Source organism: Amycolatopsis sp. NPDC006125, assembly GCF_040614195.1.
Taxonomy (GTDB): domain Bacteria; phylum Actinomycetota; class Actinomycetes; order Mycobacteriales; family Pseudonocardiaceae; genus Amycolatopsis_E; species Amycolatopsis_E tucumanensis.
Genome location: NZ_JBEXTZ010000027.1, coordinates 1 through 86,045, shown reverse-complemented (window position 1 = coordinate 86,045; position 86,045 = coordinate 1). Strand labels below are relative to the sequence as shown.

93 protein-coding genes, 1 tRNA gene and 2 pseudogenes are annotated in these 86,045 nt (G+C 71.1%); 69 read left to right on the top strand and 27 right to left on the bottom strand.

Features of this window, described 5'->3' with window-relative positions; translation table 11 throughout:
- Positions 1 to 131: 131 nt before the first annotated feature.
- A complete protein-coding gene (locus ABZ193_RS16415; RefSeq protein WP_020417745.1) occupies positions 132 to 956 on the bottom strand; it encodes an IclR family transcriptional regulator in 825 nt (274 codons plus the stop codon).
- 149 nt (positions 957 to 1,105) lie between these two features.
- On the opposite strand from ABZ193_RS16415, the gene ligD reads away from it, so the two are divergent.
- From ligD to ABZ193_RS16400, 3 genes are read left to right on the top strand one after another with little or no spacing between them, the layout of a single operon-like run.
- Positions 1,106 to 2,035 carry a non-homologous end-joining DNA ligase gene (gene ligD / locus ABZ193_RS16410; RefSeq protein ID WP_354710417.1) on the top strand — a complete coding sequence of 310 codons (930 nt, stop codon included), beginning with the start codon at positions 1,106 to 1,108 and terminating at the stop codon, positions 2,033 to 2,035.
- A gap of 10 nt (positions 2,036 to 2,045) precedes the next feature.
- Positions 2,046 to 2,402: a DUF202 domain-containing protein gene (locus tag ABZ193_RS16405; RefSeq protein WP_020417747.1), complete on the top strand. Its 357-nt coding sequence runs from the start codon at positions 2,046 to 2,048 to the stop codon at positions 2,400 to 2,402.
- Positions 2,399 to 2,683, top strand: coding sequence for a DUF202 domain-containing protein (locus ABZ193_RS16400; RefSeq protein WP_354710415.1), 285 nt, complete (start codon positions 2,399 to 2,401; stop codon positions 2,681 to 2,683). The genes ABZ193_RS16405 and ABZ193_RS16400 overlap by 4 nt, the downstream gene beginning before the upstream one ends.
- Here ABZ193_RS16400 and ABZ193_RS16395 read toward each other — a convergent pair.
- Complete coding sequence (locus ABZ193_RS16395; protein ID WP_354710414.1) at positions 2,652 to 4,055, bottom strand: PLP-dependent aminotransferase family protein; 1,404 nt, start codon at positions 4,053 to 4,055, stop codon at positions 2,652 to 2,654. The two genes, ABZ193_RS16400 and ABZ193_RS16395, sit on opposite strands and share 32 nt — an antisense overlap.
- Positions 4,056 to 4,135: 80 nt before the next feature.
- Here ABZ193_RS16395 and ABZ193_RS16390 point away from each other — a divergent pair, with 80 nt between their 5' ends.
- The 3 genes from ABZ193_RS16390 to fdhA all read left to right on the top strand — a co-directional run bounded on the left by ABZ193_RS16390 (position 4,136) and on the right by fdhA (position 7,379).
- Positions 4,136 to 4,750, top strand: a complete 615-nt coding sequence (locus ABZ193_RS16390; RefSeq protein ID WP_354710413.1) for a disulfide bond formation protein DsbA — start codon at positions 4,136 to 4,138, stop codon at positions 4,748 to 4,750.
- A gap of 160 nt (positions 4,751 to 4,910) precedes the next feature.
- Entirely contained in the window at positions 4,911 to 6,119 is a 1,209-nt protein-coding gene (locus ABZ193_RS16385) for an MFS transporter (protein ID WP_354710411.1), read from the top strand.
- 39 nt (positions 6,120 to 6,158) lie between these two features.
- Positions 6,159 to 7,379, top strand: coding sequence for a formaldehyde dehydrogenase, glutathione-independent (gene fdhA / locus ABZ193_RS16380; RefSeq protein WP_354710409.1), 1,221 nt, complete (start codon positions 6,159 to 6,161; stop codon positions 7,377 to 7,379).
- Positions 7,380 to 7,421: 42 nt separating this feature from the next.
- On the opposite strand, the gene ABZ193_RS16375 is transcribed toward fdhA, so the two are convergent.
- Positions 7,422 to 8,036, bottom strand: coding sequence for a TetR/AcrR family transcriptional regulator C-terminal domain-containing protein (locus ABZ193_RS16375; protein ID WP_354710408.1), 615 nt, complete (start codon positions 8,034 to 8,036; stop codon positions 7,422 to 7,424).
- A 66-nt stretch (positions 8,037 to 8,102) separates the two neighbouring features.
- Here ABZ193_RS16375 and ABZ193_RS16370 point away from each other — a divergent pair, with 66 nt between their 5' ends.
- Both ABZ193_RS16370 and ABZ193_RS16365 read left to right on the top strand, forming a co-directional pair.
- The gene (locus ABZ193_RS16370) at positions 8,103 to 9,485 is read left to right on the top strand and encodes a DHA2 family efflux MFS transporter permease subunit (RefSeq protein WP_354710407.1); all 1,383 of its coding nucleotides are present in this window, start codon (positions 8,103 to 8,105) and stop codon (positions 9,483 to 9,485) included.
- Positions 9,482 to 10,291, top strand: a complete 810-nt coding sequence (locus tag ABZ193_RS16365; RefSeq protein ID WP_354710406.1) for an SDR family NAD(P)-dependent oxidoreductase — start codon at positions 9,482 to 9,484, stop codon at positions 10,289 to 10,291. Before ABZ193_RS16370 ends, ABZ193_RS16365 begins: the two co-directional genes overlap by 4 nt.
- On the opposite strand, the gene ABZ193_RS16360 is transcribed toward ABZ193_RS16365, so the two are convergent.
- Both ABZ193_RS16360 and ABZ193_RS16355 read right to left on the bottom strand, forming a co-directional pair.
- The gene (locus tag ABZ193_RS16360; protein ID WP_354710405.1) at positions 10,251 to 10,928 is read right to left on the bottom strand and encodes a phenylalanine--tRNA ligase beta subunit-related protein; all 678 of its coding nucleotides are present in this window, start codon (positions 10,926 to 10,928) and stop codon (positions 10,251 to 10,253) included. The two genes, ABZ193_RS16365 and ABZ193_RS16360, sit on opposite strands and share 41 nt — an antisense overlap.
- Positions 10,925 to 11,524 carry a LysE family translocator gene (locus tag ABZ193_RS16355; protein ID WP_354710404.1) on the bottom strand — a complete coding sequence of 200 codons (600 nt, stop codon included), beginning with the start codon at positions 11,522 to 11,524 and terminating at the stop codon, positions 10,925 to 10,927. The genes ABZ193_RS16360 and ABZ193_RS16355 overlap by 4 nt, the downstream gene beginning before the upstream one ends.
- A gap of 28 nt (positions 11,525 to 11,552) precedes the next feature.
- On the opposite strand from ABZ193_RS16355, the pseudogene ABZ193_RS16350 reads away from it, so the two are divergent.
- The 3 genes and pseudogenes from ABZ193_RS16350 (at position 11,553) to ABZ193_RS16340 (ending at position 14,180) form a co-directional block, all read left to right on the top strand.
- Positions 11,553 to 13,012 (top strand): annotated as a pseudogene (locus ABZ193_RS16350) (PLP-dependent aminotransferase family protein).
- On the top strand, positions 13,009 to 13,131 hold the full coding sequence (locus tag ABZ193_RS16345) for a hypothetical protein (protein ID WP_272883812.1): 123 nt from the start codon (positions 13,009 to 13,011) through the stop codon (positions 13,129 to 13,131). The pseudogene ABZ193_RS16350 and the gene ABZ193_RS16345 overlap by 4 nt, the downstream one beginning before the upstream one ends.
- On the top strand, positions 13,128 to 14,180 hold the full coding sequence (locus ABZ193_RS16340; protein ID WP_237339542.1) for a C45 family peptidase: 1,053 nt from the start codon (positions 13,128 to 13,130) through the stop codon (positions 14,178 to 14,180). Before ABZ193_RS16345 ends, ABZ193_RS16340 begins: the two co-directional genes overlap by 4 nt.
- Here ABZ193_RS16340 and ABZ193_RS16335 read toward each other — a convergent pair.
- The 3 genes from ABZ193_RS16335 to ABZ193_RS16325 form a co-directional block, all read right to left on the bottom strand.
- Entirely contained in the window at positions 14,149 to 14,652 is a 504-nt protein-coding gene (locus tag ABZ193_RS16335) for a substrate-binding domain-containing protein (RefSeq protein WP_354710402.1), read from the bottom strand. The two genes, ABZ193_RS16340 and ABZ193_RS16335, sit on opposite strands and share 32 nt — an antisense overlap.
- Positions 14,653 to 14,717: 65 nt before the next feature.
- A complete protein-coding gene (locus ABZ193_RS16330; RefSeq protein WP_354710401.1) occupies positions 14,718 to 14,867 on the bottom strand; it encodes a LacI family DNA-binding transcriptional regulator in 150 nt (49 codons plus the stop codon).
- Positions 14,868 to 14,891: 24 nt separating this feature from the next.
- Positions 14,892 to 15,434 carry a hypothetical protein gene (locus tag ABZ193_RS16325; protein ID WP_354710400.1) on the bottom strand — a complete coding sequence of 181 codons (543 nt, stop codon included), beginning with the start codon at positions 15,432 to 15,434 and terminating at the stop codon, positions 14,892 to 14,894.
- Positions 15,435 to 15,757: 323 nt separating this feature from the next.
- On the opposite strand from ABZ193_RS16325, the gene ABZ193_RS16320 reads away from it, so the two are divergent.
- Together ABZ193_RS16320 and ABZ193_RS16315 are read left to right on the top strand one after the other, a co-directional pair.
- Positions 15,758 to 16,663, top strand: a complete 906-nt coding sequence (locus ABZ193_RS16320; protein WP_237339546.1) for an NADP-dependent oxidoreductase — start codon at positions 15,758 to 15,760, stop codon at positions 16,661 to 16,663.
- Between the two features lie 18 nt (positions 16,664 to 16,681).
- Positions 16,682 to 16,864, top strand: coding sequence for a hypothetical protein (locus ABZ193_RS16315; protein ID WP_354710399.1), 183 nt, complete (start codon positions 16,682 to 16,684; stop codon positions 16,862 to 16,864).
- On the opposite strand, the gene ABZ193_RS16310 is transcribed toward ABZ193_RS16315, so the two are convergent.
- Both ABZ193_RS16310 and ABZ193_RS16305 read right to left on the bottom strand, forming a co-directional pair.
- Entirely contained in the window at positions 16,861 to 17,262 is a 402-nt protein-coding gene (locus ABZ193_RS16310; RefSeq protein ID WP_020417766.1) for a VOC family protein, read from the bottom strand. The genes ABZ193_RS16315 and ABZ193_RS16310 overlap by 4 nt on opposite strands.
- 55 nt (positions 17,263 to 17,317) lie before the next feature.
- Entirely contained in the window at positions 17,318 to 17,770 is a 453-nt protein-coding gene (locus tag ABZ193_RS16305; RefSeq protein WP_354710397.1) for a DUF1801 domain-containing protein, read from the bottom strand.
- Between the two features lie 106 nt (positions 17,771 to 17,876).
- On the opposite strand from ABZ193_RS16305, the gene ABZ193_RS16300 reads away from it, so the two are divergent.
- Entirely contained in the window at positions 17,877 to 18,479 is a 603-nt protein-coding gene (locus ABZ193_RS16300; RefSeq protein WP_354710396.1) for a TetR/AcrR family transcriptional regulator, read from the top strand.
- A gap of 360 nt (positions 18,480 to 18,839) precedes the next feature.
- On the opposite strand, the gene ABZ193_RS16295 is transcribed toward ABZ193_RS16300, so the two are convergent.
- A tRNA-Arg gene (locus ABZ193_RS16295) sits at positions 18,840 to 18,912 on the bottom strand.
- Between the two features lie 189 nt (positions 18,913 to 19,101).
- On the opposite strand from ABZ193_RS16295, the gene ABZ193_RS16290 reads away from it, so the two are divergent.
- Positions 19,102 to 20,019 carry a cation diffusion facilitator family transporter gene (locus ABZ193_RS16290; protein ID WP_354710395.1) on the top strand — a complete coding sequence of 306 codons (918 nt, stop codon included), beginning with the start codon at positions 19,102 to 19,104 and terminating at the stop codon, positions 20,017 to 20,019.
- Positions 20,020 to 20,921: 902 nt separating this feature from the next.
- Here the strand turns inward: ABZ193_RS16290 and ABZ193_RS16285 are convergent.
- Positions 20,922 to 21,629: a DUF305 domain-containing protein gene (locus tag ABZ193_RS16285; protein ID WP_354710394.1), complete on the bottom strand. Its 708-nt coding sequence runs from the start codon at positions 21,627 to 21,629 to the stop codon at positions 20,922 to 20,924.
- 5 nt (positions 21,630 to 21,634) lie between these two features.
- Positions 21,635 to 22,429 (bottom strand): DUF3105 domain-containing protein, encoded by a 795-nt coding sequence (locus ABZ193_RS16280; protein WP_020417772.1) that lies wholly within the window; start codon positions 22,427 to 22,429, stop codon positions 21,635 to 21,637.
- A gap of 102 nt (positions 22,430 to 22,531) precedes the next feature.
- On the opposite strand from ABZ193_RS16280, the gene argS reads away from it, so the two are divergent.
- The 6 genes from argS (at position 22,532) to rho (ending at position 31,221) form a co-directional block, all read left to right on the top strand.
- A complete protein-coding gene (gene argS / locus ABZ193_RS16275; RefSeq protein WP_354710393.1) occupies positions 22,532 to 24,187 on the top strand; it encodes an arginine--tRNA ligase in 1,656 nt (551 codons plus the stop codon).
- Positions 24,188 to 24,193: 6 nt separating this feature from the next.
- Entirely contained in the window at positions 24,194 to 25,630 is a 1,437-nt protein-coding gene (lysA, locus tag ABZ193_RS16270) for a diaminopimelate decarboxylase (RefSeq protein WP_020417774.1), read from the top strand.
- 5 nt (positions 25,631 to 25,635) lie between these two features.
- Entirely contained in the window at positions 25,636 to 26,943 is a 1,308-nt protein-coding gene (locus tag ABZ193_RS16265; RefSeq protein ID WP_020417775.1) for a homoserine dehydrogenase, read from the top strand.
- Positions 26,940 to 28,004: a threonine synthase gene (gene thrC / locus ABZ193_RS16260; RefSeq protein WP_123683642.1), complete on the top strand. Its 1,065-nt coding sequence runs from the start codon at positions 26,940 to 26,942 to the stop codon at positions 28,002 to 28,004. The genes ABZ193_RS16265 and thrC overlap by 4 nt, the downstream gene beginning before the upstream one ends.
- Positions 28,001 to 28,882, top strand: coding sequence for a homoserine kinase (gene thrB, locus ABZ193_RS16255; RefSeq protein WP_237339551.1), 882 nt, complete (start codon positions 28,001 to 28,003; stop codon positions 28,880 to 28,882). Before thrC ends, thrB begins: the two co-directional genes overlap by 4 nt.
- A gap of 392 nt (positions 28,883 to 29,274) precedes the next feature.
- Positions 29,275 to 31,221 (top strand): transcription termination factor Rho, encoded by a 1,947-nt coding sequence (gene rho, locus ABZ193_RS16250; protein ID WP_354710391.1) that lies wholly within the window; start codon positions 29,275 to 29,277, stop codon positions 31,219 to 31,221.
- Positions 31,222 to 31,285: 64 nt separating this feature from the next.
- Here the strand turns inward: rho and ABZ193_RS16245 are convergent, their stop codons facing one another.
- Positions 31,286 to 31,786 (bottom strand): CHAP domain-containing protein, encoded by a 501-nt coding sequence (locus ABZ193_RS16245; RefSeq protein ID WP_354710390.1) that lies wholly within the window; start codon positions 31,784 to 31,786, stop codon positions 31,286 to 31,288.
- A 220-nt stretch (positions 31,787 to 32,006) separates the two neighbouring features.
- Here ABZ193_RS16245 and rpmE point away from each other — a divergent pair, with 220 nt between their 5' ends.
- Together rpmE and prfA are read left to right on the top strand one after the other, a co-directional pair.
- Positions 32,007 to 32,237, top strand: a complete 231-nt coding sequence (rpmE, locus tag ABZ193_RS16240) for a 50S ribosomal protein L31 (protein ID WP_017987296.1) — start codon at positions 32,007 to 32,009, stop codon at positions 32,235 to 32,237.
- A gap of 82 nt (positions 32,238 to 32,319) precedes the next feature.
- On the top strand, positions 32,320 to 33,390 hold the full coding sequence (gene prfA, locus ABZ193_RS16235; protein WP_027932041.1) for a peptide chain release factor 1: 1,071 nt from the start codon (positions 32,320 to 32,322) through the stop codon (positions 33,388 to 33,390).
- A gap of 3 nt (positions 33,391 to 33,393) precedes the next feature.
- Here the strand turns inward: prfA and ABZ193_RS16230 are convergent, their stop codons facing one another.
- Positions 33,394 to 34,155, bottom strand: coding sequence for an alpha/beta hydrolase (locus ABZ193_RS16230; protein ID WP_354710389.1), 762 nt, complete (start codon positions 34,153 to 34,155; stop codon positions 33,394 to 33,396).
- Between the two features lie 59 nt (positions 34,156 to 34,214).
- Here ABZ193_RS16230 and ABZ193_RS16225 point away from each other — a divergent pair, with 59 nt between their 5' ends.
- The 14 genes from ABZ193_RS16225 to ABZ193_RS16160 all read left to right on the top strand — a co-directional run bounded on the left by ABZ193_RS16225 (position 34,215) and on the right by ABZ193_RS16160 (position 45,806).
- A complete protein-coding gene (locus tag ABZ193_RS16225; RefSeq protein WP_354710388.1) occupies positions 34,215 to 34,562 on the top strand; it encodes a MerR family transcriptional regulator in 348 nt (115 codons plus the stop codon).
- A gap of 22 nt (positions 34,563 to 34,584) precedes the next feature.
- On the top strand, positions 34,585 to 35,448 hold the full coding sequence (gene prmC / locus ABZ193_RS16220) for a peptide chain release factor N(5)-glutamine methyltransferase (protein WP_020417783.1): 864 nt from the start codon (positions 34,585 to 34,587) through the stop codon (positions 35,446 to 35,448).
- Positions 35,449 to 35,666: 218 nt separating this feature from the next.
- The gene (locus ABZ193_RS16215; RefSeq protein WP_237339556.1) at positions 35,667 to 36,317 is read left to right on the top strand and encodes an L-threonylcarbamoyladenylate synthase; all 651 of its coding nucleotides are present in this window, start codon (positions 35,667 to 35,669) and stop codon (positions 36,315 to 36,317) included.
- Positions 36,317 to 37,477 (top strand): MraY family glycosyltransferase, encoded by a 1,161-nt coding sequence (locus ABZ193_RS16210; RefSeq protein ID WP_020417785.1) that lies wholly within the window; start codon positions 36,317 to 36,319, stop codon positions 37,475 to 37,477. The genes ABZ193_RS16215 and ABZ193_RS16210 overlap by 1 nt, the downstream gene beginning before the upstream one ends.
- On the top strand, positions 37,474 to 37,905 hold the full coding sequence (locus ABZ193_RS16205; RefSeq protein WP_020417786.1) for a hypothetical protein: 432 nt from the start codon (positions 37,474 to 37,476) through the stop codon (positions 37,903 to 37,905). The genes ABZ193_RS16210 and ABZ193_RS16205 overlap by 4 nt, the downstream gene beginning before the upstream one ends.
- Positions 37,906 to 38,275: 370 nt before the next feature.
- The gene (gene atpB, locus ABZ193_RS16200; RefSeq protein WP_027935824.1) at positions 38,276 to 39,058 is read left to right on the top strand and encodes a F0F1 ATP synthase subunit A; all 783 of its coding nucleotides are present in this window, start codon (positions 38,276 to 38,278) and stop codon (positions 39,056 to 39,058) included.
- A 63-nt stretch (positions 39,059 to 39,121) separates the two neighbouring features.
- On the top strand, positions 39,122 to 39,379 hold the full coding sequence (locus ABZ193_RS16195; RefSeq protein WP_020417788.1) for a F0F1 ATP synthase subunit C: 258 nt from the start codon (positions 39,122 to 39,124) through the stop codon (positions 39,377 to 39,379).
- A gap of 29 nt (positions 39,380 to 39,408) precedes the next feature.
- Positions 39,409 to 39,963, top strand: coding sequence for a F0F1 ATP synthase subunit B (locus ABZ193_RS16190; RefSeq protein WP_017987306.1), 555 nt, complete (start codon positions 39,409 to 39,411; stop codon positions 39,961 to 39,963).
- Positions 39,964 to 39,974: 11 nt separating this feature from the next.
- Positions 39,975 to 40,793: a F0F1 ATP synthase subunit delta gene (locus tag ABZ193_RS16185; RefSeq protein WP_027935825.1), complete on the top strand. Its 819-nt coding sequence runs from the start codon at positions 39,975 to 39,977 to the stop codon at positions 40,791 to 40,793.
- Between the two features lie 49 nt (positions 40,794 to 40,842).
- Positions 40,843 to 42,486, top strand: coding sequence for a F0F1 ATP synthase subunit alpha (atpA, locus tag ABZ193_RS16180; RefSeq protein WP_020417790.1), 1,644 nt, complete (start codon positions 40,843 to 40,845; stop codon positions 42,484 to 42,486).
- Between the two features lie 8 nt (positions 42,487 to 42,494).
- A complete protein-coding gene (locus tag ABZ193_RS16175) occupies positions 42,495 to 43,442 on the top strand; it encodes a F0F1 ATP synthase subunit gamma (RefSeq protein WP_354710421.1) in 948 nt (315 codons plus the stop codon).
- Positions 43,443 to 44,867 carry a F0F1 ATP synthase subunit beta gene (atpD, locus tag ABZ193_RS16170; RefSeq protein WP_017987310.1) on the top strand — a complete coding sequence of 475 codons (1,425 nt, stop codon included), beginning with the start codon at positions 43,443 to 43,445 and terminating at the stop codon, positions 44,865 to 44,867.
- Positions 44,868 to 44,981: 114 nt separating this feature from the next.
- Entirely contained in the window at positions 44,982 to 45,347 is a 366-nt protein-coding gene (locus tag ABZ193_RS16165) for a F0F1 ATP synthase subunit epsilon (protein WP_027935827.1), read from the top strand.
- Positions 45,348 to 45,371: 24 nt separating this feature from the next.
- The gene (locus ABZ193_RS16160; protein ID WP_020417793.1) at positions 45,372 to 45,806 is read left to right on the top strand and encodes a DUF2550 domain-containing protein; all 435 of its coding nucleotides are present in this window, start codon (positions 45,372 to 45,374) and stop codon (positions 45,804 to 45,806) included.
- Position 45,807: 1 nt separating this feature from the next.
- Here ABZ193_RS16160 and ABZ193_RS16155 read toward each other — a convergent pair whose 3' ends face one another.
- The 3 genes from ABZ193_RS16155 to ABZ193_RS16145 form a co-directional block, all read right to left on the bottom strand.
- Positions 45,808 to 46,254, bottom strand: coding sequence for a protein-tyrosine phosphatase family protein (locus ABZ193_RS16155; protein ID WP_354710386.1), 447 nt, complete (start codon positions 46,252 to 46,254; stop codon positions 45,808 to 45,810).
- A gap of 71 nt (positions 46,255 to 46,325) precedes the next feature.
- Positions 46,326 to 46,898, bottom strand: coding sequence for a cob(I)yrinic acid a,c-diamide adenosyltransferase (locus ABZ193_RS16150; RefSeq protein WP_354710384.1), 573 nt, complete (start codon positions 46,896 to 46,898; stop codon positions 46,326 to 46,328).
- A 10-nt stretch (positions 46,899 to 46,908) separates the two neighbouring features.
- The gene (locus ABZ193_RS16145) at positions 46,909 to 48,414 is read right to left on the bottom strand and encodes an insulinase family protein (RefSeq protein ID WP_354710383.1); all 1,506 of its coding nucleotides are present in this window, start codon (positions 48,412 to 48,414) and stop codon (positions 46,909 to 46,911) included.
- A 153-nt stretch (positions 48,415 to 48,567) separates the two neighbouring features.
- Between ABZ193_RS16145 and murA the strand changes: the two genes are divergently transcribed.
- On the top strand, positions 48,568 to 49,842 hold the full coding sequence (gene murA / locus ABZ193_RS16140; protein ID WP_237339558.1) for a UDP-N-acetylglucosamine 1-carboxyvinyltransferase: 1,275 nt from the start codon (positions 48,568 to 48,570) through the stop codon (positions 49,840 to 49,842).
- Positions 49,836 to 50,408, top strand: coding sequence for a Uma2 family endonuclease (locus ABZ193_RS16135; RefSeq protein ID WP_354710420.1), 573 nt, complete (start codon positions 49,836 to 49,838; stop codon positions 50,406 to 50,408). Before murA ends, ABZ193_RS16135 begins: the two co-directional genes overlap by 7 nt.
- 1 nt (position 50,409) lies before the next feature.
- Here the strand turns inward: ABZ193_RS16135 and ABZ193_RS16130 are convergent, their stop codons facing one another.
- Positions 50,410 to 51,039, bottom strand: coding sequence for a LysE family translocator (locus tag ABZ193_RS16130; protein WP_020417798.1), 630 nt, complete (start codon positions 51,037 to 51,039; stop codon positions 50,410 to 50,412).
- A gap of 126 nt (positions 51,040 to 51,165) precedes the next feature.
- Between ABZ193_RS16130 and ABZ193_RS16125 the strand changes: the two genes are divergently transcribed.
- From ABZ193_RS16125 to ehuA, 5 genes are all read left to right on the top strand, one after another.
- A complete protein-coding gene (locus ABZ193_RS16125; protein ID WP_354710382.1) occupies positions 51,166 to 53,187 on the top strand; it encodes a protein meaA in 2,022 nt (673 codons plus the stop codon).
- A 154-nt stretch (positions 53,188 to 53,341) separates the two neighbouring features.
- Positions 53,342 to 54,235 carry an ectoine/hydroxyectoine ABC transporter substrate-binding protein EhuB gene (ehuB, locus tag ABZ193_RS16120; RefSeq protein WP_027935830.1) on the top strand — a complete coding sequence of 298 codons (894 nt, stop codon included), beginning with the start codon at positions 53,342 to 53,344 and terminating at the stop codon, positions 54,233 to 54,235.
- A gap of 22 nt (positions 54,236 to 54,257) precedes the next feature.
- The gene (gene ehuC, locus ABZ193_RS16115) at positions 54,258 to 54,965 is read left to right on the top strand and encodes an ectoine/hydroxyectoine ABC transporter permease subunit EhuC (RefSeq protein WP_354710380.1); all 708 of its coding nucleotides are present in this window, start codon (positions 54,258 to 54,260) and stop codon (positions 54,963 to 54,965) included.
- Positions 54,965 to 55,621 carry an ectoine/hydroxyectoine ABC transporter permease subunit EhuD gene (gene ehuD, locus ABZ193_RS16110; RefSeq protein WP_237339872.1) on the top strand — a complete coding sequence of 219 codons (657 nt, stop codon included), beginning with the start codon at positions 54,965 to 54,967 and terminating at the stop codon, positions 55,619 to 55,621. Before ehuC ends, ehuD begins: the two co-directional genes overlap by 1 nt.
- 1 nt (position 55,622) lies before the next feature.
- Positions 55,623 to 56,387 carry an ectoine/hydroxyectoine ABC transporter ATP-binding protein EhuA gene (gene ehuA / locus ABZ193_RS16105; protein ID WP_354710419.1) on the top strand — a complete coding sequence of 255 codons (765 nt, stop codon included), beginning with the start codon at positions 55,623 to 55,625 and terminating at the stop codon, positions 56,385 to 56,387.
- On the opposite strand, the gene ABZ193_RS16100 is transcribed toward ehuA, so the two are convergent.
- The gene (locus ABZ193_RS16100; protein ID WP_354710378.1) at positions 56,326 to 57,753 is read right to left on the bottom strand and encodes a serine hydrolase domain-containing protein; all 1,428 of its coding nucleotides are present in this window, start codon (positions 57,751 to 57,753) and stop codon (positions 56,326 to 56,328) included. The two genes, ehuA and ABZ193_RS16100, sit on opposite strands and share 62 nt — an antisense overlap.
- A gap of 159 nt (positions 57,754 to 57,912) precedes the next feature.
- Between ABZ193_RS16100 and dctA the strand changes: the two genes are divergently transcribed.
- From dctA to ABZ193_RS16080, 4 genes are read left to right on the top strand one after another with little or no spacing between them, the layout of a single operon-like run.
- Positions 57,913 to 59,217 carry a C4-dicarboxylate transporter DctA gene (gene dctA / locus ABZ193_RS16095; RefSeq protein ID WP_354710377.1) on the top strand — a complete coding sequence of 435 codons (1,305 nt, stop codon included), beginning with the start codon at positions 57,913 to 57,915 and terminating at the stop codon, positions 59,215 to 59,217.
- 11 nt (positions 59,218 to 59,228) lie between these two features.
- Positions 59,229 to 59,732, top strand: coding sequence for a carboxymuconolactone decarboxylase family protein (locus ABZ193_RS16090; protein WP_237339875.1), 504 nt, complete (start codon positions 59,229 to 59,231; stop codon positions 59,730 to 59,732).
- A complete protein-coding gene (locus ABZ193_RS16085; RefSeq protein ID WP_354710376.1) occupies positions 59,729 to 60,529 on the top strand; it encodes an SDR family oxidoreductase in 801 nt (266 codons plus the stop codon). Before ABZ193_RS16090 ends, ABZ193_RS16085 begins: the two co-directional genes overlap by 4 nt.
- Positions 60,529 to 61,395, top strand: a complete 867-nt coding sequence (locus tag ABZ193_RS16080; protein ID WP_354710375.1) for an amidohydrolase family protein — start codon at positions 60,529 to 60,531, stop codon at positions 61,393 to 61,395. Before ABZ193_RS16085 ends, ABZ193_RS16080 begins: the two co-directional genes overlap by 1 nt.
- On the opposite strand, the gene ABZ193_RS16075 is transcribed toward ABZ193_RS16080, so the two are convergent.
- Positions 61,392 to 62,162, bottom strand: a complete 771-nt coding sequence (locus ABZ193_RS16075) for an IclR family transcriptional regulator C-terminal domain-containing protein (RefSeq protein ID WP_354710373.1) — start codon at positions 62,160 to 62,162, stop codon at positions 61,392 to 61,394. The genes ABZ193_RS16080 and ABZ193_RS16075 overlap by 4 nt on opposite strands.
- A 62-nt stretch (positions 62,163 to 62,224) precedes the next feature.
- On the opposite strand from ABZ193_RS16075, the gene ABZ193_RS16070 reads away from it, so the two are divergent.
- From ABZ193_RS16070 to ABZ193_RS16055, 4 genes are all read left to right on the top strand, one after another.
- On the top strand, positions 62,225 to 62,848 hold the full coding sequence (locus tag ABZ193_RS16070) for a hypothetical protein (protein ID WP_354710372.1): 624 nt from the start codon (positions 62,225 to 62,227) through the stop codon (positions 62,846 to 62,848).
- Between the two features lie 9 nt (positions 62,849 to 62,857).
- Positions 62,858 to 63,631: an enoyl-CoA hydratase-related protein gene (locus tag ABZ193_RS16065; RefSeq protein WP_237339880.1), complete on the top strand. Its 774-nt coding sequence runs from the start codon at positions 62,858 to 62,860 to the stop codon at positions 63,629 to 63,631.
- A 226-nt stretch (positions 63,632 to 63,857) separates the two neighbouring features.
- Positions 63,858 to 64,469: a DUF4190 domain-containing protein gene (locus ABZ193_RS16060; protein WP_354710370.1), complete on the top strand. Its 612-nt coding sequence runs from the start codon at positions 63,858 to 63,860 to the stop codon at positions 64,467 to 64,469.
- Positions 64,470 to 64,763: 294 nt separating this feature from the next.
- Complete coding sequence (locus ABZ193_RS16055) at positions 64,764 to 65,924, top strand: MFS transporter (protein WP_354710369.1); 1,161 nt, start codon at positions 64,764 to 64,766, stop codon at positions 65,922 to 65,924.
- On the opposite strand, the gene ABZ193_RS16050 is transcribed toward ABZ193_RS16055, so the two are convergent.
- Positions 65,869 to 66,405, bottom strand: coding sequence for an NUDIX hydrolase (locus tag ABZ193_RS16050; RefSeq protein WP_354710368.1), 537 nt, complete (start codon positions 66,403 to 66,405; stop codon positions 65,869 to 65,871). The genes ABZ193_RS16055 and ABZ193_RS16050 overlap by 56 nt on opposite strands.
- Positions 66,406 to 66,442: 37 nt before the next feature.
- Here ABZ193_RS16050 and nucS point away from each other — a divergent pair, with 37 nt between their 5' ends.
- The 8 genes from nucS (at position 66,443) to ABZ193_RS16010 (ending at position 75,254) form a co-directional block, all read left to right on the top strand.
- Positions 66,443 to 67,102 carry an endonuclease NucS gene (nucS, locus tag ABZ193_RS16045; RefSeq protein WP_026153883.1) on the top strand — a complete coding sequence of 220 codons (660 nt, stop codon included), beginning with the start codon at positions 66,443 to 66,445 and terminating at the stop codon, positions 67,100 to 67,102.
- A 531-nt stretch (positions 67,103 to 67,633) separates the two neighbouring features.
- Positions 67,634 to 69,334 carry a sodium:solute symporter family protein gene (locus tag ABZ193_RS16040; RefSeq protein ID WP_354710367.1) on the top strand — a complete coding sequence of 567 codons (1,701 nt, stop codon included), beginning with the start codon at positions 67,634 to 67,636 and terminating at the stop codon, positions 69,332 to 69,334.
- A gap of 13 nt (positions 69,335 to 69,347) precedes the next feature.
- Positions 69,348 to 69,620, top strand: coding sequence for a hypothetical protein (locus tag ABZ193_RS16035; protein WP_020417816.1), 273 nt, complete (start codon positions 69,348 to 69,350; stop codon positions 69,618 to 69,620).
- Between the two features lie 47 nt (positions 69,621 to 69,667).
- Entirely contained in the window at positions 69,668 to 70,660 is a 993-nt protein-coding gene (locus ABZ193_RS16030; protein WP_354710366.1) for a DUF3558 domain-containing protein, read from the top strand.
- A 35-nt stretch (positions 70,661 to 70,695) separates the two neighbouring features.
- The gene (gene dhaK, locus ABZ193_RS16025; protein ID WP_354710365.1) at positions 70,696 to 71,697 is read left to right on the top strand and encodes a dihydroxyacetone kinase subunit DhaK; all 1,002 of its coding nucleotides are present in this window, start codon (positions 70,696 to 70,698) and stop codon (positions 71,695 to 71,697) included.
- 4 nt (positions 71,698 to 71,701) lie between these two features.
- Positions 71,702 to 72,325 carry a dihydroxyacetone kinase subunit DhaL gene (dhaL, locus tag ABZ193_RS16020; protein WP_354710364.1) on the top strand — a complete coding sequence of 208 codons (624 nt, stop codon included), beginning with the start codon at positions 71,702 to 71,704 and terminating at the stop codon, positions 72,323 to 72,325.
- On the top strand, positions 72,322 to 72,996 hold the full coding sequence (dhaM, locus tag ABZ193_RS16015) for a dihydroxyacetone kinase phosphoryl donor subunit DhaM (RefSeq protein WP_237339886.1): 675 nt from the start codon (positions 72,322 to 72,324) through the stop codon (positions 72,994 to 72,996). Before dhaL ends, dhaM begins: the two co-directional genes overlap by 4 nt.
- Before the next feature lie 479 nt (positions 72,997 to 73,475).
- Positions 73,476 to 75,254 carry a 3-hydroxybutyryl-CoA dehydrogenase gene (locus ABZ193_RS16010; RefSeq protein WP_020417821.1) on the top strand — a complete coding sequence of 593 codons (1,779 nt, stop codon included), beginning with the start codon at positions 73,476 to 73,478 and terminating at the stop codon, positions 75,252 to 75,254.
- Here the strand turns inward: ABZ193_RS16010 and ABZ193_RS16005 are convergent.
- On the bottom strand, positions 75,248 to 75,454 hold the full coding sequence (locus ABZ193_RS16005) for a zinc ribbon domain-containing protein (RefSeq protein WP_017987344.1): 207 nt from the start codon (positions 75,452 to 75,454) through the stop codon (positions 75,248 to 75,250). The two genes, ABZ193_RS16010 and ABZ193_RS16005, sit on opposite strands and share 7 nt — an antisense overlap.
- 57 nt (positions 75,455 to 75,511) lie before the next feature.
- On the opposite strand from ABZ193_RS16005, the gene ABZ193_RS16000 reads away from it, so the two are divergent.
- Positions 75,512 to 76,636, top strand: a complete 1,125-nt coding sequence (locus ABZ193_RS16000; protein ID WP_020417822.1) for an alkaline phosphatase family protein — start codon at positions 75,512 to 75,514, stop codon at positions 76,634 to 76,636.
- A 294-nt stretch (positions 76,637 to 76,930) separates the two neighbouring features.
- On the opposite strand, the gene ABZ193_RS15995 is transcribed toward ABZ193_RS16000, so the two are convergent.
- On the bottom strand, positions 76,931 to 77,494 hold the full coding sequence (locus tag ABZ193_RS15995) for a TetR/AcrR family transcriptional regulator (RefSeq protein WP_237339889.1): 564 nt from the start codon (positions 77,492 to 77,494) through the stop codon (positions 76,931 to 76,933).
- A 127-nt stretch (positions 77,495 to 77,621) separates the two neighbouring features.
- Between ABZ193_RS15995 and ABZ193_RS15990 the strand changes: the two genes are divergently transcribed.
- Entirely contained in the window at positions 77,622 to 79,055 is a 1,434-nt protein-coding gene (locus ABZ193_RS15990) for an MFS transporter (protein WP_354710363.1), read from the top strand.
- A 16-nt stretch (positions 79,056 to 79,071) separates the two neighbouring features.
- The gene (locus ABZ193_RS15985) at positions 79,072 to 79,371 is read left to right on the top strand and encodes a hypothetical protein (RefSeq protein ID WP_020422419.1); all 300 of its coding nucleotides are present in this window, start codon (positions 79,072 to 79,074) and stop codon (positions 79,369 to 79,371) included.
- On the opposite strand, the gene ABZ193_RS15980 is transcribed toward ABZ193_RS15985, so the two are convergent.
- Positions 79,368 to 79,904 carry a GNAT family N-acetyltransferase gene (locus ABZ193_RS15980; RefSeq protein ID WP_354710362.1) on the bottom strand — a complete coding sequence of 179 codons (537 nt, stop codon included), beginning with the start codon at positions 79,902 to 79,904 and terminating at the stop codon, positions 79,368 to 79,370. The genes ABZ193_RS15985 and ABZ193_RS15980 overlap by 4 nt on opposite strands.
- A gap of 38 nt (positions 79,905 to 79,942) precedes the next feature.
- Here ABZ193_RS15980 and ABZ193_RS15975 point away from each other — a divergent pair, with 38 nt between their 5' ends.
- The 5 genes and pseudogenes from ABZ193_RS15975 to ABZ193_RS15955 form a co-directional block, all read left to right on the top strand.
- On the top strand, positions 79,943 to 80,695 hold the full coding sequence (locus ABZ193_RS15975; protein ID WP_354710361.1) for an alpha/beta fold hydrolase: 753 nt from the start codon (positions 79,943 to 79,945) through the stop codon (positions 80,693 to 80,695).
- A 293-nt stretch (positions 80,696 to 80,988) separates the two neighbouring features.
- On the top strand, positions 80,989 to 81,192 hold the full coding sequence (locus ABZ193_RS15970; protein ID WP_354710360.1) for a CopG family transcriptional regulator: 204 nt from the start codon (positions 80,989 to 80,991) through the stop codon (positions 81,190 to 81,192).
- Positions 81,173 to 81,535: a VOC family protein gene (locus ABZ193_RS15965; protein ID WP_354710359.1), complete on the top strand. Its 363-nt coding sequence runs from the start codon at positions 81,173 to 81,175 to the stop codon at positions 81,533 to 81,535. Before ABZ193_RS15970 ends, ABZ193_RS15965 begins: the two co-directional genes overlap by 20 nt.
- A 4-nt stretch (positions 81,536 to 81,539) precedes the next feature.
- The gene (locus tag ABZ193_RS15960) at positions 81,540 to 82,391 is read left to right on the top strand and encodes a class I SAM-dependent methyltransferase (RefSeq protein WP_354710358.1); all 852 of its coding nucleotides are present in this window, start codon (positions 81,540 to 81,542) and stop codon (positions 82,389 to 82,391) included.
- A 64-nt stretch (positions 82,392 to 82,455) separates the two neighbouring features.
- A pseudogene (locus ABZ193_RS15955) lies at positions 82,456 to 82,672 on the top strand (ISL3 family transposase); the annotation flags it as partial.
- Positions 82,673 to 83,148: 476 nt separating this feature from the next.
- Here ABZ193_RS15955 and ABZ193_RS15950 read toward each other — a convergent pair.
- Positions 83,149 to 83,862 (bottom strand): maleylpyruvate isomerase family mycothiol-dependent enzyme, encoded by a 714-nt coding sequence (locus ABZ193_RS15950; RefSeq protein ID WP_354710357.1) that lies wholly within the window; start codon positions 83,860 to 83,862, stop codon positions 83,149 to 83,151.
- Between the two features lie 10 nt (positions 83,863 to 83,872).
- On the bottom strand, positions 83,873 to 84,706 hold the full coding sequence (locus ABZ193_RS15945) for a phosphotransferase (RefSeq protein WP_354710356.1): 834 nt from the start codon (positions 84,704 to 84,706) through the stop codon (positions 83,873 to 83,875).
- A 110-nt stretch (positions 84,707 to 84,816) separates the two neighbouring features.
- On the opposite strand from ABZ193_RS15945, the gene ABZ193_RS15940 reads away from it, so the two are divergent.
- The coding region (locus ABZ193_RS15940) for a cbb3-type cytochrome c oxidase subunit I (RefSeq protein WP_354710355.1) at positions 84,817 to 86,045 on the top strand (1,229 nt) is incomplete at its 3' end.

The following is an 86,045-nucleotide window of genomic DNA, read 5'->3' as shown; positions in this document are numbered from 1 at the left end:
TGAGCCAGGGCCGCAAGGTTGGCATGTTCGGCCGCCGGAAAGCACGCAGGTTGCGGCCCTGGCTCAAGGTGATCGTTGCGTGTCAGGCGACGGGATGACCACCCAGCTTCGTTTGTGTTCAGGGCGTTGCGCTATGCGCTGCCTGCTTCGCTGTCGCGCAGCCAGGTCCAGTTGTCCCGGATTTCTTCCGATGCTGCGCGGATCAGGGCCCGATAACGGTCGATCGCCTCCGGGGTGAAGCGGTATTGCGGGCCACAAATACTGATCGAGCCGTGGACCTCGCCGTCGGGGCCGAACAGGGGGGCTGCGACCGAACCGGCTCCGGCTTGGCGTTCGCCCAGGGAGACCGCTACCCCCTCCCTCGCGGTTTCGGCCAGTGCGGTGCGGAGGGTGTCGACGTCGGTGATCGTCTTGTCCGTCAGCGGTTCCAGCGTTCGCCGCAGCACCGACTCCTGGCGGTCCTCCGGCAGGAAGGCCAGGATGACCTTGCCGGACGAACCCGCGTGCAGGGGAAAACGACGGCCGATCTCCACCGTCATCTTGATCTCGCGCGGGCTCTCGAACTGGTCCAGGTACACCCGCTCGTCGCCGACCAGGCCGGACAGCGTCGTGGTCTCGCCGGTTTCGTCCCGCAGCCGGCGCAGTATGGGCGTCGCGACCGTGCGGGCGTCGAACCGGCGCAGGGCGCTCGCGCCGAGCGCGGCCGCGGCCTGGCCCAGCCGGTAGCCGTTCACGCCAGGATCGGTCGCCAGCAGCTCCCGCGACACGAGCGACTGCAGGATCCGGAAGACGACGGCCTTCGACAGTCCCAGCTCGCGGCTGATCGCGCTCACCCCCAGGTAACGGGGACCGCCGGCGAAGAGCAGGAGCACGTCGGCGACCCGGGCCGCGGCCTCGGTGCCGGTGTTGTCGTTGGCCGGTGCGAGCTTGCGTCCGGCGGTACTCTTGGTGGTCAAAGCCGATGGTCCTCGGGGTAGCGTTCCGGTAAGCGGAACGGTATCGGTGCAGCTACTCCCATACTGTACCGGTTCCCAGCAAGATCTGTTCCGTTCAGCGAGACAATGCGCGGGATGCACGGCGCGCGACGCTGGGGCAGGCTGGGGGCATGGCCGAGGACAGGGTGACGGTGCAGGTCGACGGGCGCCGGCTGTCGTTGTCCAACCTGGACAAGGTGCTCTACCCCGAAGCCGGGTTCACCAAGGGCCAGGTGATCGACTACTACGCCCGCGTCGCCCCGGTGATCCTGCCGCACCTGCGCGACCGGGCGCTCACCTTCCGCCGCTGGCCGGGCGGGGTGCAGTCGAACCCGTTCTACGAGAAGGACGCCGGACGGCACGCCCCCGACTGGGTGAAGACCGCGAAGATCGCGAGCGGCGGGCGCGGGCAGAGCTCGGACGTGAACGCGTATCCGCTGGTCAACGACGTGCCGACGTTGATATGGGCGGCCAACCTCGCCGCGCTGGAACTGCACGTGCCGCAGTGGACCGTCGGCCCGCGTGGCGCCCGCCGCAACCCCGACCTGCTGGTGTTCGACCTCGACCCGGGCGAGCCGGCGACGATCGTCGAGTGCTGCCGCGTCGCCGAGCGGCTGCGCGACCTGCTGGCGGCGGACGGGCTGCGGCTCTACCCGAAGACCAGCGGCTCGAAGGGCATGCAGCTGTACGCGGCGGTGAAGACCGCGACACCGGAGGACACCTCGGCCTACGCCAAGGCCGCCGCGAAGAAGCTCGCCGCCGAGACGCCGGGCGAGGTCACCGCGGCCATGACGAAGAGCCTGCGGCCCGGCAAGGTGTTCATCGACTGGAGCCAGAACAACCCGCACAAGACGACCGTCGCGCCGTACTCGCTGCGCGGCCGCCCGGAACCGACCGTGTCCACACCGGTCACCTGGGACGAAGTCGAGTCGTGCCGCCGCCCCGCGCAGTTGAAGTTCCTCAGCGACGACGTCCTCGACCGGGTCGAGGAGGTCGGCGACCTGTTCGAGGACCTGCACGACGACCCGGTCAAACTGCCCCGGGCCCGCGCCGGACAGTAACGTCACCCGCATGAGCCCACGCTGGTACGAGGAGGGTGAGGAGCCCGACTACCGCTTCACGCTGGCCAACGAGCGCACCTTCCTGGCGTGGCTGCGGACCGCGCTCGCGCTCATCGCCGGCGCTGTGGCGCTCATGCAGTTCGTCCCGCAGTTCTCGATCGCCGGGTTGCGTGGCGTCCTCGCCGCGCTGCTCGCCGTCACCGGCACCCTGCTCGCGGCGTTCGCCTACCGGCGCTGGGCCCGGGTGCAGCGCGCGATGCGCAACAAGCGGCCGCTGCCGATGACGTGGCTGCCGGTCGTCGTCGGGTGGGCGGCCGCGCTCGCCGGGACGGTCGTCCTCGTGGTCGCGCTGGCCACGATCCGATGAGGGACCCCGGACTCCAGCCCGAGCGGACCGCGCTGGCCTGGCAGCGCACCGCCCTCGCCGCCGCCGTCGCGGCCATTCTCCTGCTGCGCAGCGGCCTGGTCCGCGGCGCCCCGCTGGAGATCGCCGCCGCAGGGTGCGCCGCCGCAGTCGTGGTGCTGTGGTTCATCGCCGTGCGGCGGCCGCCGACGACCGGCAGCGCGCGGCACGTCCTCGGCGCGGCGACCATCGCGGTCGCGGCGGCCGGTCTCCTCACCGCGATCCAGGTCGTCCTGCTGCCCTGAACCCGTCGCGCAACAGGCGGAGACCGGCCACGATCCCGTCCGGCGACACCGCCCCGTAGCCGAGCGCGAGCCCCTGCTCGGGCGGCGAATCGGCGTAGTAGGTGTGCAGCCGGTCGAACGCGACACCCGGGGCGTGCAGGGCCGACGTGTCGACCACTGACCTGGCGCACACGTGCAGGCCCGCGGCCGAGGGTACGAGCCGGAGCCAGTCGCCGAACTCCCGCTCCAGGGTGCGCACGATCAGCTCGTGCCGGGCCGCGTACTCGCGAGTGGCCTTCCGGACGTGCCGGGTCAGCAGGCCCTCGTCCAGGAACCGGGCGAGCGCGGGCTGCGTGGTGAGGTCACCGTGCCAGTCGGTGAGCTGTTTGGCCTTGAGCAGCGCGGGCCGCAACGCGGCGGGGGCGATCAGGAAGCCCAGCCGCAGCATCGGCAGCAGCGTCTTGGAGAACGACCCCACGTAGATGACCCGCCCGGCGCGGTCCAGGCTCTGCAACGGGTCGAGTGGCCGCCCGGCGAAGCGGAACTCGCTGTCGTAGTCGTCCTCGACGATCACCGCGTCCCGCCGCCCGGCCCACTCGAGCAGGGCGGCCCGGCGCGCCGGCGACATCGGTGTGCCCAGCGGGAACTGGTGCGACGGCGTCACGTACACCAGCCGGGCGGCGTTCGGGATCCGGTCCACGACGATCCCCTCGCCGTCCACCGGCACTCCGGTGACCCGCGCGCCGAGCGATGCGAGCAGCCGCCGCGCCGGGGGATAGCCGGGTTCCTCGACCGCGACGCACGCCCCCGGTTCGACCAGCACCCGGCCCACGAGGTCGAGCGCCTGCTGCGCGCCCTGCGTGACCAGCACGTCCTCGGCCGCCGCCCGCACCGACCGCGCGATGCCGAGGTGCCGCGCGATCGCCGCCCGCAGTCCACTGTGGCCGGACGGATCGCCGTAGCCGGCCGGGATCTCGTGGCTCCGCAGGCTCTGCGAGACCAGCCGCCGCCAGGTCTGCAGCGGGAACAGGCTCGCGTCCGGCACGCCGACGCGGAAGTCGTAGCGCACCGGCGGCGCCTCGACGGGGTCCGGCAGGGTGTCCCAGAACGGCCGCGCGGCCAGCACGCCCCGGGGCGCCCGGCGGGGCTGCCGCGGTGCGGTGCCCGCGACGAACGTCCCGGCCCCGACGCGGCCGGTCAGCAGGCCCTCGGCGGTGAGCCGGTCGTAGGCGGCGGCGACCGTGTTGCGGGAGACGGCGAGGGTCCGCGCGAGCTCCCGCGACGGCGGCAGTCGCTCGCCTGGCCGGAGGCGTCCGTCGGCGATCGCGTCGCGGACTTGGCGGTAGATCTGCGCGACGAGGTCACCGCCGGTCAGGCTGATGTGCAGGTCCACCACGGCTCCGGAAATGGCCCAAACAAGCAGGTGAGAATTGGAGCTTACCTCGGGCCAATCGGCTGTCTAGCGTTTCCGCCATGACGACAGCCGACCTCTGGTTCGACCCGAAGTGCCCGTGGGCCTGGATCGCCTCGCGCTGGCTGCTGGAGGTGGAGCGGGTGCGGGACGTGCGGGTCCGGTTCCACGTGCTGAGCCTGTCGCTGCTCAACGAGGGGCGTGCGGTGGAACCGTGGTACCGGGAGTGGCTGGACAGCGCCTGGGGCCCGGCGCGGATCGCGATCGCCGCGGAGCGCAGGTGCGGCAACGAGGTGCTGCGTGACCTCTACACCGCGCTGGGCAGGCGGATCCACCTCGACCGCGCGCCGCTCGGGCGCGACCTGTACCGCGAGGCGCTGGCCTCGTGCGGCCTGCCGGTGGACCTCGCGGAGGCCGCCGCCACCACCGAGCACGACGAGGCGCTCCGCGAGAGCACCGCGGCGGGGCTTGGGCCGGTGGGGGAGGACCTGGGCACGCCGGCGATCCACGTGACCGGCCCCGACGGCGAGGTCAACGCCTTCTTCGGCCCGGTGGTCACGCCGGTCCCCCGCGGTGCCGCGGCAGGCCGGCTGTGGGACGGGGTGGTGCTGGTCGCGGGCACCGACGGTTTCTTCGAACTGAAGCGGGCCCGCACGCGCCGCCCGGTGACGTCATGACCGCCGCGCGGGTGCTCGTTGTGGCGCTGCCGGTCAATTCGTTGGGCGGCGGCGCTTGTTACGCCGCGTCCACACTTGGGCTGCCGCTCGGCTGGGCGGCCGTCGCAGGAGTGGGTGCGGGCCACCGCGCCGACGGGTACGGGCCGCACCGGGGCGTGTCATGACCGCCGCGCGGGTGCTCGCCACGGCGCAGCTGGTCAACTCGCTCGGCGACGGCGCCTACTACGTCACCTCCGCCCTGTACTTCACGCTGGTCATCGGTCTGCCGCCGGCCCAGGTGGGGCTCGGGCTGACGCTCGGCTGGGCGGCAGGCGCGATCGCCGGGGTGGGGGCCGGTCACCTCGCCGACCGGTACGGGCCGCGGCGGGTCGCGGTGCTGCTCGCGCTCGGCACGGCCGTCGCGCTCGGCGGGTTCGTCTTCGCCACCTCGTTCCCCGCCTTCCTCGCACTCGCGGGCGCCTACGCCTGTGGCCAGAGCGGGCTCGCCGCCGCACGGCAGGCGCTGCTCGCCGGTCTGGTCGAGCCCGCCGGCCGCACTCGGGTGCGCGCCCACCTGCAGGCGGCCACGAACGCCGGGCTCGCGATCGGCGCCGCGGCCGGGGGCGTCGCGCTGCAGGTCGGCACCGCGACCGCCTACCAGGTGGTGTTCGCCGCCGACGCCGCCGGGTTCGTGGTCGCGGCGGTGATCCTCTCGCGCGTGCCGGAAGTCGCCGTGGTCCGCAACAGCCCGCGACGGGCGGTGCTGCGGGACCGGCCGTACGCGGTGCTGGCCCTCCTGCACACGATCATGATGCTGAACATGCCGCTGCTCAGCCTGGTCATTCCACTGTGGATGGTCCAGCGGACGGACGCGCCTGCCTGGCTGGTGTCGGTCCTGCTGCTGGTCAACACGGTGAGCGTGGTGCTGTTCCAGGTCCGGGTCGCGCGCCGCGTGTCGGGGCTGCGGACCGCCGCCCACGCCGCGCGCGGCGCCGGGATCCTGATGCTGCTCGCCTGCGCGGTGTACGCGTCGTCGGCGAGCCTCTGGGTGGTGCTGCTCGTCGCGGCCGTCATCCAGGTGGCGGGGGAGATGCTGCTCGCCGCGGGCGCCTGGGAGATCAGCTTCACGCTCGCGCCCGACGGGAAACAGGGCCAGTACCAGGGGTTCTTCGCCTCCGGCGTGGCGATCGCCCGGATGGCGGGGCCGGTGCTGCTGACGACGTTGGTCCTCGGCGGCGGTGTGGTGGGGTGGCTGGTCCTCGGCGCGCTGTTCCTGCTGACCGGCCTCGGTTTCGCGCCCGTGACGCGGTGGGCCGCTCGCGAGCGCTTCCCGGAATGGTCTTCCGGCCCTAGGCCCGGCGCCGCGCACGTTCCTAGCATCGGGTCCTGACCGTTCAACGGCGAACGAGGAATCGAGGCGGCAGAACTCATGGCGGGCAACAAAGCGGTCACCTATCTGGGACCCGGCAAGGTCGAGGTCGACACCATCGACTACCCGACCTTCTCGATGAAGGACGGCCCCGGCGTGCACCAGGCCAACGTGGGGCGGGAAACCCAGCACGGTGTCATTCTCAAGAACGTCGCGACCAACATCTGCGGCAGCGACCAGCACATGGTGCGTGGCCGCACGACCGCGCCGGAAGGGCTGGTGCTGGGCCACGAGATCACCGGCGAGGTGGTCGAGACGGGCCGGGACGTCGAGTTCATCAAGGAGGGCGACCTGGTCTCGGTGCCGTTCAACATCGCCTGCGGACGGTGCCGCAACTGCAAGGAGGGCAAGACCGGGATCTGCCTCAACGTCAACCCGGACCGGCCCGGGTCGGCATACGGTTACGTCGACATGGGCGGCTGGGTCGGCGGGCAGGCCGAGTACGTGATGGTGCCGTACGCGGACTGGAACCTGCTGAAGTTCCCGGACCGCGACCAGGCCATGGAGAAGATCCTCGACCTGGCCATGCTGTCGGACATCTTCCCGACCGGTTTCCACGGCTGCGTCAGCGCGGGCGTCGGCGTCGGGTCGACCGTGTACATCGCGGGCGCCGGACCGGTCGGGCTGGCCGCGGCGGCGTCGGCGCAGCTGCTCGGCGCGGCGGTGGTGATCGTCGGCGACCTCAACGCCGACCGGCTGGAGCAGGCTCGCAGCTTCGGCTGCGAGACGGTGGACGTGTCGAAGGGCGACCCGAAGGACCAGATCGCCGAGATCCTCGGCGTGCCCGAGGTCGACTGCGGTGTCGACGCGGTCGGGTTCGAGGCGCGCGGGCACGGCAAGGAAGCGTCCGACGAGCACCCGGCGACCGTGCTGAACTCGCTGATGGACATCACCGCGGCGGGCGGCGCACTGGGCATCCCGGGCCTGTACGTGACCGGCGACCCGGGCGCGGCCGACGAGGCCGCGCGGCACGGCTCGCTGTCCATCCGGATCGGCCTGGGCTGGGCGAAGTCGCACGCGTTCACCACCGGACAGTGCCCGGTGATGCGCTACCACCGGCGCCTGATGATGGCGATCCTGCACGATCGGGTCCAGATCGCGAAGGCGGTCAACGCGACGCCGATCCCCCTGGCCGAGGCCCCGCGGGGCTACCAGGAATTCGACCACGGCGCGGCGCGCAAGTACGTGCTCGACCCGCACGGGTTGCTGGCCAACGCCTGAGGGGGTGCCGTGCCGGGGGCGCGCTGCTCCCGGCACGGCCGGTCAGCCGTAGGCGCGCAGGAAGGTGTCGACAGCCGCGGCGGCGACGGCGTTCCGTTCGGCCTCCGGGAGCGCCCGCGTGCCCAACCGGGTCCGCGACTCCAGGGGCGCGGTGAGCAGCGCCCCGAACTGCTCCGCGGCCCGCGCCGGGTCCGTGATCTTCAGCCGGCCCTCCAGGGCGAGGCGGGCCAGGCGGTCGGCGAGCGCGTCGGTCACGACGTTGGTTCCGGCGCGCGTCTGGACGGTGTCCAGCAGTTCCGGGAAACGTGCCAGTTCGGCCTGCAGGAGCCGCCGGAACGCCCACGACCGGTCGTCGGTGTAGCAGTCGATCAGGCGGCGGCCCACCTGCTCCAGCGCGGCCCTCAGGTCCTCGCCCGTGTCGCGGAGCCGGTCCACCGCCGCCAGGTTGTCCGCGATCGCCTTGGCCGCCTCCGCCGTCATCGACTCGCGGAACAGGTTCGCCTTCTCGCTGAAGTGGTTGTAGACCGTCGGCTTCGCCACGCCCGCCTCGGCCGCGACCTCGGCGACGCACGCCTGCGCGTAGCCCTGCCGCGCGAACACCGTGAACGCCGCGTCCAGGATCGCCTGCCGTTTGTCGATGCGTCCACGCGTGGCCATACCCGCATGCTACTCGAATTGAACCCGTGGGTTCACTTGTTCTGACGAGTAAGCTAACTTGAACCCATGAGTTCAATCAGTGCGGACGAACGCCTCGACCCGGGGCTCGTCCGGATGATCACCGCGGTCCTGCTCGGCGGGATCCTGGGCATCCTCAACAGCACGATGGTCGCCACCGGCACGGATGTCCTCGCCGCCGACTTCGGCGCCTCGCTGAGCACGATCGGCTGGGCCACCACCGGTTTCCTGCTCGCCGTCACCGTCGCCATCCCGTTCACGACGTGGGCCGTGGACCGCTTCGGCGGTCGCCGGATGTGGCTGTCCGGGCTGGCCGTGTTCCTGGCCGGCTCGCTGGCCGCCGGGTGTGCGTGGGACGTCGGCAGCCTCATCACCGCGCGGGTCGTGCAGGGTCTCGGCGCCGGCATCCTCGACCCGCTGGTCCTGACGCTGCTCGCGCGTGCCGCCGGACCCGCTCGCGCCGGGCGCGTGATGGGCCTGATGGGCGTGGTGCTCTCGCTCGGGCCGGTGCTCGGCCCGGTCGCCGGAGGCGCGGTGCTGGACGTGCTCCCATGGCGGTGGATGTTCCTGCTCAACGTGCCGCTCGGGCTGGTCGCCGTGCTGCTCGCGCTACGCTCCGTCCCGCGCGACGACGGTCCGGCGGCGGTCCCGGCGCCGCTCGACGTGCGTGGGCTCGCGCTGCTCGGGCCGGGGTTCGCCGCCCTCGTCCTGGCGCTGTCGCAGGCCGCGGAGCACACCGCGTTCGCCACCGCGTCCGTGCTGGTTCCGCTCGTCGCCGGTGTCGTCCTGCTGCTCGCGTACGGTGGGCACGCCAGGCGCGCGGCGGCGCCGCTCATCGATCTGCGCCTCTTCGCGCGGGGCGGGTTCACCGCGAGCGTCGCCGTGATGGCGCTCGTCGGGCTCGGCACGTTCGCGAACCTGTTCGTCCTCCCGCTCTACTACCAGCAGGTGCACGGCCACGGGGTGCTCGCCGCCGGGATGCTCGTCGCGCCGGTCGGCCTCGGCGGGGCGCTGTCGATGCCGCTGGCCGGGCGGCTGTCCGACCGGATCGGGGCGCGGGTGCTGGTGCGCGCGGGCGCGGTCGTGGCCCTGCTCGCCGGGCTGGCGTTCACGTGGATGGGCCCGGACGCGGGTCAGGCGTGGCCCGCGGTGGCCGCGTTCGTCATGGGCCTGGGGCTCGGCTTCGTCGGCGCGCCCACGATGGGCTCGCTGTACCGGACGCTGCCCGCGGAGCTGGTGCCGCAGGGCAGTTCGGCGCTGTACATGCTCAACCAGCTCGGCGCGTCGATCGGCGTGGTCGTCGTGACGCTGATTCTGGAATCCGCGGGTGACGCGATGGCCGGTTTCCACGGCGTGTACTGGTTCGCGGTCGGCGCGCTCGTCGTCGTGCTGGCGGCGAGCCCGCTGCTGCCCGGGAGGGCGGAGCGGTGAAGACGGTGGTCATCACCGGCGGCACCGACGGGATCGGCGCGGGAGTGGCGCGCGAGCTGCTGGCGCGCGGCGACCGGGTGGTCGTCGTGGGCCGGAACCCGGCGAAGGCGCCGCCGGGCGCGGAATTCGTGCCCGCCGACCTGAGCCTGGTGGCGGCGGCGCACGCGGCAGCCGACGAAATCACCGGGAAGCACCCGCGGATCGATGCGCTCGTGCTGTGCGCCCGGTTCTTCCGCGCCCGCAGGCACGTGACCCCCGAGGGCTTCGAGGACAACTTCGCGCTGTTCTACCTGAGCCGGTTCGTGCTGGCGGAGCGGCTGGCCGGTGCACTGTCCGGAGCGGACACTCCCGTGATCGCCAACGTGGCCGGGCCGGGCGCCCCGTTGGACGTCGTGAACCGGGACGACCTCCAGTTCGCCCGGCACTACGATCCGGTCGGCGCGATGGTCCAGGGCGGCAAGCTCAACGACCTCCACGGTGTCTCGTTCGCCGAGCGGCACCCGCGGATCCGCTACGTGCTGGTGCACCCGGGCGTCACGGCGACCAGCTTCGCGGGTGAGTACGACGCCGCGAGCGCCCGGCAGCTGGACCGGATGAAGCGGTTCGGCAAACCGGTGGGTGAAGCGGTGGCCCCGATCGTGCGGGTGCTCGACTCGCCGCCCGCCGAACCGTTGAGCGCGTTCGTCGAGGGCAGGCGCATCGCCGTGGACGGGCCTGCCTTCGACGTCCAGGTGGCGAGGTGGTTGCACGCCGAAACGCTGCGGCTCAGCGGAGTTTCACCCGAAACTCCGGCGCGTCCGGGCTGAGCACCGTCGCCTCCGAGCCCGGCAGTTCGGCGCTCAGTGCGTCGAGCAGCCGGGGCATGTCGGCGGCCGCCGTGGTGTGCAGGGCTTCCGCGACGATCAGCACCGACCGCGTCGCCGGGGTGACGGCCGATCGCGCGCTCTGCCGGTGCGTCCACCGGCGGGCGTGCGCCCGGCCGTGCTCGTCCGCGAACACGATTTCCCCCGGGGCCGGGTGCTCGGTGTCGCCGGAGAACGCCGCGTACTCCTCGGTTCCCGTCGCGTACCGGACTTCCAGCAGGCCGTCGAGCGCGTCAACGTCGAACACGGCGACCGGGATCGCGAACGCGAGCGAAACCGCGTTGCCCAGGTCGATCATCGGGTGGATCGACGGCAGCGACCCGTCCTTGCGGAACCGGCGCAGCAACGATTCCGCCGCGCACCGGTACTGCGTCGGTTTCAGGCCCATCCGCGCGAACGCCTGCCGCCACGCCTGGATCTCCGGCAGCGCGGACTCCGGGCCGTCCGCGAGCCGCTCCGCCGCGATCCGCCAGTAGCGCGACGGATCACTGGACGGCCGCGCGCTCTCCGCGTACAGCACACCCGGGACCAGCTGCGGGAAGTCCGACCAGATCGCGTCGGAATGCCGGAAGCGGATCATTCGGCGGCCAGCCGGACGGCGAGGGCGGCGAACGTGCCCGCGAAGACCCGGCGCATCCACGCTCGCACCCGCGGCCGGGACAGCACCCGCTCGCGCATCGCCGCGGCGGCCACTCCGTAGGCGACGAACACGACCAGCGTCAGCGCCATGAACACCGCGCTCAGCTCGGCCATCGTCAACAGCGAGCGCGGATCACCGGGGTGCACGAACTGCGGCAGGAACGCGAAGAAGAAGATCGTGAGCTTCGGGTTGAGCACGTTGACCAGCACCGCGGACATGATCACCCGGGCGGCCGACCGCGGCGCGGGCGCCTCCGGCGGCCGGTCCGGCTCCCGCAACGCCGACCACGCCAGGTAGAGCAGGTAGGCCACCCCGGCGTACTTGATCACCTGGAACGCCACGGCGCTGGCGTGCAGCAGCGCGGCGAGGCCGGTGATCGCGGCGATCGCGTGCGGAACGGTGCCCAGCGTGCAGCCGACCGCGGCGATGACGCTCGCCCGCGTGCCGTGCGCCAGGCCGGCGCTCATGGTCAGCAGCGCACCGGTGCCGGGCGTGGCCACGACGACCAGCGCGGTGAGCAGGAATTCGACGGACATGGAACCACCATGGCGGGATACTGGTCCGGTGGACAGGTCCAAACCCGAGCCCGTCGAGCGGTCCATAACGGGATCGGACTTCCTCCAGCTCGACATCGGCGAGGCCCCGCCGGGCGGGCGGTCGGCGTGGCTGGCGGCGCGCCTGCGGGACGCGATCGCGGACGGGCGCCTGCCGTGGGCAGCAGGCTGCCGCCGACGCGGACGCTGGCCGCCGAGCTGGGCGTGTCGCGCGGGGTGGTGACCGAGGCGTACCAGCGGCTCGTCGAGGACGGGCACGTCGCCGGGCGCGGCCGGGGCGGAACCGTCGTGGTGGCGGTGCCCGTCACCGCGTCGCCCGTACCGGCTCCCGCGCCGAGCGCGGACGTCGTGTTCGAGCCGCGGCCGGACGTCTTCGACCGGTTGCGCGCCGCGCCGGCCCGCATCGACCTCACCCCCGGCGTGCCGGATCTGGCCGCGTTCCCGCGGGTGGCGTGGCTGCGCGCGGAACGGGCGGTGCTCGGCGGGCTGTCGGCGGCCGACTTCGGGTACGGCGACCCGCGCGGCGCACCGGCGTTCCGGCTGGCGGTGGCGAACTGGCTGGCCCGCAACCGCGGCATCCGCGCCGATCCGGCCGACGTCGTCGTGGTCGCTGGGGTCGCGCAGGCGCTCGGCCTGCTCGCGACGGTGTTCCGCGCGCACGGCATCGGCGAGGTCGCGGTGGAGGACCCCGGTTCGCTCGGCGCGCGGCAGCACCTCCGCAACAGTGGCCTGGCCACCCCGCCGGTGCCGGTCGACGACGAGGGCGTCCGGGTGTCCGAACTGCGGTCGCCCGCGGTGTTGTTGACGCCCGCGCACCAGTTCCCGGCGGGCGTGGTGCTCGGCGGCGAGCGGCGGCGCGAGCTCATGCGCTGGGGCGGCCTGATCGTCGAGGACGACTACGACGCCGAGCACCGGTACGACCGCCCGCCGGTGCCCGCGCTGCGCGCGATGCTGCCGGAGCGGGTCTGCTACGCGGGCAGCATCTCGAAGCTGCTCGCCCCGGCGCTGCGGATCGGCTGGCTGCTGGTGCCGCCGCGGTACCAGCGGGACCTCGTGGACGCGAAGCGGTACGCCGACCTCGGCAACGCGGTGCTGCCGCAACTGGTGCTGGCGCACCTCATGACGTCCGGCGATCTGGAGCGGCACCTGCGCTTCGTGCGCCGACGCCACCGGCGCCGCCGGGACGCGATGATCGACGCGGTCCGACGGCACCTGCCCGGCGTGCGCGTGCACGGCGCGGCGGCCGGCCTGCACCTGATGATCACGTTCGACCGCGAGCTGTCCGATGTGGACCTGGCGACCGCGGCGCTGTCCCGCGGCGTCAAGGTGCAGCCGCTGTCCTGGCACCGCCAGCTCCCGGGCGCGCCCGGCCTCGTGCTCGGCTACGGCGCCAGGCCGCCGGGCGAAATCGAGGAGGGTGTGCGGATCATCGCGGAGCTGGTGGCCCGGCCTCGGGGAACACGACGTTGACGGTCGTCATCACCAACGCGAAGCTGGGCGACGTGACACTGAAGCAGTTAGCGACGACCGGGCTGGGCGCGCCGGCCTCCGAGCCGGCGTGGGACACGGTACTGGCGAGCACCCGATGAAGGTCGTGGTGGCCGACGACCCGCGGACGCTGGGCGCGGAGTGCGCCGGCGAGATCCGGGCGGCCTTCGACGGTTACGCGCGGCTGTTCGCCGCCCACGGCATCGGGTTCGAGCAGGTGCGGGCGTTGGGCGCGGCGGCGCTGGCGGAAACGAGCGAATGGGCGCCGTCGCTGGGGGAGGAGCTGCTCGGGGTGGCCGAGGGCAGCGGGCTCGCCGGGTGGCAGCTCGGCGCGCTGAACGGGCGCACCGAAATCCTCGCCGCGGCGGCCGTTTCCGGCGAGGGGGAGTGCTCCACGTCGGTGGTGCTCGCGGACGGCTCGCCGCGCACGGTGCAGACCTGGGACTGGCACGACACCCTGCGCGACGGCATGACCGTCGTGTCCTGGCCGGGCGTGTGCACGTTCACCGAGGCCGGGGTGGCCGGCAAGATCGGCGTGAACTCCGCGGGGCTCGGCGTGCACTTCAACGTGCTGCGGCACGCCTCGGACCACGCGGACATCGGGGTGCCGGTGCACGTGGTGGCGCGGCGGATTCTGGACGAGGCGTCGACCGTCGAGGAGGCCACGGAACTGGCCCGCTCGGCGCGGTTGTCGGCGTCGTCGGTGATCACCGTCGTGACCGCCGACCGGGCGCGGTGCCTGGAACTGAGCCCGGCCGGGGTCGGCGTGGTAGACCCGGTGGGCGGAGTTCTGTGGCACGCCAACCACTTCCTCGACGCGGCGCTCGCTCCCGGAGAGCGGACGACGGTCGACGTGTCGACGACGCTCGCCCGCGGCTCGTGGCTGCGGTCGCACGCCGCGGAACTCGGCGCGGCGGACCTGACCGCGCGGGCGCGGGCGCTGTGCGCGCACACCGAGGACGGCGCGGCGGTCTGCGCGCACCCGGACATGTCGCTGCCCGCGCACGAGCGGTGGGAGAGCCTGGCGACGATCTCGCTGGACGTGGTGGCGGGGCGGATGCACGTGCACACCGGCGGGCCGTGCTCGGTGACGCCGGAGAGCTGGGCGGAGTTCGCGGTCAGGCCCGCCGTGTCGACGCCCGCTCGATGAGGCCGATCGCCTGGGTGCGCACGGTCCCGGGCGGCGCCTCGCCGGACAGGATGTCGAACAGCAGCCGCGCGCCGGAGTCACCGGCGTCGCGGGGCCGCAGGTCGATCGCGGTGATCGGCGGGTGCGCCAGCGCGGTGCTGTCCACACAGGACGCGAGCAGCAGGTCCCTGCCGATCGTCCGGCCGGCGGCGCGGATTACCGGCAGCACCGCGGCCGCGGCGCCGTCCGGCGCGCACACCAGCGCATCGACGTCCGCGTCGGCGTTGAGCAGCGCGCGCACGTTGTCCTGCATGACCGTGCTGGGCGATCCGAACGCCATCTCCCACAGCCGCGGCCGGCGCCGGTGCCGCTCGGACCAGCCGAGGTAGGTGCGCTGCAGGGTGCGGCCCCAGTCGGTGACCGTGCTTGAGGCAAGCGGCGCGATGTGCTGCGCACCGGCCGTGGCAAGGTGGTCGAGGAGCTGTTCGAGCACCGCCGCGTGGTCGGAGAGCACGACGCCCGCCGGTTCGCCGTTCGAGCGCGCGGCCGGTTCGGGGTTCAGCCGAGCCGCCGCACCACGGCGACCACGTGCTGCTTCGTCCGCTCCGGCACCCGGCCGGAATCACGCGGCGCGTCCGACGCGGTCGTCTTGGACACCCCGGCGGCCTTCGCCACGGCGATCAGCGAGACGGGCTCATCCTTGCTCACCCGACGACGATATCCGTGCGCTGATCAGGGCTGCGGCGGGTAGGGGCCGGTGTTCAGGTCGATCTCGCTCTGCTCGCGGTCGGACAGCGACGCCTCCCGGTCGTCCCGCGACGCGGACCGGTCTTCCCGCGCGGACCTGCGGTCCCGCGCGGCCTGCTGCCGGGAAGTTCTCGCCGTGCCGTGGTCGTTCGCCGTCCGGTTCAGGTGTTCCCGGAGGGCGTAGCGGTCCTCGGCCGCGGCGGCACGGTCTTCGGCCGCCGCCTCCCGGTCCGACTCGGCTTCCGCCATGAACGCGGCCACCGCGTCCGGATCGTGCGTCGCCAATTCCTTCTCCCGGCGGGCCGCCTCGGCTTCGCGCTGCAGTGCCGCGCCCTCCCGGTTTTCGGCGTCCAGGAGGGCCTTCGAAATCGTGTGCCGTTCGTGCCGGTCCCGGGTCTCGCCCACTTCCGCCAGCCCGTCCCGCTCGACGGCCGCCCTGTCCCGGCGGTCGGCCGCCCGGTCGCGGGCGTCGGCCAGGTCGTCGCGCTCGTCGGCCGCGCGGTTCCGGTCCTCGGCTCCCTCCGTCATCTCCCCATGTTCACACGTCAGCGCGCCGGGCGCTGCCACTCCTCGCAAGACTCGTGACTCTTTTTTCAGCCGTTTCGCTTTGTCGCGGTGACGGGCGGCTGTCGCTCGCTCACCGGCTGCCTGGTCGCAGGTCGCGTTGGCGTGCAGCCGCGCGGCGGTGGCCGTGATGGTGATCTCGGTGCTGGTGCAGCACGCCCGGGCGGCGCCGGTCAAGACGGGGTCGTCCGGCCGTTCGGTGGCCATGTACGGGTGTGCCCGCGCACGAACCGGCGAAACTCGTCTGCGGTGGAATATCCCGTCGCGGGCCCGCCGTTGCGCCGGACATGAAGGCAATCGCACTGCAGGAGTACGGTTCGGCGGACGACCTCCGGCTGGCCGAGCTCCCGGATCCCAAGGTCGGTCCGGGGGAGGTGCTGGTCAGGGTCAAGGCCGCCGGTGTCAACCCGGTCGACTGGAAGCTCGCGGCGGGCGGGCTGGACGGCCTGATGGAGGTCCGGTTCCCCCTCGTGCCCGGCTGGGACGTGGCCGGGGTCGTCGAGAAGGTGGGATTCGACTCCGGGGAGTTTTCCGTCGGCGACGAGGTTTTCGGCTACGTCCGCAAGGACTGGGTGCAGCAGGGCGCCTACGCCGAGCTGGTGACCGCGAACGTGCGGATGCTCGCGAAGAAGCCGCGTTCGCTGGACTTCGCGCAGGCGGCCGGTGTGCCGCTGGCGGGGCAGACGGCGTACCGCTCGCTGAAGCGCGTCGGGCTGCGGGCCGGTGAGACGGTGCTGATCCACGCCGCGGCCGGTGGCGTCGGGTCGTTCGGCACGCAGATCGCGGTCGCGCTCGGCGCGCGGGTGATCGGCACGGCGAGCGAGCGCAACCACGACTACCTGCGTGAGCTGGGCGCGGAGCCGGTCACCTACGGCGAGGGCCTGGCGGACCGGCTTCGTGAACTGGGCCCGATCGACGCCGCGGTGGACTTCGTGGGCGGCGACGCGGTGGAGGTGTCACGGGAGTTCGTGAGCCCGGACCGGATCGCGTCGATCGCCAACCCGGAGGTCGGCGCGCACGGCTACGTGTGGGTCCGCCCGGACGGCGCCGAACTGGCCGAGCTGGCGAGCCTGGCGGACGAGGGCAAGCTGACGGTGCACGTCGAGCGGACGTTCCCGCTCGCCGAGGCCGCCGACGCGTGGCGCCTGAGCCAGCAGGGCCGCACGCGCGGGAAGATCGTGCTGACGGTCTAGCCGTAGGGATCATCGACGTTGTCGATCGAGGCGAAGACCTCCGTGTCCGGTGGTGCCACCTGCGCCGACTTTTTCCGCCGCGCCGCCGCCCACGGCATTCCCGCCATCCTCGAACGACCGCACGACAGCACTGCCCGCACCGCCCTCAACGGCCAACCACCCATCACCGGCGTCATCAACCTCGCGGGGCACTACGGCTAGCCGACGAAGATGCAGAACGGGTGCCCGGCCGGATCGGCGTAGACGTACAACGGTTCGTCGGGGTCGTCGCTGCGGTCGCGGAGCAGCCGGGCGCCGAGGTGAAGGGCCCGCTCGTGCTGGGCTTCCAGTTCGGCCTTGGTGGGCACGGTGAGGTCGAGGTGCAGCTGCTGCGGCACGGGGCCGTCCGGCCACGTCGCCGCCGGCAGGGTGTCGACCTGCTGGAAGGCCAGCTGGGGGCGCCCGTCCGGGGTGCGGAGCACGAGCCAGTCGGCGTCGCCGTCCTCGTCGCCCGGCCGGTACACGAGCCCGAGCAGCTCGCGGTAGAACTCCGCGAGCCGCCGGGCGTCGGTGCAGTCGAGGACGACCTGGCAGAACGTCGGCAGGGTCATGCCGATCATCCTGCCGCAGCCCGTCCGCCGCGGCAGGACAACGTGATCCGGCCCGGCTCGCCGGTCAGCTCACCGCGCGCTCGACCAGCGCCGCGATCTTCTCCTCCACCTCGGAAGTGACACCGGTCAGGGCGAAACCGGTCGGCCACATCGGACCGTCGTCGAGCGAAGCCTGGTCGCTGAACCCGAGCGTGGCATAACGCGCCTTGAACTTCTCCGCGCTCTGGAAGAAGCACACGACCTTGCCGTCCAGAGCGTAGGCGGGCATGCCGTACCACAGCTTTGGTTCGAGGGCCGGCGCGGCGGCCCGGACCACGGCGTGGACGCGCTCGGCCATCGCTCTGTCCGACGGCGCCATCGCGGCGATCTTCGCGAGCACGTCCTGCTCGGCCTGCGCCGCCTTGTCCGCCCGGGAGCCGCGACGGGCCGCGGCCTTCAGCTCCTTCGCGTGGTCCCGCATCGCGGCCCGTTCTTCGGCGGTGAAGCCCTCGTGCTTCGTGCCCGCACTGCTGCCCATGGTGACCTCCTTCAGGTTATCGGCACGCACCGTGCCGTTGCGCCTCATGATGCAGCGAGCCTGTCTGGCTGTCAACGGCACGCAGCGTGCCGATAGGATGCGGGACATGACCGACCAGCCTCGGCGCCGCGGCGCCGCCCGGACGGACGAACTGCTGCAGGTGACGCTCGACCTGGCCACGGAGGTCGGGTACGCGGGCCTCAACATCGAGGCGGTCGCGCGCCGGGCCGGCGTCGGGAAGCACACGATCTACCGGCGCTGGCCGTCGATGGCCGCGCTGCTGCTGGACGCGCTCAGTCGCGTGTGGACGACCGACCTGGACTACCACGACACCGGCGACGTCCGGGCCGACCTGCGTGAGCAGTTCCTGCGGTCCGCGCCCGCGCTCTCCCAGCCGCCGATCGGCCCGGTCTACCGCGCGGTGATCGCCGAAGCCCAGTCTGACGCCGCGTTGCGGGAGACCCTGCACTCGCGGTTCCTGGCGACCGTCGAGCAGAGCACCTTCGACCGGATCGCCCGAGCCCAGCGTGCCGGCGAACTGGTCCCCGACGCGGATCTGCGCTTCCCGGCCGAGGTTCTCTGCGGCACCCTCTACTACCGCTGGTTGCTGTCCACGAAGCCGATCGACGAGGAGGCCGTGAACAGCCTGGTCGACATGTTCATGGCCGCCTACGGCGCGGGTTCACGCGTCGGAAGCGGACCCGCGTGATCTGGTCGTACGCCTGATGGGACTTGTCGGCACGGTGCCGAGCGCTCGGCGACGAGCGCATCCGTATCGACGCTCTTGCTTGAACGCTTCGGCTACGGTCCCGACGGGCACCTGGTCGTCGGCGAGCGCGGACCACTCGCGCGGCGGCCCTGCGACTTCCGCCACGCTGCGGTGAGCACCTGGCTGGGGCGGGGGTTTTGCGGCCACGGTGGCGCAGTGGGCGGGGCAGTCGGTCTCCGTGCAGCGTGCCCACAGATTGCGCACAGATCCCCGATCTTGATCGGGGTCCGCCGGTGAACATGAATCGGCCCCTACCGCGTTTTCGCTGGTAGGGGCCGGTTTTGTGTGTAGGAACCTGGGTGCCCTCGGCAGGATTCGAACCTGCGACACCTGCCTCCGGAGGGCAGTGCTCTATCCCCTGAGCTACGAGGGCCCATCGCTGGGCGACGTGACACACCCTAGCGCACCCGTGTTTCCACCTTGTGAGCGGCTACCCCTTCGGAGGGGGCGGCGCGGTCGCCGCTCGGTTAGGCTGCGCGAAGAAGGCAAGCCTTACCTGCCATTGCATACATGCGCATATCACTATATATTCCGGGTGCGGGACAGAGGAGGACACCAGCGCATGGGACACGGCCACGGACACGGGCACCAGCCGCCCGGTAGCGCGTCCGCCCGCTATCTGCCACGGCTCGCCGCGGCGCTCGGGATCGGCCTCGCCTTCCTGTTGCTCGAAGTCGTCGTCGGGGTGGTCACCGGGTCGCTCGCGTTGATCTCCGACGCCGGGCACATGCTCACCGACGTCCTCGGGCTGGCGATGGCCCTCACGGCGATCGTCCTGGCGCGGCGGTCCGGGCCGACCTACCGGTGCACCTTCGGGCTCTACCGGGCCGAAGTGCTCGCCGCGCTGGCCAACGCCGTCCTGCTCTTCGGGGTGGCAGGCTACGTGATCTTCGAGGCCGTCGAGCGGCTCGCGAACCCGCCCGAGGTGCCCGGCCTGCCCGTGCTGCTCGTGGCGGTCGCCGGGCTCGCCGCGAACCTCGTTGCCTTCGCCCTGCTCCGCGACGGCTCCAAGGAGAGCCTCAACCTGCGCGGCGCGTACCTGGAGGTCCTCGCCGACCTGATCGGGTCGGTCGGCGTCCTCGTCAGCGGCGTGATCACCCTGACCACCGGCTGGCGCTACGCGGACGCCCTGATCGGTGTCGCGATCGGACTGTTCGTGCTGCCTCGCACGTTCACCCTCGCCCGGCGGGCGCTGCGCATCCTGTTCCAGCACGCACCCGCCGAGGTGGACGTCGAACGCATCAGCGCGGACCTCGCCGAGCTCGCCGGCGTGTGCGACGTGCACGACCTGCACGTGTGGACGCTCACCTCGGGCATGGAGGTCGCCTCCGCGCACCTCACCCTGGAACGCACCGCGCAGCCGGCCGAGGTGCTCGCCGCCGCGCAGACGCTCCTCAAGGAGCAGTACTCGATCGAGCACGCCACGCTGCAGTGCGAACCACGCGAATCGGCGGCGCGCTGCCAGGAACTCAGCTGGTGACCACGGCTGGGCTTGCTCCGCTCTGCAATCCCCTCAACCCGCCGTAGCAGCCGCCGGGTCTCCGTCTATCCACCAAGCCGGAGGCCGCCCGGGCAGGGGAGGGGCCGCAGCCCCGAAAGCCGCGACTTTCCACTCCTCGCCGATCCTGTGCATCAGCAGATCCATCGAAACCGGCAGCACGGATGGGGTGTGCACCAAGTACCCGTCCGAGTGCGTGCCGAGCGGTGCCATGCGGACGAGTTCACAGCCCGGCCCCACACAACGTCGTCGGCTCGATACTCCCAGCGCTGTGATGCTGCCTCTCCCCAAGCTCGCATGCGCTATGGCCCTCCTTCTTCGACGGCGAGAAATCGCAGTTTCTTCATGCCGGTTCGATTCGCTGACAAGCCACGCTTCGGCATACCGTCCGTTGACGATGTGGTTTCGCCACTCGATCGCCCGTGCAACCGGCCCATCGATGTCAGCGACCCGCTGGAGGTCTTCCGGGGGCAAGTTGCTGAGGTTCTCCGGGGTCAGATCTTCGACCAGACGGCGGGTTACCTGCTCGACCTTCCTGGCCAGGAACCCTTCGCTCGACGAAGAAGAGAACAGCGAACACGATGAGGGCCGAGCCGAACTGCAACTCAGTTGATGACCAGATCGGATTCGAAGCCGGCCATAGCGGACTGGTGAGAATGGACAGGACGGTAAGGATCAGGCCCACCACGCCCACTAGCCACAACCACCCCGGTCGAACCACTTCTTGAGGTTCTGACGGTGCATCCGGCAGCAGCGGGACGGGCTCCAGGCCGGACAATTCAGGAGTCATAGGGCGCGCTTCCTAACAGTCGCACCCAGCCAATTCACCGACAATTCACGCACCGTCGGTTTCCGGCCGCGGAGAGCGTCGACGAAACAGGGCGTCAGGGGAAGGGCAGCGGCTGCGCGCCCCGCGCGGTGAGCATGTTCCGCATCACCGTCATCTCCGCCCCCTGCGAGGTCAGGATGCTCTGCGTCAGCGCCTTCACCGCAGACACCGACGTGTGATCGTGCGCGTACTGCGCCATCTCCGTCCCGCCCTGGTGGTGCCTCAGCATCAGCTGCAGGAAGTACACGTCCAGCTCGGTGCCGGACAGCGAGCGCAGCTTCGCCAGCTCGTCGTTGGTCGCCATGCCCGGCATCGGCGCGCCCGCGGCCGCCGCGGCCGACGACGACGGCGCCATCGCCATGTGGTCGTGCCCCGCGTCGGCCGTCATCCACGTCATGTACTCGCCCGTGGCCTGCTCGGGCTGGCCCCACAGCATGAGCCAGCCCTTCATCCGGCCGACCTGCTCGCGCTGCGTGGACTCGATGTCGAACGCCAGCTGCTTCAGCTGCGGGTCGCTCGTGTGGTCGCGTTCCCAGCTGGCCATGGTCACGGCCTGCAGGTGGTGCACCGACATGTCCTGCGCGAACCCGACCTCGACCGAACCCTCCGCGGGCGTGGCGGAGGTCCCCGGGCCCTTCGCCAGAGACGTCAGGAACATCCCGAGCACCGCGCCGACCAGCAGCACCACGACCACCGTCGCGCCGATGATGACCGGCCGGGGGCCCGGCCGGTCCGCCACCGGGGCGCCTTCTTCGTCCGCCATCAGGATCAGGACGTCGGCATCGTGCTGGTGTCCTGCTGCGTGCCCGCGGAACCCTGGTAGTCCATCGGCTTCGCGTCCGGGCCCGGCGGCGTCGGGTCGAACGGCGGCGGGTTGTCCGGGTCGAAGGCGCCCGCGCCGAGGGCGTCGCACGAGGCACCGACCTCCGGGTAGGTGTTCTGGTTGGTCCGCAGCGCGGTGATGAACTGGTCGATCCGCTCGTCGGTGGCCGAGTCGAGCTTCAGCTGGTGGCCCCACGACTGCAGCGAGATCGGCTTGTCCAGCCCGGGGTAGGGCGACATCATCGTGTACGGCTTGCCCTCGACCTTGGACTTGAGCGTGTTCAGCGCGTCACCGGTCACCTGGTCGGGGTTGTAGGCGATCCACACGGCCCCGTGCTCGAGCGAGTGCACCATGTTCTCCGTGCGCACCGCGACCGGGTAGACGACGCCGTTGCACGCCGCCCAGTAGCCGTCGTGCGGGCCGCCGTAGGGCGGCGAGTGGTCGTAGGCCACCCGCTCGGTCGGCAGGATGTGCACGCTGGCCTGGTACTGGCCGGTGACGATGCCGGGGATGCTCAGCGACGGGTCCGGGTTGTCCGCGGTGGGCGCCCAGCTCGCCAGCGCGCGCTTGGGCGCCGACTGGACCAGGTAGTAGGTGACCACCACGGCGGCGAGCGCGACCACCGCGACCACCGAGATGATCGTGCCCCAGGGCACACCCTTCTTGGACACCACCGAGCCGCGGGCCGCCTTCACGCTGCCCTTCTTCGGTGCGCCCTTCTTCTTAGTGCCGCTGGCCATGGCTCCCGCGTCTCCCGTCAAGTGGATATACCCGGGTAGAGTTTAGGGACCCCGTGTTCGGTCCCTGTCAACGGCCGAGGTCGCGGCCCTTACACTCGGCTGGTGACTCCCGAGGCCCTAGCTGACCTGGTCCGTACGTCCGCCGCGCAGGTGCTCACCGCCCGTGGCGCCGACCCCGCCGTGCTGCCCGCCACGGTGACCGTCGAGCGCCCGCGCAACCCGGAACACGGAGACTACGCCACCAACATCGCGCTGCAGGTGGCGAAGAAGGCCGGCCTGGCCCCGCGCGACTTCGCCCAGGAGCTGGCCGACGCGCTCGCCGCCACCGACGGCATCGACTCGGCCGAGATCGCCGGCCCCGGGTTCGTGAACCTCCGGCTGGCCGCCGACGCCCAGGGCGAGCAGATCCGCCAGGTCCTCACCCTCGGCGACGCCTACGGCCGCGGCACCGCGCTGGCCGGCCGCAAGATCAACCTCGAGTTCGTGTCGGCGAACCCGACCGGCCCGATCCACCTCGGCGGCACCCGCTGGGCCGCGGTGGGCGACGCGCTGGGCCGCGTCCTGCAGGCGCAGGGCGCCGACGTCACGCGCGAGTACTACTTCAACGACGCAGGCGCGCAGATCGACCGGTTCGTCCGGTCCCTGATCGCCGCCGCGAAGGGCGACCCCACGCCGGAGGACGGCTACGCGGGCGCCTACATCAGCGACATCGCCGCCGAGGTCCTGCGCCAGGAGCCCAGCGCGCTGTCGCTGCCGGAGGACGAGCGCAACGAGACGTTCCGCCGCATCGGCGTCGACCTGATGTTCGGCGAGATCAAGAAGAGCCTGCACGAGTTCGGCACCGACTTCGACGTCTACTTCCACGAGGACTCCCTGCACCAGTCCGGCGCCGTGGAGAAGGCCGTCGAGAGCCTCAAGGAGAACGGCAGCCTCTACCACGCCGACGGCGCCTGGTGGCTGCGCTCCACCGAGTTCGGCGACGACAAGGACCGCGTGGTCATCAAGAGCGACGGCGCGCCCGCCTACATCGCCGGTGACATCGCCTACCTGCAGGACAAGATCGGCCGCGGCTTCGACCTGTGCATCTACATGCTCGGCGCCGACCACCACGGCTACATCGCCCGGCTCAAGGCCGCCGCGGCGGCGATGGGCCACGACCCGTCCGTGGTCGAGGTGCTCATCGGCCAGCTGGTGAACCTGGTCAGCGAGGGCAAGCCGGTACGGATGAGCAAGCGCGCCGGCACGGTGATCACGCTGGAGGACCTCGTCGAGGCCGTCGGGGTGGACGCGGCGCGCTACGAGCTGAACCGGTACTCGGTGGACTCCAGCATCGACATCGACCTCGACCTGCTGCGCAAGCACAGCGACGAGAACCCGGTCTACTACGTGCAGTACGCGCACGCCCGGCTCGCCTCGCTGCAGCGCAACGCCGCCGACCTCGGACTGAAGTTCGACAACGACGCCGACTTCGGGCTGCTCACCCTCGACCGCGAGGGTGACCTCATCCGCACGATCGGGGAGTTCCCGACGATCGTGCAGCGCGCCGCCGAACTGCGTGAACCGCACCGCGTGGCGCGTTACCTGGAAAGCCTCGCCGGCGCGTTCCACAAGTTCTACGCCGTCGCGCAGGTCCTGCCCAAGGGCGACGAGGAAGCCACTCCGCTCACCTTCGCCCGCCTCGCCCTGTGCGAGGCGGCGCGCCAGGTGTTCGCGAACGGCCTCGCCCTGCTCGGTGTCTCAGCTCCGGAACGGATGTAATCCCCCATGGCTCACCCCGCCGGCCCGCGGCACGCGGAGGTCTACCCGCACGCCGACACCTCCGGTTTCCCCCCGTCCAGTTCCGAAGAGCTCGACCGGCTCTACCCGAAGGTCTGGCCCCGCAACTCCTACCGCGCCCCGGACGGCGTGGTGCGGATCGCGGGCGTCGACGTGCGGCAGCTGGCCGAGACCTACGGCACGCCGTTGTTCGTCGTCGACGAGGCCGACTTCAAGTCGCGCTGCGCCGAGTACGCCGAGGCGTTCGACGACCCGTCGCTGGTGCACTACGCGGCCAAGGCGTTCCTGTGCACCGAGGTGGCCCGCTGGGTCGCCGCGCAGGGCCTGAGCCTGGACGTCGCCAGCGGCGGCGAGCTCGCGGTCGCGCTGCGCGCCGGCTTCCCGCCGGAGCGGATCACCTTCCACGGCAACAACAAGTCGGTCGCCGAGCTGGAGACCGCGGTCGGCGCCGGGGTCGGCACGGTCGTGCTGGACTCCTACTACGAGATCGCGCGGCTGGCCGACGTGGCGGCGCGGCTCGACGTCGAGCAGAAGGTGCTGATCCGCGTCACGGTCGGCGTCGAGGCGCACACGCACGAGTTCATCGCGACCGCCCACGAGGACCAGAAGTTCGGTTTCTCCCTGGCCGCGGGCGACGCCGCGGAGGCGGTGCGCCGGGTGCTCAACGCGCCGTCGCTGCGCCTGGTCGGCCTGCACAGCCACATCGGGTCGCAGATCTTCGACGCCGACGGCTTCGAGGTCGCCGCGCGCCGGGTCATCGGGCTGATGGCCGAGCTGGTCAAGGAGCACGGCGAGCAGCTGCTGGAGCAGCTGTCGCTGGTGGACCTCGGCGGCGGTTTCGGCATCGCCTACACCGACAAGGACAACCCGCCGCCGCCTGCCCAGATGATCACGCAGATCCGCGAGATCGTGCGCAAGGAGTGCGAGTTCGCCGGGCTGCCGGTGCCGCGCATCGCGGGCGAGCCCGGCCGCGCCATCGCCGGCCCGGGCACCGTCACGCTGTACGAGGTGGGCACCATCAAGGACGTGTCGCTGGGGGACAACGAGTCCCGGCGCTACGTCAGCGTGGACGGCGGGATGAGCGACAACATCCGCACGCCGCTCTACGACGCGGTGTACGACGTCCGCCTGGTGTCGCGCGCGAGCGACGACGGGACGAGCGAGCAGGTCGGCGCGGCGCTGAGCCGCGTGGTGGGCAAGCACTGCGAGTCCGGCGACATCGTCGTGCGGGACTGCTGGCTGCCGGACACCCTCGCCCCCGGCGACCTGCTCGCCGTCGCGGCGACCGGCGCGTACTGCTACTCCATGGCCAGCAACTACAACCGGCAGCCGCGCCCCGCGGTCGTCGCGGTCCGCAACGGCAGCGCCCGGCTGCTCCTGCGCCGCGAGACGATCGACGACATGCTGCAGCTGGAGGTGTCGTGACTGCAATGTCCACTGTAGACGGCAAGACGGTGCGCGTCGCGCTGCTGGGCTGCGGCACGGTCGGCGCCGAGGTCGCGCGGCTGCTCACAGAGCAGGCTGACGAGCTCGCCGCCCGCGCCGGCGCCCCGGTCGAGCTGGCCGGCATCGCGGTGCGCCGCCCGGACAAGCACCCCGAGCTGCCGCAGCACCTGCTGACCAACGACGCCGCCGCGCTCGTGGAGTCCGATGTGGACGTCGTGGTCGAGCTGATCGGCGGCGTCGACCCGGTGCGCGAGTGGCTGCTCACCGCGCTGCGCAAGGGGAAGTCGGTCGTCACGGCGAACAAGGCGCTGCTGGCCGAGTACTCCGCGGAGCTGTTCGAGGCGGCCGATTCCAGCGGAGCCGACCTCTACTTCGAGGCGGCGGTGGCCGGTGCGATCCCGCTGCTGCGCCCGCTGCGCGAGTCGCTGGCCGGCGACCGCATCACCAAGGTGATGGGCATCGTCAACGGCACCACCAACTTCATCCTGTCCGCGATGGACTCCACGGGCGCCGGCTACGCCGAGACCCTGGACGAGGCCAGCCGCCTCGGCTACGCGGAGGCGGACCCGACGGCGGACGTGGACGGCTACGACGCCGCGTCCAAGGCGGCCATCCTCGCCTCGCTGGCGTTCCACACCCGCGTCACCGCGTCCGACGTGCACCGCGAGGGCATCTCGAACGTGTCAGCTTCGGACATCGCGGCGGCGAAGGCGCTGGGCCGCACGGTGAAGCTGCTCTCGATCTGCGAGCGCGTCGAGGGCGAGGACGGCACGGAGTCGGTCTCCGCCCGCGTGCACCCGGTGATGCTCCCGCGCACCCACCCGCTGGCGAACGTCGGTGGCGCGTTCAACGCCGTGTTCGTCGAGGCGGACGCGGCGGGCAGCCTGATGTTCTACGGTCAGGGCGCCGGTGGCGCGCCGACGGCCAGCGCGGTGCTCGGCGACCTGGTCGCGGTGGCCCGCAACCGGGTGGTCGGCGGCCGCGGCCCGCGCGAGTCGGCGCACGCCCAGCTGCCGGTGCGGCCGATGGGCCAGACCCCGACCCGCTACCACGTCAGCCTCGACGTGGCCGACAAGCCGGGTGTGCTCGCGCAGGTCGCGCAGGTGTTCGCGGCCCACGAGGTGAGCATCGCCGCGGTCCGGCAGCGTGACCGGCACGACACGGCCAGCCTCGTCATCGTGACGCACCTCGCACCGGACGCGGCGCTCGAGGCCACCGTCGAGGCCATCGGGAAAATGGACGTCGTCAACGAGGTCGTGAGCGTGATGCGGGTGGAAGGCGAGGATTCATGACTGCGAAGGCCGGCTGGCCCGGGATCATCGAGGCGTACGCCGACCGGGTACCGGTTCCGGCCGGGGCGGAGGTCATCACCCTCGGCGAGGGCAACACGCCGCTGATGCCAGCCCCGCACCTGTCCGAGCTGACCGGCTCGACCGTCTACCTCAAGGTCGAGGGCGCCAACCCGACCGGGTCGTTCAAGGACCGCGGCATGACCGTGGCGATCACCCACGCGAAGGCCAGCGGCCTGCAGGCGGTCATCTGCGCCTCGACCGGCAACACGTCGGCCTCGGCCGCGGCCTACGCCGCGCGCGCCGGACTGACCTGCGCGGTGCTCATCCCGCAGGGCAAGATCGCGATGGGCAAGCTCGCGCAGGCGATCCTGCACGGCGCGCGGATCCTGCAGATCGACGGCAACTTCGACGACTGCCTCGAACTCGCCCGCAAGACCGCGATCGACCACCCGGTCACGCTGGTCAACTCGGTCAACCCGGTGCGCCTGATCGGCCAGAAGACCGCGGCGTGGGAGATCTGCGACGTCCTCGGCCAGGCGCCGGACATCCACTGCCTGCCGGTCGGCAACGCGGGCAACATCACTGCCTACTGGGCCGGGTACTCCGAGTACGCCGCGGACGGTGTGGTGAAGAACACCCCGCGCATGTTCGGGTTCCAGGCGGCCGGCGCGGCCCCGCTGGTCAAGGGTGAGCCGGTCGCCGAGCCGGAGACGATCGCGACCGCGATCCGCGTCGGCAGCCCGGCCTCCTGGGAGGGCGCGGTAAAGGCGAAGAACGCCTCCGGCGGCCTGTTCGAGGCGGTCACCGACGAGAAGATCCTCGCCGCGTACCGCCTGCTGGCCAGCAAGGAGGGCGTGTTCGTGGAGCCGGCGTCGGCGACCAGCGTCGCGGGCCTGCTCGCCACCGCAGCCGACGGGCGCCTGCCCAAGGGCTCGACGGTCGTGTGCACCGTCACCGGACACGGCCTCAAGGACCCGGGCACCGCGCTGGAGGGCAACGTCGAGGTCGAGCCGCTGGCGGTGGACCCGCGGGCCGTGGCCGCCGCGCTGGAGCTGACGTGACCGCTCTGAAGGTGACTGTCCCGGCGTCGAGCGCGAATCTCGGCCCGGGCTTCGACGCGCTCGGGCTGGCGCTCGCGCTGCACGACGTCGTCGAGGTGCAGGTCACCGACGCCGGTCTCAAGGTCGAGGTGTTCGACGCGGGAGCCGGCGGGGTCGAGGACGTGCCCACCGACGAGACGCACCTGGTGGTGCGGGCGCTGCGGCGCGCGTGCGAGCACCTCGGCGTCACGCCGCCGGGGCTGCACCTGCGGTGCTTCAACAAGATCCCGCACGCGCGGGGGCTCGGTTCGTCGGCCGCGGCGGTGGTCTCCGGGATCGCCGCCGGGTACGCCCTCGCGGAGCGGCCGCTGGACGGCGACGCGGTCCAGCTGGCCGCCGAGTTCGAGGGGCACGCGGACAACGCCGCGGCGAGCCTGCTGGGCGGGTTCGTCCTGGCGTGGTGTGAGAAGGGCCGCTTTCACGCGGAACGGCTGACGCCGCACCCGTCGATCCGCCCGGTGGTGGCGGTGCCCTCGGTGAAGTCGTCCACCGAGGCGACGCGCGGGCTGCTGCCGGAGAAGGTGCCGCACTCCGACGCCGCGTTCTCGGCGGGCCGCGCGGCGCTCGCCGTGCACGCGCTGACCAGCGATCCGTCGCTGCTGCTGCCCGCGACCGAAGACCGCCTGCACCAGGACTACCGCGCCCCCGCCTACCCGGCGACCGGGCGCCTGGTGCACGACCTGCGTGCCGCCGGGGTCGCGGCGACGGTGTCCGGCGCGGGTCCGACCGTGCTGGCACTCACGGTCGACGGAATAATTCCGGCGCCGGTGGACGTTGCAGGATTCGAAGTCATCGAGCTGCCGGTCGACCAGACCGGGGTTCAGGTCACGAGCCGGTAGATTCCGTGCGGAGATTCGCGGCACGCCGGGGGGTGGTTGTTGCACCTCGTGCCCGGTCGGTCTACCCTCGGGGGCGTTCGATCACCGCGCGCAATCCGCACCCGGTGTCGGTCCCGGGGGTTTCGTCCCGGATCGCATTCTCTCGTTGAGTCGATAATTCCGCATAGCTGGTGCAGGGATTGACCTAGGCGGGTTTCCGGTAGCCACGGTGACACGAATTCGGCGCGTTCCACCTGGAGCACGCGAGAACCCCGTGTGGCGGCTCCGCCGCTGTGACCTGCGTGTCCCGGCCGGGGAAGCCACACCGGGCAGGAGCAGACCGCCTCGCGATCGGACGCGGGCGGTAGTCCGCTGATCCACCTGGAGGCGTGGATCGGTCAGGAAGGACATGTGTGAGCAACACCGATCTTTTGAGCGGCGACGTGGCGACCGCCGCGACGAACGCTGAGCCAGGGGAGAGCAACGGCACGGCCGCGCCGAAGCGCCGCAGCGGTGGCCTGTCCGGCATGGTGATCGCCGACCTGCGGGAACTCGCCACCCAGCTGGGCATCGGCGACACCAAGGGGATGCGCAAGGGCGATCTGATCGCCGCGATCCGCGAGCGCCAGGGCAAGGCCCCGCGCAAGCGCGCCGCCGACGAGACCCTGCCCCTCGACGGCATCGCCGCGAAGGTGGAGGCTCCGGCGCCCGCCAAGACCGCCGAGAAGGCGCCCCGGCAGGCCGCGGCCCCGGCCGACAACCCCGCCCCGGTGGTGGAGAAGGCCGAGAAGCCGGCCCAGGCCGAGAAGCCCGTGAACGGCGCCGACGCGCCCCAGCAGGGTGAGGACGCCCCCCGCCGCGAGGGCGGCGCCCGCCGTCGCCGCGGCGCGAACCGCGCCGCGGGCAGCCCGGACAACCGCGGTGGCGGTGACCAGCGCGGTGGGGACCAGCGCGACCAGCGCGGCGGCGACCAGCGCGAGCAGCGCGGTGGCGACCAGGCCCAGCAGGGCGGTGGCGACCAGCGCAAGCAGAACAACCGCGACTCCGGCTCCGGTGGCGGCCAGTCCAAGCAGAACGCGGGCGGCGGCCAGAACTCCGGTGGCGGCCAGAACAACGCGGACGACGACGAGGGCGGCCGTCGCGGCCGCCGGTTCCGGGACCGCCGCCGTCGCGGTGGCAACCGCGGCGAGGGCGGCACGGACACCGAGATCCGCGAGGACGACGTCCTGCTGCCGGTCGCCGGCATCCTCGACGTCCTGGACAACTACGCGTTCGTGCGCACCTCGGGCTACCTGCCGGGGCCGAACGACGTGTATGTGTCGCTGTCGCTGGTCCGCAAGCACGGCCTGCGCCGCGGTGACGCGATCACCGGTGTCGTCAAGCAGCCGCGCGAGGGCGAGCAGCAGCGCCAGAAGTTCAACCCGCTGGTGCGCGTCGACAGCGTCAACGGCCTGGACCCGGACGAGGCCAAGCGCCGCCCCGAGTTCACCAAGCTGACGCCGCTCTACCCGAACGAGCGGTTGCGCCTGGAGACCGAGCCGCACAAGCTGACCACCCGCGTGATCGACCTGGTCATGCCGGTCGGCAAGGGGCAGCGTGCCCTGATCGTGTCGCCGCCGAAGGCGGGCAAGACCACGATCATGCAGGACATCGCGAACGCGATCACCACGAACAACCCCGAGTGCCACCTGATGGTCGTCCTCGTCGACGAGCGTCCGGAGGAGGTCACCGACATGCAGCGGTCGGTGAAGGGTGAGGTCATCGCCTCGACCTTCGACCGCCCGCCGTCAGACCACACCTCGGTCGCCGAGCTGTCCATCGAGCGGGCCAAGCGCCTCGTGGAGATGGGCATGGACGTGGTGGTCCTGCTCGACTCGATCACCCGCCTCGGCCGCGCCTACAACCTGGCGGCCCCGGCGTCCGGCCGGATCCTCTCCGGTGGTGTCGACTCGACCGCGCTGTTCCCGCCGAAGCGCTTCCTCGGCGCGGCGCGCAACATCGAGAACGGCGGCTCGCTGACGATCTTCGCCACGGCGATGGTCGAGACCGGGTCGACCGGTGACACGGTGATCTTCGAGGAGTTCAAGGGCACCGGCAACGCCGAGCTCAAGCTCGACCGCAAGATCGCCGAGCGGCGCGTCTTCCCGGCGGTGGACGTCAACCCGTCCGGCACCCGCAAGGAGGAGCTGCTGCTCTCGCCGGACGAGCTGGCGGTCACGCACAAGCTGCACCGGGTCCTGCACGCGCTGGACTCGCAGCAGGCCATCGACCTGCTGCTGTCCCGCCTGCGCAAGACGAAGACCAACATCGAGTTCCTGATGCAGGTCAGCAAGACGGCGCTGGCGTCCGACGACGACTGAGAGTCGTAGCAAGCGAAAAACGGCCACCCTCCCCCAGGAAGGGTGGCCGTTTTCGTTGCGGTTCCTACTGGTGGGGGACGGCCGCCGGGGTCCAGCCGCGGTAGTTGCTGTAGTAGCTGTAGCCGCCCTGGGCCTTGGTGACGTGCCCGATCTTGCCGCCGACGCTGGTCGCGTAGAACCCGCCGGCGCCGTCGGAGATGCCGACGTGGCCGTAGTTGCTGATGTTCCAGTACACGAACGCGCCCAGTGGCGGGTTCCGGTCACCGGCGTGCTTGGGGCTGGCGCCGAACCAGTGCGCGTTGGCCGAGGCCCACACCCCGGTGGTGCCGTAGGCGTTCTCCACGGCCTTCTCGCACAGGCCCTGGTAGGCGGTGCTGCCGATGCGGGCCTTGAACCACGCGACGGCGCCCGCCGGCGTGCCGTCCCCGGCGGCGAGGATGGAGACGTCGCTGTTCGGGGCGACGGTGGCGAGAGTGGCGGCCTGGCTCGTGGCCGGCACGAGGGCGAGTGCCGTGGCGGCGAGCGCGGCGACGGCGGCGGACTTGGCGGTGCGCGAAAGTGACATCGGCTCCTCCTCACCCGGCGGGTCCGGGTCTCGGCCACGAGCCTCGCGTGCGCCCGTACAAAACCCGTACACGTCCCGTACCCGGAATATGCGTCGCCCGGGGGGCGTTGACCTGCATGTCAGCGCGTCTGGCAGAATCAATCCGCTAACGTCCGGCTCCGGTTCACCCCACGTGTCGCAGAACGCCGCGGGGACCCGGCGGCCACCGAGAGAGGACTCCATGAAGAGCGGTATCCACCCCGAGTACGTGCCCACCACCGTCACCTGTGGTTGCGGCAACACCTTCACGACCCGCAGCACCAAGACCTCCGGCGCCATCACGGTCGAAATCTGCTCGAACTGCCACCCCTTCTACACCGGCAAGCAGAAGATCATGGACACCGGTGGCCGGGTCGCGCGCTTCGAGGCGCGCTACGGCAAGCGGGCCGGCAAGAAGGCCGACGCCAAGTAGCTCCACCGCCGGCGCCCACTCCCGACCATCGGGGGTGGGCGCCGCTTTTGTGTCCTGAGGCCATCAAGAGGAAGGTTCGGTCGTGGATTCGTCTTCCCTGCACGGGCTGCTCGCCGAGTACGCCGATCTGGAAAAGCAGCTGGCGGACCCGGCCGTGCACGCCGACCAGGGCCGGGCGCGCAAGCTCGGCCGCCGCTACGCCGAGCTGAGCCCGATCGTCAAGGTCATCAACGAGCTGGACCAGGCGCGGGACGACCTGGGCACCGCGCGTGAGCTGGCCGACGAGGACGCGGGCTTCGCGGCCGAGGCCGAGGAGATCGCGGCGCGCATCCCGCAGCTGGAGTCCCGGCTGACGGAGCTGCTGCTGCCGCGCGACCCGTACGACGGCTCGGACGTCCTGATGGAGATCAAGTCCGGCGAGGGCGGCGAGGAGTCGGCCCTGTTCGCCGGCGACCTGCTGCGCATGTACCTGCGCTACGCCGAGCGGCACGGCTGGAAGGCCGAGGTGCTCGACGCGGTGCACTCCGACCTCGGCGGCTACAAGGACGTCACGGTCGCGGTGAAGAGCAAGGGCACCGACGCGGACGGCGTGTGGGCGCGGCTGAAGTTCGAGGGCGGCGTGCACCGCGTGCAGCGCGTGCCTGCGACCGAGTCGCAGGGCCGCATCCACACCTCCGCCGCGGGCGTCCTGATCTACCCGGAGCCGGAGGAGGTCGAGGTCGAGATCGACCCGAACGACCTGCGGATCGACGTGTTCCGGTCGTCCGGCCCCGGCGGGCAGAGCGTCAACACCACCGACTCGGCCGTGCGCGTGACGCACCTGCCCACCGGGATCGTGGTGTCCTGCCAGAACGAGAAGTCGCAGATCCAGAACCGGGCCCGCGCCATCCAGGTGCTGCAGGCGCGGCTGCAGGCGATGGCGGAGGAAGAGGCCGCCGCCAAGGCCGCCGACGCGCGGAAGTCGCAGGTCCGGACGGTCGACCGCTCCGAGCGGGTGCGCACCTACAACTTCCCGGAGAACCGCATCTCGGACCACCGGGTGAACTACAAGGCGTACAACCTGGACCAGGTCCTGGACGGCGACCTGGACGCCGTGCTCGACGCCCTGGCCGCCGCCGACCGCGAGGAGCGCCTGGCCACCGCGGGCCAGTGACGCCTACCGGTCCAGGAAGTCCCTGATCCGGGCGAGCCACTCGTCGCGGGCCTCGGCCTGCATCGAGTGGCCGCTCGCGATCTCCACGAACTCCGCGCCCGGGATCCCGTCGGCCAGCTCGCGCTGCACGCCGATCGGCACCAGCACGTCCTGCCGCGTGCCGATGACCAGCGCCGGCACGGTGATCCGGCCCAGCTCCGCGCGGGTGTCCACCGAGGCCACCAGGTCCACGTGCTCCGGCGCGCCCTCGGGAACGGCCAGACCGGCCAGCGCGCCCTCGAGTTCCTGCGGCGACAGCGCGTTCAGGTACCCGAAGCCAACGCCCGCGAAAGTCAGGTACTTCGCCAGCAGCTCCTTGTTCCCGAGGTCCAGCAGCTCCCGCCACACGTCGACGGCGAGCCGCATCTGGTTCGTCGGGTGGGCGAATCCGGCGGTCAGCACGAGGCCGGTCACCCGCTCCGGGTGCCGCGTGGCCGCGCGCACCGCGACCGCCGTTCCGAGCGAGTAGCCGAGGATCGTGAAGCGCTCCACCCCGGCGGACACGGCGGTCGCCACCAGGGAGTCGGCCAGCCCGTCCAGGGTCAGCGGCTCGTCGCTGCGTGGTGTCGCCCCGCTGCCGGGGTAGTCCGGGCCGACCACGGTGTGCGTGCGGGCGAGGTCGTCCAGGATCGGGCCGAAGTTCGCCTCGATGCCGCCGCCACCGCCGTGGGCGAGCAGCAGGCCGGGGCCGGATCCGCGGACGACGTGCGAGAAATGTTCGGTCATGCGGCGACGTTAGGAACTGACACCGGTGTGAAGGTCAACTTTCGAGTGAGCGAGGTCGCATGCGGATCGGGGAGCTGTCCGCCCGGACCGGGGTCAGCCAGCGGTTGCTGCGGTACTACGAGGAGCAGGGGCTCCTGGTGCCGCGCCGGGACGCCAACGGTTACCGGGTCTACGACGACGACGCCGTGGTCACGGTCCGGCAGATCCGCGCGCTGCTGGCGGCCGGGCTGTCGACGTGCGTGATCGCGAAACTGCTGCCGTGCGCGCGAGGGGAGAAGCCGGACCTGGAGCTGTGCCCGGAGGTGGTGCGCACGCTGCGTGAGCAGCTCGACGCACTGGACGAGCGCATCGACGGTCTCCGCCAGACGCGCGGGACGCTCGCGGCATACGTCCCCGCGAGCGGATGACCGCTGTGGAAAAGTTGGGCGCGTGAAGCGGCAACCGTTGCGACTGGCGATCCTCGAGGCGATGCGCATCCTGGAGGAGGCGGGGGTGGCGTCTCCGCGCGCCGACGCCGAACTCATCGCCGCGCACGTGCTCGGCGTCGACCGCGGTCGCCTGCCGCTCGTGCCCCTCGTCGACCCGCCCGTGGTCGAGGCGATCGGCAAGCTGGTGGCGCAGCGCGCCAAGCGGGTGCCGCTGCAGCACCTGACCGGGTGGGCCGGGTTCGCCGGCATCACGCTGGACGTCGGGCCCGGTGTCTTCATCCCGCGGCCAGAGACGGAACTGCTGGTCGAGTGGGGGTTGCGGCTCATCCACGGCCGCGAGTACCCGGTGGTGGTCGACCTGTGCACCGGTTCGGGCGCGCTGGCGCTGGCGATCGCGCACGAGCGGCCGGACGCGGTGGTCTACGCCGTGGACATCGACCCGAACGCGCTCGCGTGGGCGCGGCACAACGCGGACAAGCAGGCCGCGGCGGGGGACACGCCGATCCGCCTGTACTCCGGCGACGTCGGGGACAGCACGATCTTCGCCGAGCTGGACGGACTGGTGGACCTGGTGGTGTGCAACCCGCCGTACGTCCCGCCGGGCGGCGATCTGCCGCCTGAGGTGGTCGACTTCGACCCGCCGCAGGCGGTCTTCGCCCCCGACGGCGGCCTCGCGGTGGTCCGGCAGGCCGTGGCGACCGCCTGCCGGCTCCTCAAGCGCGGCGGCGGAGTGGCCATCGAACACGACGACACGCACGGTTCGGCCGCTCCGGCGCTGGTCGCGTCCCGCAAGGTGCTGACGGACGTCCAGGACCACCGCGACCTCGCCGGACGCCCCCGTTTCGTCACCGCCCTCCGCGGCTGACCCCCGCTGCCACCGCTCACCACCCCACCCGCACCGCCACCCCAGCCACGCTCGCCTGCAGCGGCGAACACGCCACCCGGAGGGGCCAACACGTGCGTGACGGCGTGTTGCCCGCTGTGGCGGTGAAGTCGGCCGGTCGCGGGGGCGTGCCGCGCGGGCGGTGCGGTGAGCGCCACCCGCAACCAAGCCGTTACCCGACCGGGAATAGTCTTCACCCCATGAGCGCGGTGTACGACTGCAGCCGTCCGGAAACGCGGGCCGAGGGGCTGGCCGCGGCGGCGAGCGCGGTCCGTTCGGGGCGGCTGGTCGTGCTGCCCACGGACACGGTCTACGGCATCGGGGCGGACGCCTTCGACTCCGCCGCCGTGCGTGCGCTGCTCCGGGCGAAGAACCGCGGCCCGGACCTGCCCGTCGGCGTGCTCGTCGGCTCCTGGTCCACAGTGGACGGTCTGGTGCTCGGCGTTCCGCCGCAGGCACGTGCCCTCATCGAGGCCTTCTGGCCCGGCGATCTGTCCATTGTGCTCCCACACGCGCCGAGCCTGCGCTGGGACCTGGGCACCACCCGCGGCACCGTGATGCTCCGGATGCCGCTGCACCCGGTCGCGCTGGAGCTGCTCCGCGACGTCGGCCCGATGGCCGTCTCCAGCGCCAACGTCGCCGGGCGGTCTCCGGCGTCCAGCGCGGAGGAGGCGCGGGAGCAGCTCGGCGAGTCGGTCTCGGTCTACCTCGACGGCGGGCCCAGTGGGCAGCCGGTGCCCTCGTCGATCGTCGACCTGACCGGCGACGAGCCCGTGCTGCTGCGGGCGGGCGCGGTGAGCGCGGAAGCGGTGAGCGAGGTGCTCGGCGCACCGGTGAAGACCGCGGCCTGATGACCCCCGTAACCACCGCAGGCCTCCCGATCCGGGAGTACATCCTCGTCGGCCTCATCGCCGCGACCCTGACGTTCCTGCTCACCGGCGTCATCCGGCGCCTGGCGATCCGCCTCGGCGCCATCGCCAACCCGCGCGCCCGCGACGTGCACGTCATCCCGATCCCGCGCATGGGCGGCGTCGGCATGTACCTGGGCGTCGTCGGTGGCATGGCGATGGCCCACCAGCTGCCGGTGCTGCGCCGCGCGTTCGACTTCTCCCTCGACCCGGTCGGCGTGCTGATCGGCGGCGGCGTCATCGTGCTGATCGGCGCGCTGGACGACCGCTTCGAGATCGACGCCTGGACCAAGCTCGCAGGCCAGGTGATGTGCGCGGGCATCCTGGTCATCTTCGGCGTGCAGTGGAACGTCTTCTGGGTGCCGTGGGGCGGCAACGGCGACGCGCTCGGCTCGGTGGTCACCCTGGACAACAACCAGGGCGGGCTGCTGATGGTGCTGCTCGTGGTGCTGCTGGTGAACGCGCTGAACTTCGTCGACGGGCTGGACGGCCTCGCCGCCGGGCTCGGGTTCATCGCCGCGGCCGCGACCTGCGCGTTCTCGCTCGGCCTGCTCAACTCCCAGGGCGGCGACGTCGGCGTCTACCCGCCGGCGCTGATCGCCGCCACGCTGGCCGGCGCGTGCCTCGGCTTCCTGCCGCACAACTTCCAGCCCGCGAAGATCTTCATGGGCGACTCCGGTTCGATGATGATCGGCCTGATGCTGGCCGGCGCCACCACCTCGGCCTCCGGCAAGATCAACTACACCCGGTTCGGCGGCTCGGACGCGCTGGCGCTGCTGTCCCCGCTGCTGGTCGTCGTCGCGGTGCTGTTCCTGCCGGTCCTGGACCTGCTGATGGCGGTCGTCCGGCGCACGCGGCGCGGCGAGAGCCCGTTCGCGGCCGACAAGATGCACCTGCACCACCGCCTGCTGGAGATCGGCCACTCGCAGCGCCGCGCGGTGCTGCTGATCTACCTGTGGGCGGGCCTGCTCGGCTTCGGCGCGGTCTCGGTGACGCTGTTCGACACGACGGCGGTACTCTGGATCGTCGGCGCGGGACTCGTCCTCGCCGCGATCGTGTCCGTCATTCCGCGCCTGAGGTCGCGGAACCAGGGAGTGTCATGACCGACAACACCGAGAACCCGCACGCGCAGTCGGTGCTCAAGCTGGCCGACGCGATGCTGCGCTTCGCGCTGTGGCCGGGGCTGGCCACGGTCGTGATCGGCGTGGTCGTGTCGACGATCCTGTCCGGCGTGCCGGGCCTGCTGGGCTCGCTGGTCGGCGGCGCGATCGCGTTCGCGTCGTCCCTGGTCACGCTGTTCATGATGCGCAAGTCGGCCGCGCTGGACCCGTTCATGGTGATGGCGGTGGCGATCGGCGGCTACATCCTCAAGGTGCTGGTGCTGTTCGGCGTCATGACCGCCCTCAAGGGCGTCGACGCGTTCAACCGCTACGCGCTGGCGTTCACCACGCTGGCGGTGATCCTGGTCTGGGCGGCGGCGGAGTTCCTGGCCTTCCGCAAGACCAAGATCCCGACGATCATCCCGAGCTGACTTCCGCAGGTCAGCGCCGGATTCCGGCGGTACTCCGACGGGTGGGAACCCATTAAGGAGTACGCCCGTACGGTGTCGATTTACCGGCTGGTATCGTCCGCACTGTGGAGGTGGGGCCTTCGGGCCGCGCTCCCGATGCGGAACCCGACCGGCAACGTGGCGATCGAGACGGATGGCCCCTGAGCTGGCTCGGCCGATTCTGCCGTCGGAGATCGTAGTGCCGAAACCCCCAGGTGGCTGAAAGTACACGCGTTGTTCACTGAGGGGATCCGCCTCCAAGCACCCGAAACGTATCGGGTACGTTAAGTCCAGATCGTGACGATTCCCCCGGCGGAGTGAACGCCGGCCGGGAGAACCGGAAGGAGCCCAGTTGGGCGCGCTGGTATTGGCCGAGGGCGAAACGTTCGCGCCCCCGGGTGCCGGAGACTTCGACCTGCCGCCGATCTTCCTCGGCGTCACCAAGCCGATGATCCTGGTCGTGCTGTCGGTGATCATCATCGCGGCCTTCTTCCTGCTGACCTCGCGCAAGCTGAAGGTCGTGCCGGGCAAGGCGCAGTTCGCCGCCGAGTACGTCTACGACTTCGCGCGCAACGGCATCGCGCGTGAGCAGATCGGGTCGAAGGACTTCAAGCCGTTCATCCCGCTGGTGCTGACGCTGTTCAGCTTCGTGCTGATCAACAACCTGTTCGGGATCATCCCGATCTTCCAGTTCCCGACGTTCTCGCACATCGGTTTCCCGATCGCGCTGTCGCTGCTGGTGGTCTACCCGGTGTACCACTACGTCGGGTTCAAGCGGCACGGCTTCGTGGGCTACCTCAAGCACGCGACCGTCCCGCCGGGCGCGCCAGGCCCGATTTACATCCTGCTGACGCCGATCGAGTTCCTGCAGAAGTTCGTCCTCAACCCGCTCACCCTGGCGGTCCGGGTGTTCGCCGCGATGTTCGCAGGCCACCTGATCCTGCTGGTGTTCACGCTCGCGGGCGAGTTCCTGCTGCTCCACGCGGGCGGGGTCTTCAAGCCCATCTCGCTGGTCTCGTGGGCGTTCGCCATCCTGATGACCTTCGTGGAAGCGCTGATCCAGGTGATCCAGGCGTATGTGTTCGCCGTGCTGTCGGCGAACTACATCGGCGCCGCGCTCGCCGAAGACCACTAGAAGAAAACGAACCGAAAAGCCCCCGATCCGCGTGGTAGCGGACCGAGTGAAAGGGAAACGCAAGTGAGCAACATCGTTCTTGCCCAGGCCGCCGAGACCGCTGTCAACCTCAACCCGGGTCTCGCCGCCATCGGCTACGGTCTGGGCGCGATCGGCCCGGGCATCGGTGTGGGTCTGATCTGGGCCGCCGTCATCAACGGCACCGCCCGTCAGCCGGAGGCCCAGGGCAAGCTCATGGGTATCGCCTGGACCACCTTCGTGCTTACCGAGGTGCTCGCCCTGATCGGTCTGGTCGTCTACTTCATCGCCTCCGCCGCCTGAGTTAACCGCTCACCGCTGAAGGAGTCGTTGTGGTGAAGACCCAGATCGTGCTGGCCGCGGAAGAGGCGCCGAACCCGGTGCTGCCGCATCTCAGCGAGATCATCCTCGGCCTGGTGGCCTTCCTGATCCTGCTGTGGCTGCTCAAGAAGTTCGCTGTGCCGCGCTTCGAGAAGATGTACGAAGAGCGCACGGCGGCCATCGAGGGTGGCATCGCCAAGGCGGAGAAGGCACAGGCCGAAGCCGAAGAGGCGCTCGCGAAGTACCAGGCACAGCTCAAGGACGCCTACTCCGAGGCCGCCAAGATCCGTGACGACGCTCGCCTCGAGGCGGAGCGGATCAAGGAGGAGCTGCGGGCCGAGGCCCAGGACGAGGCCGCCCGGATCATCGCCCAGGGCCACGCCGCGCTGCAGGCCCAGAAGGCACAGATCGTCACGGAGCTGCGCAACGAGCTGGGCCGCAACTCGATCGAGCTGGCGAGCCGGATCGTCGGGGAGCACCTCGAGGACGAGGTCCGTCGCCGTGGCACGGTCGACCGGTTCCTCGCCGAGCTCGGCAGCAGCGCCGGTAACGGAGCAGGAAAGTAGTCCAGATGACGCTGACGCTGCACGCCGCGAGCCGCGAAGCGCTCGCCTCCGCCGAGACCCGGCTCGCCGAGGTCAGCGGCGAGGCCGGCGCGGACTCGGCCGCCCTCGGCAACGAGCTGCTGGCCGTGGTCGACCTGCTCGGCAGGGAGATCGGGCTGCGCCGCGCGGTCGCCGACGCCTCGTCCGACCCGGAGGCCCGCACCCGGCTGGTCCGCGCGCTGCTGACCGGCAAGGTGTCCGAGCAGGCCCTGCGCGTGCTCGACGCCGTGGTCGCGGCCCGCTGGTCCAGCCCGCGGGAACTGGTCGACGGGGTCGAGTCGCTCGGCCGCAACGCGCTGCTCACCAGCGCGGAGAAGGCCGGGAAGCTCGACGCCGTCGAGGACCAGTTGTTCCGGATCGCCCGTATCGTGGTGAGCAACCCGGAGCTGGAGCAGACGCTGTCCGACCAGACGGCACCCGGTGACGCGAAGCGCAGGCTGGTGCGCGAGCTGCTGCAGAGCAAGGTGGACGACATCACCCTTGCCCTGGTGGAGCAGGTCGTGGGCCGGTCGGCGGGCCGCAGCGTCGGGTTCAACCTGGACCAGCTGGTCAAGCTGGCCGCGCAGCGCCGCGAGCGCTCGGTCGCGTACGTCACGAGCGCGAGCGAGCTGTCCGCGGAGCAGCGGGAGCGGCTGGCCGAGCAGCTGCGCCGGATCTACGGGCGTCCGATCGGGCTGCACGTCGAGGTCGACGCCCGCCTCGGTGGCGGGCTCGTCGTCCGGGTGGGCGACGAGGTCATCGACGGCAGCACCGCCGGCCGGATCGCCGAGCTGCGCAGGCAGCTGGCCTGACACCACACAAGACTTTGCACACCTGCAGGAACGAGAGAGCGGGAACGACATGGCGGAGCTGACGATCTCCTCGGACGAGATCCGTAGCGCGATCGAGAACTACGTCTCGAGTTACTCACCCGAAGTCAACCGGGAAGAGGTCGGCGTCGTCGTGGACACCGGCGACGGCGTTGCCCACGTCGAGGGTCTGCCCTCGACCATGGCCAACGAGCTGCTGGAGTTCCCCGGCGGGATCCTCGGCGTGGCCCAGAACCTGGAGCCGCGCCAGATCGGTGTCGTCATCCTCGGCAACTACGAGAAGATCGAAGAGGGTCAGGAGGTCAAGCGGACCGGCCAGATCCTCTCGATCCCGGTCGGCGAGGGCTTCCTGGGCCGCGTCATCGACCCGCTCGGCAAGCCGATCGACGGGCTCGGCGACATCGTTGCCGAGGACCGCCGCGCGCTCGAGCTGCAGGCCGCCTCGGTCGTGCAGCGCCAGCCGGTGTCCGAGCCGCTGCAGACCGGCATCACCGCGATCGACGCGATGACCCCGATCGGCCGCGGCCAGCGCCAGCTGATCATCGGTGACCGCAAGACCGGCAAGACCGCGGTCTGCGTCGACACGATCATCAACCAGAAGGCCAACTGGGCGACCGGCGACCCGAGCAAGCAGGTCCGCTGCATCTACGTCGCGGTCGGCCAGAAGGGCTCCACCATCGCCGGTGTCCGCAAGTCCCTCGAGGACGCGGGAGCGCTGGAGTACACCACCATCGTCGCGGCCCCCGCGTCGGACTCCGCCGGCTTCAAGTGGCTGGCCCCCTACACCGGTTCGGCGCTGGGCCAGCACTGGATGTACCAGGGCAAGCACGTCCTGATCGTGTTCGACGACCTGAGCAAGCAGGCCGACGCCTACCGCGCCCTGTCGCTGCTGCTGCGCCGCCCGCCGGGCCGCGAGGCGTTCCCCGGCGACGTCTTCTACTTGCACTCCCGGCTGCTCGAGCGCTGCGCGAAGCTGTCGGACGAGCTGGGCGGCGGCTCGCTGACCGGTCTGCCGGTCATCGAGACCAAGGCCAACGACATCTCGGCCTACATCCCCACCAACGTCATCTCGATCACCGACGGGCAGTGCTTCTTCCAGTCCGACCTGTTCAACTCGGGCCAGCGTCCCGCGGTCGACGTGACCACCTCGGTTTCCCGAGTCGGTGGTGACGCGCAGATCAAGGCGATGAAGACGGTGTCCGGTTCGCTGCGGATCGACCTGTCCCAGTACCAGGAGCTGCAGGCGTTCGCCGCCTTCGCCTCCGACCTGGACCCGACCTCGCGCGCCCAGCTGGACCGCGGTGCCCGCCTGTACGAGGTGCTCAAGCAGCCGCAGTACTCGCCGGTCCCGGTCGAGCAGCAGGTCGTCACCGTGTTCCTCGGCACCAAGGGGCATTTCGACGACGTGCCGGTGGAGGACGTGGCTCGCTTCAACACCGAGCTGCTGGAGAACATCCGCCACAAGCACGACGACATCCTCGCCGAGATCCGCGACAAGGGTAAGTGGACCGACGAGCTCGCCGAGCGCGTCGCCGCCGCGGCCGCCGAGTTCAAGAAGGGCTTCACCACCTCCTCCGGTGAGCAGCTCGTGAACGAGGCCGAGGCCGAGGCGATGGACGCCGACAAGGTCGGGCAGGAGACCGTCAAGGTCAACAAGCCCGCCCCGACGAAGTGACCGGATAGCTGATGGCGCAACTTCGCGAGCTCCGGGCAAAGATCCGGGCGACGAAATCGATCGGCAAGATCACCAAGGCGATGGAACTGATCGCCACCTCGCGGATCGGCCGTGCCCAGGCGCGGGTCGAGGCTTCGCGCCCGTACGCCGAGGAGATCACCAAGGTGCTCTCCGCGCTGGCGGGCGGGGCCGCGAGCCTCGACGACCCGTTCCTCGTCGAGCGGCCCAACCCCAAGCGGGCGGCCGTGCTGGTGGTGACCAGTGACAAGGGCCTGTGCGGTGGTTACAACACCAACGTGCTGCGGGCCACCGAGGAGCTGCTCTCGCTGCTGCGCTCCGAGGGCAAGGAGCCGCAGGTCTACGTCATCGGCGGCAAGGGCCTGAACTACTACCGGTTCCGCAACCGCGAGGTCGTCGACAGCTGGACCGGCTTCTCGGACCAGCCGCACTACGAGAACGCCGCCGCCGCGGGCGAGACGCTGACCAAGGCGTTCCTCGCCGGCGCGGACGACGACGCGAACGGGCCGGGCGAGGACGGCATCCTCGGCGTGGACGAGGTGCACATCGTGTACACCCAGTTCAAGTCGATGCTGACCCAGACCCCGGTCGCCAAGCGGATGGCGCCCCTCGAGGTCGAGTACACCGAGGAGGGTGCCGAGCCCGCCGCTGGCGAGATCCTCCCGGCGTACGAGTTCGAGCCCAGCGCGGACCGGCTGCTGTCGGCCCTGCTGCCGAAGTACATCAACACGCGGATCTTTTCGGCTCTGCTCGAGTCGGCCGCTTCCGAGCTGGCCGCCCGGCGCACCGCCATGAAGTCGGCGTCGGACAACGCCAGCGAGCTGGTGGAGACCTACACCCGGCTGGCGAACCAGGCGCGGCAGGCCCAGATCACGCAGGAGATCAGCGAAATCGTCGGTGGGGCCGATGCGCTCGCCGCTGTAGGAAGTGATGAGTAGATGACCACCACTGAAACCCGGACCAAGGGCCGGATCGTCTCGGTGACCGGCCCGGTCGTCGACGTGGAGTTCCCGCGCGGCGCCGTGCCCGAGCTGTTCAACGCGCTGAAGGTCGAGGTCGAGTTCGAGCAGCTGCGCAAGACGATCACCCTCGAGGTCGCGCAGCACCTCGGCGACAACCTCGTTCGCACGATCTCGCTGGCCCCGCAGGACGGTCTCGTCCGCGGCGCCGAGGTGATCGACACCGGCGCCCCGATCTCGGTGCCGGTCGGCGACGAGGTCAAGGGCCACGTCTACAACGCGCTCGGCGACTGCCTCGACCAGCCGGGCTACGGCGCGGACCTGGAGCGCTGGAGCATCCACCGCAAGCCCCCGGCGTTCGACCAGCTCGAGGGCAAGACCGAGATGCTGGAGACCGGCCTCAAGGTCATCGACCTGCTCACCCCGTACGTGCAGGGTGGCAAGATCGGCCTGTTCGGCGGTGCCGGCGTGGGCAAGACGGTGCTGATCAAGGAGATGATCACCCGTGTCGCCCGGAACTTCGGTGGCACCTCGGTGTTCGCCGGTGTCGGCGAGCGCACCCGTGAGGGCACCGACCTGTTCCTGGAGATGAGCGAGGACGGCGTCATCAACGACACCGCGCTCGTCTTCGGCCAGATGGACGAGCCGCCGGGCACCCGTATGCGGGTCGCGCTGTCCGCGCTGACGATGGCGGAGTACTTCCGCGACGTCAAGAACCAGGACGTGCTGCTGTTCATCGACAACATCTTCCGGTTCACCCAGGCCGGTTCCGAGGTGTCGACCCTGCTGGGCCGCATGCCCTCGGCGGTGGGTTACCAGCCGACGCTGGCCGACGAGATGGGTGAGCTGCAGGAGCGGATCACCTCGACCAAGGGCCGTTCGATCACCTCGATGCAGGCGATCTACGTGCCGGCGGACGACTACACCGACCCGGCCCCGGCCACCACGTTCGCCCACCTGGACGCCACCACCGAGCTTTCCCGGTCGGTGTTCCAGAAGGGCATCTTCCCGGCCGTGGACCCGCTGGCCTCCACCTCGACGATCCTCGACCCGGCCATCGTCGGCGAGGACCACTACCGGGTGGCCTCCGAGGTCATCCGGATCCTGCAGAAGTACAAGGAGCTGCAGGACATCATCGCGATCCTCGGTATGGACGAGCTGTCCGAAGAGGACAAGCTGACCGTGCAGCGGGCCCGTCGGATCGAGCGGTTCCTGTCGCAGAACATGCTCGTCGCCGAGCAGTTCACCGGCCAGCCGGGCTCGACCGTGCCGCGCGCGGAGACCGTCGAGGCGTTCGACAAGATCAGCAAGGGTGAGTTCGACCACTACCCGGAGCAGGCGTTCCTGGGCATCGGTGGCCTCGAGGACCTCGAGAAGAAGTACAAGGAACTCACCGGCAAGTGATGTCGGGACGACGGCGGGGCGGGTGTCCTTTATGGACTCTCACCCCGCCGTTGTCGTAACCGGTCGCGAACCTATTAGACTGCGCTCATCGGCGCGGGAACGAAGGAGAACCACGTGGCTGAGATGACCGTCGAGCTTGTCGCCGTCGAACGCCGTCTCTGGTCCGGTCAGGCGACGTTCGTGGTCGCGCAGACCACTGAGGGTGAGATCGGCCTGATGCCGGGGCACGAGCCGGTACTCGGTCAGCTCGTCGAGGGTGGCGTCGTCAAGGTGACGACCACGGACGGTGAGACCGTCCGCGCCGCGGTCCACGGTGGCTTCCTGTCCGTGACCGCCGAGCGGGTGAGCATCCTCGCCGAGTCGGCCGAGCTCGCCGACGAGATCGACGTCGAGGCCGCCCGGTCCGCGCTGAGCGGTGAGGACGAGGCCGAGCGGGCCAGAGCAACCGCCCGGCTCCGCGCGGCCGGTCAGTCGGTCTGACCCGGCGACGAGCAGGAGCCGGCCGTGGAAATCACCCTCGTTGTCCTGGTCGTCCTGCTCGGTCTTGCCGTCGTCGCGTTCTGGTACAGCTTTCGCTGGGGGCGGATGCGGCGGCAGGGCGGCGTGAGCGTCGCGTTGCGCTGGGACCCGGACAACGCCCGTGCGGGCTGGCACCTGGGTCTGGGGCGCTACGAGGGTGAGGTGTTCGCCTGGTACCGGGTGTGGAGCTTGCGCACCGGCCCGGACCGGGTGTTCGAACGTGAGACGTTGATGATCGCGGACCGCCGCGACCCGGTCGGCACCGAGGCGTACGCGGTGCCCTCGGACGCGACGGTCCTGCGCTGCGAGTCGGCCCTCCAGGAGCCCATCGAGATCGCGATGGGCCCGGACGCGCTGACCGGGTTCCTGTCCTGGCTGGAGTCCGCTCCGCCGGGCCGCCAGATCCCGCGCGCTTCTTGATCTAGCCCGGGGTGAACCGGCGCACCCATCGGCGTTGCCCCGGCGTTTCGACCGCGCGGGGGTGGTGGTGCTGCCGCGTCCAGGCGACGGCCTCAGCGGGGTCCACGCCGCTCAGAACGGCGAGGCAGGCGATGACCGTGCCGGTCCGCCCGACCCCACCCGCACAGGCGATCTCGACCGCTTCGCCGCCGCGTGCCCGCTCGTGCAGGGCGCGGATCTCCCGGACAGCGGCGTCCTCGTCGCGGGGCAGCCGGAAGTCCGGCCAGTCCAGCCAGGTGTGCGGCCACCCCAGATTGGCGTCGTGTTCGCGGCGCAGCCGCGCGGAGCCCAGGTAGAGGCCGAATCGGGGCGCCGGGCCGGTCGGCTGGGGGCGGCGCAGGCCGCGCCCGCGGACCCAGGAGCCGTCCGGCAGCCGGATGCTTCCCGGCAGGGGTGCGTTGTCGCTCATGGCACGAACCTAGATCGCCGTGCGGGCGGCGGACATGAGGATGACCGCAGGCTCGCCGCGGATCGGACCGGTCAGGCCTCTCCGCCGGGCTTCCAGAGCACGTCGCCGTCCGGGTTGGCCAGCCGGGCCAGGATGAAGAGCAGGTCGGAGAGCCGGTTGAGGTACTTCACGGCCAGCACGTTCGTGCGGTCCGCGTCCGCCTCCACCAGCGCCCACCCGGCCCGTTCGGCCCGCCGGCTCACCGTGCGTGCCTGGTGCAGGAACGCCGCGCCCGGGGTGCCGCCCGGCAGGATGAACGACGTCAGCTTCGGCAGGCGCTCGTTGAACTCGTCGCACCAGCCTTCGAGCCGCTCGATGTAGGCCTCGGTGATGCGCAGCGGCGGGAACTCCGGATCGGGCACCACCGGCGAGCACAGGTCGGCGCCGACGTCGAACAGGTCGTTCTGCACGCGGCGCAGCACCAGCGCGATCTCCTCGTCGAGACCGCCCATCGCGAGCGCCAGCCCGACCACCGAGTTCGTCTCGTCGACGTCGGCGTAGGCCGCCAGCCGCGGGTCGGTCTTCGGCACGCGCGAGCCGTCGCCGAGCGCGGTCGTGCCGTTGTCGCCGACCCTGGTGTACACGCGGTTGATCCGTACCGGCATACCGAGAACCTTACGACTGCTCGAACAACCGCATGGCCTCCGGCGCTTCGAAACACACCGCGGAATCGATTCGCGCCCGCAGGTCCCGCACCAGTGCCCGGCCGCCGCGCCAGTCGCCCGGCCGCACGGTGATCGCCCCGCCGTGCGTGCCGAACAGGTGCAGGATCGGCAGCTGCCCGTCGGTGTGCTCGATGCCGACCCCGGCGAGGTCGTCGAACCGCACGACGGCCGCCGGTGACGGGTTCGGCCCGAAGTACGTGGACAGGCCCTCGTCGCCGACCACGAGCCGGTAGCCGCGCGGCGCGGTCGAACCGACCAGCGCCCGCTTCATCTCCCGGCCGGGCGGCGCGGGCAGCGGGCTGCCCGGCAGTTCCGGCAGGTCCCGTGGCACGTGCCGCTCCGGCGCGCACAGCACCAGCCGTCCGGCCAGCTCGCGGGCCGCCGCCGCGACCGCGGCCGGGTCGAGCCCGGCCAGCACGCGCTGCTGGTGCTCGGCGGCCGACGGCCAGCCGGTCAGCTCGCTCATCGCCGCGTCGAACGCCCGGTAGACCGCGAAATCCCGCTCGGCGACCTCCTCGGCGAGCCCGGCCCGGTCGACGGCCAGTTCCTCCTCCGTCGGACCGCTGCGGCCCAGCTCGGCCAGCTCGGTGCGGATCGCGTCGACGACCCGGGCGGCCTGCTTGTCCGGCACGTCGGTGCCGAAGCCGAGGACGGCCCGGCGCGCGTCCACCATCTGGTGGTCGAAGGCGATGTCGTAGACGAGGCCCTCGAGGTGCCGCAGGCGGTCGGTGAGGCGGTGGATGAGGATGCCGGCCGCGCACGCGACCTCCGCGGTCCACTCGACCAGCGCGCAGCCCACGACGCCGTTGGGGATGCTCGTCTGCGCCGGGGTGGGCAGGTCGAACGGCTCGGCGGTCACCGGCTGCCGCGGCGGGCCCGGGGGCAGCGGGAGCTTCAGACCGGCCGGGGGAGGGCCGGACAGCACGAGCGCGGCGTTGCCGCGGTGGAACCAGCGCGCGCACCACTCGCGCGCCTGCTCGGGGCCGGCGTGAACGGCGGCCAGCTGGACGTTGCCGGTCAGGCCGAACGCCCGGTTGCCGAACCACAGCGCCGACGGCAGCCACGCGGTCACGCCCGGGCCGTCGTTGCCGCGCTCCTCGGCCAGCAGCACGCCGCGCTCCAGCCGCAGCGGCCCGGTGTCCAGGTCCGCCAGCGACTCGCACACGCGCCGCAGGTGCTCCGCCACGGTCTCCGGGCTGCTGGTGACGTCGAAACTGGTGTGCAGGACCTCGGTGGAGGCGTTGTTGTCGTAGCGGCTCGTGCGCACGCGCCGCATCGCCAGGTGCTCGACGAGGTGCGTGATCCCGGTCTGCAGGAACGACTCGTGGGCGAGCCCGACCCCGAACAGCAGGCTCGCGCTGAGCCTGCCCGGCTGGTCGGTCCAGAAGACCGGCACGCCGTCGATCTCGGCCCGGTGCACCTCGGGCAGGGACGGAGGCGCGGGCGGGGTCAACATTTCGCTCAAGGTTCCCCCAGTCGAGTGGGACGCACGGGCGCGTTATCGCCGCGAGGGAGCACAGTGTTTCACACGATAGTGCGAACTCGGTCGCCCTCTGTTATGTCCCGCCCCTCCGTTCGAGTGCCTGAACCGGAAGGCATGATGACGGCCATGAGCGAGCACTTCGACGTGCACGGTGGTGCGCGGCTGGTGGGCGAGGTCGAGGTCGTCGGAGCCAAGAACAGTGTTCTGAAGCTGATGGCGGCCGCACTCCTCGCCGAGGGCACCACCACCATCACCAACTGCCCGCAGATCCTGGACGTCCCGCTGATGGCGGACGTGCTGCGCAGCGTCGGGTGCGAGGTGGTCCTGGACGGCGACACCGCGAAGATCACGACCCCGTCCGAGCTGTCCCACCGGGCCGACTCGCCCGCGATGGGCAAGCTGCGTGCGTCCGTGTGCGTGCTCGGCCCGCTGGTCGGCCGTCTGAAGCAGGCCGTGGTCGCGTTGCCCGGCGGTGACGCGATCGGGTCCCGGCCGCTGGACATGCACCAGAACGGGCTGCGCGCGCTGGGCGCGACGAGCACCATCGAGCACGGGTGCGTCGTCGCCACCGCCGACCACCTCAAGGGCGCCCAGATCTGGCTGGACTTCCCGAGCGTGGGCGCGACCGAGAACATCCTGATGGCCGCGGTGCTGGCCGAGGGCACGACGGTGATCGACAACGCCGCGCGCGAGCCGGAGATCGTCGACATCTGCGTGATGCTGAACCAGATGGGCGCGAAGATCGAGGGCGCCGGGACGTCGACGCTGACCGTGCACGGCGTCACCGAGCTGCACCCCACCGAGCACCGCGTGATCGGCGACCGGATCGTGGGCGCGACGTGGGCCTTCGCGGCCGCGATGACCCGCGGTGACCTGACGGTGAAGGGCGTCAACCCGCACCACCTCGATCTGGTGCTGGAGAAGCTGCGGATGGCCGGCGCGGAGATCACGACGTTCGACGAGAGCGGTTTCCGGGTGGTGCAGCACGACCGGCCCAAGGCGGTCGACTTCGTGACGCTGCCCTACCCGGGGTTCGCCACGGACCTGCAGCCGTTCGCCGTCGCGTTGTCCGCGGTGTCCGAGGGCACCTCGATGATCACGGAGAACGTGTACGAGGCGCGGTTCCGGTTCATCGAGGAGATGGTGCGCCTGGGCGCCGACGCCCGCACGGACGGCCACCACGCGGTGGTCCGCGGGGTCGAGAAGCTGTCCTCCGCGCCGGTCTGGGCGTCCGACATCCGGGCGGGCGCGGGCCTGGTGCTGGCCGGCCTGTGCGCCGACGGGGTCACCGAGATCTGGGACGTGTTCCACATCGACCGCGGGTACCCGTACTTCGTGGAGAACCTGAACCGGCTGGGTGCGCGCGTGGAGCGGGTCGTCGGCGCGGCGGAGCGCTGCTGACCGCGCTGCCCGGATGGCTGGCGCTGCCGCCGGAAGGGCTGACACACGAGGAGCACCAGGCGCTGCCCGAGGAAGTGCGCGCCCGGCTCGAAATCGTCGACGGCGCTGTGGTGGTGCGGCCCGCGCCGCCGAGGGCGCACGAGCAGGTCGTGCGCAACCTCGTGTCCGTGCTGACCGCGGCTCGCCCCGTGGGCTACGAGGTCGACACCGGCGTCGGCCTCGTGCTCCGGGAAGTGCCGCTGCTCAACCGCAGGCCGGATCTGGTGGTGCACGACTCGCCGGACCGGGCGGCCCCGGCGCCGGAGCACTGCCTGCTGGTCGCCGAGGTGGTGTCCCGGGATTCGCTGGCCGCGGACCGCACGAGCAAGCCGGCCCACTACGCGGCCACGGGTGTCCCGCACTTCTGGCGGATCGAGAACCCGAACGACGACCCGCGGCTGATCCAGCTCTTCCGCTACCGCCTCGACCCCACCACTCGTGTCTACGCCTCTGCGGGTGTTGACACCGGCAAGGTCAGCCTCCACGACCCGTTCCCCGTCACGATCGACCTCGCCGCGCTGCTCTGACTCACTCCGCGGCCAGGCCGACGCCGAAGCCGATCAGCGCCGTGCCGGTCACCGCGTCCATCGCGCGGCGGACGCGTCGCCGGTTCAGCCAGCCCTTCGCCCAGCGGACCAGGAACAGCAGCGTCAGCTGCCACACCGTGCCGACCACCAGCACCGTGTACGCCAGCAGCAGCGCCTCGCCCGCGCCGGTCGTCGCCGGGTCCAGGAACTGCGGCAGCACCGACAGGTAGAACGCCATCACCTTCGGGTTGGTGATGTTCGACAGGAACCCCTCGCGGAACCGCCGCAGCCCGCTCGCCCGGCGCCGGTCCAGCTCGTCCAGCGCGTCGTAGTTCCCGCGCCACGCGCCGCGCAGCGCCTGGAACCCCAGCCAGCACAGGTAGGCGACCCCGGCCCACCGCACGGTCTCGAACAGCGGCCGCACCTGCACGATCAGCGTGCCCAGTCCGAGCCCGACCGCGGTGGCCTGCACCAGGTTGCCCAGCGCGATGCCGGAGCAGGTGAACAACCCGCCCCGCGCGCCGCCGGCCAGCGCGTTCTTCAGCACGACCATCGTGTCCGGACCCGGCACCACCGCGATCAGCAGGGCGAACACCAGGTAACTCGCGTACAGGCTCCACGTCACACCCACGAGGCTAACTCGGCCGTCATGATGGGGTCAGGCTGATTTCGCACCCAGTGAGATGCGTCCTTGCGGGGCTGCGCGCGAAGTTACCGACGAGTACGCTCTGTGTGTCGTTCATCTGGAGGTGCACCGATGCCCTACCCCACGGATCGCGAGCGGGACCGCCCCTGGGTCATGCGCACCTACGCGGGGCATTCGTCCGCGGCGGCCTCGAACGAGCTGTACCGCCGCAACCTCGCCAAGGGCCAGACCGGCCTGTCGGTGGCCTTCGACCTGCCGACCCAGACCGGCTACGACCCGGACCACCCGCTGGCCAAGGGCGAGGTCGGCAAGGTGGGCGTCCCCATCTCGCACATCGGCGACATGCGCCGCCTGTTCACCGGCATCCCGCTGGCCGAGGCCAACACCTCGATGACGATCAACGCGCCGGCCATGTGGCTGCTCGCGCTCTACGTCACCGTCGCGCAGGAGCAGGCCGACGCCGAGGGTCGCGACCGCGACGAGGTGCTCGCCAAGCTCACCGGCACCACGCAGAACGACATCATCAAGGAGTACCTGTCCCGCGGGACCTACATCTTCCCGCCGGCGCCGAGCCTGCGCCTGATCACCGACGTGATCGCCTGGACGGTGCACCACATCCCGAAGTGGAACCCGATCAACATCTGCAGCTACCACCTGCAGGAGGCGGGCGCGACCCCGACGCAGGAGGTCGCCTACGCGTTGTCCACCGCGATCGCGGTGCTCGACGCCGTGCGCGACTCCGGCCAGGTCGAGCCCGCCGACATGGCCAAGGTCGTCGGCCGCATCTCGTTCTTCGTCAACGCCGGGGTCCGGTTCGTCGAAGAGATGTGCAAGATGCGCGCGTTCACCCGGCTCTGGGACGAGATCACGCGCGAACGCTACGGGGTCGAGGACCCGAAGGCGCGCCGCCTCCGCTATGGCGTGCAGGTCAACTCGCTCGGCCTGACCGAGGCGCAGCCGGAGAACAACGTCCAGCGGATCGTGCTGGAGATGCTCGGCGTCGCCCTGTCGCGGGACGCCCGTGCCCGCGCGATCCAGCTGCCTGCCTGGAACGAGGCGCTCGGCCTGCCGCGGCCGTGGGACCAGCAGTGGGCGCTGCGCATGCAGCAGGTGCTCGCCTACGAGACGGACCTGCTGGAGTACGAGGACATCTTCGCAGGCTCGCACGTCATTGAGTCCAAAGTGGACGAGATCGTGTCCGGGGCGCGCGCGGAGATCGAGCAGGTGACCGACCTCGGCGGCGCGGTGGCCGCCGTGGAAAGCGGTTACATGAAGTCGCAGCTGGTGGCCTCGCTGGCCGAGTACCGGCGCGAGGTGGAGTCCGGCGGGCGGGTCATCGTCGGGGTCAACAAGTTCGACACCACCGAGCCCAGCCCGCTGCAGGCCGAGGGCGCCAAGGCGATCGAGACCGTCGACCCGGCGGTGGAGAAGCAGGCCGTCGCGGCGCTGGAGGAGTGGCGCCAGCAGCGCGACCAGGCCGCGGTCGACGCGGCGCTGGCGCGGTTGCGCGAGGTCGCGAAGACGTCGGAGAACCTGTTCGACGCCACGCTCGCGTGCGCGGCGGCCGGCGTGACCACCGGCGAGTGGGCCGGCGCGCTGCGCGAGGAGTTCGGCGAGTACCGGGCGCCGACCGGCGTGTCGGCGGCGGCGATGTCGGGCGACGCCGCGGAGCTGTCCCGGGTGCGCGACCGCGTGCGGGCGACCGGCGAGGAGCTGGGCGAGAAGCTGCGGATCCTGGTCGGCAAGCCGGGCCTGGACGGGCACTCCAACGGCGCCGAGCAGGTCGCGGTGCGAGCCCGTGACGTCGGGTTCGAGGTCGTCTACCAGGGCATCCGGCTCACCCCGGAGCAGATCGTGGCCGCCGCGGTGCAGGAGGGCGTGCACGTCGTCGGCCTGTCGGTCCTGTCCGGCTCGCACCTCGAGGTCGTGCCGCAGGTCGTCGACGGACTGCGGGCGGCGGGCGCCGGGGACATCCCGGTGATCGTCGGCGGGATCATCCCGCCCGAGGACGCGCGGCTGCTCACCGAGCGCGGGATCGCCCGGGTGTTCACGCCCAAGGACTACGAGCTGACCGAGATCATGGACGAAATCGTTTCGGTGGTGCGGGAACGCCACGAGTTGCCGCAGGACTGAGCCAGTTCTGTCACTTTCCGTGCGCATCGTCCACACTCAACGTTGATCTCTTTCCGATAACAGCGAGTGGCGATCTCGTTGCTTCTTTTGACCCCATCGGGTGCACCGCCTACGTTCGGTGAACCGGCGGAACCGAATAAGGGGTGCGACGAAAATGACGCACGGTCAGTGGACACGACGGGATTTCTTCCGGCGATCGGCGGTCGTCGGCGCAGCGGCTGTGGCGGGACCGACGTTGTTGGCAGCCTGCCAGAGCACCGAAAGCGGGGACACCCTCGAATCGGCGAGAAGCGCCAAGACGATCAGGATCGGCATCGCCAACGAGGCGCCCTACGGTTTCGCCGACACCTCCGGGAACACCACCGGTGAAGCGCCGGAAGTGGCCCGCGCCGTGTGCAAGGCCCTCGGGATCGACACCGTGCAGGCCAACGTCGTGCCGTTCGACCAGCTGATTCCCGCCCTGAACGCGAAGCAGTTCGACATCGTCGCGGCGGGCATGAACATCACGCCGACGCGCTGCAACGCGGCGTTGTTCTCGGATCCGGACTACTCGGCGCTGACCGCGTTGCTCGTGCCCAGCGGCAATCCGCAGGGCGTCAACACCCTCGCCGACGTCGCCGCCAAGAAGGTCAAGGTCGCGGTGCTCTCGGCCGCGGTGGAAAAGGGTTTCGCCACTTCCGCCGGGGTTTCCGAGGACCAGATCGAAACGCTGGACACGCAGGACAACATGTTGCGCGCGGTGACCGCGGGCCGCGTGTACTGCGCCGCCCTCACCGACATCTCGCTCAAGTGGCTGGTGAAGCAGAACCCGAACTCCGGTGTCGAGGTGACGCCCGGCTTCCAGCCCACCGAGAACGGCCAGCCGGTGCAGACCGCGGGCGGGTTCGTGTTCCGCAAGGACGACACCTCGCTGCGCGACGCGTTCAACCAGCAGCTGAAGACCTTGCACGACAACGGGGAGTGGCTGCGCATCGTGACGCCGTTCGGGTTCGACCAGAGCAACCTGCCCAAGGCCGACCTGACCACCGACAAGCTCTGCGCGGCCTGACGCTCGAGTCCAGGGGCGCGTCGTGTCGGACTCGACATCCAACATCATCTCGACGATCCTCAGTGGACTCGGCGCGACGGTCACGGCCGCGGCGGGCGGCATCGCGCTGACCATCGTGCTGTCGTTCATCGCCGGGCTCGCGATGCTGTCGCGGTCCCGGACGGTGCGGTTCGTCAGCCGGGTCTACGTCGAGGGCTTCCGCGGCACGTCGGAAGTCGTGCAGCTGTTCTGGCTGTACTTCGTGCTCCCGGCGCTGGTCGGGTTCAAACTGGTCCCGCTGTTCGCCGGCATCATCGTGCTCGGGCTGAACCACGGCGCCTACGGTGCCGAGATCGTGCGTGGCGCGGTGCAGTCGGTGCCGCGCGCGCAGCGTGAAGGCGCGGTGGCGCTGTCGTTCAGCCCGGCGCAGCGCATGTTCCGGGTGATCCTGCCGCAGGCGGTGGTGGAGATGCTGCCGCCGTTCAACAACCTCTTCATCCAGCTGATGAAGAGCACGGCGCTGCTGTACTTCATCTCGGCCGGGGAGATCACCGAGAAGGGCGAGCTGCTGCGACCGCTCTACGGCAGCCAGCTCGTGCTGATCTACGGCGTGGAGCTGTTGTGCTACCTGGCGATCGCGGTGGTCATCACGATGGTCATGCGCCTGCTGGAACGGGTGCTCGCCAAGCGGCTCGGGCGTGAGCCGCCGCCGCGGGAGAAGGCGTTCGCCAAGGCGGGGGTGGTCACCTGATGGACTGGGACTGGGACTACTTCTGGGACTCCGTCCCCGTGCTGCTGGAGGGGTTGCTGGTCACCGTCGAGCTGACGGTGCTCGGCTCGCTGGTCGCCTACGTGCTGGGACTGGTGTTCGCCCTGGTGCGGCGCGCGCGGATCCCGGTGCTGAGCCAGGCGATGTACCTGTTCATCGAGCTGGTGCGCAGCACACCGCTGCTGATCCAGGTGTTCATCGTCTTCTACCTGCTGTGGCCGGCACTGGGCATCACGCCGTCGGCGTTCCTGACCGGCGTGATCGCGCTGGGCATCCACTACGCGACCTACACCTCCGAGGTGTACCGGGCCGGCATCGACGCCGTCCCGAAAGGACAGTGGGAGGCCGCGACGGCGCTGAGCATCCCGCGCACCCGGGTGTGGACCGGCATCGTGCTGCCGCAGGCCGTGCCGCGAGTGCTGCCCGCGCTCGGCAACTACATGATCTCGATGTTCAAGGAAACACCCCTGTTGCTGGCGATCGGCGTGCTGGACGTGCTGAACCGCGCCAAGGAGCAGGGCGCGGAGACCTTCCGGGTGATCGAGCCCTACACCCTGGCCGGCATCCTGTTCCTGCTCGTGAGTTACCCGTCGTCGATCCTCGTGCGAAGGTTGGAACGCCGTGTCGGACAGCTCTGAGATGATCCGGTTCGAGGGGGTCGTGAAGAAGTTCGGCGACCACGTGGTGTTGCGGGAGCTGGACTTCTCGGTGCGGCCAGGGGAGTTCGTGACGCTGATCGGGCCGAGCGGTTCGGGCAAGACCACGATCCTGCGGCTGCTGATGACCCTGGAGCAGGTGAACGCCGGGCGCATCTACGTCGGCGGCGAATGCCTGTCGCACATCGACAAAGGCGGCCGCATGGTGCCGGCGGGGGAGAAGCACCAGCGGCGCATGCGCAGGCGGATCGGCATGGTGTTCCAGCAGTTCAACCTGTTCCCCAACATGAAGGTTCTGCAGAACGTCACCGAGGCCCCGATCCGCGCGCTCGGCCTGTCCCGCGAGGAGGCCGAGCAGCGCGGCCGGGAGCTTCTGGAGATGGTCGGGCTGAGCGAGAAGGCCGACGCCCACCCCTCGCAGCTGTCCGGCGGTCAGCAGCAGCGGGTGGCGATCGCCCGCGCGCTGGCGATGCGGCCCGAGGTGCTGCTGCTGGACGAGGTGACGTCGGCGCTCGACCCCGAGCTGGTGGCCGGCGTGTTGAAGGTGCTGAAGGACATCGCGTCGACCACGGACATCACGTTCCTCTGCGTCACGCACGAAATGCAGTTCGCGCGGGACGTGTCGGACCGGGTGCTGATGTTCGACCACGGCCAGATCATCGAGGACGCGCCGCCGGAGAAGCTGTTCACCGACCCGGACCACCAACGGACGCGGGAGTTCCTGCAAGCGGTGCTCGATCGCGGCTGAGCCGGACCAGCGCGGCGGACCGGACGGCGATCACGGCGAGCTCCGCCGCGCTCCACAGCACGAGCCAGATCACCAGCGCGGGTGAGTAGTAGGCGGTCTGCCACCAGGTCGTGTCGCGGCCGCCGAACAGCCCGCCCACCAGCTCGGCCAGCGCCACCAGCGCGACGAGCGGGATCAGCCGGGGCACCAGTCCCCGCACCACCCGCCACCGGGTGGCGCGTGCCGCCCACCGGCGGGCGCGGAGCGCGGCGCGGATGCCGAGGCCGACGCTGAGCAGCGTCAGCGCGGCCAGGACGAGGTCGACGATGAGCCGCGTCGAGGGCGGGGCCGGTGGCCGCTGACCGTGCAGGATCGCGGCGATGCCTTCGGTGAGCTGCGAGGTTCCCTCGTTGCCGAGCGAGACGCCGCTGTCCACCATCACCGCGATGCCGTAACCGTCGGGCAGCATCAGCGCGCCCGCCGTGTAGGTGAACCAGATCCCGGTGTGGCTGACCCGGCCCTGGTCGTCGGTCTGCCAGCCCATGGCGTAGTTCTCGCGCGCGGCGGTGTGCATGAGCGCGAGGCCCTCCGGTGAGACGAGGCCGCCCCCGGTGCGCTGGACGGCGAGCCAGCGGGCCATGTCCTCGGCGGTGGTGATCACCCCGTCCGAGCCGGCGACGAAGCGGTCCGGTTCGGACACCGCGGGGGTGAGCCCGTAGGCGTAGAGGTGTCCGCGGTGGACGGTGGCGGGCAGGTCGCGGGGTGTCCGCGTGATGGCGGTCGTCGAGCGCATCCCCGCCGGTTCGAAGACGTGCTGCCGCAGGTAGTCGCCGAAGGCCTGGCCGCTGACGACCTCGACGAGCCGCGCCGCGAGGTGGAAGTTGGTGTTGGTGTAGTGGTACTCGGCGCCGGGATCGCTCGCCAAGGTCGCCTGGCGGGCGCGCTGCACGGCGCCGGCCAGGTCGTCCGGCTGCGGGAGGCTCTTCTCCGGCAGGGTCCCGTCGGTGAGGCCGGAGGTCTGGTTGAGCAGGTGCCGCGGGGTGATCGCACCGCCGCGCGGGTCGGCGAGGCGGAACTCCGGCAGGTAGGTGGCGACGGGGACGTCCAGGCCGAGCCTGCCGCTCTCGGCCAGCTGCACCACGGCCAGCGCGGTGAAGGCCTTCGACACCGACGCGATCGGCATCGGGGTCGTCGCCGTCGCGGTGCCGTAGCCGTGCAGGTGCACGACTTCGGTGTCCTTGGTGATCGCCACCGCAACGCCGGGATACCCGGCGGTCTCGGCGAAGTCGGCGACGTAGGAGTCGATCGAGGACGGTTCTTGGTCAGCTGTCGCCGTACCGGGGATCAGGGCGACGACCGCGGCCACCGCCGCGCACACGCGTTTCACGGGAGCCAAGGTAGGAACCGGGCGGGTGTCCGCACAGGATGCGGACGGCAGGGAAGGACCCCGACTTTCGTCATGGCTTGACCCGTCCGGGTGCCGTCTCGCATACTCGTGTTCGTCAGACGTGCATATGTACGTCAGGCGAACACAAGGGAGACGAAGATGTCCGCCGGATCGTTCTTGCGCACCGCCTTCACCACCAAGCTCTACGTCACCGTCCTGGTGGCGATCGTCCTCGGCGCGGCCCTCGGCTTCGTCGCGCCGGGTGTGGGCGCCGCGCTGCAACCCGTGGGCACCGGGTTCATCGAGCTGATCCAGATGCTCATCGCCCCGGTGGTGTTCTGCACGATCGTCACCGGGATCGCGTCCGCGGGCGAGCTGACCAGCGTCGGCCGCGTCGGGGTCAAGGCGCTGGTCTACTTCGAGGTCCTGACCACGATCGCGCTCGTCGTGGGCCTCGTCGTGATGGACCTGTTCAACCCGGGCACCGGCATCCACGCCGACCCGGCCGCGCTGCACCTGTCCGGCACCGCGCAGCAGTACGCGCAGACCGGCGAATCCCAGCACTGGTACGACTTCCTGGTCAACATCATCCCGGACACCGTGGTCAGCGCGTTCACCGGCGGCAACGTCCTGCAGGTGTTGCTGGTCTCGATCCTGTTCGCGATCGCGGTCAAGGCGCTGGGCGAACGCGGGGCGCCGGTGATCCGCGGCATCGAGCGGATCGGCGAAGTGGTGTTCGGGATCGTCAAGCTCGTCATGTACCTGGCGCCGGTCGGCGCGTTCGCCGCGATGGCCTACACGACGGGCAAGTTCGGCGCGTCCACCCTGGCCAGCCTCGGTGGCGTCGTCCTCCTCTTCTGGGGCACCGGGATCGTGTTCTGCCTCGTCGTGTTCGGCGCGGTCGCGCGGCTGTGCGGCATCCGGATCCTCAAGCTGTACCGGTACTTCAAGGACGAGCTCCTCATCACGCTCGGCACCGCGAACTACGAGGTCGTGATGCCGCAGCTGATGCGCAAGCTGGAGCACCTCGGCTGCCCGAAGCGGATCGTCGGCCTCGTGGTGCCGTCCGGGTACGCCTTCAACGGCGACGGCGTGTGCCTCTACCTCGGCTTCGCCTCGCTCTACATCGCACAGGCCTTCGACGTGAACCTGACGATCTGGCAGCAGGTCGGCCTGCTCGCCGTCTTCATGATCACCTCGAAGGGCAGCGCGGGGGTGGCCGGCGCCGGGTTCGTCATCCTCGCCGCGACCCTGTCCACCACGGGCGTCGTCCCGGTCGCCGGGATCATGCTGGTCCTCGGCATCGACCGGTTCCTCTCCACCATGCGCGGTCTCGTCAGCCTGTGCGGCCAGATGCTCGGCAGCATCGTCGTCAGCCGCTGGGAGGGCGACTTCGACCGCGACCGGGCGCGCCGCGTCCTCGACGGGCACGAGCCCGTCCCCGCGACCGTCGCAGTGAACTAGAAGGGAAACACATGGCCAGGCTGGACTACGTGGAGACGGGCAGCGAGGTCGCCGACCGCATCCGCGCGCGCCGAGGGGGGCGCCTGACCCCGCTGGACGGCATGCTGTTGCACAGCCCGCCGTTCGCCGACGGCTGGAACAGCCTGCTGGGCGCCATCCGCGGGCAGGGCACCCTGCCCGGGGACCTGCGTGAGCTGGCGGTGCTGCGCGTCGCCGAGCTGAACGGCGCCGAGTACGAATGGGCGGCCCACGAACCGGTCGCCAAGGAGGAGGGCATGACGGTCGAGCAGATCGCGGCCCTGCGCGAAGGCGGCGACCGCAGCGTCCTGGACGGCAGGCAGCGCGCGGTCCTCGATTACACCGACGCGATGACCAGGCGAGTCCGGGTGCCGGACGAGCTGTTCGCGGCCCTGCGCGAGCACTTCGACGACCGCGAGATCGTGGAGCTGACCGTGACGATCGGCGCCTACAACCTGGTGTCCCGGTTCCTGGTCGCGCTGGAGGTCGGGTCGTGACGGGGCGGCTGGCGGGCAAGGTCGCGATCATCACCGGCGCGGGCAGCGTCGGCCCCGGCTGGGGCAACGGCCGGGCCGCCGCCGTGCTCTTCGCCCGCGAAGGCGCGCAGGTCTTCGCCGTGGACCTCAAGGCCGAGGCGCTGGCCGAGACCGTCGCCACCGTCCAATCCGAGGGCGGCGCGATCCGCACCCACCTGTGCGACGTGACCGACAGCGCGGCCGTGGCGGCGATGGTCGAGGCGTGCCGTGCGGAGTTCGGCCGCGTCGACGTCCTGGTCAACAACGTCGGCGGCTCGCGCAGGGGCGGGCCGGTCGAACTGTCCGAACAGGACTGGGCCGCCCAGCTGGACTACAACCTGACCAGCGTGTTCCTGACCTGCAAGCACGTCATCCCGGTGATGAAGGCGCAGGGCGGCGGCGCGATCGTCAACACCGCGTCCACCTCCGGCACCCGGTGGACCGGCTCGGCCCAGGCCGGTTACGCGTCGGCGAAGGCGGGCGTGATCCAGCTGTCCAAAGTGATCGCGGTGCAGCACGCGCCGGACGGCATCCGCGTCAACACCGTCGTGCCGGGGCAGTTGCACACGCCGATGGTCGAGGCGCGCCTGGCCGGGCAGCGGGCGGGCGGGGACGTGGACGCGTTGCTCGCCCAGCGGCAGGCGCGCATCCCGCTCGGCTTCGCCGGGGACGGCCGCGACACCGCGTACGCGGCCTTGTACCTGGCTTCCGACGAAGCCCGGTTCGTCACCGGTACCGAAATCGTCGTCGACGGCGGCATGACCGCGAGGTGTGACTGATGACCGATCCCCGCAACCCCGGCCCGGACCCGAACCCGCACGCGCCCGCGATCCCGTTGCCCGCGAACGCTTGCGACGCGCACTGTCACATCTTCGGGCCCACCGCGAAGTTCCCCTACGCGCCGGACCGCACGTTCACCCCGCCCGAGGCGCCGAAGGAGGACCTGCGGGCGCTGCACCGGCTGCTCGGATTCGAGCGCGCGGTCATCGTGCAGTCCGCCTGCCACGGCACCGACCACTCGGCGCTGCTCGACGCGCTGGCAACCGGCGGCGGCCGGTACCGCGGGGTCGCGTTGATCCGGCCGACGACGCCGAAGGCCGAGGTGGAGCGCCTGCATCGGGCCGGCGTGCGCGGCGCCAGGCTGCACTTCACCCCGCACCTCGGGCCGGCGCCGTCGCGGGAGGAGATCGACGCGATCGTCGCCCTGATCCGGCCGTACGGCTGGCACATCGCCCTGCACGTCGCCGGCGACGGCATCGCCGAGCACGCGGACCTGGTGCGGTCGCTCGGCGTGCAGGTGGTGATCGACCACATGGCTCGCGTCGACCTGCGGCAGGGTCTGGACAGCGCGGCCGTGCGGTCGCTGTTGCGGTTGCTGGAGAGCGGTTCGGTGTGGGTGAAGCTGAGCGGCGCCGACCGGATCGCGACCGCGCCACCCAGCATGGCGGATTCGGTGGAGCTGGCGCGGTTGCTGGCCGCGGAGGCGCCGGAGCGGGTCGTGTGGGGCACCGACTTCCCGCACCCGAACACGCACGGGTTCGTGCCGAACGACGGCGACCTGGCCGACCTGATCGCGGAGATCACGCCGGACCCGGAGGCACTGCTCGTCACGAACCCGACGTGCTGCTTCTTCGCGGAGGACTAGTGCAGACCCTCGATGTCGCGGGTGATGGCCGCGGCGGTGTCCAGCAGGCGCGGCACGAACCGGTCGTTGAGTTCGTCAAGCGAGACGCGGGCCGCGTTGACCGACACGTTCAGCGCGGCAAGGGTCCGTCCGCCCGCGCCACGCACCGGCGCGGCGGCCGAGCGGACGCCCTCCTCGCGCTCGCCGTCCACGACCGCATACCCGCGCTCGGCGACCCGGGCCAGTTCCGCTCGCAGTTCGGCGGGGTCGGTGATGGTGTTGGGTGTGAGCTTCCGCAGTTCGACGCTGTCCAGATAGGACTCCAGCTCGGCGGGCGGCAGCGCGGCGAGCAGCACGCGGCCCATCGACGTGGGGTAGGCGGGCAGGCGCGAGCCGACGTTGAGCGTGATGGACATCGACCGCGACGCCGGGACCCGGGCCACGTAGACGATCTCGGGTCCGTCCAAAGTGGCCATCGAGCAGGATTCCCGCAGCTCGTCGGCCAGCGCGCGCATGTGCGGCTGGGCGTGCTCCCAGAACGGCAGCGCGGCCAGGTAGCCGTAGCCGAGCCGCAGGACGCCCGCGGTGAGGCGGAAGCGGCGGTCGTCGACCTCGGCGAACCCGAGGCGTTCCAGCGTCAGCAGGATGCGGCGCGCGGTGGCGCGGGTGAAGCCGGTGGCCGCGGCCGCCTCGCTCACCGTCATCGCCGGGCGTTCCGCGGAAAAGGCCTGCAGCAGCCGGAAGGCCTTCTCCACCGAGTCGATGACGTCGGGGTCCTCTCTCGACACTGCCGCTCCTCGCCGTGGTCGCCTGCCGGAAACGGTACCCGAGCGCGGGGGAGGAGTGGCGGATGACGGAGGGACTGCTGTACGTGCTGTCCGAGCCGGGCGAGGTCGCCGAGGCGGAGTTCCACGACTGGTACGACAACGAGCACGCGCCCGCCCGCGTCGGCGTGCCGGGGATCCGCAGCGGGTACCGGTACCGCGAGCTGGACGGGGCGCGGCCGTCGTGGCTGGCCTGGTACGAGCTGGACCTGGCGGCGCTGGCGAGCCCGGCGTACGAGGCCGTGCGGCGGCGGAGCCCGCGGGAGCAGTCGGTGGTCTCGCGGCTGGCGACGCTCGACCGGCGGGTGTACGAGCTGACCGGGTCCTGGGGTTCGTGCGTCGCGCCCGCGCCGGTGGTGGTGTCGGTGGCGTTGTCCGGGGACACCGCCGAGCTGGAGCGCTGGTATCGCGAGGAGCACGTGCCGTTGCTGCTGGAGCTGCCCGGCTGGCACCGGATCCGGCGGTACCGGCGGGTCGAGGGGGACGGGCCGGAGGTGCTGGCGTTCCACGAGATCGCGGACGTGTCGCTGTTCGGGTCGCCGGGCTACCGGCACGCGACCAGCACGCCGTGGCGGGACCGGGTGATGGCGACGGTGACCGCGCGGGAGCGGCGCGTCTTCGGGTACCACAACACGGCCACCGCGAGGTAGCGTCGGGCCATGGCCGAGTACGAGCACATCCTGGTCAAGCGCGACGACGCGACGGTGACGATCACGATGAACCGGGCCGCCCGCCGCAACTCCCTGTCGGAAGCCCACCTCGCCGAGCTGCTGGCGGCGTTCGAGGAGACGGCGGCGACCGACGCGACGGGCGTCGTCCTGGCCGGCGCGGGCCCGGTGTTCTCGGCGGGGCACGACTTCGGTGACGTGGCGTCCCGGGACTTGGAGGGCGTGCGGCGCCTGCTGACCCTGTGCACCCGGCTGATGCGGACGATGGAGTCGGTGCCGCAGGTGGTGATCGCGCGGGTGCACGGACTGGCGACCGCGGCGGGGTGCCAGCTGGTCGCGTCGTGCGACCTGGCGGTCGCGGCGGCCTCCGCGGGCTTCGCGCTGCCCGGCGGCAAGGGCGGCTGGTTCTGCCACACGCCGGCGGTGCCGGTCGCGCGGGCGATCGGGCGCAAGCGGCTGATGGAGCTGGCGCTGACGGGCGACGTCATCGACGCGGCGACGGCCCTGGAGTGGGGCCTGGTGAACCGGGTGGTGCCGGACGAGGACCTCGACGCGGCGGTGGCCGAGCTCCTGGCCCGGGCGACGCGCGGCAGCCGGGCCAGCAAGGCGCTCGGGAAGCAGACCCTGTACGCCCAGCTGGACCGCCCGGAGGCCGACGCGTACGCGATCGCGGTCGAGGTGATGGCGGCGGCGTCGCAGACACCGTCGGCGCGGGAGGGAATGGCTTCCTTCCTGGAGAAGCGAAAGCCGGAGTGGCCCGACTGAGGGATGTTCGGCCTGCTCTGTTCGGGTGAACTGAAATTCAACCACCACGTTCCGTTATGTCCGGAACGGTGTTCATCCGTGCAGCTCAAAGTCACTGTGGACGGTCCCGCTCAAGATCCACATCTGCCGGCTCGGCCGCCTGAACGCTGTTACAACCAGGAGCACGCTGCGATTGAGGGTGCGACGCAAGCGGGACGGCCCGCCGCGCACGCACTAAGGAACGCTCGTGACTCATCCGCCCTATGCCCCGCCCACGCCCGTGCAGCCGAAGAACGGCCTCGGCACCGCGGGGTTCGTCCTCGGACTCGTCGGCCTCGTGCTCGCCTTCATCCCGATCGTCGGCGTGGTGGCGTGGCCGCTGGTCATCATCGGCCTGATCCTGTCGATCGTCGGCGTTTCCCGCGCCACCAAGGGCGCCGCGACGAACAAGGGGCTCGCCATCGCGGGCGTCGTGTGCTCGGCGGTCGGCCTGGTCATCTGCATTCTGTGGACCGCCGTGTTCGGCGCCGCGGTCGACAAGGTCAACGACACGACCCCGACCAGTGGCGACCCGGCTGCGGCAGCGCACCAGATCCTGCTCGAGGTGACCACCGGCCAGCGGAGCAACCTCAACTGGACCAGCGGGCTCAGCGTGAACAACCAGGAGATCGTGGAGGCCGGGCAGACCTGGTCCAAGACTCTCGGCGTCGAGGAACTCGGCTTCACGTCGGTCACGGTCACGCCGGTGACCACCGACATCAACGCCCAGCCGAACAGCTGCAAGATCACCGTGGACGGCAAGCCGGTCGCCGAGAACTCGAACCTGGTGGCCGCGATCTGCTCTTACACGGGCGGCTGACATGACTGAGACGACGCCCAGGAGGCGCATGTCATCGAAGCAGACGGGCCGAGTGGCGCGGCGAGGCAAAACGCGCTGGAGCAGCTCTTGGTGCTGCACTCGATCTGCCGCATCCTGATGCGGGTGCCGGTGGTACGGCTGACCGCGCTAACCCGCTCATCCAGCCGGCCGGGCGCGGGGTTCCTCAGCCGGGACCTCGCGCCGTTCCACGGCCTGGGACCCGCTCCACGCGATCGGATGAACCACCGCGCCCCGCGATTGACCACACCACCCCACCGCCCCTAAGCACGATCAGTGATCCTCCGGCGGCGCGGACCGCAGCTGGCACTCGTCGCCCTCGTGCAGGTGCTCGCCATGAGCCTCTGGTTCTCCGCCTCCACCGTGGTCCCGGCGCTCCGGGCGGAGTGGGGCCTCTCGCGGCAGGCGGGGATCCTCCTGACCATCACCGTGCAGCTCGGGTTCGCCACCGGGGCCGTCGTCTCCGCCGCCGTCAACCTCGCCGATCGCGCCCGGCCGCAGGTCCTCCTCGCCGCCGGCAGTGCTCTCGGTGCGGCCGCCACGTTCGCGTTCCCATCGGCCGGTCCCGCCGCGGCCGCTCCGCTCCGGTTCCTCACCGGGTTCGCCCTCGCGGCCGTCTACCCGGTCGGCATGAAGATCGTCGTCTCCTGGTTCCCGCGTCAGCGCGGGACCGCGCTCGGCGTCCTGGTCGGCGCGCTGACCCTCGGCTCCGCGCTGCCCAGCCTCCTCAGCACCGGCCACTGGCGGACCGTCCTGGCCATCGCCGCGACGCTCGCCCTCCTCGCCGTCCCGATCGCTCTCACCCTGGTCCGCCCCGGCCCGGACTGGCGCCCGTCACCGCCCTGGGAACCCCACTACCTGCTCCGCATGGCCCGCGACCGGGCGCAACGCCTGGTCTGCCTCGGCTACTTCGGCCACATGTGGGAGCTGTACGCGCTGTGGGCCTGGCTGCCCAGCTACGTCGCGGCTGCGGGCGACGGCGACAGCTTCACCACCATCGGCGTCGCGGGCGTCGCCGGGGCACTGCTCGGCGGCGTTCTCGCCGACCGCTTCGGCCGCACAGCCGTCACCACCGCCGCCATGCTCACCAGCGCCGCCTGCGGCCTGCTGTCCGTCGCCGCGTGGGGAACGCTCCTGCTCGCGCCGCTGCTGCTCGTGTGGGGCGCCGCCGTGATCGCCGACTCCGCGCAGTTCTCCGCGGCCCTGTCCGAGGTCGCCGACCCGCGCTACGCCGGCACCGCGCTCACCGCGATGACCGCCGCCGGGTTCGTCGTCAGCGCGATCACCATACAGCTGCTCCCGCTGCTCGCCGACCTCACCGGCTGGCGCGACGCGGTCGCCCTGCTGTCGATCGGCCCGCTCCTCGGCGCTGTCGCGATGGTCAGCGTTCGTGCAGCAGCAGGAGCCCGTACGCCGCGATCGACTGGGCGTCCGTGATCTCCCCGCGCGCGATCATCTTCTCGAACTCGTCCCGGCTGAACCACGCCGTGCGCATGTCCTGTTCCTCGTGCTCGCGCTCGTGCGGCCCCTCGACCAGCTCGGTCGCCAGGTAGACCCGGCCGCGCTGGCTCGACATGCCCGGCGCGACGTCCAGCAGCCCGAGGTCGGTCAGCGAACCGGCCACCAGCCCGGTCTCCTCCCGCAGCTCCCGCGCCGCCAGCTCCAGCGGGTCCACCTCGGCGAGCCCGGGCGCGGTGCCCTGCGGGAACTCCCAGCGCCGCAGGCCGAGCGGGTACCGGTACTGCTCGACCAGGTGCAGCCGGTCGCCGTCGAGCGGGACGACCAGCGCGTAGTCCGGCTTGTCGACCACGCCGTAAATGCCGGGCGAGCCGTCCGGGCGGCGGATGTCGTCCTCGCGCACCGTCATCCAGTTGTTCCGGTACACCTCGCGGGAGCCGAGCCGTTCGATGGGATCCACGCGACCAGTCTGCCGAAGCATCTTCTACCCTCGCCGGGTGCGTCTCGTGATCGCTCGTTGCCAAGTGGACTACGCCGGCCGTCTGACGGCCCACCTCCCGATGGCCACCCGGTTGCTGCTCATCAAGGCGGACGGCTCGGTGTCGGTGCACTCCGACGACCGCGCCTACAAGCCGCTGAACTGGATGAGCCCGCCGTGCTGGCTCATCGAGGACGGCGACGTCTGGACGGTGCAGAACAAGGCCGGCGAGAAGCTCGTCATCACCATCGAAGAGCGGATCGACGAGATCAGCCACGACCTGGGCGCCGAGCCGGGCCTGCAGAAGGACGGCGTCGAGGCGCACCTGCAGGAGCTGCTGGCCGAGCACATCACCACGCTCGGCGAGGGGTACACGCTGGTCCGCCGCGAGTACCCGACGGCGATCGGGCCGGTCGACATCCTCGCCCGCGACGCCGACGGCGGCTCGGTGGCGGTGGAGATCAAGCGCCGCGGCGAGATCGACGGCGTCGAGCAGCTGACCCGCTACCTGGAGCTGCTCAACCGCGACCCGCTGCTGGCGCCGGTGCAGGGCGTGTTCGCCGCGCAGCTGATCAAGCCCCAGGCCCGCACGCTGGCCGAGGACCGCGGCATCCGCTGCCTGACCCTGGACTACGACGCCCTCCGCGGCACCGAATCCGACGACCTCCGCTTGTTCTGACCTGCGGCCGAAGGCCCCTGCGCGGCGATGACGAGCCGCTTTCCGTTCTCGGGTTCCGGGGCACCATGGGCGAGATGCTCGGGCCGCTGCTGATCCTCGCAGTGGCTGTCGGCGAGGCGAGGCATGGCCACTGAGACTGGCGCAACCGCGGACGGAACAGGTTGCCCGCCGCGCCTCTCAGCCCGCGAGCGCATAGTTCGGCGGCTGCACGGCCTGTAGATCGACCTCTGGCTGTTCGAATCGCCCACGTGGTGCAGGCTGCCTGCGGTATGAGGCAGTCGTTGCGCGGCTCTGACCTGCGACCGAAGGCCCCCACGCGGCGATGACGAGCCGCGCGGGGGCCTTCGTGCGTTCACCCCGCCGAGTTGCGGCGGGTGACACCGCGCGGTTGGGTTGTCACCGGTTTGATCTCGACACGGTCAAGGCGCGACCGCTGGCGTGCACGGCTGGGATACCGCGTAGTAATGTGCGCTCGTCACTCGATCGTGGTGATTCTTGTTCGGAGATGTTGGACTCCCGGAGGTGGCATCGGTGCCCGTCCTAGCCGCAGCGAACCTGCGACTTGATGCGCACGCGATCGACTACGTGTTGCTCGCGTTCTACTTCGTGCTGGTGCTCGGCATCGGCTACCTGGCCCGGAAACAGGTGTCGAGCAGCATCGACTTCTTCCTGTCCGGCCGCTCCCTGCCCGCCTGGGTCACCGGGCTCGCCTTCATCTCCGCCAACCTCGGCGCCATCGAAGTGATGGGGATGTCGGCCAACGGCGCGCAGTACGGCCTGCCCACGGCCCACTACTTCTGGATCGGCGCCATCCCGGCGATGCTGTTCCTCGGCATCGTGATGATGCCCTTCTACTACGGGTCGAAGGTCCGCAGCGTGCCGGAGTTCATGCGGCGCCGCTTCGGCACCGGCGCCCACCTGACGAACGGCATCAGCTTCGCGCTGGCCCAGATCCTCATCGCGGGCGCGAACCTGTACCTGCTGGCCAGCGTGGTGAACCTGCTGCTGGGCTGGCCGATCTGGTTCTCGATCGTCATCGCCGCCGTCATCGTGCTCGCCTACACCGCGCTCGGCGGCCTGTCCGCGGCCATCTACAACGAGGTGCTGCAGTTCTTCGTCATCGTCGCCGCGCTGGTGCCGCTGACGATCGTCGGTCTCTACAAGGTCGGCGGCTGGGACGGGCTGGTCGACAAGGTCACCAACGGGCCCGGCGGCGCGGAGCAGCTGAGCTCCTGGCCCGGTAACCAGCTCACCGGCTTCGGCAGCAACTTCCTGTCCGTGCTCGGCCTGGTGTTCGGCCTCGGGTTCGTGCTGTCGTTCGGCTACTGGACCACGAACTTCGTCGAGGTCCAGCGCGCGATGGCCTCGAAGAGCATGTCGGCGGCGCGCCGCACACCGATCATCGGCGCGTTCCCGAAGATGCTGGTGCCGTTCATCGTGATCATCCCGGGCATGATCGCCGCGGTCACGGTCACCGAGCTGCAGGGCGAGAACAAGCAGGCCCTGATCGACGGCGGGTCCGCGCCCAGCGGCGCGACCTTCAACGACGCGCTGCTGCTGCTCATGCGCGACCTGCTGCCCAACGGTGTGCTGGGCGTCGCGATCGCCGGTCTGCTGGCCTCGTTCATGGCAGGCATGGCGGCGAACCTGAGCTCGTTCAACACCGTGTTCACGTATGACATCTGGCAGGCCTACATCAAGAAGGACAAGCCGGACTCGTACTACCTGAACATGGGCCGCTGGGTCACCGCGGGCGCCACGATCCTGGCCATCGGCACGGCGGGCATCGCGTCGCAGTACTCCAACCTGATGGACTACCTGCAGCAGCTGTTCTCGTTCTTCAACGCGCCGCTGTTCGCCACCTTCATCCTCGGCATGTTCTGGAAGCGCATGACGCCGGCAGCCGCGTGGATCGGTCTGCTGTCCGGTACCGCGTCGGCCATCGTGGTGTTCCTGCTCGCCGAGACCGGCGTGTGGGACCTGCCCGGCCAGGGCGCCAGCTTCATCGGCGCCGGCGCTGCGTTCGTGGTCGACATCGTGGTCAGCGTCGCGGTGACCATGGTGACCAAGCCGCGCGAGGCCTCCGAGCTGACCGGGCTGGTCTACTCGCTCACCCCGAAGGAGACGCGCCGGCACTCCAACACCGGCGAGGACGCGGGCTGGTACCGCAACCCGGGCCTGCTCGCGGGCATCGTCCTGGTCATCACGATCGCGCTGAACATCGCCTTCTAGGAGGTTGGCACACATGGCTAGCGAAACCCCCGCGCGCACGCGCCGGGCAGGCGCGTTCGACATCCGGCTGATCATCGCTTTGCTGACCGGCGTCTACGGCGTGGTCCTGACGATCATGGGCATCGCGTTCACCGACGACGCCGAGCTGCAGAAGGCGGCGGGCGTGAACATCAACCTGTGGGCCGGCATCGGCCTGCTGATCTTCACCGCCCTGTTCGTGCTGTGGGCGGTCGTGCGGCCGATCCGGGTCCCGGTGTCGGAAGGCGACGAGACCCCGGCCGAATAGGCAGGTTCGGAACATCCCGGCGAGGCCGGGCGGCTACCGTGCACCGCGTGCACCATGTCGCCCGGCCTCGCCGTTTCGTCCCCGTGGTCCTGCTCGCCCTGACCGTCTCCGCGTGCGCCGGACCCGACCTCGGCAAGCAGAACTTCCCGCGCACGACCGTCACACAGACCAGCGCCGCCACCGGCCCGATCGACGACGCCGCGGTCAGCCTGGACGCGCTGCGCACCGTCGACCCGTGCGGGATGCTGCAGGGCGACACCGTCACCGGCGTCGGCACGCCGGTCGAGGACAGCCTCCACTCGACCGGGCTGGACGGCTGCGCCGTCGAGGTCACCGACGCGGGCGGCAAGGAGGCGCGGCTGAGCCTCACGATGGGGGAGACGCTCCTGCTGTCCTCCGCGACCCAGGTCGGCACCGTCGAAGGCCTGCCGGTCGTCGAGCGCGACCTGGACGACCCGGACACCGCCGAGGAGGAGGGCTGCGTGGTCACCGCGGTCACCTCCGAGACGCCGGGCATGGGCATCTCCGTCCAGGTCACCTACCAGGGCGGGGACGCGTGCGGCACCGGCCTGACCGTCATCCGCGAGGTCGTCGCCAAGATGCACGGCTCGCCGCCCCGGATGACCCGCGCGGCGAACTCGGCCGTGCCGCTCGACCCGTGCGCGCTGGTGGACGACACCGTCGCCGCCGAGGTCCTCGGCCGCAGCACCACCAAGCGGCCCGGCGGCCTGCACGAGTGCCACTGGTCGGGCGGCAACGCCACCGGCTACCTGCGGATCTCCGAGACCGTCGAGCCGTCCGACGGCGACGACGGCACGCGCGTGGACCTGGGCGGCGGGATCACCGGCTACCAGGAGAAACGGACCACGGCGGGCAACAGCTGCACCATCGAGTGGACCCACCTGCGGACCGGCGACGGCGAGGGCGAGGTAGTCAAGTTCGAGTACGACAACTTCCACGACGACGCCGCCGGGGACGACTCGTGCGGGAAAGCGCGTCGCATCGTCGACACGATCCTGCCGAAGCTGCCCAAGTCCTGATAGGAAAGGGGCGACGACGGAGTCAGGAGGCGGGCATGAAGAAGATCATCAACGATCCGGCGGACGTGGTCACCGAGTCGCTGCGCGGGCTGGCCGCCGCGCACGCGGACATCCTGCGGGTCCAGGAGGACCCCAACGTGGTCGTGCGCGCCGACGCGCCGGTGGACGGCAAGGTCGCGGTGATCTCCGGCGGCGGGTCCGGGCACGAGCCGCTGCACGGCGGGTTCGTCGGCCACGGCATGCTCGACGCGGCGGTGCCCGGCGCGGTGTTCACCTCGCCCACGCCGGACGCGGTGCAGGCCGCCATCAGCGCGACCACCGGCGCGGCCGGGGCTCTGCTGATCGTCAAGAACTACACCGGTGACGTGCTGAACTTCGAGACCGCGGGCGAGCTGGCCGCGGCCGAGGACCTGGACGTGCGCAGCGTGGTGATCGACGACGACGTCGCGGTCGCCGATTCGACCTACACCGCGGGACGGCGGGGCGTCGGCGGCACGGTGCTCTTGGAGAAGATCACCGGCGCCGCGGCCGAGCGGGGCGATTCGCTGGACGCGGTGGAAGCGCTGGCGCGCAAGGTCATCGGCCAGGTCCGGTCGATCGGGGTCGCGCTCACCGCGCCGACCGTGCCGCACGTCGGCGAGCCCAGCTTCGACCTCGGCGCCGACGAGATCGAGTTCGGCATCGGCATCCACGGCGAGCCGGGCCGGGAGCGGATCAAGGCCGAGCCCGCCGACGAGCTGGTGGCGCGCATGGTCGGGGCCGTCGTCGAGGACCTGCCGTTCACCGAGGGCGACCGGGTGCTGCTGTTCACCAACTCGATGGGCGCCACCCCGCTGGTCGAGCTGTACCTCGCGCACGGCATCGCCGAGCGGCTGCTGGCCGATCGCGGCATCATGGTCGAACGCCGGCTGGTGGGCCCCTACATCACCAGCCTGGAGATGCAGGGCATCAGCCTGACCCTGCTGAAGCTCGACGACGAGCTGACCGAACTGTGGGACGCGCCGGTGAACACCGCCGCACTGCGCTGGAAGGCCTGAGGACATGGGATGCACGCCGGAGGGCGTCGCGAACGCGTTGCGGGGCGCCGCGGCCGTGATCGCCGAGCACCGCGCCGAGCTGATCGAACTCGACCGGGCCATCGGGGACGGTGACCACGGCGAGAACATGAACCGCGGGTTCCAGGCCGTGGTGGCCGCGCTGGACGGCGGCGTACCGGAAACGCCGGGCGGGGTGCTCAAGCTCGCGGCGACGACGTTGATCTCGAAGGTCGGCGGCGCGGCGGGGCCGTTGTACGGCACGGCTTTCCTGCGGGCGTCGACCGTGGTGTCGAACCAGCCGGAGCTGGGCGCGGCGGAGGTCGTGGCCGCGTTGCGGGCCGGGCTGGAAGGCGTGCAGGCGCGCGGCAAGGCGGTGGAGGGCGACAAGACGATGGTCGACGCGCTGCTGCCCGCGGTCGCCGCGGCGGAGAAGGCGGGCGGCGGGGACGTCGCGGCGGTGCTGTCGGCGGCCGCCGAGGGCGCGGCGACCGGCGCGGAGTCCACTGTGGACCTGGTTGCACGGAAGGGCAGGGCGTCCTACCTGGGCGAGCGCAGCGCGGGGCACCTCGACCCGGGCGCGCGCTCGACGGCGCTGCTGCTCGCCGCGTTCGCCGAGGCGGCCCGATGAGCGTCGGCCTGGTGCTGGTGTCGCACAGCGCGAAGCTCGCCGAAGGGGTCGCCGAGGTCGCCGCGCAAATGGCGCCCGACGTGACGATCGTGCCCGCGGGCGGCCTGCCCGGCGGCGGGATCGGCACGGACTACGACTCGGTCGTGGCGGCGGTGCAGCGCGCCGATTCCGGGTCCGGGGTCGTGCTGCTCTACGACCTGGGCAGCGCGCAGATGACGGCCGAGCTCGCGGTCGAGTCGCTGGCCGACCCGGGCGCCGTGGTGGTGGCGGACGCGCCGCTGGTGGAGGGCACGGTCGCGGCGGCGGTGGCGGCGCAGAACGGAGCCGACCGGGCCGGGGTGCTGGAGGCCGCCTCGGCGGCCGCCGCGCCTCCGGAACTGGCCGCGACCGCCGAGCCGGCCACGGACTGCGTGGAGCTCACGCTGACCAACGAGGTGGGCCTGCACGCCCGCCCCGCGGCGGTGCTGGCGCGCAGCCTGGCCGCGCTGGAGGCCGAGGTGAGCGTCCGGCTGGGCGACCAGGAGGCCGACGCGCACAGCGTGCTGGCGCTGATGGCGCTCGGCGCGCGGAAGGGCGACCGGATCCAGGTGCGCGCGGGAGGCCCCCAGGCGGCCGAGGCGCTGCGCGTGGTGCAGGACCTGGTGGAGGACAACTTCGGCGACCCCGCCTGACGGTTTCGCCTGTCGTTGGGCACCTCCGTGGGCGGGGCGCGCCCGCGGCCCGCGCTTTCGGTTCGCGTTGCGCGCCCCTGGCCGCGAGCCCCGCGCTGCTGGTCGTGACCCCGCGCTGCTGGTCGTGAGTCCCACGCTCCTGGCCGTGCGTTCGGCACTCGCCGCCGCGAGTACCACGCTCACCGGCGCGAGTCTCGCGCTCCGGCGCTGCCAGTGCCATCCTCCTGGCTGTGCGGCGCTCGCTGCCGCCGGCCTGCACTCCCGGCCGCCTGTTCTCCACTGGCCACCGCGAGTCCCGCCTTCTGCGTCGGCACCCGCATCCGGCCGGACTGCAATCCGGGTCCACACCGTCTTCGTCTCCCGGTGCCAAGCCCGGCGGCGGCGGAACTCGCGCGGGTGCACCTGATTCGATACACCTCCCGTCCGGTCGTCGCGCGTGGCACCATCGAGGGCTACCGACGAGTAACCCGGAGGCCGCTATGGCGCGGACGATCGAAACGGCAGGCGTGGTCGGGCTCGGCACGATGGGCTCCGGGATCGCGGAGGTCCTGGCCCGCAGCGGCATCCGGGTCATCGGCGTCGAGGTGGATGCCGCCGCGGTGGAGCGCGCCCGCGGGCACGTCGAGCAGTCCACGGCCCGCGCCCTCACCGGCGGCAAGCTCGACGAGGACGACCGCGCGGCCCTGCTCGCCCGCATCACCTACACCACCTCGCTGACCGACCTCGCCGACGCCGACCTGGTCATCGAGGCCGTCCCGGAGAGCCTCGACCTCAAGGCCGAGGTGTTCGCCCAGCTGGACAAGATCGTCGGCCCCGACGCGGTCCTCGCGTCGAACACGTCGTCCCTGTCGGTCACCGAGATCGGCGTGCACACCTCCCGCCCCGGCAAGGTCGTCGGGATGCACTTCTTCAACCCGGCGCCCGTGCTCAAGCTGGTCGAGATCGTGCGGACCGTCGTCACAGAGCCGGACGTGATCGCCGACGTCACCGGGTTCGCCGAGCGCCTCGGCAAGACGCCGGTCGTCATCGGCGACCGCGCCGGGTTCATCGCCAACGCCCTGCTGTTCGGCTACCTGAACCACGCGGTGCGGATGTTCGAGCAGCGCTACGCCACGCGCGAGGACCTCGACGCGGCGATGCGCCTCGGCTGCGGGTACCCGATGGGCCCGCTCGCGCTGCTCGACCTGATCGGGCTGGACACCGCCTACGAGATCCTCGAGTCGATGTACCGGCAGTCGCGCAACCGGTTGCACGCGCCCGCGCCGCTGCTCAAGCAGATGATCACCGCGGGTCTGCTCGGCCGGAAGTCCGGTCGCGGGTTCTACACCTACGAGGGCCCGGATTCACCGGTCGTCGTCGACTCGGCGCCCGGCGTCGCGCCCGTTGACCCCGGCGAGGTGCGGCCGGTGCGCTCGGTCGGCGTGATCGGCACCGGCACGATGGCGACCGGGATCGCGGAGGTGTTCGCCAAGCGCGGGTACGACGTCGTGCTCCGCGCCCGCACCACCGACAAGGCAGAGGCGGCGGTGGCGCGGATCGCCAAGTCGGTGAACCGGGCGGTGTCGAAGGGCAAGCTGTCGGAGTCGGACGGCGCCGCGGCGCTGGCCCGGGTCACGCCGGTCGCCGACTTCACCGCGCTGTCCAGTGTGGACCTGGTGGTCGAGGCCGTGGCCGAGGACCTCGCGGTCAAGCAGGAGGTGTTCGCCGCGCTGGACGCGGTGGCCAAGCCGGGCGCGATCCTCGCGACGACGACCTCGTCGCTGCCGGTGATCGAGTGCGCGGCCGCGACCGAGCGCCCCGGGGACGTGGTCGGGCTGCACTTCTTCAACCCGGCGCCGGTGATGAAACTGGTCGAGGTGGTGCGCACGATCGCCACCGCGCCCGACGTCGTGGCCACCGCACACGCGGTCTGCGCGGCGATCGGCAAACACCCGGTGCACTGCGGCGACCGGGCTGGTTTCATCGTGAACGCGCTGCTCTTCCCGTACCTGAACGACGCGGTGAAGATGCTCGAGGCGCACTACGCGCAGGCCGCGGACATCGACACCGCGATGAAGGTCGGGTGCGGGCTGCCGATGGGCCCGTTCGAGCTGCTGGACGTCGTCGGTCTCGACGTGTCGCTGGCGATCCAGCGGACCCTGTTCAACGAGTTCCGCGAGGAGGGCTTCGCGCCGGCGCCGCTGCTGGAGCACCTCGTCACGGCCGGGCGGCTGGGCCGCAAGACGGGGAAGGGGTTCGCGGACTACACCGTTCAGTGACCGCAGCCGCAGGCGCCGCCGCAACAGCCGCCACCCGCCGGCGCACCGGCGGCCGAACCGGTCAGGGCGACGGTCGTCAGCAGCTTGACCGTGTCGGTGTGGCCCTCGGGGCAGGTCGCGGGCGCGCTCGACTCGCTCATCGGACGGTTCACCTCGAAGGTGCCGGTGCACTCGCGACAGCGGTAGGCGTAGGTCGGCATGTCGTCATTATCGGGTAAGGCGTGCGCTCGGAGCCACCTTCCTGCCAAGCTGGCCAGGTGGAGCTGCCAACGTTGTCCGGCCAGGGGCATCTCGCCGAGGTGGTGCCGTCGGTGCTCGCGACGCTGGGGGTGCCCGGCTGCGTGGACACGCTCGGCCTGCCCGAGGCTGCCGGCGCTTGTGTGTTGCTGATCGACGGTCTGGGTGCGGAGCTGTTGCGCGCGCACGCCGCGGACGCGCCGGTGCTGACCGAGCTGGCGCAGGGGACGCTGGCGGTCGGCTGTCCGTCGACGACGGTCGCCGGGCTGGCCGCGATCGGGACCGGAGTCGCGTCGGGGGAGCACGGCATGGCGGGGTACACGTTCGAGGTGCCCGGCTGCGGGGTGCTCAACGCCCTGCGCTGGCGGGAGCACCCGGGCGGCGGCGAGCTGGACCTGCGGCCGGAGGACGTCCAGCCGTTGCCCACGACGTTCGAGCGGGCGGCCGCGGCGGGTGTCGAGGCGGTGGTGGTGGCCGAGGCGAAGTTCGGGAACTCGCCGCTTACGCGGGCGGTGCAGCGCGGCGCGGAGTACCGCGGCGTTTATGCGATGGGCGACCTGGCCGCGGAGACGCTGCGCACCCTGCGCGAGTCGCCTGGTTTCTGCTACGCCTACCACGGCCAGCTGGACGAGCTCGGCCACCGGTACGGCCCGGGTTCGCCGGCGTGGGTGATGCAGCTGCGGCAGGTCGACCGGCTCGTCGAGTCGCTTGTGGACGGTCTGCCGCCCGGCCGGGTGCTGGCCGTGGTGGCCGACCACGGGATGGTCGCGCTGGGCGAGGACGTGATCGACATCGACGTGACGCCGGAGTTGCGGTCCGGAGTGCGGGTGTTCGGCGGGGACCCGCGGGTGCGGCACGTGTACACCGAACCCGGCGCGACGGAGGACGTGCTGGCCGCGTGGCGCTCGGTGCTGGGTTCACGGGCGTGGGTGACACGCCGGGACGAGGCGATCGCGGCGGGCTGGCTGGGACCGCGCGTGAGCGACCGGGTGCGCTCCCGCTTCGGCGACGTGATCGCCGCCGCCCGGGACGACTTCGGGATGCTGCGCCGCACCGCGGAGCCGCTGGAGTCGCAGCTGATAGGCCAACACGGCTCGATGACGCCCGCCGAGCAACTGGTCCCGCTGGCGATCGCCCACCGCTGAGGGGCCGGGCGGCTGGTCCCGCTGGCGGTAGCGCGCGGTTGTGGGACTGGGCGGCTGGTTCCGCTGGCGATAGCGCCACCGCTGAGCGCCGGGCGGCTGGTGCCGTTGGCGGTTGCCCGCCGTTGTGGCACCGCGCCTGGTTCTGCTGGCGATTATCCACCGCTGAGGCGCCGCTTCCGCCCGGGCTGCTGTCAGTCGTGACCGGGCGGGCGGAGCCGCCGGCCGCCGCCATAGCATCCCCGCCGACCGAGTTCCCGTAAGGCACGGAGTTTCGAGGCAGGAATCCCCGCCGGGTCAGGGCTTTGGTCGCCGCAGGCCGTCGAGCAGGACGGTGAGCAGTCGTTCGGCCGTCTCGTCGCTGCCTTCCGCTGCCACGCCCACCCCGTGCCCGAGCAACAGCAGATCGCGCGGCCGCACGTCGTCGCGGATGGCGCCGCTTTCCTGCGCTCGGCTGAGCAGCACGGCGGCCGCGTCGTTGATCAGTGTCTTGCACGCGGCGAACGTCTCGGAGTCCCGGTCCATCGCCGCCTTCAGCGTGGCCGCCAGCCCACGCTTGTGCAGCACGAACGCGACCTGCTCGCGCATCCACAGCTCCAGCGCCTCCGCCGGCTCGTGCTCCTCCAGCAGCCGGTGCGCGGCGGAGCTGAGCGTTTCGATGTCGTCGCGGTAGACGGCTTCGATCAGCGTCTCCCGAGTCGGGAAGTGCCGGTAGAGGGTGCCCGCGCCGACGGAGGCCCGGCGCGCGATGTCGTCCAGCGGGGCGTCCGGTCCGTGCTCCCGGAACGCCTCGCGCGCCGTGACCAGGATCCGTTCGTAGTTGCGCCGCGCGTCAGCCCGCATCGGCCGCGGTGCCGTCATGCGCCTCACCCCAAAACCGGACACATTCTCCGGATACCCTTGCGCAACCGGAGACGTTCTCCATATGCTAGCTCCATCGAAGCGGAGAGTTCGTCCGCTTCTGTCGTCCTCTTTCGATGGAGACTTCTTGTCTGAGACAACGCTGCCCGCGTCCGGCACGGCTGTCGCCGCGACCGCGGCGCGGCCACGCCCCGGCGTGGTGCTGGCAACCCTGCTCACCTGCCAGTTGATGATCGTCCTCGACATCACCGTCATGAACGTCGCGCTGCCCCGGATCCAGGCCGACCTCGGGTTCACCGCGGCCTCGCTGAGCTGGGTGATGTCGAGCTACACCCTCGTCTTCGGCGGTCTGCTGCTGCTCGGCGGACGCGCGGGCGACCTCTTCGGCCGCAAGCGGATGTTCGTCGGCGGCGTGCTGCTGTTCACCGTGGCCTCGCTCGCCGGTGGCCTGGCCGGATCGGCCGAGTGGCTGATCGTCGCCCGGATCGCGCAAGGCCTCGGCGCCGCCGCCGCGGGGCCGAGCACGCTGGCCCTGCTCACCACGACAATCACCGAATCCCGCGCCCGGCTGCGCGCGCTCGCCCTGTTCTCCGGCATGTCCAGCGCCGGGTTCGCGGTCGGCCTCATCCTCGGCGGGCTGCTCACAGAGTGGCTGTCGTGGCGGGCCGTGCTGTTCATCAACGTGCCGTTCGGACTGGTCGTGGCCGCGCTGGCCGCCCGGTTCGTGGTGGAGCCGCCGCGCCAGCGGGCACGGCTCGACCTGCCCGGCGCGGTGACCGGGACGGTGGGCGTCGCGGCCCTCGTCTACGGCTTCATCCGCGCCGCCGAGGCGGGCTGGTCGGACACGCTGACGTTGGCCTCGCTGATCGGCGGAGTGGTGCTGCTCGGCGCTTTCCTCGCCGTCGAGGTCCGCACCGCCGAGCCGCTGCTGCCGCTGCGGTTGTTCGCCGACCGCAACCGCGCCGCCGCCTACGCCAACTTCTTCCTCGGCCCGATGGCCGGCATGTCGATGTTCTTCTTCCTCACCCAGTACCTGCAGGACGTGCGGGGCATGAACGCGCTGGGCACCGGGTTCGCGTTCCTGCCCATGGCGCTGCTGGTGTTCGCGCTGAGCCGGGCCATCCCGCGGCTGCTGCCCCGGTTCGGGCCCAAGCCGGTCGCGATCGCCGGGACGCTGTCGATGATCGCCGGGGTGGGCTGGCTGACGCAGCTGGGAACCGGCACCGCGTACCTGACCGGTGTGCTCGGCCCGATGGTCCTCATGGGACTGGGCATGGGGCTGGCCTTCTCGCCGCTCAACGTGATCATCATGGGCAGCGTCCCGGCTCGCGACGCCGGCGCCGCGGGCGGTGTGCTGCAGACGATGCAGCAGACCGGCGCGACCCTCGGCCTCGCCATCCTGGTCACCATCTTCGGCACGGCCACCCGCACCGCGACCGGCTCGCCGCACGACGTGCTGGTCACCGGGATGACGGCCGCGTTCACCGGCTCGGTGGTGATCGCGTGCCTCACCTTCGTGGTGGCACTCACCTTCCGCCGCGACGCGGACCGCGCCGCGTAGGCGTTACCGTGGCCGGGTGCCCCGCCGCAACCGACCACACCGTGGCCGCCCCGACGCCGACCGCGCCGGGGCGGCTCCCGGTTGGGCGCACGCCGAGTCCGGTCCGGACGGTGACTGGCTGGTGCGCAGCGTCCCGGGCAGCCAGGCGACCAAGGTGTACCGCTGTCCCGGGTGCGACCACGAAATCCAGCCCGGCGTGCCGCACGTGGTGGCCTGGCCCGCCGACGAGCTCGGCTCGGTGGCCGACCGCAGGCACTGGCACCGCGCCTGCTGGAACGCCCGCGACCGCCGCGGCCCGACCCGCAAGCGCTTCTAGGCCCGCCGCGCGTCTCCGGGCTTCGGAATCTTCCGGAAGTGCCGGGACACCGCGCCGTCGTAGAAGGTCTCGGTGTAGGCGGTGAACCCGAGCCGCTCCGCGACGCGCAGCGACGGCTCGTTGGCGATGTTCACGCTGATCTGCACCGGGAACTCGGGCAGCTCCCGCTCCGCCCAGTCGACCACGGCCCGCGCCATCTCGGTGGCGTAGCCGCGTCCCCACGCCTCCGGGCGGAAGCGGTAGTAGAGGTTCAGCAGCCGGGCGCCGCCGAACTCCAGGTGCTGCAGCCCGCCGATGCCCGCGACCGCACCGGTGGCGAGCGGCACCACCGCGAGGTAGCCGAACCCGTGGGCCTTCCAGTGCTCGAGCCAGGCCGTGAGCTTGACCTCGGTCTCCTCCTCGCTGGGCGGCGCTGGGTGGTAGCGGTTGGTCCGTGGGTCGGTCTGGATCTCGACGACGTCGTCCCGGTCCTCCGGGCCCAGTGGCCGCAGCAACAGGCGGTCAGTGCGGATCTCCCGCCACTCGACGCTCACAGGGCGACGGTAGCGCGCCGGTCCAGCACAATCTCGGTATGGCTGATCTTCCCCTGGTCCTCCTCCACGCGTTCCCGGTGGACGCCCGCATGTGGAACCCCGTCCGCGGCGGCCTGACCACCCGGCACCGGCTGATCACGCCCGACCAGCGTGGCCTCGGGCGGACGCCGCTGCCCGGGACCGACCGCGAACCCAGCCTCGACGACGCGGCCCGGGACGTGATCGCCCTGCTCGACAAGCTCGAACTCGACCAGGTTGTGCTCGGCGGCTGCTCCATGGGCGGCTACGTGACCATGGCCGTGCTGCGCGCCGCACCCGAGCGTGTCGCCGGGCTGGTGCTCATCGACACGAAGGCGACCGCGGACGCGCCCGAGGCGGCGCAGGCCCGGCGGGATCTGGCGCAGCGCGCGGAGTCCGAGGGCGTGACCGGCTGGCTTGCCGACGCGATGCTGCCGAACGTGCTCAGCGTCGAGACCCGCCAGACCCGCCCGGACGTGGTCGAGACGGTGCGCGACCTCATCGACAGCCAGCCGCCGGCGGGCGTGGCGTGGGCCGCCCGCGCGATGGCCAACCGGCCGGACTCCACCGAGCTGCTGGCGGCCACCGACGTGCCCGCGCTGGTGATCGTGGGCGAGGACGACGGACTCACCCCACCCGACGGCGCGCAGGCGATGGCGGAGACGCTGCCCAGCGGCGAACTGGTGGTGGTGCCCCAGGCCGGGCACCTCACGCCGCTGGAAGCGCCGGCGATGGTCGCCGAGGCGATCCTGGGCTGGTGGCCTTTCGCGTGAGGGTGCTCGACTGAGGCTGGGTGCTTTCGCCGGTTGCGGGGATAGTCGGCCGGCTGCTGGGCGTTCCTTTCCGATGGCGGTTGCCTCGCTGCGCGGGAGGCGCCGATCGTGCTGCGGAGGCGATCTTGAGTTGATGGCCCTTTGGGGTTCTTCGCAATCGAAGGTGTAGGTAGCAGCGCTGGTGGTGGTGCCCCAGGCCGGGCACCTCACGCCGCTGGAAGCGCGTGGTAGCGCGCTCGCACGTCGTCGGGTCGCACCTCGTAGCTAGTGATCTAGCATGCTAGCATCCTTGGGTGAGCGCGGAGGAGGTCAAGCAGTTCAACGTGTACCTGCCGGTGGAGCTGATCAAGCGCGTCAAGCATCACGCGGTTGAGTCGGAGCGGTCGCTGAGTTCGATCGTGGCCGAGTCGCTGGCGGCCTATCTGGACGAAGCAGACGCCTCACGACCGCGATCCAGTGAGAGGAAGAGGAACTGGCATGGTGAGCGAGGGCATTGAGGCGCTGTTCCTGGAGACGCACAACTGGGGCAAGGCAGCCCGGTTCTTCCAGGCGTTGGGGTACGAACTCGAGTTCGAGACGGATCATCAGTCCGGCCAGTTGCGCAGCAAGATCGGGCCGCCGGTGTTCATCGCCGAGATCCCCGAAGATCGTGCTCCGCGTCTGCAGCCGGTGTTGAAGATCCCCGATGCCGCGGCTGCCGAGCAGAAACTGAAGGCCCTCGGCGTCGATGGGCCGTTCGAGCCCACGCACTTCGGAACCGCGATGACCACGCTCCGAGATCCCGACGGCCGGGTCTGGGGCCTCCAGGCGCCACTGAACGACCCCACCTCGGAGGCCTAGGGTCGTGTCCGGGGAACCTGATTCCACCGCAGTTCGCACGGCACTGTGGCGGGCGCTGCACACGCTGGTGGACGACGCGCCGCACGTTCTCGAGGATCGCATCGGGTTGGAGATCGCGGGCGTCGACCAGGGCTGGCAGACACGTCCGGACATGGACCCAATGCGGACGCGGCCCAATCGCGCCTCGATCGTGGCACGCGCCCGCGCTGTCGAGGACACCCTCATTGCCTCTGGTGCGTGTCAATACGTCGTCCTGGGCGCCGGCCTCGACACCTTTCCGCAGCGACACAAGGGGCCCGTGCGCGTCTTCGAGGTCGACGAGCCCGCCACCCAAGCTTGGAAGCGGGACCGGCTTGTCCAGCTCGGGCTCCTCGACCCAGAGCGCCTGCACTTGGTGCCGGTCGACTTCGAGGCCGGTGAATCGTGGCTTGCCAAAGCTGTAGAGGCCGGGCTCGATACCGCGGAACCAGCTGTCGTCTCGATGCTCGGCGTGACCATGTATCTCACGCAGGAGGCGATCTCGACGAGCCTACGTCAAGCCGCATCACTCGCAGCGGGCTCCATCATGGTGTTCAGCTACTCGCGGCCCATCGAGATGGCTCCGCCCGAGGTCCGCCCCATCCTTGAAGGCGCCGTAAAGGGCGCCGCTGCCTCCGGACACCCCTGGTTGAGTCTGTTGACACCTGACCAGGCCACCAACATGGCCCGTGACGCAGGGTTCACGGGCGTCGACGTCATCACCTCGACCGACTTGCACGAACGCTACTTCGCCGAACGCCACGATGGGCTCAGTCCTGTCGGAGGAGAAGATCTCGTGATCGCCACGGTCGGAAGTCATCGAGTCGGCTCCGGGTAGGAGTCGCGGTCTCAGCGGATCTCACGCAGCCACCAAGACGGTCTTCACGTGCGCGAAGCCGTGCATCTACCAGAGGATGATCACCGCGTACCCGCACGAGGATCGCCGCCGTGGACGCGACCTGATGGTCAAGCTCAGTGCCGACCTCAGCAGCGGGGTGCCGAAGGCACTGACCGAGCTGATCACCCTGGGTCGGACCCTGAAGCAACCTGACCAACTACATCGCCAGATCCCTACTGGAGACTGGCGGCTTCAGACCGCTGTTACACCTTCGTTTGTGAAGAGCCCTTTGGGTGGGGTTTGGCCGTGATGAGCGTCGCGCTGCTGATTGCGGGGACAGGCGGCCGCTGCTGGGGCAGTCGTGTCCGATAGCGGGTGCCTCGTGGCGCGGGAGGCGCCGGTCGTGGTCGCGGAGGCGATCCTGGGCTGGTGGCCCGTCGCGTGAGGGCGCTTGGCCCAGGTGCGCGCTGCGTTCGCCGGGCAGGGGGCTAGTCGGCTGGTTGGTGCGGGGAAGTCGAGTCCGATGGCGGCCACCTCGCGGCCCGGGAGGCACCGGTCATGGTTGCCGAGGCGATCCGGGGCTGGTGACCCTCCGCATGAGGGTGCTTGGTTGCGTTCGCCGGGCAGCGCGCTAGGGGAGAGTCGGCAGCCTATGGCGGGCAGTCGTGCGCACAGTGCCGCCGCGCCGCGGCGCGCAAGCCACCACAGCCGGAGCGCCCCCTGCGCGCCCCAGCCACCGCGACCAGCCCCCGCCCGGCTAATTCAGTTGAGAAACATCAACGAACTCCTTGAGGGCCCCCGCGTCGCCGAGTACCTCGACGTCTTCGGGAGCCTTCCGGCGCCACAGCAGCAACAACAGGTCCGACGCCGTCCCGCGGACCGCCGTCGTCGCCTTCCGGTGCTCGGCCGTCACCGACCAGCCCGCGCCGGACGGCTGGACCAGCCACTCGCCCGGACCGTCCGTCGCGTGCAGGTGCACGTCCGCCCGGAAGCCGGGCGGCGGGGCGTCCGGGAGGAAGAACCGCAGGAACTCGTCGATCCCGTCCACCGCGAGCTCCCGCTCGACCGGTTCGTCCCGCCCCGCCGCCGACAGCGCGTCCCAGCAGTGCACCGCCGTCTCCTGGGCCATCCGGCGCTGGATGAACCCCGCGTCCTTCCGCTCCGCCCACGTCCACCTGGGCTCGGCCGGATCGAGCGCGGCCATGACGCCCGCCAGCGCCTCGACACCCTCGGCGAACCACGCCACCAGCTCGTCGTCCGCCGGACGCGGCGGCTCCCGGTAGTCGTCCGGCCCGGGAACCGCTCCGGACGCGATCTGCCGCCAGAACCAGTGGACCTCGCCGGTGTGCCAGACCAGCTCGGCCACGTCCCAGCCCGGGCACGCCGGCACCGGCGCACGCAGGTCTCGCACCGCTTCCGCCAAGCGGTCGCCGTCCCTGCGCAACGCCGTGAGGTACCCGGTCTTCTCCATGCCGGGAAAGCTAGCGGGACCCACCGACAGTTTTGAATCGCCGCAGGTCAGCCTGCGCTGCCGGGAGTCGTTCCGGGAACCGGCGCGCGATCGCGAACCGCCAGCACACCCCGAACAGGTCGCGCAGCCGCACCCACGGCGCCAGCTCGTCGGGGTCCGGCGCGTCCGGGTACGCGGCGACCGCGGCGCGGCCGTCCAGCCTGCTGGTCAGCGCCAGGCACGCGAGGTCCCACGCGACCGGCCCGGCCCAGGTGTCCTCGAAGTCGACCCAGCGCGGTCCGCTCGCCGTGGCCAGCAGGTTCCCCGGGTGCGCGTCGCCGTGCAGGGCCTGCGCGCGGGCCTCAGGCAACACCGCTTCGAGCGCATCGACCTCGTCCGCCAGCTCCGCGGGCAGGTCGAACCGCGCGATCCAGGACCGGGCCTCCGTCAGCGGCCCCGGCGCGTCCAGCGTGTCGGGGAAATCCCGCAGCGCGACGTGCAGCTCGGCCAGCGAACAGGCCACCTCGCCGGGGGAGAAGACGTGATCCGGGTCGTGACGTGTGAAACGCCACAGTGTGACCGGAAGGCCGTTCGCGACGTGCGGACCTGGGCTTTCGAACGGCGGCACGACCGGTGCGTCCCGCATCTCGAGGAACGACGAGAGTGCCACTTCGCGCGCCAGCGACTGGAGCACCCCGGGCCGCGCCACCAGCGTCGTTCCCGGCACCCTCGCCACGACCGCACCCAGTCTCACCAGCACGTTCGACCGCGTGGCCAGGACTTCCGGGTGCTCGGCGGGCAGGCGGAACCGCTGCCCGACCTCGACCGCGGCGGCCACGGCGGCGGTCGTGTAGCGGTCTCCCATGGCGTGATCTTCCCAGCCGGTGCGCACCAGTGTCGGGGGCGAGGGATACGATCCGGACTGGTCGCGTCGCCGCGGCCGCTGACACACCGAAGAGGATCTTGGAGGCAGGAGTGACAGCCGTAGCCCCGCAGCCGATTGTCACGCGTCCGTACCCGGCGCGACAGGAGGCCAAGGGTTCGTTGCTGCTGCGGTTGTTCCGCACGACGGACCACAAGCAGATCGGCATCATGTACCTGGTCACGTCGTTCGCCTTCTTCATGGTGGGCGGCGCGATGGCGATGCTGATCCGCACCGAGCTGGCGCGCCCAGGGCAGCAGTTCCTGTCGCAGGAGCAGTACAACCAGCTGTTCACCATGCACGGCACGATCATGCTGCTGCTGTACGCGACCCCGATCCTGTTCGGTTTCGCCAACTTCGTGATGCCGCTGCAGATCGGCTCGCCGGACGTGGCGTTCCCGCGGTTGAACGCCTTCTCCTACTGGCTGTACCTGTTCGGCGGCATCATCACCGTCTCCGGCTTCCTGACCCCGGGTGGCGCGGCCGACTTCGGCTGGTTCGCCTACACCCCGCTGTCGGACGCCATCCACTCGCCGGGTATCGGCGCGGACATGTGGATCGCCGGCCTCGCGGTCTCCGGTCTGGGCACCATCCTCGGCGCGGTCAACATGGTCACCACGATCGTCTGCCTGCGCGCGCCCGGCATGACGATGTTCCGGATGCCGATCTTCACCTGGAACATCCTGGTCACCAGCATCCTGGTGCTGCTCGCCTTCCCGATCCTCACCGCGGCGCTCATGGGCCTGATGGCCGACCGGCACATCGGGGCGCACGTGTTCGACCCGGCCAACGGCGGTGTGATCCTCTGGCAGCACCTGTTCTGGTTCTTCGGGCACCCCGAGGTGTACATCGTCGCGCTGCCGTTCTTCGGCATCGTCTCCGAGATCATCCCGGTGTTCTCGCGCAAGCCGATCTTCGGCTACAAGGGCCTGGTCTTCGCGACGCTGGGCATCGCTGCGCTGTCGGTCGCGGTGTGGGCGCACCACATGTACGCCACCGGCGCCGTGCTGCTGCCGTTCTTCTCCTTCATGACCTTCCTGATCGCGGTCCCGACCGGTGTCAAGTTCTTCAACTGGATCGGCACCATGTGGAAGGGCCAGCTGAGCTTCGAGACGCCGATGATCTTCTCGGTCGGCTTCCTCGTGACCTTCCTCTTCGGTGGTCTGACCGGCATCCTGCTGGCCGCCCCGGCCATCGACTTCCACGTGTCGGACAGCTACTTCGTGGTGGCGCACTTCCACTACGTGCTCTACGGCACGATCGTGTTCGCGACCTTCGCCGG

Coding starts and splice junctions, on each gene's coding strand:
- fdhA (WP_354710409.1), top strand. CDS start 6,159: ATGGCGGGCAACAAAGCGGTCACCTATCTGGGACCCGGCAAGGTCGAG.
- ehuB (WP_027935830.1), top strand. CDS start 53,342: ATGACGCACGGTCAGTGGACACGACGGGATTTCTTCCGGCGATCGGCG.
- ABZ193_RS16010 (WP_020417821.1), top strand. CDS start 73,476: ATGGCGCGGACGATCGAAACGGCAGGCGTGGTCGGGCTCGGCACGATG.
- dhaK (WP_354710365.1), top strand. CDS start 70,696: ATGAAGAAGATCATCAACGATCCGGCGGACGTGGTCACCGAGTCGCTG.
- ABZ193_RS16205 (WP_020417786.1), top strand. CDS start 37,474: ATGACCGACAACACCGAGAACCCGCACGCGCAGTCGGTGCTCAAGCTG.
- ABZ193_RS16400 (WP_354710415.1), top strand. CDS start 2,399: ATGAGGGACCCCGGACTCCAGCCCGAGCGGACCGCGCTGGCCTGGCAG.
- ABZ193_RS16280 (WP_020417772.1), bottom strand. CDS start 22,429: ATGGCCAGCGGCACTAAGAAGAAGGGCGCACCGAAGAAGGGCAGCGTG.
- ABZ193_RS16155 (WP_354710386.1), bottom strand. CDS start 46,254: ATGAGCGACAACGCACCCCTGCCGGGAAGCATCCGGCTGCCGGACGGC.
- ABZ193_RS16340 (WP_237339542.1), top strand. CDS start 13,128: ATGAAGGTCGTGGTGGCCGACGACCCGCGGACGCTGGGCGCGGAGTGC.
- ABZ193_RS15995 (WP_237339889.1), bottom strand. CDS start 77,494: ATGACGGCACCGCGGCCGATGCGGGCTGACGCGCGGCGCAACTACGAA.
- ABZ193_RS16370 (WP_354710407.1), top strand. CDS start 8,103: ATGAGTTCAATCAGTGCGGACGAACGCCTCGACCCGGGGCTCGTCCGG.
- ABZ193_RS16390 (WP_354710413.1), top strand. CDS start 4,136: ATGACGACAGCCGACCTCTGGTTCGACCCGAAGTGCCCGTGGGCCTGG.
- ABZ193_RS16310 (WP_020417766.1), bottom strand. CDS start 17,262: ATGATCGGCATGACCCTGCCGACGTTCTGCCAGGTCGTCCTCGACTGC.
- thrC (WP_123683642.1), top strand. CDS start 26,940: ATGACTGCGAAGGCCGGCTGGCCCGGGATCATCGAGGCGTACGCCGAC.
- murA (WP_237339558.1), top strand. CDS start 48,568: ATGAGCGAGCACTTCGACGTGCACGGTGGTGCGCGGCTGGTGGGCGAG.
- ABZ193_RS16360 (WP_354710405.1), bottom strand. CDS start 10,928: ATGATCCGCTTCCGGCATTCCGACGCGATCTGGTCGGACTTCCCGCAG.
- ABZ193_RS16245 (WP_354710390.1), bottom strand. CDS start 31,786: ATGTCACTTTCGCGCACCGCCAAGTCCGCCGCCGTCGCCGCGCTCGCC.
- ABZ193_RS16150 (WP_354710384.1), bottom strand. CDS start 46,898: ATGCCGGTACGGATCAACCGCGTGTACACCAGGGTCGGCGACAACGGC.
- ABZ193_RS16290 (WP_354710395.1), top strand. CDS start 19,102: ATGGGACACGGCCACGGACACGGGCACCAGCCGCCCGGTAGCGCGTCC.
- ABZ193_RS16355 (WP_354710404.1), bottom strand. CDS start 11,524: ATGTCCGTCGAATTCCTGCTCACCGCGCTGGTCGTCGTGGCCACGCCC.
- ABZ193_RS16405 (WP_020417747.1), top strand. CDS start 2,046: ATGAGCCCACGCTGGTACGAGGAGGGTGAGGAGCCCGACTACCGCTTC.
- rpmE (WP_017987296.1), top strand. CDS start 32,007: ATGAAGAGCGGTATCCACCCCGAGTACGTGCCCACCACCGTCACCTGT.
- ligD (WP_354710417.1), top strand. CDS start 1,106: ATGGCCGAGGACAGGGTGACGGTGCAGGTCGACGGGCGCCGGCTGTCG.
- dhaL (WP_354710364.1), top strand. CDS start 71,702: ATGGGATGCACGCCGGAGGGCGTCGCGAACGCGTTGCGGGGCGCCGCG.
- ABZ193_RS16005 (WP_017987344.1), bottom strand. CDS start 75,454: ATGCCGACCTACGCCTACCGCTGTCGCGAGTGCACCGGCACCTTCGAG.
- ABZ193_RS16325 (WP_354710400.1), bottom strand. CDS start 15,434: ATGACGGAGGGAGCCGAGGACCGGAACCGCGCGGCCGACGAGCGCGAC.
- ABZ193_RS16285 (WP_354710394.1), bottom strand. CDS start 21,629: ATGGCGGACGAAGAAGGCGCCCCGGTGGCGGACCGGCCGGGCCCCCGG.
- ABZ193_RS15950 (WP_354710357.1), bottom strand. CDS start 83,862: ATGGAGAAGACCGGGTACCTCACGGCGTTGCGCAGGGACGGCGACCGC.
- ABZ193_RS15945 (WP_354710356.1), bottom strand. CDS start 84,706: ATGGGAGACCGCTACACGACCGCCGCCGTGGCCGCCGCGGTCGAGGTC.
- ABZ193_RS16215 (WP_237339556.1), top strand. CDS start 35,667: ATGAGCGCGGTGTACGACTGCAGCCGTCCGGAAACGCGGGCCGAGGGG.
- ABZ193_RS16125 (WP_354710382.1), top strand. CDS start 51,166: ATGCCCTACCCCACGGATCGCGAGCGGGACCGCCCCTGGGTCATGCGC.
- ABZ193_RS16225 (WP_354710388.1), top strand. CDS start 34,215: ATGCGGATCGGGGAGCTGTCCGCCCGGACCGGGGTCAGCCAGCGGTTG.
- atpD (WP_017987310.1), top strand. CDS start 43,443: ATGACCACCACTGAAACCCGGACCAAGGGCCGGATCGTCTCGGTGACC.
- ABZ193_RS15975 (WP_354710361.1), top strand. CDS start 79,943: ATGGCTGATCTTCCCCTGGTCCTCCTCCACGCGTTCCCGGTGGACGCC.
- dctA (WP_354710377.1), top strand. CDS start 57,913: ATGTCCGCCGGATCGTTCTTGCGCACCGCCTTCACCACCAAGCTCTAC.
- ehuD (WP_237339872.1), top strand. CDS start 54,965: ATGGACTGGGACTGGGACTACTTCTGGGACTCCGTCCCCGTGCTGCTG.
- lysA (WP_020417774.1), top strand. CDS start 24,194: ATGGCTCACCCCGCCGGCCCGCGGCACGCGGAGGTCTACCCGCACGCC.
- ABZ193_RS16375 (WP_354710408.1), bottom strand. CDS start 8,036: ATGGCCACGCGTGGACGCATCGACAAACGGCAGGCGATCCTGGACGCG.
- ABZ193_RS16145 (WP_354710383.1), bottom strand. CDS start 48,414: ATGTTGACCCCGCCCGCGCCTCCGTCCCTGCCCGAGGTGCACCGGGCC.
- ABZ193_RS16320 (WP_237339546.1), top strand. CDS start 15,758: ATGAAGGCAATCGCACTGCAGGAGTACGGTTCGGCGGACGACCTCCGG.
- ABZ193_RS16305 (WP_354710397.1), bottom strand. CDS start 17,770: ATGGGCAGCAGTGCGGGCACGAAGCACGAGGGCTTCACCGCCGAAGAA.
- ABZ193_RS16385 (WP_354710411.1), top strand. CDS start 4,911: ATGACCGCCGCGCGGGTGCTCGCCACGGCGCAGCTGGTCAACTCGCTC.
- ABZ193_RS16230 (WP_354710389.1), bottom strand. CDS start 34,155: ATGACCGAACATTTCTCGCACGTCGTCCGCGGATCCGGCCCCGGCCTG.
- dhaM (WP_237339886.1), top strand. CDS start 72,322: ATGAGCGTCGGCCTGGTGCTGGTGTCGCACAGCGCGAAGCTCGCCGAA.
- ABZ193_RS16080 (WP_354710375.1), top strand. CDS start 60,529: ATGACCGATCCCCGCAACCCCGGCCCGGACCCGAACCCGCACGCGCCC.
- ABZ193_RS15965 (WP_354710359.1), top strand. CDS start 81,173: ATGGTGAGCGAGGGCATTGAGGCGCTGTTCCTGGAGACGCACAACTGG.
- ABZ193_RS16265 (WP_020417775.1), top strand. CDS start 25,636: ATGTCCACTGTAGACGGCAAGACGGTGCGCGTCGCGCTGCTGGGCTGC.
- atpA (WP_020417790.1), top strand. CDS start 40,843: ATGGCGGAGCTGACGATCTCCTCGGACGAGATCCGTAGCGCGATCGAG.
- ABZ193_RS16300 (WP_354710396.1), top strand. CDS start 17,877: ATGACCGACCAGCCTCGGCGCCGCGGCGCCGCCCGGACGGACGAACTG.
- ABZ193_RS16070 (WP_354710372.1), top strand. CDS start 62,225: ATGACGGAGGGACTGCTGTACGTGCTGTCCGAGCCGGGCGAGGTCGCC.
- ABZ193_RS16065 (WP_237339880.1), top strand. CDS start 62,858: ATGGCCGAGTACGAGCACATCCTGGTCAAGCGCGACGACGCGACGGTG.
- ehuA (WP_354710419.1), top strand. CDS start 55,623: ATGATCCGGTTCGAGGGGGTCGTGAAGAAGTTCGGCGACCACGTGGTG.
- ABZ193_RS16210 (WP_020417785.1), top strand. CDS start 36,317: ATGACCCCCGTAACCACCGCAGGCCTCCCGATCCGGGAGTACATCCTC.
- ABZ193_RS16090 (WP_237339875.1), top strand. CDS start 59,229: ATGGCCAGGCTGGACTACGTGGAGACGGGCAGCGAGGTCGCCGACCGC.
- ABZ193_RS16035 (WP_020417816.1), top strand. CDS start 69,348: ATGGCTAGCGAAACCCCCGCGCGCACGCGCCGGGCAGGCGCGTTCGAC.